The organism is Kitasatospora purpeofusca, from assembly GCF_034043715.1.
GTDB classification, from domain to species: Bacteria; Actinomycetota; Actinomycetes; order Streptomycetales; family Streptomycetaceae; genus Kitasatospora; species Kitasatospora purpeofusca_A.
Genome location: NZ_JAXCLC010000011.1, coordinates 57672 through 143449, shown reverse-complemented (window position 1 = coordinate 143449; position 85778 = coordinate 57672). Strand labels below are relative to the sequence as shown.

The 85778-nt window shown below is 71.1% G+C and carries 100 protein-coding genes and 1 pseudogene (1 of these 101 only partly in view); 81 read left to right on the top strand and 20 right to left on the bottom strand.

Going from position 1 to position 85778, the window contains the following annotated elements; genetic code table 11:
* Together SM793_RS08735 and SM793_RS08730 are read left to right on the top strand one after the other, a co-directional pair.
* A partial coding sequence (locus tag SM793_RS08735) for an ASCH domain-containing protein (RefSeq protein WP_320437492.1) occupies window positions 1-376 on the top strand: 376 nt, incomplete at its 5' end.
* A gap of 248 nt (window positions 377-624) precedes the next feature.
* Complete coding sequence (locus SM793_RS08730) at window positions 625-855, top strand: DUF397 domain-containing protein (RefSeq protein ID WP_320437491.1); 231 nt, start codon at window positions 625-627, stop codon at window positions 853-855.
* A gap of 99 nt (window positions 856-954) precedes the next feature.
* Here SM793_RS08730 and SM793_RS08725 read toward each other — a convergent pair whose 3' ends face one another.
* Both SM793_RS08725 and SM793_RS08720 read right to left on the bottom strand, forming a co-directional pair.
* Entirely contained in the window at window positions 955-1173 is a 219-nt protein-coding gene (locus tag SM793_RS08725) for a DUF397 domain-containing protein (RefSeq protein WP_320437490.1), read from the bottom strand.
* Window positions 1170-2015, bottom strand: a complete 846-nt coding sequence (locus SM793_RS08720; RefSeq protein ID WP_320437489.1) for a helix-turn-helix transcriptional regulator — start codon at window positions 2013-2015, stop codon at window positions 1170-1172. Before SM793_RS08720 ends, SM793_RS08725 begins: the two co-directional genes overlap by 4 nt.
* Before the next feature lie 360 nt (window positions 2016-2375).
* Here SM793_RS08720 and SM793_RS08715 point away from each other — a divergent pair, with 360 nt between their 5' ends.
* From SM793_RS08715 to SM793_RS08680, 8 genes are all read left to right on the top strand, one after another.
* Window positions 2376-3005 carry an ATP-binding protein gene (locus SM793_RS08715; RefSeq protein ID WP_320437488.1) on the top strand — a complete coding sequence of 210 codons (630 nt, stop codon included), beginning with the start codon at window positions 2376-2378 and terminating at the stop codon, window positions 3003-3005.
* Window positions 3006-3448: 443 nt separating this feature from the next.
* Window positions 3449-5599 (top strand): radical SAM protein, encoded by a 2151-nt coding sequence (locus SM793_RS08710; RefSeq protein WP_320437487.1) that lies wholly within the window; start codon window positions 3449-3451, stop codon window positions 5597-5599.
* 34 nt (window positions 5600-5633) lie between these two features.
* Entirely contained in the window at window positions 5634-6728 is a 1095-nt protein-coding gene (locus tag SM793_RS08705) for an aldo/keto reductase (RefSeq protein ID WP_320437486.1), read from the top strand.
* A complete protein-coding gene (locus SM793_RS08700) occupies window positions 6725-7411 on the top strand; it encodes a dTMP kinase (RefSeq protein WP_320437485.1) in 687 nt (228 codons plus the stop codon). The genes SM793_RS08705 and SM793_RS08700 overlap by 4 nt, the downstream gene beginning before the upstream one ends.
* On the top strand, window positions 7408-8601 hold the full coding sequence (locus SM793_RS08695) for a DegT/DnrJ/EryC1/StrS family aminotransferase (RefSeq protein WP_320437484.1): 1194 nt from the start codon (window positions 7408-7410) through the stop codon (window positions 8599-8601). Before SM793_RS08700 ends, SM793_RS08695 begins: the two co-directional genes overlap by 4 nt.
* Entirely contained in the window at window positions 8598-9884 is a 1287-nt protein-coding gene (locus SM793_RS08690) for a formyltransferase family protein (protein WP_320437483.1), read from the top strand. The genes SM793_RS08695 and SM793_RS08690 overlap by 4 nt, the downstream gene beginning before the upstream one ends.
* The gene (locus SM793_RS08685; protein ID WP_320437482.1) at window positions 9881-10543 is read left to right on the top strand and encodes a hypothetical protein; all 663 of its coding nucleotides are present in this window, start codon (window positions 9881-9883) and stop codon (window positions 10541-10543) included. Before SM793_RS08690 ends, SM793_RS08685 begins: the two co-directional genes overlap by 4 nt.
* Window positions 10540-11358, top strand: coding sequence for an endonuclease/exonuclease/phosphatase family protein (locus SM793_RS08680; protein WP_320437481.1), 819 nt, complete (start codon window positions 10540-10542; stop codon window positions 11356-11358). Before SM793_RS08685 ends, SM793_RS08680 begins: the two co-directional genes overlap by 4 nt.
* 9 nt (window positions 11359-11367) lie before the next feature.
* Here SM793_RS08680 and SM793_RS08675 read toward each other — a convergent pair whose 3' ends face one another.
* Window positions 11368-12054: a nucleotidyltransferase family protein gene (locus tag SM793_RS08675; RefSeq protein WP_320437480.1), complete on the bottom strand. Its 687-nt coding sequence runs from the start codon at window positions 12052-12054 to the stop codon at window positions 11368-11370.
* Between the two features lie 524 nt (window positions 12055-12578).
* Between SM793_RS08675 and SM793_RS08670 the strand changes: the two genes are divergently transcribed.
* From SM793_RS08670 to SM793_RS08635, 8 genes are all read left to right on the top strand, one after another.
* Complete coding sequence (locus SM793_RS08670; RefSeq protein ID WP_320437479.1) at window positions 12579-13364, top strand: hypothetical protein; 786 nt, start codon at window positions 12579-12581, stop codon at window positions 13362-13364.
* A 179-nt stretch (window positions 13365-13543) separates the two neighbouring features.
* Window positions 13544-14404, top strand: coding sequence for a hypothetical protein (locus SM793_RS08665; protein WP_320437478.1), 861 nt, complete (start codon window positions 13544-13546; stop codon window positions 14402-14404).
* Window positions 14405-14484: 80 nt separating this feature from the next.
* On the top strand, window positions 14485-14973 hold the full coding sequence (locus SM793_RS08660) for a hypothetical protein (protein WP_320437477.1): 489 nt from the start codon (window positions 14485-14487) through the stop codon (window positions 14971-14973).
* Window positions 14970-15611: a hypothetical protein gene (locus tag SM793_RS08655; protein ID WP_320437476.1), complete on the top strand. Its 642-nt coding sequence runs from the start codon at window positions 14970-14972 to the stop codon at window positions 15609-15611. The genes SM793_RS08660 and SM793_RS08655 overlap by 4 nt, the downstream gene beginning before the upstream one ends.
* 87 nt (window positions 15612-15698) lie before the next feature.
* Complete coding sequence (locus SM793_RS08650) at window positions 15699-16769, top strand: phosphotransferase (RefSeq protein WP_320437475.1); 1071 nt, start codon at window positions 15699-15701, stop codon at window positions 16767-16769.
* A 174-nt stretch (window positions 16770-16943) separates the two neighbouring features.
* Complete coding sequence (locus tag SM793_RS08645) at window positions 16944-17948, top strand: aminoglycoside phosphotransferase family protein (protein WP_320437474.1); 1005 nt, start codon at window positions 16944-16946, stop codon at window positions 17946-17948.
* Between the two features lie 327 nt (window positions 17949-18275).
* The gene (locus SM793_RS08640; RefSeq protein WP_320437473.1) at window positions 18276-20231 is read left to right on the top strand and encodes an ABC transporter ATP-binding protein; all 1956 of its coding nucleotides are present in this window, start codon (window positions 18276-18278) and stop codon (window positions 20229-20231) included.
* Between the two features lie 173 nt (window positions 20232-20404).
* Window positions 20405-20623: a hypothetical protein gene (locus SM793_RS08635; RefSeq protein WP_320437472.1), complete on the top strand. Its 219-nt coding sequence runs from the start codon at window positions 20405-20407 to the stop codon at window positions 20621-20623.
* Window positions 20624-20781: 158 nt separating this feature from the next.
* Here SM793_RS08635 and SM793_RS08630 read toward each other — a convergent pair whose 3' ends face one another.
* On the bottom strand, window positions 20782-21087 hold the full coding sequence (locus SM793_RS08630) for a hypothetical protein (RefSeq protein WP_320437471.1): 306 nt from the start codon (window positions 21085-21087) through the stop codon (window positions 20782-20784).
* A gap of 449 nt (window positions 21088-21536) precedes the next feature.
* Here SM793_RS08630 and SM793_RS08625 point away from each other — a divergent pair, with 449 nt between their 5' ends.
* Window positions 21537-22037 (top strand): pyridoxamine 5'-phosphate oxidase family protein, encoded by a 501-nt coding sequence (locus tag SM793_RS08625; protein ID WP_320437470.1) that lies wholly within the window; start codon window positions 21537-21539, stop codon window positions 22035-22037.
* 350 nt (window positions 22038-22387) lie between these two features.
* Here SM793_RS08625 and SM793_RS08620 read toward each other — a convergent pair whose 3' ends face one another.
* Window positions 22388-22882, bottom strand: a complete 495-nt coding sequence (locus tag SM793_RS08620; protein ID WP_320437469.1) for an EF-hand domain-containing protein — start codon at window positions 22880-22882, stop codon at window positions 22388-22390.
* A gap of 207 nt (window positions 22883-23089) precedes the next feature.
* The gene (locus SM793_RS08615) at window positions 23090-23485 is read right to left on the bottom strand and encodes an ML domain-containing protein (RefSeq protein ID WP_320437468.1); all 396 of its coding nucleotides are present in this window, start codon (window positions 23483-23485) and stop codon (window positions 23090-23092) included.
* Window positions 23486-24164: 679 nt separating this feature from the next.
* Between SM793_RS08615 and SM793_RS08610 the strand changes: the two genes are divergently transcribed.
* Entirely contained in the window at window positions 24165-25100 is a 936-nt protein-coding gene (locus tag SM793_RS08610; RefSeq protein ID WP_320437467.1) for a nitrilase-related carbon-nitrogen hydrolase, read from the top strand.
* A gap of 246 nt (window positions 25101-25346) precedes the next feature.
* On the opposite strand, the gene SM793_RS08605 is transcribed toward SM793_RS08610, so the two are convergent.
* Window positions 25347-25589 (bottom strand): hypothetical protein, encoded by a 243-nt coding sequence (locus SM793_RS08605; RefSeq protein WP_320437466.1) that lies wholly within the window; start codon window positions 25587-25589, stop codon window positions 25347-25349.
* A gap of 71 nt (window positions 25590-25660) precedes the next feature.
* On the opposite strand from SM793_RS08605, the gene SM793_RS08600 reads away from it, so the two are divergent.
* Together SM793_RS08600 and SM793_RS08595 are read left to right on the top strand one after the other, a co-directional pair.
* On the top strand, window positions 25661-26110 hold the full coding sequence (locus SM793_RS08600; protein WP_320437465.1) for a DUF6093 family protein: 450 nt from the start codon (window positions 25661-25663) through the stop codon (window positions 26108-26110).
* The gene (locus SM793_RS08595) at window positions 26107-26538 is read left to right on the top strand and encodes a DUF6093 family protein (protein ID WP_320437464.1); all 432 of its coding nucleotides are present in this window, start codon (window positions 26107-26109) and stop codon (window positions 26536-26538) included. The genes SM793_RS08600 and SM793_RS08595 overlap by 4 nt, the downstream gene beginning before the upstream one ends.
* Before the next feature lie 56 nt (window positions 26539-26594).
* Here the strand turns inward: SM793_RS08595 and SM793_RS08590 are convergent, their stop codons facing one another.
* Entirely contained in the window at window positions 26595-27194 is a 600-nt protein-coding gene (locus tag SM793_RS08590) for a hypothetical protein (RefSeq protein WP_320437463.1), read from the bottom strand.
* 526 nt (window positions 27195-27720) lie between these two features.
* On the opposite strand from SM793_RS08590, the gene SM793_RS08585 reads away from it, so the two are divergent.
* A complete protein-coding gene (locus tag SM793_RS08585; RefSeq protein WP_320437462.1) occupies window positions 27721-28959 on the top strand; it encodes a hypothetical protein in 1239 nt (412 codons plus the stop codon).
* 105 nt (window positions 28960-29064) lie between these two features.
* A complete protein-coding gene (locus tag SM793_RS08580; protein WP_320437461.1) occupies window positions 29065-29775 on the top strand; it encodes a hypothetical protein in 711 nt (236 codons plus the stop codon).
* A gap of 541 nt (window positions 29776-30316) precedes the next feature.
* Here SM793_RS08580 and SM793_RS08575 read toward each other — a convergent pair.
* On the bottom strand, window positions 30317-30457 hold the full coding sequence (locus SM793_RS08575) for a hypothetical protein (RefSeq protein WP_320437460.1): 141 nt from the start codon (window positions 30455-30457) through the stop codon (window positions 30317-30319).
* A 319-nt stretch (window positions 30458-30776) separates the two neighbouring features.
* Between SM793_RS08575 and SM793_RS08570 the strand changes: the two genes are divergently transcribed.
* The 12 genes from SM793_RS08570 (at window position 30777) to SM793_RS08515 (ending at window position 43065) form a co-directional block, all read left to right on the top strand.
* Window positions 30777-31184, top strand: a complete 408-nt coding sequence (locus SM793_RS08570) for a hypothetical protein (RefSeq protein ID WP_320437459.1) — start codon at window positions 30777-30779, stop codon at window positions 31182-31184.
* On the top strand, window positions 31184-31588 hold the full coding sequence (locus tag SM793_RS08565) for a hypothetical protein (RefSeq protein ID WP_320437458.1): 405 nt from the start codon (window positions 31184-31186) through the stop codon (window positions 31586-31588). The genes SM793_RS08570 and SM793_RS08565 overlap by 1 nt, the downstream gene beginning before the upstream one ends.
* Window positions 31585-31851, top strand: coding sequence for a hypothetical protein (locus SM793_RS08560; RefSeq protein ID WP_320437457.1), 267 nt, complete (start codon window positions 31585-31587; stop codon window positions 31849-31851). The genes SM793_RS08565 and SM793_RS08560 overlap by 4 nt, the downstream gene beginning before the upstream one ends.
* Complete coding sequence (locus tag SM793_RS08555) at window positions 31852-32289, top strand: hypothetical protein (RefSeq protein WP_320437456.1); 438 nt, start codon at window positions 31852-31854, stop codon at window positions 32287-32289.
* A gap of 173 nt (window positions 32290-32462) precedes the next feature.
* On the top strand, window positions 32463-32954 hold the full coding sequence (locus SM793_RS08550; protein ID WP_320437455.1) for a hypothetical protein: 492 nt from the start codon (window positions 32463-32465) through the stop codon (window positions 32952-32954).
* 11 nt (window positions 32955-32965) lie between these two features.
* Entirely contained in the window at window positions 32966-33580 is a 615-nt protein-coding gene (locus SM793_RS08545; RefSeq protein WP_320437454.1) for a hypothetical protein, read from the top strand.
* A gap of 32 nt (window positions 33581-33612) precedes the next feature.
* Window positions 33613-33909: a hypothetical protein gene (locus SM793_RS08540; RefSeq protein WP_320437453.1), complete on the top strand. Its 297-nt coding sequence runs from the start codon at window positions 33613-33615 to the stop codon at window positions 33907-33909.
* Window positions 33910-33919: 10 nt separating this feature from the next.
* Window positions 33920-38104 carry a phage tail tape measure protein gene (locus SM793_RS08535; RefSeq protein WP_320437452.1) on the top strand — a complete coding sequence of 1395 codons (4185 nt, stop codon included), beginning with the start codon at window positions 33920-33922 and terminating at the stop codon, window positions 38102-38104.
* A complete protein-coding gene (locus tag SM793_RS08530) occupies window positions 38104-39018 on the top strand; it encodes a hypothetical protein (protein WP_320437451.1) in 915 nt (304 codons plus the stop codon). The genes SM793_RS08535 and SM793_RS08530 overlap by 1 nt, the downstream gene beginning before the upstream one ends.
* Before the next feature lie 14 nt (window positions 39019-39032).
* Entirely contained in the window at window positions 39033-39959 is a 927-nt protein-coding gene (locus SM793_RS08525) for a hypothetical protein (RefSeq protein ID WP_320437450.1), read from the top strand.
* An 8-nt stretch (window positions 39960-39967) separates the two neighbouring features.
* Window positions 39968-41050 (top strand): hypothetical protein, encoded by a 1083-nt coding sequence (locus SM793_RS08520; RefSeq protein ID WP_320437449.1) that lies wholly within the window; start codon window positions 39968-39970, stop codon window positions 41048-41050.
* A gap of 5 nt (window positions 41051-41055) precedes the next feature.
* Entirely contained in the window at window positions 41056-43065 is a 2010-nt protein-coding gene (locus SM793_RS08515; protein WP_320437448.1) for a hypothetical protein, read from the top strand.
* A gap of 89 nt (window positions 43066-43154) precedes the next feature.
* On the opposite strand, the pseudogene SM793_RS08510 reads toward SM793_RS08515, so the two are convergent.
* The 3 genes and pseudogenes from SM793_RS08510 to SM793_RS08500 form a co-directional block, all read right to left on the bottom strand.
* A pseudogene (locus SM793_RS08510) lies at window positions 43155-43316 on the bottom strand (IS5/IS1182 family transposase); the annotation flags it as partial.
* 26 nt (window positions 43317-43342) lie between these two features.
* Window positions 43343-43612 carry a hypothetical protein gene (locus tag SM793_RS08505; protein WP_320437447.1) on the bottom strand — a complete coding sequence of 90 codons (270 nt, stop codon included), beginning with the start codon at window positions 43610-43612 and terminating at the stop codon, window positions 43343-43345.
* A 192-nt stretch (window positions 43613-43804) separates the two neighbouring features.
* A complete protein-coding gene (locus SM793_RS08500) occupies window positions 43805-44710 on the bottom strand; it encodes a hypothetical protein (protein WP_320437446.1) in 906 nt (301 codons plus the stop codon).
* A gap of 258 nt (window positions 44711-44968) precedes the next feature.
* On the opposite strand from SM793_RS08500, the gene SM793_RS08495 reads away from it, so the two are divergent.
* From SM793_RS08495 to SM793_RS08480, 4 genes are all read left to right on the top strand, one after another.
* Window positions 44969-45568, top strand: a complete 600-nt coding sequence (locus SM793_RS08495; protein ID WP_320437445.1) for a TetR/AcrR family transcriptional regulator — start codon at window positions 44969-44971, stop codon at window positions 45566-45568.
* A gap of 123 nt (window positions 45569-45691) precedes the next feature.
* The gene (locus SM793_RS08490; RefSeq protein ID WP_320437444.1) at window positions 45692-46051 is read left to right on the top strand and encodes a hypothetical protein; all 360 of its coding nucleotides are present in this window, start codon (window positions 45692-45694) and stop codon (window positions 46049-46051) included.
* A 72-nt stretch (window positions 46052-46123) separates the two neighbouring features.
* Window positions 46124-46981: a peptidoglycan-binding protein gene (locus SM793_RS08485; protein ID WP_320437443.1), complete on the top strand. Its 858-nt coding sequence runs from the start codon at window positions 46124-46126 to the stop codon at window positions 46979-46981.
* 29 nt (window positions 46982-47010) lie between these two features.
* Window positions 47011-47262, top strand: coding sequence for a hypothetical protein (locus tag SM793_RS08480; protein WP_320437442.1), 252 nt, complete (start codon window positions 47011-47013; stop codon window positions 47260-47262).
* Between the two features lie 227 nt (window positions 47263-47489).
* Here the strand turns inward: SM793_RS08480 and SM793_RS08475 are convergent, their stop codons facing one another.
* A complete protein-coding gene (locus SM793_RS08475; RefSeq protein WP_320437441.1) occupies window positions 47490-48737 on the bottom strand; it encodes a phosphodiester glycosidase family protein in 1248 nt (415 codons plus the stop codon).
* A 184-nt stretch (window positions 48738-48921) separates the two neighbouring features.
* Here SM793_RS08475 and SM793_RS08470 point away from each other — a divergent pair, with 184 nt between their 5' ends.
* A complete protein-coding gene (locus SM793_RS08470) occupies window positions 48922-50118 on the top strand; it encodes a S8 family peptidase (RefSeq protein ID WP_320437440.1) in 1197 nt (398 codons plus the stop codon).
* A 175-nt stretch (window positions 50119-50293) separates the two neighbouring features.
* Here the strand turns inward: SM793_RS08470 and SM793_RS08465 are convergent, their stop codons facing one another.
* On the bottom strand, window positions 50294-51571 hold the full coding sequence (locus tag SM793_RS08465) for an IS110 family transposase (protein ID WP_320437439.1): 1278 nt from the start codon (window positions 51569-51571) through the stop codon (window positions 50294-50296).
* A gap of 626 nt (window positions 51572-52197) precedes the next feature.
* On the opposite strand from SM793_RS08465, the gene SM793_RS08460 reads away from it, so the two are divergent.
* The 36 genes from SM793_RS08460 to SM793_RS08285 all read left to right on the top strand — a co-directional run bounded on the left by SM793_RS08460 (window position 52198) and on the right by SM793_RS08285 (window position 75255).
* Window positions 52198-52758: a hypothetical protein gene (locus SM793_RS08460; RefSeq protein ID WP_320437438.1), complete on the top strand. Its 561-nt coding sequence runs from the start codon at window positions 52198-52200 to the stop codon at window positions 52756-52758.
* Between the two features lie 211 nt (window positions 52759-52969).
* Window positions 52970-53332, top strand: coding sequence for a hypothetical protein (locus SM793_RS08455; RefSeq protein WP_320437437.1), 363 nt, complete (start codon window positions 52970-52972; stop codon window positions 53330-53332).
* 69 nt (window positions 53333-53401) lie between these two features.
* The gene (locus tag SM793_RS08450; RefSeq protein WP_320437436.1) at window positions 53402-54475 is read left to right on the top strand and encodes an AAA family ATPase; all 1074 of its coding nucleotides are present in this window, start codon (window positions 53402-53404) and stop codon (window positions 54473-54475) included.
* Window positions 54476-54711: 236 nt separating this feature from the next.
* Window positions 54712-55851, top strand: coding sequence for a hypothetical protein (locus SM793_RS08445; protein WP_320437435.1), 1140 nt, complete (start codon window positions 54712-54714; stop codon window positions 55849-55851).
* Between the two features lie 49 nt (window positions 55852-55900).
* Window positions 55901-56803 carry a helix-turn-helix domain-containing protein gene (locus tag SM793_RS08440; protein WP_320437434.1) on the top strand — a complete coding sequence of 301 codons (903 nt, stop codon included), beginning with the start codon at window positions 55901-55903 and terminating at the stop codon, window positions 56801-56803.
* 98 nt (window positions 56804-56901) lie between these two features.
* Window positions 56902-57291 (top strand): hypothetical protein, encoded by a 390-nt coding sequence (locus SM793_RS08435; protein WP_320437433.1) that lies wholly within the window; start codon window positions 56902-56904, stop codon window positions 57289-57291.
* Between the two features lie 86 nt (window positions 57292-57377).
* Window positions 57378-57782, top strand: a complete 405-nt coding sequence (locus tag SM793_RS08430; RefSeq protein WP_320437432.1) for a hypothetical protein — start codon at window positions 57378-57380, stop codon at window positions 57780-57782.
* 48 nt (window positions 57783-57830) lie between these two features.
* The gene (locus tag SM793_RS08425; protein WP_320437431.1) at window positions 57831-58655 is read left to right on the top strand and encodes a hypothetical protein; all 825 of its coding nucleotides are present in this window, start codon (window positions 57831-57833) and stop codon (window positions 58653-58655) included.
* Window positions 58648-58854, top strand: coding sequence for a hypothetical protein (locus SM793_RS08420; protein WP_320437430.1), 207 nt, complete (start codon window positions 58648-58650; stop codon window positions 58852-58854). Before SM793_RS08425 ends, SM793_RS08420 begins: the two co-directional genes overlap by 8 nt.
* A complete protein-coding gene (locus tag SM793_RS08415) occupies window positions 58851-58973 on the top strand; it encodes a hypothetical protein (protein ID WP_320437429.1) in 123 nt (40 codons plus the stop codon). The genes SM793_RS08420 and SM793_RS08415 overlap by 4 nt, the downstream gene beginning before the upstream one ends.
* A 91-nt stretch (window positions 58974-59064) precedes the next feature.
* Window positions 59065-59496 carry a hypothetical protein gene (locus SM793_RS08410; protein ID WP_320437428.1) on the top strand — a complete coding sequence of 144 codons (432 nt, stop codon included), beginning with the start codon at window positions 59065-59067 and terminating at the stop codon, window positions 59494-59496.
* A 59-nt stretch (window positions 59497-59555) separates the two neighbouring features.
* Window positions 59556-60032 carry a hypothetical protein gene (locus tag SM793_RS08405; RefSeq protein ID WP_320437427.1) on the top strand — a complete coding sequence of 159 codons (477 nt, stop codon included), beginning with the start codon at window positions 59556-59558 and terminating at the stop codon, window positions 60030-60032.
* Window positions 60033-60093: 61 nt separating this feature from the next.
* Window positions 60094-60573: a hypothetical protein gene (locus SM793_RS08400; protein WP_320437426.1), complete on the top strand. Its 480-nt coding sequence runs from the start codon at window positions 60094-60096 to the stop codon at window positions 60571-60573.
* An 11-nt stretch (window positions 60574-60584) separates the two neighbouring features.
* Window positions 60585-62078, top strand: a complete 1494-nt coding sequence (locus tag SM793_RS08395) for a DNA cytosine methyltransferase (RefSeq protein ID WP_320437425.1) — start codon at window positions 60585-60587, stop codon at window positions 62076-62078.
* A 114-nt stretch (window positions 62079-62192) separates the two neighbouring features.
* Window positions 62193-62633, top strand: coding sequence for a hypothetical protein (locus SM793_RS08390; protein WP_320437424.1), 441 nt, complete (start codon window positions 62193-62195; stop codon window positions 62631-62633).
* Window positions 62634-62748: 115 nt separating this feature from the next.
* Window positions 62749-63096: a hypothetical protein gene (locus tag SM793_RS08385; protein ID WP_320437423.1), complete on the top strand. Its 348-nt coding sequence runs from the start codon at window positions 62749-62751 to the stop codon at window positions 63094-63096.
* A 140-nt stretch (window positions 63097-63236) separates the two neighbouring features.
* On the top strand, window positions 63237-63884 hold the full coding sequence (locus tag SM793_RS08380; RefSeq protein ID WP_320437422.1) for a hypothetical protein: 648 nt from the start codon (window positions 63237-63239) through the stop codon (window positions 63882-63884).
* 287 nt (window positions 63885-64171) lie between these two features.
* Window positions 64172-64408: a hypothetical protein gene (locus tag SM793_RS08375; RefSeq protein ID WP_320437421.1), complete on the top strand. Its 237-nt coding sequence runs from the start codon at window positions 64172-64174 to the stop codon at window positions 64406-64408.
* A gap of 287 nt (window positions 64409-64695) precedes the next feature.
* Window positions 64696-64992, top strand: coding sequence for a hypothetical protein (locus tag SM793_RS08370; protein ID WP_320437420.1), 297 nt, complete (start codon window positions 64696-64698; stop codon window positions 64990-64992).
* Window positions 64993-65076: 84 nt separating this feature from the next.
* Window positions 65077-65637: a hypothetical protein gene (locus SM793_RS08365; protein WP_320437419.1), complete on the top strand. Its 561-nt coding sequence runs from the start codon at window positions 65077-65079 to the stop codon at window positions 65635-65637.
* The gene (locus SM793_RS08360) at window positions 65634-66107 is read left to right on the top strand and encodes a hypothetical protein (RefSeq protein WP_320437418.1); all 474 of its coding nucleotides are present in this window, start codon (window positions 65634-65636) and stop codon (window positions 66105-66107) included. Before SM793_RS08365 ends, SM793_RS08360 begins: the two co-directional genes overlap by 4 nt.
* 39 nt (window positions 66108-66146) lie before the next feature.
* Complete coding sequence (locus SM793_RS08355; protein WP_320437417.1) at window positions 66147-66287, top strand: hypothetical protein; 141 nt, start codon at window positions 66147-66149, stop codon at window positions 66285-66287.
* Window positions 66288-66318: 31 nt separating this feature from the next.
* Window positions 66319-67449 (top strand): hypothetical protein, encoded by a 1131-nt coding sequence (locus SM793_RS08350; protein ID WP_320437416.1) that lies wholly within the window; start codon window positions 66319-66321, stop codon window positions 67447-67449.
* 128 nt (window positions 67450-67577) lie between these two features.
* Window positions 67578-67859: a hypothetical protein gene (locus SM793_RS08345; RefSeq protein WP_320437415.1), complete on the top strand. Its 282-nt coding sequence runs from the start codon at window positions 67578-67580 to the stop codon at window positions 67857-67859.
* A 62-nt stretch (window positions 67860-67921) separates the two neighbouring features.
* A complete protein-coding gene (locus SM793_RS08340; RefSeq protein WP_320437414.1) occupies window positions 67922-68305 on the top strand; it encodes a hypothetical protein in 384 nt (127 codons plus the stop codon).
* 59 nt (window positions 68306-68364) lie between these two features.
* Window positions 68365-68715: a hypothetical protein gene (locus SM793_RS08335; RefSeq protein ID WP_320437413.1), complete on the top strand. Its 351-nt coding sequence runs from the start codon at window positions 68365-68367 to the stop codon at window positions 68713-68715.
* A gap of 66 nt (window positions 68716-68781) precedes the next feature.
* A complete protein-coding gene (locus SM793_RS08330; RefSeq protein ID WP_320437412.1) occupies window positions 68782-69135 on the top strand; it encodes a hypothetical protein in 354 nt (117 codons plus the stop codon).
* A 20-nt stretch (window positions 69136-69155) separates the two neighbouring features.
* Entirely contained in the window at window positions 69156-69812 is a 657-nt protein-coding gene (locus tag SM793_RS08325; protein ID WP_320437411.1) for a hypothetical protein, read from the top strand.
* Window positions 69809-70408 carry a hypothetical protein gene (locus SM793_RS08320; RefSeq protein WP_320437410.1) on the top strand — a complete coding sequence of 200 codons (600 nt, stop codon included), beginning with the start codon at window positions 69809-69811 and terminating at the stop codon, window positions 70406-70408. The genes SM793_RS08325 and SM793_RS08320 overlap by 4 nt, the downstream gene beginning before the upstream one ends.
* Before the next feature lie 92 nt (window positions 70409-70500).
* Window positions 70501-71589: an N-6 DNA methylase gene (locus tag SM793_RS08315; RefSeq protein WP_320437409.1), complete on the top strand. Its 1089-nt coding sequence runs from the start codon at window positions 70501-70503 to the stop codon at window positions 71587-71589.
* Window positions 71590-71757: 168 nt separating this feature from the next.
* Window positions 71758-72678: a hypothetical protein gene (locus tag SM793_RS08310; RefSeq protein ID WP_320437408.1), complete on the top strand. Its 921-nt coding sequence runs from the start codon at window positions 71758-71760 to the stop codon at window positions 72676-72678.
* Between the two features lie 30 nt (window positions 72679-72708).
* A complete protein-coding gene (locus SM793_RS08305; RefSeq protein WP_320437407.1) occupies window positions 72709-72921 on the top strand; it encodes a hypothetical protein in 213 nt (70 codons plus the stop codon).
* A gap of 74 nt (window positions 72922-72995) precedes the next feature.
* On the top strand, window positions 72996-73868 hold the full coding sequence (locus SM793_RS08300) for a hypothetical protein (protein WP_320437406.1): 873 nt from the start codon (window positions 72996-72998) through the stop codon (window positions 73866-73868).
* 35 nt (window positions 73869-73903) lie between these two features.
* On the top strand, window positions 73904-74218 hold the full coding sequence (locus SM793_RS08295; RefSeq protein WP_320437405.1) for a hypothetical protein: 315 nt from the start codon (window positions 73904-73906) through the stop codon (window positions 74216-74218).
* Between the two features lie 4 nt (window positions 74219-74222).
* Complete coding sequence (locus tag SM793_RS08290) at window positions 74223-74642, top strand: hypothetical protein (protein WP_320437404.1); 420 nt, start codon at window positions 74223-74225, stop codon at window positions 74640-74642.
* Window positions 74643-74703: 61 nt separating this feature from the next.
* A complete protein-coding gene (locus tag SM793_RS08285; protein WP_320437403.1) occupies window positions 74704-75255 on the top strand; it encodes a hypothetical protein in 552 nt (183 codons plus the stop codon).
* A 403-nt stretch (window positions 75256-75658) separates the two neighbouring features.
* Here the strand turns inward: SM793_RS08285 and SM793_RS08280 are convergent, their stop codons facing one another.
* Complete coding sequence (locus SM793_RS08280; RefSeq protein ID WP_320437402.1) at window positions 75659-76750, bottom strand: hypothetical protein; 1092 nt, start codon at window positions 76748-76750, stop codon at window positions 75659-75661.
* Window positions 76751-76885: 135 nt separating this feature from the next.
* Here SM793_RS08280 and SM793_RS08275 point away from each other — a divergent pair, with 135 nt between their 5' ends.
* Window positions 76886-77089: a DUF6349 family protein gene (locus tag SM793_RS08275; protein ID WP_320437401.1), complete on the top strand. Its 204-nt coding sequence runs from the start codon at window positions 76886-76888 to the stop codon at window positions 77087-77089.
* A gap of 895 nt (window positions 77090-77984) precedes the next feature.
* A complete protein-coding gene (locus SM793_RS08270) occupies window positions 77985-78887 on the top strand; it encodes a 1-aminocyclopropane-1-carboxylate deaminase/D-cysteine desulfhydrase (RefSeq protein WP_320437400.1) in 903 nt (300 codons plus the stop codon).
* Between the two features lie 42 nt (window positions 78888-78929).
* Here SM793_RS08270 and SM793_RS08265 read toward each other — a convergent pair whose 3' ends face one another.
* Together SM793_RS08265 and SM793_RS08260 are read right to left on the bottom strand one after the other, a co-directional pair.
* On the bottom strand, window positions 78930-80528 hold the full coding sequence (locus tag SM793_RS08265; RefSeq protein ID WP_320437399.1) for an LCP family protein: 1599 nt from the start codon (window positions 80526-80528) through the stop codon (window positions 78930-78932).
* A gap of 148 nt (window positions 80529-80676) precedes the next feature.
* Window positions 80677-81150 (bottom strand): MarR family winged helix-turn-helix transcriptional regulator, encoded by a 474-nt coding sequence (locus SM793_RS08260; protein ID WP_078880288.1) that lies wholly within the window; start codon window positions 81148-81150, stop codon window positions 80677-80679.
* Window positions 81151-81231: 81 nt separating this feature from the next.
* Here SM793_RS08260 and SM793_RS08255 point away from each other — a divergent pair, with 81 nt between their 5' ends.
* Window positions 81232-82275: an NADP-dependent oxidoreductase gene (locus SM793_RS08255; protein ID WP_320437398.1), complete on the top strand. Its 1044-nt coding sequence runs from the start codon at window positions 81232-81234 to the stop codon at window positions 82273-82275.
* Between the two features lie 358 nt (window positions 82276-82633).
* Entirely contained in the window at window positions 82634-83128 is a 495-nt protein-coding gene (locus SM793_RS08250; RefSeq protein WP_320437397.1) for a DUF3145 domain-containing protein, read from the top strand.
* 274 nt (window positions 83129-83402) lie between these two features.
* Here the strand turns inward: SM793_RS08250 and SM793_RS08245 are convergent, their stop codons facing one another.
* The 3 genes from SM793_RS08245 to SM793_RS08235 all read right to left on the bottom strand — a co-directional run.
* Complete coding sequence (locus SM793_RS08245; RefSeq protein WP_320437396.1) at window positions 83403-84257, bottom strand: ferritin-like domain-containing protein; 855 nt, start codon at window positions 84255-84257, stop codon at window positions 83403-83405.
* A complete protein-coding gene (locus SM793_RS08240) occupies window positions 84254-85060 on the bottom strand; it encodes a ferritin-like domain-containing protein (protein ID WP_320437395.1) in 807 nt (268 codons plus the stop codon). The genes SM793_RS08245 and SM793_RS08240 overlap by 4 nt, the downstream gene beginning before the upstream one ends.
* 153 nt (window positions 85061-85213) lie before the next feature.
* On the bottom strand, window positions 85214-85778 hold the 3' portion of the coding sequence (locus SM793_RS08235; protein ID WP_320437394.1) for a zinc-binding dehydrogenase. Its footprint extends 458 nt past the window's final position; the window shows 565 of its 1023 coding nt (coding positions 459-1023); the start codon falls outside the window, past its right edge; the stop codon is at window positions 85214-85216.

Sequence of the window (85778 nt, the reverse complement as noted above, 5' to 3'; positions counted from 1 at the left end):
TCGCCGCTCCCTGCCCGACTACGGCGGCCCGGCCAGGACGCACGACCTGCACCTCCTGCCCGAGTACCACGCCCTGGTCGCCAGCGGCACCAAGACCGTCGAGGTACGCACCGCGAGCCCGGCCAAGGCACTGATCCGGCCCGGCGACCGGATTGACTTCCACACCGAACACGACCAGTCGGCCACGTGCGAAGTCGTCCGGGTCGACCGCTACCCGGACTTCGTGGCCCTCCTCGACAACGAGACCCCGGCCGCGATCAACCCGGCCGCCGACCGGGACGGCATCCTCGCTGCCCTGCGCGGCATCTACCCGCCTGATAAGGAGAAGCTTGGGGCCCTCGCCATCGAGATCGTCCTGTTGACCACCGACCACTAGTCGGCCAGACGGCACAGCCCAGGACGCCGCGACCCCGGCCCTGACGGCCCACCGAACAGAACGGACGCCCGTGGCACGCCCGCCCGGAGGCACACTCACCGCCGAGCAGCAGAACGACTCGTTGCTTGGTCAGGGCGAACCTCTGCCCGTCGTCCTGCTCAGGATGGCGCCGAGACTGCTGGCCCGTACAGAGATACTGGCGGGAGCCCACGCCGATATCGGACCGCAGACCGACCAGGAGACCAGACGTGATCGACCCGTCCAGCCGCACTCCGAAGCCCCACGACCTCGACCTCACCGGGGCCCAGTGGCTGGCCGCGCCGGACGCACTCGATGGCCCGCAGATCGCGTTCGTCGGGGAGTACATCGTGATGCGCCACGGCGCCGACCCGGACGCCCCGCCTCTGGTCTTCGACCAGGACGAGTGGCGAGCCTTTCAGAGCGGCGCGGCGAACGGCGAATTCCGCGAGCTTCCCTGAACTACCAGTCCTGGGCGAGGTACGACAGTCCGCAGGACTGCTGGCACGCCGAAGGCCCGACACCGCGCGGAGGCGTCGGGCCGTACAAGCTGGTGCGGATCAGGCGACCGGGACGAGAGTCCGGCCAGCGACGGCGGTCAGGAACGCGTCGAACTTCACCGGAGGGTAGGCATGGGCAGGCCCGTGCGGGTCTTTGCTGTCGCGCATCACCACGGTGCCGGCCAGGATGCCGCATTCGACGCAGTTCTCGTTGGGGTTGCTGTCCACTGCCTTCGTCCAGACGACCGGCAGGTCGGCGGCATTGCGGTAGTAGGTCACTTGAGCTGATCTCTCTTCTCGCGGATGAGGCTGAGGGAATCTTCCAGACCAAGGGCAGTCGCCATGATCTGATCGAAGGCCACGCGGTACGCCTCGACCTCCGTGGGCTTCTCGACCCACCTGCTGCTGATCATGTCGCTCAGCAGCACCAGGTCGAGGTCTCGGTGTGGGAACTCCAGCAGCGTGAAGGGACCGTTCTGGCCCGCGTGCGGAGGTGCCAGGGCTGGCATGACCTGGATCGTGATGTTGCCCAGCTCGCTCCACTGGATGAGCCTGTCGAGCTGGTCTTCCATGACGTTGTCGGGCGCCTTCATCGTCAGCGCCGACTCGTGGATGACCGTCCACAGCTTCAACGGATCGTCTTCGCGGGTCAGCACGGACTGGCGGTTGATCCGGACTTCGACTCGGGCCTCGAGGCTGGCGCCCCGGTGCGATCCGGAGGCGATGATGGTGCGCGCATAACGCCGGGTCTGGAGCAGGCCGGGGATGTAGGACACCTCGTAGGACCGGCAGCTGACCGCGGTCTCTTCGAGCCTGATCAGATCCTGGTGCAAGGGGTTGAGATCGCCATAGCCGGCGACCCAGCCGGGGCGGCCAGTATCGCGAAGGCCCTCCAGCAGGACCTCGGCCAGGCCCGGGCCGCACTCGTAGAAGTCCAGCAACGACTTCACGACCTCGGGCTTGAGCTGGACGGCCGCGTTCTCGTAGCGGCTCAGCTTCATGAGGTTCATGCCGGGGACGGCCGTTGCCACTTCCTGAGCTGACTTGCCCGACTGCTTGCGGAGCAGCTGAAGTTCGGCGCCGACGCGCCGATACCGCACCTGGGGCACTGCTGCGGCCATGCGTTTCCCCTCCGTCTGTGTCCGTGGACCAGTGTGCACGTCTCCGCCGCTGGTTCGCCACCACCAGCCGCCAATGGCAATAGAACCTTGCTTCGATAACTGATAATTCACAGATTTCAGATGCACGTCTTGCACTGACGGTGCATCAGCCGTCATGCTGTCTGTCACAGGCCGCTGGCTGATAGTGACGATTCCCGCAGGTGGGCGTCACCTTCACCAGTTCGACCTGCAAGCCCCGCATGAAGTCGCCCCGCTGCCCGCTGCCCCGCGCAGCGGCACCTGAGCGTGCTCTCGGCGGCCTCCGGGCCGTCACCGGATTCACCCCCAGCCGCACCACCAACCCGGCCCGGAGGATCTGCCATGCACAGCACCGTCATCTCGAAGCGAACCGTCCCGGCGAGACGCGCCTCCATCCGCGAGGTCCGCAAGCAGCTGCGCGCGGACCTGTCCTACCTGGACCTGACCGACGACCAGCTCGACGCGGTCCTGATCTGCGCCTCGGAGCTGACCACCAACGCGCTCACGCACAGCATCGACGGCGAGGACGAGCACGAAGTCCTCCACGTCGAAGCAGCAGTGCACCGGGACCGGTCGGTCCTGCGGGTCACCGTCACCGACCCGTGCAAGGCGAACACCACGCCGACCGTCCGCCCCTCGCCCGTGCCGGCGAACGCAGAGAGCGGCCGGGGCCTGCTGATCGTCAAGTCGTACGCGGACGCGAGCGGCTGGGGCACTCGCCGAGCGGACAGCGGCACGGTGCGGGATGTCTGGTTCGAGATCGTCGTCGCCCTGCCCGATCACGGCCGAGCCCCCCTCGTGGAGGTGCGGCCGGAGCTGGAGCAGGGCGACGCGGCCTGTGCCGCCCGGACGGCCGGACTGATCGCGTCGTTCCGTGCCGCGATGCTGCTGCCGACGATGGCGCCCGTCATACGGGTCGGCGTGATCCGAACGCCCGGAGCGCGCGCCGCACCCGTCCGCCGCGCGGCGTAGCACCGAACACGCCCAACCCCGACCCCCGACGCCGCAGGCGGGGGCAGTCGGCAGATGAGCTCCGCCCCAGGGCGGAAAGACGCGGCCGGTCTCTCACCTCGCCGGGGGCGAGGTGAGAGCGGCCGGGGCTGGTCGAGGGTCCAGCCCCGAACCAACAGGCGCCCCTTCACTGGGGGAGGGGCCGGGCCGGGCCGTGGGCTTCGTCGGGAAGCCGGACGGCCCGGCAGCGACCGGCACCGGAACGTCCCTCCGGTGCCCACCCCAATCCGCCGGGGGCCCGGCGGTGCCGCCGGGCCCGCGAGCCACCGGCATCCACGGCCCGCGCTCCCCCGAGCGGGCCCAAGCCCCGCCGGGGGCGACTCTCACCTGACCCCGGCGGGGCACCCCCCGACGCGAACCGTCGGCGTCGCCATCCCGCCCCTTCCAGCCCGAGGAGGACACCCGTGATCGTCAGCGCCACGCCCGCCGCTTTACCCCTCGCCGTCGAACGGCTCCGTGAAGCTCTTCGGCTCGCGGTCCCGCACTTCCCCGACACGGCGGCCGACGAGTCGGACTTCCTGCTCGTCGACCCGCCCGCGCTTCGGGCACACCTCGAAACGCACCTTGCCGACGAGAGCGGCCGGGTACGGGTAACGGGCACCCTCGACCGCCGCCTGATCCTCATCGAGCGCCTCGACGGCCGCTGGGTCGTCGCCGACCTGTCCGGCGAGCCGCACACCACCAGGGCCTGGCCGGCACGCCTGGCCGATCACCTTCGCCTTGACCGGGACACCAGCTGGCTGACGCTCGCCGACCTGGATGACACCGCCGCCCACTACTTCACCCGGCCCGCTGTCACCATCGCCGCGCTCTACCACCCCGAGACGTTCCCCCTCCCGCGGTTCCCTCTCGGCATCAGCGACCTCGCGCGAGCCGCCCGTACCACCCTCCTCGGCGAAGTCCGGCTCCTGGACATGCAGCTCGGCGTCACCATGGCCGACCTCGCCAAGGACCTGGTCGACAACCCGGCGGACATCCTCGGCGTCTCGGCGACCTTCGGCCAGCACGACCTGCTCACCGAACTTCTCGACACCGCGTACCGGCTGCCGAACCCGCCGCTGATCGTCGCCGGCGGAAGCCTGACCGTGCGCAACGAGGAACTTCTCCTCGGCCGGTACCCCAAGCTGCTGATCGCCCGCGGCGCGGGCGAAGCCACCATCCAGGACGTCCTGGCGCACTGGCACGGCGAGCTGGAGCGGGAGGCGATCCAGGGGATCGGCTTCACCGGGGCCGCCCGCGGCGGCGGCCTCCAGCTCGCACGCCGCCGCACCGCCACCGTCCCGAACCGGAACCAGACCGACATCCTCCCCGAGCTGGACCTGCTTCCGGCCACGTTCGCCAACGACGGCGTCGCCCAACTGGAGTGCTCCCGGGGATGCAAGAGCGCCTGCTCGTTCTGCCCGCGCGGCCACAAGGGCCAGTGGTCGGGGGCCGAGCCCGCGTCCCTGCCGTGGATGCTCGGCGAGATGAGCCGGGTCTTCGACCACTTCCCGGACACCTCCCGCACCATCTACAGCGTCGACGAGGAGTTCATGGGCGGCGGGCCCGACGCCGTCACCCGCGCCCTGGACCTCGCGCACATGTTCCACGACGCGCGCTTCCGCTGGGAGACCAGCTGCCGAATCGAGCAGGTCTACCACCCCGGCCGAGACTTCGGCTGGCACGTCGAACGCGCCGCGATGTGGCGCAAGCTCACCGAACTCGGTCTCCGCCGCTGCCTGTTCGGCGTCGAGTCGGGCGTCGACTCGATCCTCACCCGCTTCAACAAGGACACCAGCGCGGAGCAGAACGCCCTGGCGATCCGCACCCTCTCGGCGCTCGACGTGTCGACCCGCCTGACCTACATCACCTTCGACCCGCTGATGAGCCTGGCCGAACTCGAAGCCACCCACGCCTTCCAGGGCCGCACCGACCTCCTCCTCCACCCGCTGCCGCACCTGCCGGTCGAGGAGATAGTCGAAGGCGTCCGCGACCCCGACTTCGTCGCCGAACACACCACCGGCCGGCCGCTGCACTCCGGGATCTCCTACATGCTCGTCAGCATGGAGTGCCTGGTCGGCGCCGCCTACACCAAGATGGCCGAGAAGGCCGGGCTGACCGGAGCGGCCAGGCCTTCCATGGGCCGGGTCGACTCCCGCTACCTCGATGCGCGCATCGGAGAGGCCAGCTCGGCGGCCCAGCTGTGGATCGACCGCAGCTTCCCGCTCGACTACACCCTCAAGTCACTGGAGAAGGTCCTCGACGGCCAGCCGCGGCACTCCGTCCGCGCGGCCCGAACCGTTCTCAAGGACTCCGCTTACACCGTCCTGACCGGCATGCTCCACGAGATCACCAGCACCCCGTCCGTCGGCGACACCGACCGGCTCGCCGACGGCATCGCCAGCATGCTCGACCGCGAGTTCGACCACCTGCGCGCCGTCGTCGGGCCCGAAGTCCGCGCCCTCACCGCCGCGCTCCCGGCCCGGCACGCCGAGCGCCTGCGCGACCAGCACGACCGCTGGACGAACTCCGACGGCTGGCAGCTGATCAACGCCGCCGACCCCTGCGGCACCTGAACCCACCCGTCCCGACCACCGAGAGGAGAACGGCATGAACACCCCCGCGCACCCCGGCGGCACCCTCATCCTGCCCAGCGGCACCACCTGCTCACGCCTGGGAATCGGCTGCTGGCCGATCGGCGGCCCCGCCCACAACCTCGGCATGCCGATGGGCTGGAGCACCGCCGACGACCACCAGGCCCTCGCCGGCCTTGAGCGGGCCTTCGCCCTCGGCGCGAACCTCTTCGACACCGCCGACGTGTACGGACACGGCCACTCCGAACAGCTCCTCGGCACCTTCCTGCGCGGCATCCCCCGCCACGAGTTCGCCGTCACCAGCAAGGTCGGCTACTTCACTGAGCCCGGCACCGACCACGCCATGGAGCCCGCCCACCTGCGCCGCCGCCTCGAAGGCACCCTGGAGCGTCTGGGCGTCGACCACCTCGACGTCTACTCCCTGCACAACGCCGACTTCGGGCCCGGAGACGCCCTGCTGGAGAAGGCCGTCGCGACCCTGCGCGGCTTCCAGGAAGAGGGCCTGATCCGCTCCGTCGGCATGCGCGGCCCGCACCGCTTCGCCCCCGAGCGCCTGACGACCGAGCCCGGCCAGCGCGAGGACAAGCACGCCCGGTTCCGCCGCCACTTCGCCGAGATCCGCCCCGACGTCCTGGCCGTCCGCGACAACCTCCTCACCCCGCCGTCGGCGACCGACGGCATCCGCGAGTTCAGCGCAGCCCACTCCGTGACGGTGATCGTGAACAAGGCGCTCGGGCAGGGCCTGCTCACCGGCAAGCACACCGCCGCCGCGCCCCCGGCCTTCGCCGACGGAGACCACCGCCAGCGCAAGGCGTGGTTCACCGAACCCGCCCTCACCGTCCTTGGCCCGTACCTGGACGAGATCCGCCACCACCTCGGCAACGGCCCGGACCCCCTGGCCCACGCCGCTCTCGCCTACTGCCTGCGCCGCTGGCCCGGAGCCGCTGTGCTGGCAGGCTTCACCACCGCGGCGCAGGTCGAGCAGAACCTGACCTGCGACCCCGCCCGGCTCACCACCGACGACCTGCTGTACCTCGCCGAAGTCGGTCACCAGGCACAGCGGGCCCTCGACCAGCTCGGCGAGGTCTTCACCGACGAGGCCACCCAGTGACCGCCGCGCCGTTCATCGCCCTGGAAGGCCCCGACGGAGCCGGCAAGACCACCCTCGCCACCGCGGTGGCCGACGCCCTCGCCCACCTCGGGCTGCGCCACATCGACCGCAGGCAGGTCTCCACCAGCTCCAAGTACGCGACCACCCTGATGGAACCCCTCGCCCGGATGCTCTGGCACAGCGGCGACGCCCCCGACCTCTCGGACAACTTCTGGGCCCACCTCCAGGCGAGCTGGTTCACCGCCCACGGCGAGCAGGTCATCACCCCGGCGCTCACCGCCGGTCCGGTCCTGGTCGACGGCTGGTACTTCAAGCTCGCCTCCCGCCTCACCGGCCAGGGCTGGAGCACCAACGAGATCACCCACCTGTTCAGCCGGGTACGTCGCCCCGACCACACGGTCCTCCTGGACGTCGACCCCGTCCTGCTGTGGGAGCGCAAGGCCCACCAGCTGCGGCCCGCCGAACTCGGCATGCACGGCACCTACCCCACGCTCGGCCGGGACTCCTTCCTCGACTACCAGCAACGCGGCCTCCAACGCCTGCGCGACATGGCCGCCGCAGACGGCTGGCACGTCCTCACCGTCCCGGCCGGCGAGGACCTGCCCACGACCACCGACCGGGTCGCCGCCCTGCTCGCCGACCTCCTCACCAACTCGCCCTCCACGTCAGGAGAACGACCGTGAACCAGCCCGCCCCCTACACGTGGCCCCACATCGACCCGCAGCTGCGCCAGGCCGTCGACCGGCAGCTCGACCGGTCGCTCTCCGAGCGGGACGCCACCGGGGTGATCGGCGAGTTCGAGACGGAGTTCGCCCGCTTCGTCGGCAGCCGCCACGCCATCGCCTACTCCTCCGGCACCTCCGCCCTGCACGCCATGTGCGTTGCCGCCGGACTCGGCGAGGGGGACGAGGTCATCGCCCCCGCCTACACCTTCTTCGCCACCGCCACCCCCTTCGCCTACGAGGGCGTGAAGGTGGTCTTCGCCGACGCCGACGGCTGGGGCAACCTCGACCCCGATGACCTGCCGGGCCTTCTCACCGCCCGGACCCGGGCCGTCATCGTCACCCACATGTGGGGCAACCCCTGCGACATGACCGCCATCGCCCAGTTCTGCCGCGACAACGACCTGCTGCTGCTGGAGGACTGCTCCCACGCGCACTTCGCGTCCTGGGGCGGCAATCGGGTCGGCACCTTCGGGGCGATGGCCGTCTTCTCCACCAACCAGAAGGCCATCACCACCGGCGAGGGCGGCGTCCTGGTCACCGACCACGACAAGTTCCGCGAACTCGCCCTCCTCCACGGCCACTACAACAAGCGGTCGTTCAAGGAGATCAGCCCCACCGCCCCGTACTACCAGTACGCCCTGACCGGGATGGGCCTCAAGTCGCGGATGACCACCCTCAACGCCGCCGTCGGCCTCGACCAGCTCGCCAAGGCCGACGACATCGAGGAGCGCCGCCGCGGCATCCTCGACCGCTTCGCCGCCGCCCTCGACGGCAACCCCGTCGTCTCCCTGACCACCGTCGACCCGCAGCGTGGCGCCAACGGCCTGTACGTCCTCGGACTGCACTTCCACGAGCAGGCCGCCGTAGTCACCGCCGCCGAGTTCACCGACCTGCTCACCGCCCTGGGTACCGAGTTCGACATCCCCGGCTCCACCGCCGTCATCGCCAACGAGCCCCTGTTCCACCGGCCCAGCCGCACCACCCCGTGGACGACCGTGCCCACCGTCGACCCGGCCACCTACGGCGGCGCGCAGCAATTCATCAACTCCTTCATCAAGGCCCCGCTGTTCGGCTACCCCGGAGACGAGCAGGCCGTGGACCACCACATCGCCACGCTCGCCGCCGTCAGCAAGGACGTGGCCCGGTGATCACCCCCGACTCCCTGACCGACGAGGCCCGCACCGACGGCGACACCATCACCGTCGCGGCTCTGCGGGACCTGCGCGGCCAGGCCCTCCAGCCCCCGCCCGCCCCGCCCGCCAGCGGCGTGACGCTCACCTCCCGCCCTCCGCTGCTCATCGCCCGGCCCACCCTCGCGGACCACCAGGTCCGCGCCGCCACCCGCATCTGGCTCGCCTCCCGCGCCGGCCACCACCGGGCGAACGACCCGGCGGAGGAGGCCCTGCTGCACGCCGTCGAGACTTCCGCGCTTGCCCGCCCGCCCATCGACGGCACCGCCGCGACGGTGGACGCCGATCTCGCCGACATCTACCTCACCCTCGCCCGGCACTGGCTGGAGCTGACGAAGAACAGCGCCGACCCGCGCTACCTGAACGCCGCGCTCAAGCTCCTCAGCATCTGCCTGGTCGCCCCCGTGCCCGCCAGCGAACAGGGCGCGACCACCCTGGCCGCCACACTGGAAGCCCTGGACACCACCACCGTCCCCCCGACCTTGTCCAGCAGCATCGCCAGGCAGCACGCCTACGCCACCCCCGTCGTTCCGGCGCCGACCGGCGCGCCGGAGCCCCGCATCGCCGTCCTCGCCGGCGCGGACTCCCGGGGGCTGCCGCAGTTCCTCGCTGCCGCCCACAACCTGCCGATCACCGGAGTCGTCCTCCACGAAGGCGGCCAGCAGCAGGAGCCGCCCGGCAGCGCCTACGGCACGCCCTGGTACCCCGCAACCCGCGCCACCCACCCCCGGCTCGCCCTCGCCGCGTCGCCCCTGGCCCACCACCGGGTCGCCCACCGCGACTGGAACGCCGCCGCCGCCCACCTGGCCGACTGGGGCACCGACCTCCTCGTCCTGATCGGCATGGACGTCATCCCTCCGACGGTCCTGGCCGTCCCCCTGCTCGGCACCATCAACGCCCACAACGGTGCACTGCCCGCCTACCGCGGCATGGACGCCGTCGCCTGGGCCGTTCTGACCGGCCAGCCGGTCGTGTGCAGCGTCCACCACGTCACCGAGCAGGTCGACGCCGGCCACGTCCTCGCCACCAGCGACGTGCCCACCGACGCGCCCGACCTGCGCCAAGCCGTCAAGGACACGCAGCTCCGCCTCCTCACGGATGTCTGCCGACACGTCGCCACCACCGGGGCCCTGCCCGCCGGGCAGCCGCAGACCGGCCCCGCCCGCCGCTACTACCGGATGCACCCCGCGCTTCGGCACCTCCTCGACGCCGCGACGAACCCGATCGGAGCCGCCTCGTGACCACCGGCCTCCTGCCCAGCCTCGACGGCCTCGACTGGGACGACCTCCCGGCGGTGGCCAGCGCCACCACCGAGGCGTTCGACGCCCTCACTCGCAACAACTGGGCGCTGCTCGCCAACCTCCTCACAGCCCTTGCCGGGGACGCCGGACTCGGCGCGATGTGCGAGCAGTTCGACTTCCTCGACAAGCTCGTCATCCACCAGGGCGACCGCTACCGCGTGCGGCTCCACCGGTTCCGGCCCGGCTACTTCGACCGGCCGCACGACCACCGCTGGTCGTTCGCGTCGATGATCCTCACCGGCTCCTACCAGCACGTGCAGTACGGCACCAACGAGGGCTTCGACACCATCGACCCCGCCACCCTCGTGCCCCGCCAGATCCGCACCGAGCGCCCCGGCGACCACTACGTCCTGCACCACACCGCCGTGCACTCCGTCCACGCGGACGCCGGCACGATCTCCCTCGTCCTGCGGGGCCCCGCGACCAAGGACGCCTTCCGGATCATCGACGCCCCCAGCGGCGGGTCCTTCACCGCCCGCGGCGCCCAGTCCGAGACCGACGCCCAGCGCGACGCCAAGCGCATGCCGCTCCCGGTCATCAACGCCACCATCTCCGACGTCCTCGCCGCCCGGCCCGCCACCCAGGAAGTGACCGCATGACCAACAGCCAGGAGCAGGACTTCCTGTTCGGCACCGCGAACACCGTCGAGGACAGCGTCGCGGCCAGCGAGTTCCGGCTGCTCGCCCTCAACATCGAGAGCCCGTCAGCCGACCGGGTCCGCCGACAGCTCGACTGGATCTACGGCACCGGCGCCAACGTGCTCGTCCTCACCGAGGTCAAGGTCAACGACGCCGGTGACCTCCTGGTGCGGGAGCTCACCAGCTCCGGCTTCAAGGTCACCCGCCCCCGCACCGGCCCGAACGACCGCTACATGACGGTGATCGCCACCAAGGGCTACCAGAGCCGCCCGGTCCACCTCGACGGAGAGGACTCCCGCTTCCACGCGGTGCGCCTCACCACCCACTTCGGGAACCTCGACGTGGTCGGCCTCTACTCCCTCACCAACGGCATGAGCGCCGAGAGCAGCACCGCCCGCCGGGCCTACCAACGACGCGTGATCACCGCCCTGGGCGCCCGGGCCGCCGCCGAGCCGACCGTCCCGATCCTGGTGACCGGCGACCTGAACGTGGTCGAGCCCGGCCACGGCCCGGCTCCCAGCCGCGCCCTGTTCGAGGACCACGACTTCGACTTCTACCTGGACTTCGGACGCCGGCTCGGGCTGGTCGACTCCTACCGGCAGACCCACCCGGACGCCGCCGACCTCACCTGGTACGGGCCCAAAGGCGGCCAGCGGCTCGACCACGTCTTCACCACGCCCGACGTTCACGCCCGGGTGACCTTGGTCGGCTTCGACCACGACGTGCGCACCAGCCGCCTCAGCGACCACTCCGCGCTCCGCCTGACCGTCGGCTGACCACCGGCCTCACGGCCGACTGGTCGGCTCCACCCACGGCAGCTTCGTCAGCTGCGGCCACTCCTGCATCCACCGCTCCGCCTTGGTGTCGTAGACCGCCTGCGGGGCGACGGTCAGCGGGTTTGGCCGCAGCACGAGGTTGAACAGGTCCGCGAACCCGTGGGTGGAGTGCACGGCCAGCTTGCCGCCCGCGTCCAGGCTCAGCCCCACGCAGCAGCTCGTCGCCGCGAACGAGCTGATGGCGTCGGCCAGGTCGCGGTACGGGGCGATCTCCTTGCCCCACTTCTGCGGGTACCACAAGTGCACCCGGGCCTGGTTGCGGGGCTCCAGCTCCACCCCGAGGTCGGCGACCGCCGCCAGGCACTTCTTGATCACGGCATCCTCCGCGTCCCAGGAGGTATCCGGGTCGAAGAAGAACAGATCGTGATCCCGAATCCCCGCTCCCAGGTCGGCCCGCCCGGCGGCGGCGTTCCACACGGTCTGGAACAGGCTCCCGGCAGTCAAGTACCAGGCAGGGAGGTTCAGTTCCGCCAGGCGCTCCAGCACGTTGCGCACCGACGGGTTGCGCAGGGCGGTGGCAGCGAACGCAGCGGCCTGCTCCTCAGGGCTTCCCGAAGCGGCGAGGTCGTACAGGCCCTGGGCGGTCAGAAGGTCAAAGTCTCGGTGGTCGCGGACGTCCGCGTAGTCCAACAGCACCCGCCAGACCCTGCCACAAGCACCCCAGTGATCGCATCGTGAACCACCGCTTTCGGTCAGCAAGTTGACGCCCACCCCTTGTGACCAGCAACTGCCCGACCGCCGCACTTCTCCCGGTCACCCGAACGACCGACCGGCCCGCAGTAGTCGTGCCACCACTTCCGCCAACCGAACCGAACGGAACCCATCCGCATGCCCCGCCCGCCGCAGCTCGTCCTCAGCCCGCTCAGAGGAGACCGTCCCGCCCCGCAGGTCGACCCGGCTGCTTACACCGCGGCCGGGCCGGGGCGCTCCTTCCGCGTGGTTCCGCTCGCGGCCCTCAACACAGAACCCAGCACCGTGCTTCCGCTGCGCCGCCGCCAGCCGCCGTTCCGAGGACCCGAGGCGACCGGACCGCTGTTCCCGACCGGCCCGGTACGCCGCACCCGCACCCCGGGGGCCGGACTGTCCGCATGGTTCGCCGGAGCCGGCCACGCCCGGTCCGCCGCTCGCGGGGAACTCCCAGGAGGGGGTGGGCAGGCGACGTGACACTGCTCCTCGAAACCGACCTCGGCCGCCGGATCATCCCGGGCATCGAGGCGTACGTCACGAACCCTGCCACGGCCGACCCGGGGGAGCGGTCGGTGTGGGCGGCAGGGAAGTGCTGGCTGGCGTGCGCCCGCGAGAACGTGGCGGTGAGGTGGCTCGGCCCGGTGTCCGTCCACCACGCCCTCGCCCCGATGCGGGCCTGCGAGGAGTGCATCGCACGCCTCACCGAGCTGGCGAACCTGATTGCCTGCGGCGCCCCGGGGGCTCCGGAGCTGCTCCCCGCCGCCGCACCGACCGCCGTACCGCTGGTCGACGTCGCCCTTCCGCCCCGGGCGCTCGTGGATCTCGCCTGGGGAGAACGCACGCAGCCGCCTGTCCCCGGCGACGAGAACCCCTGGTTCGTGGGCTTCTGCTGGCTGTACTGCGACCGGACGGGCCTCCTGGTCATGCCGATCGGCCCGGTCTCCACCGCCACCACCACGGTCACCATGTACGCCTGCGCCCGCTGCATCACCTACCTGGACAACCTGGTGTGGGGGCACCTGTACGCGCTGGACGCCGGCTCCCGCAGCGGGCGGCAGCCGGTGGTGCTGGCTCGTGTGCCCGGCCGACCGGCCCTACCACCCGGTACGGGCTGCGACGGCCAGTCCGAGCCGGTCGTGGGACAGCGACCGGAGAGCCTTCGCCGGGGCCGTCACCGGCGCGAACGGCGGCTGGCCGACCACCTCGGTACCCCGGTTGTGACTGGGCTGGCCCGGCTGCGGCGACGGACCAGACGGTGAGCGCCGCGCTGGACGAGCCCGCTGCCCGACGCCGCCCGCATCGACGCCGCTCTCGAAGCCCGCTCCCACTGACCACCCCGGCCATAAGCCGCACCCGGTGCCCCCGCCACCAACCCCGCTCGGCCACCGCTCCTCGCGGCGTTCCTGCGGCCAACCAACCACGAACAGGAGAAAGCGAGTTGACCGATACCGGACCACGCTCCAGGGTCGCCTTCTGGAACGTCGAACACGGCAAGCACCTCGACCAGGCGACGGACTGGCTCGCCGGCCAGAATCTGGACGTGCTGTTCTGGGCGGAGCTGCAACCGGGCGACGACCTGCGGCGCGTCGAGAACGCCCTCGGCATGGTCGGCTACCCGGCCGTCGATACCCCTGTCAGTGCCAACCAGAACGCGATCCTGCTGCGCCCCGACGGCCCGTACGCACTGACCGCCGAGTACACCGGCCAGCACCGCCGCGCCCCGTGGCACCCCAAGGTGAACCTCCAGGTCGCGCTGCGCGACGACACCGGGACCACCCTGCCCGGCGCGCTGGTCCTGGTCGGCGAGCACTCCAGCTACTTCAGCCCCACGACCCGCCTCATCGAAGCGGAGTGGTACAGCACCGTCATCAAGAGGAACGGGCGCGTCCTGGCAATGGGCGACTGGAACTCCTACGCGGTCGGGGAAGTGCCCGACCTCGCGGACATCACCGACCTCGCGCACCTGCACGACCGCACCTGCCTGCACCCCACCCTCGGCAGGGTCGCCGATACCCGGCCCGACGAGGACCTGACGGCCGCCGGATACGTCGACCTCGCCCGCCACCACGCCGACCGCACCGGCGACAGCTCCCCGCTCACCCCGACCGCCGGATACGGCAAGCCCGGCCAGGGCGGCGAACAGCGCATCGACCGCGCCTACGCGGATCCGCAGACCGCCGGCGCGCTGCTCTCCTTCGACGCGGTTCGCGGTCTCGAACACCTCAGCGACCACCGGCCGCTGCTCGCCGAATTCGACCTGGACCGGCTGCGTGCCGCCGTCGGCGCCGCCCTGTGCTGATCCCCGGAGCGAGCCGCGCCGCCGTGTTCAGCACGGCACCGTCCCCGACCACTCCTCCTGGCCCCGCCGGAGTCCGCCTGATGACCACCTCCATTACCGCCCCCGCCGCGCCGTTGGCGGTCGGCGACATAGCCGCCCGGATGGTTGCCCGCACCGGCATCCCCGTCCTGCTGCTCGCCACCCACCCCGACCAGCCGACCGTGACGGCCGGGATCGACGGCCACCCGCGCCGCTACACCTCCACCACCGCGACCTACCCGCAGGGCCTGCGCACCGAAGTCCACGCCCCCGGCGGCCCCGACCCCGACCAGCTCGTACGCCGAGCCCTGCCCGGAGCCCCACGCACCAGCACCGCCTACCTCGCCACCCCCGGCAGGATGACCCTCGGCGTCGAGACCCGCCACGACGGGCTCCTCGCCCGCGCCGGCACCTGGCGCGGCTGGACCCTCCTCACCGTCACCGAGGACCAGAACTACGCGGGGCCGCTGCCCGCGCTGCGCGTGATCGGCGCGGACTCCCTCCCCGAAGGGCAACCCGGACGGCCCTACCTGCCGCAGGACACGGCGTGAGCGCGCCCGCCGCGCCCGCGCGCAGCGGCGCACCGTGGGTCATCGTCCGCGAAGGCGAAAAGCTCCTCGACCCGGCCGTCCTCCTCACCGCCACCGGAGTTCGCTACCAGGACGAAGGCCCCTACGACCGGGACGAGGCCGGGGTGCTGTGGGCCCGGTGGGGTGGGCGCCCCACCGGCAGGCCCCGGCTCGGCGACGCCCACGGGCCCCGCCAGCGTCGGGCGCTTCGCCAACTGCTCTGCCAAGGCTGCAAGCAGCCCGCCGACCGTACCGCGGACGGCACCCTGTGGCTCATCGAGGACGACCCGCAGGGCGGCGACGCCTGGCCCGAGCAGCTGCTCACCATGCATCCGCCGACCTGCCAACCCTGCGCCGACATCGCCGACCGTTACTGCCCGCACCTGGGAGCCACGGGCAGCGCCCTGCTCCGCGTCCGCCATGCCGAGCCCGCCGGCGTACGGGGCTTCCTCCACCAGGCCCGCCCCGGGGCTCCGGCCAGCAGGACCCGCACCGACTTCGTCGACTTCCGGTACCCGCTCGTCCGGTTCGTCGTCGCTGTCCACCTGGTCGTCGCCCTGGAGGGCTGCACGATCATCCGCCGAACCCCACCCCGCACCTGCGACACCAACCCCAGGTGACCCGGTGACCCGGCACCCGGGTTCGGCTCGCCCGCTGACCCAGCAGGGTCTGGCGCAGTCCGACCACCGACCTCGAACAGGAGCATCATGATCGAGACTAAGCGGATCGTCATGGCCACCCCGGAGCTGGCCGGACCCGGCCCGGCCAGCGGCCTCGGCGCCGCCGAGCACCACGTCCTCGAAGCCGCCGCCGCACGGATGCGGTTCGACACCACCGGCGCGACCCTCCTCACACCCGGGGTGTTCCGTCTCCCCGCCGCCGACGACGGAGCGGGAGCCGTCGCCAAGATCCACCGCCTCGGGACGACCCGCGAGGCCGCCCTACGGCAGGCCACGGTCGCCTCCTGGGTGCTGGAACACGACATCCCGACCGCGCGGCCGCTCGGACGTCCGACCTCCGTGCGCGGCCAGATGGTGTCCTTCACACGGGACCTCGGGCCTGGCCGCCCCGCCGACCCGGAGGAACGAGCCGCGTTGCTCGCCCTCCTGCACGCCCTCCCCGCCCCCACCGGCCTTCCCCTGCCCGAAACCGTCCCCACCGCCAGCCTCCAGCGGCGCCTTGATGCCCTGCCCGCCACGGTGGTGAACGGTGACGCCCGCAGGGAGGTGTGGACGTGCCTCCAGATGGTCGAGCGGCTGTGGAACCACCTGGAGCCCTTGACCCGCCGCCGTCTCGTCCACGGGAACACCGACCCGTCGCACACGGTCGTCGGACGCGACGGCATCCCGAACCTGATCAACTGGACGGTCGCCGCGATCGGCCCGCCCGGCCTCGACCTGGCATCCGAGGCGTTCCGCCGGGACGGCTTCGGCGTCGACCCGAGGGACTACGAGCGGTTCCACGCCGAGTACGGCCATGACATCACCCAGGACGACACCGGCCGCACCTACGCGGTGCTGGCCGCCCGCGCCGCCGCGGCAGGGGTCATCACCGCCGCCGAACACGCGGTTCACGACCCCCAGTGGCGCCCGGAGTACCTGCTGCGGCTGTCCTGCCTGTCCGCGCTCGGCGATCCCGCGCGCCCCTACCCGTGGACGTGGCGCTCGGGCAGCCAGCTCACCGTCCCGACCCAGCCCCCGGCCTGCCTCCCGGGTCCCGGAGGCCCCGCACGCCCGGATGCCCAACCCGGCGCAGAATCAGGCCAGTTGACGGCCTGAGGCTCGCCCGCCCCTCTCGAACTCACTGGTCGCCTTGGGCGGCACGCCTGCCGTCGGGCCGTCACCGAGTTCCCCCAACCGAAGGACGATGACGATCATGAGCTGCCCGCCCGACCCCAACCCGCCCACCACCAAGCCCCGCCCGACCCCCCACGCACAGACCGAGGCGCGGCGATGAAGACGAAGACCATCGCTGGTGGGGTGATCGACGTACCCGGCGCGGCGCAGATGCCCCCCGCCGTGCGGGGGGCCCTGGAGGCGGCCAGCGCCTCGCAGGGCTTCAACACGGACGGTGGCAAGCTGATCCACCACAACCGCAACTGGGTGGTGCGCCTGCCGAAGGCGGGCCTCGACGGCCCGGTGATCGCCAAGGTCCACCAGGCCGGTACCGGCCGGGCCGAGGTCGTCCGGCAGGTCAGGCTCGCCGAGTGGCTGCTCGACAGCGGTGTCCTCACCGCCCGCCCGGCCGGCACTCGCTGGCCCGTACTTGCCGGGCCGTACTTCGTCACCTTCACCCACGACCTCGGAGAAGGCGCCCGCCTGTCCTCCGCCGAACTGGCCCGCGCCCTCGCCCAACTGCATGCCCTGCCAGTTCCCGCCGACCTGGACCTGCCGCCCCTCGACCCTGCGGCGCCCCTGCTGGCCCGGATCGAGCAGATCCCGCAGCAGGTCCTCACCAACCCCGACCGCCGGTGGCTGACCGGCCACATCCAAGAACTCGGAGACCTGTTCCGCACCACCCACTGGCCCGGCGAGACGGCCTTGGTCCACGGCGACCTCGCCACCTTCAACGCGATCCGCACCAGCGCCGGACCCGCGCTGATCGACTGGGAGGAGTGCAAGGTCGGCACGCCCCTGGTCGACCTGGCGTTCCTGGCATGGTCCCGCGACGCATTCTCCACCGATCCCGAGGAGTACGACCGGTTCTGTGCCGTCTACGGCACCGATGTCACCACCGTCGACGGCGGGAAGCTGTACGAGCAGGTGCTCGCGCCGCTGCGTGCGGTGACCGGGGCCGTCATCGCGTTCGAAGCCCTCTCCCGCGATCCGGCATGGGTGGATGAGGCCGGGTACCGGATGACCTGCGTCCGGGGCCAAGGCGAGCGCCAGTTCGGCTACCCGTGGGGGTGGAGCGTCGCCTCCGGCTACACCAAGCCCGCCTCACCGGACGGGGTGTGACATCCAGACCAGTCGATCAGCAGGCTGGCGCGCGCAGCCTCACCATCCCATCGCAGTTCGTTGATCGACATCCGCCAACCCGCCGACGTGGAAGCGGATTTACCCGGATCGGATGAGCCCGCGCCGGACACGCCGGACACGTCGGCGGCGTACTGCCAGGATCGGGGACTCGACCAGGAACCCCTCCTCTCGCAGCCCGCCAACCGGCGTCGCTGCCATCCGAGCATGCCCGTCACCGGGTCGACAGCGCGCCACCGCGCCCTGCCGACCCGGTTCACCGGCCTGCCCACACGTACCTGCCGCCCAGCCGCCGAACCAGGGAGCAACGTGACCGAGACCAGCCAGACCACCGCCGAGGCAGCCGACACCCGGCCCGACGACGAACCCGAGCAGCACGACGAGGAGTTGCGCTACAGCTTCCCCGGCGACAAGCGGCGAGAAGTCGGCGAGTCCATCTCCACCCGCACCATGATCCGGCGCCTGCCGCAGCTGATCCGCCGCTCCCTCGCTCTCGCCTGGCACGCCGACCGCCGCTCCACCCTGCTGCTCCTCCTCGCCCAGGCCGCGAGCGGCGTGTTCGGGGCACTCGCCCTGTACGCGACCACCGGCACCCTCACCGCACTGCTACGTCCCGGCCCCGTGACCGACCATCTCCGCGCCGCCGCACCGTCCCTGACCGTCCTCACCGCCTCCGCCGCACTCCGGGCCGCCCTCGGCATCGCGGTCATGACGCTCGCCGGCCGGGTCGCGCCCCGCGTCAACCGCGAAGCCGACCTCGCGCTGATCGAGGCCGGGTGCTCCGCCGAACTGGCCGCCTACAACGAACCCGCCTACAACGAACGATGGGAGTCCGCCGACCGAGGAGCCGCCACCACCCCCGACCTGCTCGCCTCGGCGCAGGATGTCATCGCCTCCACCGTCTCCCTCATCGCCGCCGCAGGGGTCCTCGCCACTCTCAACCTGTGGCTGGTGCCGTTCCTCCTGCTCGGTTCGATCCCCGCCGGGCTCGCCGCGGTCCGCACCGCCCGCATCCACTACATCGCCACCATCACCACCAACGACGAACGCGCCGCCCTGCGCTTCTACCGCTGGTTCCTGATCGACAAGCAGCGAGCCGATCAGGTCCGCTCCGACCAGATCCTGCCGTTCATGATGGGGAAGTACCGCGCCGCCGAGGCCCGGATCGTCGCCATCACCGACCGGGCCGGCACCCAGGCCGCCCGGGTGTCGCTGCTCGCCGCACTCGCCACCGGCACCGGAGCGGCGCTGATGTGGGGCGCGCTGCTCGTCCTGGTCTCCACCGGCCGCATCGGGCTCGCCGCCGCCGGTTCCGCGACCTTCGCACTGCGCACCGCTGCGGGCGGCGTGCAGGGCATGGTCGGCAACGGCGCCAGGCTGTACAGGATGGGCCTCTACCTGGACGACTTCTTCTCGTTCCTGGACGAGGCTGGCGGCCACCGCATCGCCCGGGGCGACCTCGTCCCCGAACCGCCCAAGCGCATCGACGTGACCGCCCTGACCTACGCCTACCCGGGCGAGCAGCAGGACCCGGCGCTGCGCGGCCTCGACCTCACCCTGCACCAAGGCGAAGTCGTCGCTGTGATCGGGCAGAACGGCTCCGGCAAGTCCACCCTGCTCAAGCTCCTGTCCGGCCTCTACCTGCCCCAGCCGGGCGGCGGCCAGATCACCTGGGACGGCGTCCCGATCGGCGAGCTGGAAGCCGACGCGCTGTGGACCAACGTCGCTCGCGTCCCGCAGGAGTTCGCCCGCTGGCCCCTCCAGGCAGCAGAGAACATCCACCTTGGCCACCACGATGCCGACCCCCACCAGCCGGTGAAGGATGCCGCGGCGCTGACCGGCTTCGACGAGTCCGTGGCCCGGCTGCGCTCGGGCTGGCGCACGCTGCTCGCGCAGGGCTGGCAGGGCGGGGCCGAGCTGTCCGGCGGCGGCTGGCAGCGTGCGGCGGTCGCCCGCGCCTTCTACCGCACCCATCGCCGGCCTGGCCTGCTGATCCTCGACGAGCCGACCTCCGACCTCGACCCACGCGCCGAGCACAAGATCCTGCACGCTCTGCGCGACCTCGCACCGGGGCGGATCACCCTGCTGGTCACCCACAACCTCGCCAACGCCAAGCTCGCAGACCGCATCGTCGTCATGGACCAGGGCCGCATCGTGCAGACCGGCACCTGGCACGAGCTCGCCGACCAGCCCGACGGCCTCTTCAGGGAACTCCTCGACCTCCAGCAGGACCGGGCGCTGCCCGGCCAGCGCCGACCCGCATAGACCATCGCCGCCAACGACCCGACCAAGACGTAGGTCACTGCCCATGAATGACGTCCAGCCCGCTCGTCGGGCGCGCGGCCCGCCGTGCCGCCGCCTGCGAGCCCCGCGCAGCCCAGCGGCCGGCTCCGCAGCACTCCATGCCGATCAACCGAATCCGATCAGAAGTAGGAACCATGTCTTTGCGCTTCACCACCATCGCGGCCGCTGTCACCGCCGCAGGCCTTCTCGCCGCCCCGGTCGCCGTCGCCGCGCCCACCGACGTCGCCATCTGGGCGGCCCCGGCGGCATCCAGCCTCCCGATCTGGACGGCCCCGGAGGCGTCCGACATCGCGATCTGGGCGGCGCCGTCGGCAGCCGAGATCCCGATCTGGACGGCCCCGACGTCCGTCTAGGTTCCTCGACCGAAGAGCGCCCCGGACGCCGGACGGCGCTCTGAGTGACCTCCGGCATGCTGTCCCGGGAGCGGAACGTCCCACGCTCCTGCTCCCGGGGCAGCGGTCCGTCGGATCCCTGAGTGATCCGCTACGACTGCCCGGCCGGGGAATCCGGCCTACTGAGGGGGCTGGTTGCGGACCGGCTCGATCGTCGCCGGATCGAACACCAGGTGCCGCACCGGGGCGCTTCCGTCCAGGGAGGCCCGGACGGTCACCGTCCAACTGCTGCCGTCGGACGGTTGGTGCCAGGCGAGAAGACGCGCAAGATGCCAGCCTCCGTCCGCCGCCACCCATACCGGGAGCCACGGCGCGGGTGTGGTGTGCGTGCCGGGCTGCGGGGCCCCGATCTCTTCGGCATCACGGCCGGGCGGGCCTGCCGGGGGCGCCAGCTCGACGATCGCCTGCGGGTCGAAGCGCAGCACGGCGCGGTCCTTCGGATCCGGGCCCCAGATGACGCCCGCCTCCCACCATGCCTTAGGCCCGGGGTGCGGTATCCAGCGGTCGAGGATCCCGACGCGCCACCGGCCGTCGGCCCGCACGGAGACCGCCCGCCACGCTGCCCGGGCCGCAGGCTGAGCCGGGCCGCCGGGCGGTGTGGGCTGCGATGGTGACGCGGGTACGGACGTTGGCGGCTTCACTCCTCCATGATCGGCCACGGCCTGCCTAGACCGGACCTACGGGGCCCTCGGGCTGACGATGACTGTCGACTCAGGGAAATCCGCGCCCCGGAATGGCCACAGGACGGCTGCTGGGTGCGCCGTCTGGATGGTTCATTGTTCGAGCACCGGTCGACCGGGTACAGGCACATTGTCCGGCCCACGACAGCTGCGCGGGTCTCCACCAACGGGAGGTCGACCCATTGTCCTTCGCCATGACCACTGCCGAGCGCGAAGGCTTCCTGGCCGCGCCCCACGTCGGGGTGCTAGCCGTCAGCGGTAACGGCACGGAACCCGGCAGGGGCGTGCTCGCCGTGCCGATCTGGTACGCCTACCAGCCCGGTGGGCTGATCACGGTCATCACCGGCCGCGACTCGGCGAAGGCCCGCCTGATCCGGGCAGTCGGCAGGTTCGCGCTCTGCGCCCAGCAGGAGGAGGCGCCCTGCCGGTACGTGAGCGTGGAGGGCCCCGTCGTCGAAGTCGAGGGCAAGGTCGATCCGGCGGAACGGGCCGCGATGGCTCACCGCTACATGCAGCCGGAAGTCGCCGATGCCTACCTGGCGGTGACCATGGAGCAACTGGCCAAGGACATCACCATCAGGATGCGTCCGGAGCGGTGGAACAGCGCGGACTTCGCTGCGGTCGCTGCCCTCTTCACGGAGCCTGTCGTCGGGCAGGGCCAAGCCATCGGCTCGGCGACCCAGGTCCAGCTGTAGCTGGTCATCACACAGGGGTGAGTCTCCCGCCCGCTGGCCGCGACATTCCTGCCGGAGCCAGTGATCATCACGGCGTCCGCTTCCCGATCGACAAATAGGCCATCGACGTAACCAGCCCCTGGACCTACCGCTGACGAAGCGAGGTGCGGGAGGCGGGGCGTGCCGGGACTGGACGACGGCTGGGGGGCAGTGACGCACTGCATGCTGGCACGGACGTTCCAAGCGGCCGGTAGGGTACGAAGCGCCGTCCCCGCCTTGATTCCCGGCTGCCGGGCGGGCCGAGCCTGTCGGCCGGTCATACACGTCGGCCGTGCCGGCGGTGGTCGGCACGGCCGACGGCGCGGGCTGTCCTACTGGGCGGTGTAGGACTGCTTGACGTGCTGGGCGCACTCCTCGCGGGTGAGGAAGCCGTCGCCGTCGGAGTCGACCTGCTGGAACTCCTGGAGGGCCTCGACCTGGGAGAGGCCCTTGGCCTGCTGCCAGGTCAGCCACTCCGCGATGGAGATCCTGCCGTCGTTGTCGGCATCGGCCGTCTCCAGGGCGGCGAGCTCGAACGGGATGGCGACCTGGTCGAGGAAGTCCGCGCGGCGGTAGGCGGCGACGAATTCCCGGGCGGTGACCTTCCCGTCCCCGTCCGCATCGGCGCCCTTCTGCAGCGCCTGCCACATCTGGTTGCCCAGATCGGTCACCCGGCGCCAGTGCGCAGAGCCGGGCACGGCGCCGAACTGCATCAGCGTCCGCTGGACCATCTGGTCGAGGTCAACCTGCTCGATCACCCCGTCACCGTCGCCGTCGACCTGCCTGAACATCGCCTGGAAGCGGTCGCGCTCCGTCTGAGTCACCACAGACCCCACCTGTTCCCTTCGTAGCCCGGATAGATGCCGTTCGCCAACGTCCCACATGCCCCGCACGTACGGCGGGCATCACGCCGTCGATCACCCAAAAGGACCACTACCTCCACCTCCCCAGGCCCCCTCAAACCGGCGCTCGGCGCACAGTCGGCCCACGCCGAGCGCCGCCGGCAGGGAGATGCGCGAGCTCACCAGTTGGGGCTAGGACTTTGAGAAGTCGGCCGTGAACCCCAGGCAAAAGGCGTCCTCCTCGGCGCCTGTGTGGGCATCGACCGTGATCTTGAGCTTGGCGGGTGGAATCTCCCTCGCCAGCCAGCGGGACAGTTCCAGGGTGAAGGGGCCGGTCTTCGTGGGCACCGAGGCGCCCCACTCCGCGAGAAACTCCGACAGCAACTGGCGCTTGTGGTGGATCTTGATCAGTCCGAGCTTCACGGCGAGGACGACATAGGTCTCGGCGTCGGGAACCGCACGGAGCTGCCCAAGGACCTTGATCATCACGTCCCTCCCCGGAGTAGGCGGGTCCGGGGTCACCGTGATGCTGTCGATCTGGAAGACATCAGTCGGGAGTCCCTGGTCTTCGTAGCTCCAGTCGGCCATGTGCACATCCTTGGAACGGAGCCACCGAGGACCGGTGGCAGGTGTACTGCTCACCATGCCGACCGGCTCGGCGAGGCATCGACGCAATGCCGACCACTTCACTCGATCAGGTGTTCTCCGCCTCGCGGTGTTTGAGGGTGGAGCGTCTCGGAACTGACCGAGAACGGGGCGGCACACGCAGAAATGGAGACTGAGTCATCGGTGACCGGCTGCCCGGTCCGGCCGACGGGTGAGCTGGAACACCGGCGACGCGGCTGACGAGACCCACCACGGCCTCGGGCCTGGCTCCATGCCTGCCGGCCGCACCGGAATGCGAGGGGCCCGGCGCGACCTTGGGCCCCTTTCTGCTGCTGTGGCTACCGGGTGCTGCACATCACGTAGAGGTCGATGGCGAATGGGTCGTCGGTCCAGGCACCGACCTGAACCCACCAGCCGTCACGGGAGGCGCCTCGCTCGCCAGGCCGGGCCTGGAGTGACAGCGGCCACCATGGTTCCCCCGTGGACGGCCAGCGCCGAGGTCACTCCCTGTGATCGAAAGTAGGGATGGCTGTTCTGGAACCTCATGTCGGCTGAGCCCGATGCGGGCGGGACGTGGGTCTTGGTGTCTGATGGCGTGGTGAATCGTTCTTGCTGGGGTGGCGGTCGCCTGGACCGCCCTTCACTCAGGGACCTCCTGTTGATGACCCAGCCTGTCCGTGTCGTGTTCCGCTCCGCTTCGCGCACCGCGCCCGCCGTCGGCGAAGGGCTGCGGGTGGCCCTCTACCAGGGCCAGGGCCCGGTCGGCACACGACAGGCGGTGGAGCAGAACCTGGAGCGTCTGATCGAAGTGACGGTGCTGGCCGCGGACTACGGCTGCCAGGTGGTGGTGTTCCCGGAGAAGTACACCACCGGTTACGCGATCGGCCCCGAGGAGTGCCGCGAGCTGGCCGAACACCACCAGGGCCCCTCGGTCGAGCGCGCCCGGTTGGCGGCCAAGGAGAACTCCTTGGCCGTGGTACTGCCTTATCCCGAGCGCGACGGAACCGACTTCTACGACTCGATCAGCGTGATCGCCGCCGATGGGCTGGTAGTGGCGAACTACCGCAAGACCCACCTGTACGGGGCCGCCGAGCGGCGCAACTACTCCTTCGGCCAGGACCTGCCGCCGGTGGTCGACATGAACGGCATCGCAGTAGGGGTGCTCAACTGCTACGAGTGCGAGTTTCCGCCGCTGTACCAATACCTGGCCGGGCACGGCGCGCAGGTCGTGCTCGGACCCACCGCGGCCGACGGGCACTTCCGGCTGGCCGACGGAACCATGAGCCAGGTGCCCTACCAGGACGCCACCCGCCACATCATCCCGGCCATGGCAAGCATCTGGCGCCTGTTCGTCGCCTACGCCAACCGCCGTGGCTGGGAACAGGTCCCCGCCGGCTCCTGGCAGTACCAGGGCAACTCCGGCATTTGGGCACCCGACGGCGAAGCCCTGATCGCCGCCACCGCCGAGGACCGCCAGCACGACTGCCTGCTGATCGCCGACTGCCTCCCCGGCACCGTCCCGCCGTTCAGCCCCGAAGGCCACCACCCCAGCGACAACCGCCTCGCCCTCAATCCCACCCTGCAACCCACCCGCTAAGGCCAAGCACTGGTACACAGAACACCCCACTACCACCGCTACACAGCGTGCCCAATGGCGGCGAAATATCTCCCCACTCGCTGGCCGCCAGTGGGGAGATAACTGGCCACTATCACTTGGAGGCGGCCAGGACACGATCCGGCCCGTCTCCGCCGAGCCATGAGCAGTGGCATGCGGTCCGATAACTGTCCTCATACGGAACTGTCCGAAAGGCGGGGTGCGGACAGTTCTTCCTCTCGCGGAAGCTCAGGTGAGTGGGTCCGCGTCGGAGTCGAGAGCGAGGGCGGTCCACCACGGCTGCTCGGGCTGCTCCTCCCACTCGTGCAACCGGTCCCGGTGGAGGACGGGGCCGGTGCCGTCCGCCCGCTCGCGGTGGCGCGGCGGGCGCAGGCAGTGGCCAAGGCCGGGGCCAGTGCGGGTGTCGGCCGGGCCTTCGTGGCCGCACGCCGGCCACGTGCCGGTGACCGCCAGGTGCTCGCTGCTGCTCATGCCGCCGATGCTAGCCCTGGGCTGCTGCCGTCGGCGGGGGATTTGTCGGCCGTGGTTCCTAGGCTCGGATCATGACCACCCCCACCACCGAACCCGGCTCCGGCATGCCCGCGACCAGCGGCGTTGCCGCCATCGTGGAGCGCCTGCTCCTGACCGAGGAGGTCCGGCTCTCCGCGCCGGGCCCCCAGATCTTCGACCCGAACACCGGCCAGTACGTCCCCGGCCCGGACGTAGTCGCTTACGAGGGACCCGGACTGCACCGCGCGGCCGGTGGGCCCGGCGTCGTTCTGCGGCTGGAGGGCCAGCCGTACAAGGACGACGGTGACGGCCGCTACCTCCTCTTCACCCCGATGACCGCGCCCGTCGCGGCGGAGGCCAACACGGTGACGATCGTGAAGAGCACCGACCCGGCCGCTGTCGGCCGGACCTTCAAGATCCTCGACCCGGGGGAGACGGGCGCCCTGTCCGTCGTCCGGCAGACGTGGATGCGGATCGAGAAGACCAGCGGCGGTGCGGCGTGAGTACCCCTACCGCGCCGGTGGACCTCGAAGCGGTCCGGCAGGTCCTGGAGAGCACCGTGATGGTGGACGAGGTGCGGATCAGCAGGCCGACCGGCACCCCCGTGCTGGACGTCGTCACCGGGCTGGTGGGGCCCGCACCGACGACCACCGTGTGGCAGGGCGCCGGAGCGGTACTCTCCGCGCACGGCCTCGCCGCGGTCGAGCACCTGGTGGGCGGCCGGTGGCTGGAGGACACCGCATCCTGGTACGGGCTGGTGACCCCGCTGTCGGCGCCGCTGCCGCAGCGCGGCGACCTTGTGACGGTCGTTGCTGCGAAGAGCCCGACGGCCGGTACTGTCGGCCGGACTTGGCAGGCCCTGGATCCGGGCGAGGCGAGCACCGTCGCGGTCGCACGGGTCACGCGAATCGACGAGTTCGTGGCCGTGTAAGTTCGGCGCGAGGGCTGGCGTTTAGCGCGAGCCAGCCCTCCCGTCGAGTTCGCGTATCAGCTGCTACCGGTGTCCCCGCTCGCCTCACCGATCTGGTGCTCGACCCAGCGAAGCAGCTCGTCCTCCCCGGCTCGGGCCTGCTTCTGCCGTTCCCACTCATGGAACTGCACCTGATCCTCGGTGAGGCCGTACTTCGCATCCACCATGGCCACTAGTTCGCAGACGCGATCGAAGTCGCCGTCCGGATACTCCTCCCGCCGGTAGCTCGGCTGGTGAAAGAGAGTCCTAAGGATTTTGTGCAGGCCCGTTTCGTGGGAGCGCGCGTCGAGAAGTTGGTTCGAGATCCAGGCGTCGACGAGCCCGTGCCCATTGGCGTGGTACTCATTGAGGTGGGTGGCGATGCGGCTACCAACACCTCCCGCTGTCCCGACCTTGATCCGCCTGTGCGTTCCTTCCACGGAGAGGACGTAGATCCGGCCTCCCACTGTCTCGTAGTGGTTCCGGGTCCGGGCCCATGCGCGTGAGAGGACAGCTTCCTCTACTGCGGCCGCCACGGCCGGGAGCGCGTACGGGGAGAGCTGGCCGGCACGTAGAAGTTGCACGTACTCGCTGCGCTGCTTCTCAAGTTCACATGAGAGCGGTTCGAGTTGAGCCATGCCCCGATTCTCTCCAAGGCAGCTGCCCCCGTCCGGCAGACTGCTGGCAGGCCAGCAGGGAACGTCCGGGTCCGGCTCCGCGGAAGAATCCCCGCCGCCGCGAAGATGCCAACTGCTGGCACGGTCGGCCGGACCTGGCAGGCCCTCGACCAGGGGGAGGCCAGCACCGTAGCCGTCGCCCGGATCACCCGCCTGGACGAGATGATCACCCCAAAGGTGGCTGGCGGGCCCGGCGGGCGAAGCCGGCCTGCTGGGCCTCCGGGCCGCGGACGGGATCTTCCCGCACACCGAAACGACCCGGACGCCGAGTTCCGCCAACTTCTTTGCTATGTCGTGTAGTTGGCGAATTTGCGGAGCGGAGGGTACCGGTCCTCCGTCGTGATTGCGCCACGTTCAGGGCCGTTTCGGCCGACCCTCGTTGGGTGATTCCTTAGGGCGGTGAGTGCACGTAGCTTCTGTCGTGGCCCGTGGGCCCGACTGCGTGGGGCAGTCGTTGGACCACGCGGGCATCCCGAGGAGCCCAGCCTTGAAACTGCGCACCCTTGCCACAGCCGCTGCGGCCGCGGCTCTCATCGTCTCCGGGATCGGCACCGCCGACGCGTCCCCGGAGAAGCCGGTGGCACCCAGCGCCGCCAGCGTCCAGACCACGACCAAGGAGAAGGCCAACAGCCCTGCTCCCAAGCCCGGCCGCCCGCAGGCGCTGGCCGCGACGTCCGAGTGTGCGCCGGTCGTCGAGGGCAGGACATCCTGCCTGACCGTCACGACCCCGCACGCGGGACTGAAGCCGACCAATGCCCAGGAAGTGCCCACAGCGGTTCAGGCCCTGCAGATCCCGAAGTGGTGCATCGACCACGCCTATCAGGGAGTTTATGGCCTGCGGAACGAGGCGTGCGAGGTCAACGGTCTGACGTTCACCACCTACCGCATCACCAACGGGACGCGCACCGTCACCGGTGAGGCCCAGATGAATGTGATCAACTACGAGTTCACCGACAAGGGCGGGCCGACCTGGGCGCACCAGATCGAGGTCTCCGCCTACCTCGGGTGGGGCGACGCGATCACCGCGACCGTCGAGGGCACGGCATCGGCCAGCGGATCGTGCAACCGCGCCAACGCCACGTTCCCGGCACAGGGCCTGTCGCCGACCGGGAGCTGGCGCATCGGCGAGGCGTACTACGGCACCACGGCCACGGCGCCGGGTGCCATCGGCTTCTGCACCACCAACTGGCAGCTCACGTTCCGGGCGGCCGGCTACGACCCTGCGACGGCCAACTACGGCCGGGACAATGTGCGTTGCGACAACGCGACCGGAGGGAACCCGTACACGGGGTGCGTCGTGCCGTGGTACCCGTCACCCGCTTTCTACCGTCAGGCCAACACTCCGGAACTGGCCAGGCACGTCTCGCTCGCCCAGGCGTCCGGTCTTCCCGGCGCCACCTTCGAGGCGCCGCTGACCCGCACGACGGACCCCGCCGTCTCCGGGCCGAACCGGACGATGGCATGCGGTGACGCCCCCAGCATTCCCGACAAGAGTTGCGACGAGTATCCGCTTGCCACCAGTCGGCAGGGCCTGACAGCCGGCGGAACCCGCCGCACGTTCGATAACTGCTCGTTCGGCCTGCCCCAGCAGAGCGGCCCGACCGGCGTCAGTGTGTGCATGATCAGCAGGAACGAACAGGACTCGCAGGGCGGAACCATGTCGCAGTTCTACCGGTGGGAGCGGGTACTTGACGGCGACCCCTTCAGGGTGCTGGTTATAGCCTGACCCGCCGTGGGCCCGGTCCGAAAGCTTGGCGCGGTTCGGGCCCACAGTCCGGCGGGTGGCCCGCCGAACCCCCTAATCTGGAGCCAGTTCCGAGAGGAGTGCCCCGTGCCGACCAACACCCCGGTCCTCGTCCACGTTTCCGACCGATCCTTCGGCCTGCTGGACGCCGGCCTTATCCCGGTCGGCCCGGAAGACGACTACTCCAACGGCCTGGTCATCACCATGACCGCAGGTGCCCGCATCCACACCGGTATCCACACCGGGCCGGCGCGTGCGTACGTCACCGCTCTCACCGCCCGCCCCGACGACGGGGAAGGCCCGGACCCGCGTTGGAGCGAGGTCATCGAGGCCAGCGTCCACGCCCCGCGCGGGAATCTGCGCGTCGACTCGCTGTCCGACGGCCCGGTGCCCGGACTTCCCCTCCTCAGCGCGCAGGGCCCGGGCTGGTACCGCATCCTCGTCAAGGCCCGCGGCCGGGACACCGCACCCGACAGCGTCGTCAGCTCACCCGTCGAGGACTACGAGATCACCATCTGGCCCGAGCAGCCGTCCCCCTCGCACATCCTCCAGGCCCAGGACCAGTGCGGCCACGGCCTGAGACTGGCAGCCAGCCGCCGCCCCGCACCTCCCCCCCAAGCACCCTCCGACCCCTACGGCAGCACCGACGAGGAGCAACGCCAGGCCGCCAACCTCGCAAGGCTTCGCGCCATGGGCACCTCGCCCTCGTCACACCCGGAACCGGCCGCGCAGCCGTGGAAGCCCGGGCCGGACCAACCCGCACCCCGGCCGCCTTGGGCGGACGACCCTCGACGGTAGGCCGCCGGCTTCCCTGGCGTCGCACCCGTGCGATCGGCTGTGGCTTCCGGAGTGCACGGCGACCTGGTGACCGTCGTCGCGGCGCGGTCCCCGACCGGCGGGACGGTCGGCCGGACCTGGCGGCGAGATCTTGCCCGCTTTCACTCGTCGGCGGCGCGGCGCGGAGCCGCTCCGAAGGGCGGCTCACCGGCCTGCTGCTAATGCATCACCGCTGGTCAGGGCTTTCGCGAAAGAGTGAAAGAGGGACGCGTCTTTGGCCCTTCAAGTCGCCACTCTTTCAGCCTAACGGGCTCCGGGGTCTTATCGAAAGAGTGGATTGGTTAGCGCGGATTGGCGGCCGGATTGGCTGGGGTTTTACCCCGCGAGAAAGGTATAAACGATTAAAAAGTGGTAACCTTCTACGTGTCCCGCAAGGGAGATCCACGTACATGAAGGAGGCACCCTGCTGCTGGCCGCGGAGCCAACGGGCGGCAGGGTGCCTCAGCGGGTGTGGATCGGAGCTCGGGTGTTCGCGCACCCGGGCTCCCTCTATGGCTCGGCGCTAGCCCCGCAGTACGCGGATGCAGGCATGCGCCATCTCGGCGACCTGGCCGCAGCAGACGATGATCGTCAGTGCCTCGGCGGTTCGCTTAAGCCATGTCCACACCGGCTGACGCTTGTTCGAGTCGTCGCCGGTGTCCAAACCCGTTCACCTCCTCTCTGCGTAGAGAAGGTTGCAGCCCTGCGTTAAGCCGGGCGTGCCGAGAATAGCACTTCTGGTGTGGGCTTCGCGGTCGCTGCGGGGAAAGATCGGAGGCTTCTCGGGAATCGACGTGCCTAATACTCTCAAGTTTTGTGAGCCATAGGGTGCAGGGTTCCCGGAATCAGAGCAGATTGCAGTCGGTCCGGCCAGAAGGCCGCAGAGAAACCTCCTTGCTCGGGCAGGTAGAGGCTGCGAGCCCCGCGGGCAGCGGGGGTGTTCCCTGGGCTGGGTGTCGGTCGGCGTTCCTAGGCTCGGGATCATGACCCCCACCACCCCTTCCGAGCCGCGGCATGTCCGTATCCAGGCCGCCGGGCCTACCGCCCGCCTGGAAGTCGACGGCCACGACATCGCTGACCAGGTCGCCTCCTACCAGCTCCAGCACACCGCCGGGCAGCCCCCGGAGCTTCTTCTGCTGCTGCGCCCCACCGCCGACCCCCAGTGGGAGGGCGCGGCCCGGATCGTGGTCGGCGCCGATCCCGACCCGGGTCCGGCCGCTGCCGCGTTCCTCGCCGCGCTCGACCCGGCGGAGACCGAACGTGCCGTCCTTGACCGTCACGACCTCCAGGACGGCGGCCCGAACGAGTTCGTTCGGGCGCTGCTCCTCCAGCTCACGGAGTGGGCGTTGGGCAAGCGGCAGCCCGCCGAGCTGGAGAAGGTGGCGGGCTGATGGCCAGCGTGACGAGCAACGCGGCCGTCGTCGCCGCACAGCTGGAGGCCAGGGCCGCCGTCGCGGTCCCGGCGGCCGCCGCCGTGGTCCGGCACCACGCGATGCTGCTGGAGACCGCGATCCGCGCCGCCGCGTCCGGCCGCCCCGGACCCGGCGTGCAGACCGGCGACTACCGGCGTTCGTGGACCACTGAGGTCCGGGCCTCCGCGACGGGGGTGGAAGCGATCGTCGGGACCAGCCGCCCGCAGGGGCCGCGCCTGGAGTACGGGTTCGTCGGGCGGGACAGCCTCGGCAGGGTGTTCCATCAGCCGCCGTTTCCGCACGTCGGGCCGTCGGTGGAGCGCGTTGAGCCGCTGTTCCTCACGGCGATGGGCCGCGTGGCCGAACAGGTGGTGGCGGGATGAGCCAGCTGACCGACGACATCCACCAGGCCGTCGCCGGGGCGCTGCGGGCGCACGGCGCGGGGCTGCTGTCGCGGATGGTCCTCGTGCTGGAGGTCGTGGACGAGGAGACTGGCGAGCTGGGCCTGTACACCGAGGCGTCGCCGGCGGACATGCCCGCCTGGGACCGGGCCGGGCTGATCCGGTACGCCTCCCTCGACCTGGCCGGGGAGATCACCGCCTGCCGGGTCGCCGATGCTGGCGAGGCCGATGAGGAGGGGGAGTAGATGCCTGTTCAGGGAAGGGTCGTCTCGCTCGCGCTCCGGGACGCCCTCGTGGCCGGCACCGGTCGCAGCTGCGGGTACGGGGCGGCGCCGGTCGCTGCGGACAAGCCGACCGGGAACACGATCCCCTACACCGTGCTGTACCCGCTCGGCGGCACCTCGTCAGGGCCGCCGTTCGGTGACCAGGCTGGTGACGGCCGCATGGTCTACCAGATCACGTCGGTGGCCAGCACCGCCGAGCAGGTCGAGTGGATGGCCGACAAGGTCCGTACGACGCTGCTCGCCGTCGGGTCGCAGGGTGGCTTCGCTACTCCGATCCTCCCGGCCGGTCACACCGTGATCGGCCGGGAGATCGACAAGGAGGACGGCCAGTCCGTCGCCAACGGCGTATACAGTTACGTCACGCGGGTCCTGCTGCACGTCACGACACCTGACAGCTGACCCGCCCGCCGACCCCTGGTTGGCACATCTCACCGTGGAGACCCCCGCACGGACGCCCGACCGCCGGTACGGGCCGACTCCTCGACCACCCCTCGCAGTGGGTGGCCGTCAGGGGAACGGGTCTCCGGTGGTCATGAACCCCGGGTGCGGTGTTCCCCGGAAATGAGAGTCGCGTGGCTTCCACGCAGCAGCGGTACATGCGCCGCGGTGTCACCAAGATCTACTTCGTCAAGACGATCGCCGCCCCGACGAACATCCCCACCCGCACGGAGCTGACGGCGGGCACCGACCTGTCGAAGCAGGTCGCGGACATCGAGGGCTGGAGCTTGGAAAATAGTCCGATCGAGACGCCGGACCTCGGCAACCGGTTCGCCACGAGCATCCCGGGCGAGGACAAGGCCGCGAACTCGTCGCTGACCTTCTACGAGGACCTGGGCAGCGACGTGATCGAGGCCCTCCTGTCGAAGGACGCGGTCGGCTACGTCTGCATCCTCCGCAAGGGCGACGTCCCGCAGTCCAAGAGCCTGGACGTGTTCCCGGTCCGCGTCGGCTCCCGCGCACCGAGCTATTCGACCGGCACCGAGCCCGCGAAGTTCAAGGTCAGCTTCTCCATCAGCGACCTGCCGACCCTGGACGCGCCGGTCCCGGCCGCCGCCGCAGGCTGAGGGGGCGGGCGATGACGACCACCACGATCGAGCCGCCGGTGCAGGCGGTAGCCCGGGACGCGCACTGGCGGGCGAAGATGGCCAGGCTCAAGGCCCGGCGCCTGCCGGAGCGGACCGTCTCCATCTGCGACGACGACGCGGCGAAGCTCGCCGTGACCGACGCCCAGATGAAGCTGGCCACCGCCCGGGCGGCAGCCCGAACTGCCGCCGACGGAGCGGGAGTCGACGCCGGGGATCGGGACGCCTTCGCGGAGGACCACCCGCAGGTCGTCATCGCCCGCTCGGTGCTGTCCACCGCCGAACAGGCCCTCGCCGACGCGACGGTGACCGTCACGTTCCGGGCGCTGCCCCGCCCGGCGTGGGAGGAACTGCTGCGCGAGCACGCCCCGACCGAGGAACAGGCCGACCGCGGCATGGAGTACAACGTGCTCACGTTCCCGGCGGCGCTGATCGCCGCCTCCCACGTCGAGCGGGACGCGGCCGGCACGGAGGTCGACGGCATGACCGTCGAGGACGCGCAGGAACTCCTGGACGAGTGGTCCGACACTGACGCGAAGATCCTGTTCACGGGCGCGCTCGCGGTGAACCAGACCCCAGGGCTGCGGCTCGACCTGGGAAAAGGCTGACGGCTGACCCGCAGTTCCGCGCGGAGATGGAGTTGTGCGAGACCTACCGCATCCCGCACTCGCAGCTGATGGGCGCGAGTGCGGGCGGCCGGTGGAGCGCACTGGACCGGGCGAAAGCGGTGGCGTGGGCCGAGTGGAAGCGGGACGTGTGCGACGGCTGCGGCACACGGACCGGCGAGTGGGACGAACAGCGCGGCGGTGACCGGCACGCCTATGTGGCGCAGACCGTGCGCTGCTCTGGCTGCGAGTTGATCGAGATGGAGCAGGAGCAGGTCCCGGACGGGGCCGAGGGGCGCGGGGTGCGTATCGGGCTGATCAAGCCCAGTTAGGAGCGCCCGGGTGGCCGGCGCCTACACCCTCTACGTCCAACTCCAGGCCGGACTGGGCCAGTTGACGACCGGGCTGCGCGGAGGTGCGCAGCAGTTCCGCCAGTTCGACGGGCAACTGTCGTCGACGCGGGCCGAACTGGAACGGGTGGAGGCCGCCGCCGCCCAGCTCGGCCGCGCCCAGGTCGCCGCCGCGCAACAGGCCGCCACCGCGCAGGTAGCGGTCCGGGAGGCCACCGAACGCTCGGCGGCGGCGCAGCAGACCGCGACCGCCGTCGCCGAACGCGCCGGGCGGGCCCAGGTCGTGGCGGCGCAGGCCGCCGCCCGCGCGGAGGTCGAGCGCACCGCCGCGATCGAGGCGAGCACCCGCGCGACCCGCGCCCAGGAGGTCGCGCAGACCATGGCCGGCCGGGCGCAGGCCACCGCGGGGGCCGGTGCCGCCGCCGCGCAGCGCACTGCCGACGCCGCCGCGCAGTCCGCGACGCGGGCCGCCGAGGCGCAGGCCGCGCAGGCCGTCCGCGCAGCCGCAGCCCAGGAGACCGCCGCCCGTGCCTCCGCCCTCGCGGAGCGCACCAGCACCTCGGCCGCGCAGGCTGGCATCGCGGCGGCGCAGGCGCGCGCCGGGCTCGCCGCCACGGAGGAGCAGGCCGCGCGCCGGTCCGTCGCAGCGGCGGCCGAGTTGGGCCGCGCCCAGACCGAGGCTGCAGCGGCGGCGCAGGCCGCGACCGCCGCCCGGGTGTCCACGTTCGTCACCGCAGGTCTCGCCCTCGGGGCGGTCCTGGCGGCCGGGGCGATCGGGGCGATCCGCCTTGAGCGGGAGATGGCCAACGTCCTGACCATCTCCGAGCAGATCGACGGTCGCAACGTCGGGGCTTTCACCGATCAGATCGTCAGGCTCTCCACCCAGCTCCCGCAGACCGCTGCGCAGTTGGCGCAGGGCCTGTATCAGATCGTCTCGACCGGTTTCGACGGTGCGGAGGCCATGTCGATCCTGGAGGTGTCCGCGAAGGGCGCGTCCGCCGGTCTGACGACCACCGAGACCTCCGCGACGGCGCTGCTGGGTGTCCTCAAGGCGTACGGCATGCCCGCCAGTAAGGCGAGCGACGTCATGGACATTATGTTCCAAACCGTCAATAAGGGTGTCATTTCTTTCGAAGAATTGGCGCAGCAGCTCGGTGATGTGGTGCCGATGGCCGCCGCCGCCGACATCTCTTTCGAGGAAGTGTCCGCTGCGCTCGCCGCGATCACCCTGGCGGGCATCCCGGCTTCTGAGTCGGCGACCTCCCTGAACATGTTGATGACGCGCCTCATGAAGCCCACCAAGGATCTGGCGGCGCTGATCTCCGACCTCGGCTACGAGTCCGCCGCATCCGCCATCCAGCAAGACGGCCTCTACACCGTCCTCGGCAAAATCAACACCGCCACCGGTGGCGCCGCCGAAGCAACTGTCAACCTTTTCAAGGACATTCGCGCGACACGCGCGATGTTGGCTTTGGCCGCCGCCGACGGCAAGAACTACGCCGACACGTACGAGGGAATCAGCCTCGCGGTGAACCGGGCGGAGGCCACCCAGAAGGCCTACGCCATCCAGATGGACACCGTCGGCGGCCAGTGGGACCTGTTCAAGAACCGGGCCGCCGCCCTCGGCATGGACCTCGCCCGCGTCCTCCTCCCGGTCCTCCAGGAACTCGCCGAAGGCGCCTCCGTCGTCGCCAACACCTTCAACTCCCTTCCCGCCGGGGTGAAGGAGACCATCGGCGTGCTCCTCGCCCTCGGCGCGGTCGCCCTCATCGCCCGCGCAGGCGTCGCCCAACTCTCCACCCAGCTCACCGCGTTCCGCACCGCCGCGGCGGAGGCGCAGGCCGGCGGCGCGATGCTGCCCGCGATCCTGCGCGGCACCAGCCTCGCCGTCACCGGCCTGACCGGTCTCCTCGCCCTCGGTGTGCTCGGCTACTCCGCCTACTCGGCGTCCAAGGCGAAGGCGACCGCCGCGACCGCCGACCTCACCGCGGCGCTGCGCCAGGAGCGGGAGCAGCACGACGTGGGCGCCGGCATGCGGGCCCTCGCAGAGTCGCTGGCCAACTCCGACGACATGAAGAAGCTCAAGGCGGCCGGGCTGGACATGAAGGAGGTCATCGACGGCCTCATGTCCGGCGGGGAGAAGCTCGCCGCCCTCAACGAGAAGTTGGACTTCGGCAAGGCCAAGTCGTGGGACGCCGCAGTCGGCGGCTACGACGTGTCGTTCGACCGGGCGAAGAAGATCCTCGCCGACCGCCACCAGACGTGGTCCGACGCGATCAAGGCCGACGCCGAGAACGCCGCCGCCATGGACATCGTCAACGCCAAGGTCAAGGCGTCCGTCCAGCAGAACCTGGAGGTCTGGTCTCCGTCCATGGCCCTGCCGGTCGACAAGAACGGCAACACCAAGTGGACGGAGGAGATGAAGGCCGTCGGGAAGGCGATGGCCTCCATCGTCGAGCCCGCCAACGCCTGGAAGGCCGCCCAGGACAAGGTCAACGAGTCCTCCCGGGCCGGCGCCTTGCAGCTCGACCTGTCCAAGACCAGCGTCACCGGCTACATCAAGGCCCTCACCGAGCAGGGCAGCGCACAGAAGAGCTTCCAGCGGGACTTGGAGGAGCTGACCGCGCGCGGCTACGGCCCGCTCGCCGAGCACTTCGGCAAGCTCGGCGACGCCTCCTCCGGCATGGTCCACCAGCTGGTGGAGAACCTGCGCGCCGGGAAGACCGGCGCAGCCGAACAGCTCGCCGGACTCACCCAGGTCGCCAAGGCCGGGCTCGACAACTACATGGGGGAGATGCGCCGCCAGCTCCAGACGCAGCGCGACTTCCAGAAGAACCTGTCCGACCTCGCCGTCCAGGGCCGCCTGGACCTGGTCGACCACTTCGCGCAGCTCGGCGTGTCCTCCTCCGGGATGCTGTCCGAACTCGTCGGCCAGCTCCGCAACGGGCAGACCGGCGTCGCCGACGAGCTGGAGAAGATCGTCACCGAGGGCACCGCCCGCTCCACCAACGCCTACAGGGCCGGTCTGGAGCAGGTTCCGCTCATCGCGCAGAAGTACGGCCAGGACACGGCCCGCGCCTGGGCGAAGGCCGCCGAGACCGACGACGTCGCCGTGTTCGGGAAGCTCATGCAGCAGATGGCGATCACCGACATGTCGGCGGCCGTGGGGGCGGCGACGACGACGGCACAGGCCGACCTCGGGTCCGGCCTCGACCTGATCAACCAGATGGCCAAGGCCCGCGGCCTGGATGCCGCCAACGCCCTTTCGCAGGCCCTGCTCGCCGGTGATGTCGACAAAGCGATGGCTCAGCTGAAGGCCCTGTGGGGCACGTCGCCGCCGATGTCGCCGCCGGACCTGAACAACATCGTGCAGGCGTTCAAGGGCGCCGGGGCGACGTCGAAGGACGAGTGGACAGCGATGCTGTCCCTGATCGCACAGGTGTCGCAGTCCAAGGGCTCCGAGGCGGCGAGCAACCTCACCAAGGCCCTCATGTCGGGCGACATGAAGGCCGTCGAAGCGCAACTGGACGCGATCGGCGGCTCGGTGAAGAGCATCCCGGGGCAGAAGACGATCAACGTCAACGTCAACTCGCCGTCCCGGATCGACATCCCGGTGGTGCTGACCCCGCAGGGCGCTGCGAACTTCAACGGCGGTGCCTGGGACTCGCCGTTCGCGGTCCGCAAGGCCACCGGCGGCATCGTCGAGTTCTACGCCAACGGCGGCATCCGCGCACCACGCGGCGGCCCGGAGAACCACATCGCGCAGATCGTCCCCGCTGGCAGCTGGCGTGTGTTCGGGGAACCGGAGACCCTGGGGGAGAGCTACATCCCCCTCGCCCCGTCCAAGCGCGCCCGCTCCAAGGCGATCCTGGAGGAGACCGCCCGCCGGTTTGGCGGCACCGTCCTCTACGGGCCCACCAGCGGCAAGGTCCACGCCTTCGCTGACGGCGGAATCGCCACCTCACGCCCTGCCGCTGCCCTGCGCGCACGCGGCGCCGTGAAGCTCGTCGCCGCCCGCCAGGCCCAGGCGACCACCGTGGTCGTGCGCGACAGCGCCCCCGCGCCGCTCGTCGGCGAGATGCCGATCAGCGTGTCCGGATCGGCGGTCACCGGCGAGCAGGTCGCCGACGCCGTCATGCGACGACTGCGCCACCTCCAGAGGGGAGGCCGCGCCTGATGGCCACCACCCCGCAGGAACTCCTGGACTGGCAGATCGACCTGGCCGGCGTCGTCATCGGCCACGGCACCCGCGTGCTCATCGAGGACATCGACGGCAACGGAACCCCGCCCAAGCGCAGCACCGCCCAGCCGATCCCCGGCGAGGACGGCTCCTACCCGGGCCGCGACCTCCTCGGCGTGCGGAGCCTGCGCATCCAGGCAGGCATCCGCACCCCAGGCGACCCTGCCGCCGCCCTTGACCTGCTCGCCCAGCTGGAGGCCACCGCGGACAGCCCGGTGCGCCTGGAACCCGGCGCGACGGACGTCCTGCGGATCCGTCGCCCCGGCCGTCCCGCCCGCCGCCAGTACGGGCGAGTGCTCAGCGTCGAACCGGTCAGCATGGCCCGTGCCGTCCACGGCTGGATCCCCGTCCACATCACCTTCGAAGGTCTCGACCCAGCCTGGTACGCCGACGAGGTGTCCGGCGTCACCATGCCGCTCGACACGTCCAACCGCGACAAGCAGGGCTTCACTGCGCCGCTCCGCGCCCCGCTCACCGCCGGCACCGCCGACCCCGAGTCGCGGCCCGGCCGAGCCGTCAACGCGGGCAACCGGCCCAGCTGGCCGACGATCCGCATCACCGGCCCCGTCGTCAACCCGAAGATCTGGGTCGTCGGCTACCCCGACGCGGTCCTCGAATTCGAGCCGCTCGCCCTCGGCGACGACGAGTGGATCGACATCGAGACCCGGCCCGGAACCCGCTGGGTGACCCGCAACGGCGGGGGGTCCGCCGCCGGGCTCCTCACCCGCCGCTCCCGCCTCGACGCCTTCGCGATCCCCCCGGGCCGCTCCGACATCCGCTGGTCCGCCCAGGACGCCACCAACACCGCCCGCCTCAACATCACCTGGCGATCCGCCTCCACCTCCCTGTAAGGAAGCACCACCGCATGCTGATACAGCCCCCGCTCATGGTCACCGGCGGCATCCACCCCGCCCGCGCGCTGCGCATGATGATCCGCGACCTCTCCCGCGGTGAGCAAGGCGTCACCGAAGGCGGCGACCTCAAGGTCCGGGCCACCGCGACGCCCGGGCCCGGCGTGCGCGTCGGCAACGGCTCCGCGATCGTGCGCGGCAACGTCTTCGGGCAGGGCTCCTACACCCAGTACAACGCCGGCGACCACCCGGTGCCGATCGCGCCGACCGGCGGCTCCGGCCGCAGCGACCTGATCTGCCTGCGCGTCGAGGACCCTGAGTACGAGGGCAACCGCAACCCGCTGACGGGCGACGTCGGCTACTTTCACGTCATCCCCGGCGTGTCCGCGACCACCACCACGGTGCCGCCGGGCATGACCGCGATCCCGCTCGCCCGCGTCACCCAGCCGCCGAACTGCCAGACGATCACCGACAGCATGATCACCGACCTGCGGCAGCTCGCCAACCCCCGTCGGGAGCGCCGGGTGCGGACCATCGGCGGGTTCGGCTATTCCCCGATCGGTGACGAGGTCGGCGTCTGGCAGGAGACCTGGCCGACCGGCGCGAAGGTCGCCTTCGACGTGCCGACCTGGGCGACTCAGGCAACCATCGTCACCAGCCTCCACGGCCTGCGCGTCACCGGCAGCGTGTTCATCGGCTTCCGGCAGACCATCGCCGACGCCATCGGCAACGAGTCGCAGATGGACACGGATTCGGTCAGCTTCATGTCCCGCAACGACATCACCATGGCCGACACGTTCTGGTGGCGCCCGGAGCAGCGCGGCACCACGCAGACCCTGACCGTGCAGGCGGGCCGCTACGACTCCTCGGCGGGCAGCATCGACGTCAACGGCAACACCACCATGGTCAGCGACATCGACTTCGTCGAGGGCGTCTACTGATGCCCCCGGTGTACCGGTATTTCACCACCGACGCCCTCAGCGGCCAGGTCCTCGCCCGGGACCTGCCGCTGTCCGGCGTCAGCTTCGGGCCCGAACTCAACGGGCCGGGTTCGATGCGCGCCACCCTCGCCCCCAAGTTCGCGCACCTCGCACCTCGAGACGCCAAGGCCGGAACCACCCTGCTGTGGGCCGAGCGCGACCACCGGCTGGCGTGGGGCGGGCTGCTGTGGAACACCGACCCCGAGGACGGCGTGCTGCCGCTCGACGCCACCGGATTCAGCTCCTACCTGACCAAGCGCCGCGACCTCCACGGCAACCTCGGCGGACGCGGCCCCTACACCGGCACCGACCCGTGCCAGGTGATCGCCGACGTGTGGGCGTACTGCCAGGAACAGCCCGACGGAGACCTCGGCGTCCACGTCGACCTGCCGCCCGGCGGCAGCCCGCTGCTCCTCGGCGACAGCGAACACCCCTACATCACGAAGGAGTGGGAAGCCCCCGCCCTGTCGTCGGTGCTGCGCGACGCGACCGGCCTGGACAGCGGGCCCGAATGGACGGAGAACGTCGCCTGGAACGGCGAACAGCCCGAACGGCGCATCACCGTTGCCTGGCCCCGACTGGGCACCCGCCGCGACGACATCTACTTCGCCAGCGGCGTCAACATCGTCAGGCCCACCCCGATCCGCGACGACGCCGACGACTTCGCGCAGGTCGTCATAGGTCTCGGGGCCGGCGACGGCTCCGCGAAGGTCCGCGTCGTCGACGCCGTCCGCGACGGCCGCCTGCGCATGGAACACGTCCTCGACCGGCCCAGCATCACCGACCCGTCGACCCTCGCCCAACTCGTGCGTGCCGAACGGGACCGCCGCCAGCAGAGCGCGGCCGTCGAAGAGATCACCGTCGTCGACCACCCCGCCGCCCCGATCGGCTCCTGGTCCATCGGCGACGACGTCCGCGTGTCCGTCCGCGACCAGTGGGCCAGCTTCGCCGGCTGGTGCCGCATCACCGCCTGGACGCTGCGCCCTGCCGAGGGCGACAGCCCCGAAACGGTCACCCTTCGCCTCGCCCGCGCCTTCACCACCGGAGCCTGAACCCCGTGCCCACCGCCCTGGACGACCTCGCCCGGCGCATCGCCGCGCTCGAAGCAGCCCTGCCCGAACTGTCCCGCTCCTCCCACCTCGCCTACTCCAGCGTCGACGACGGCGCGCTCAAGGTCACCTCGAACGGCCGCTTGCGTGCCGTCATCGGCCAGCAGCCCGACGGCACGACCGCCCTGAATATCGTCAACGGCCCCGTCCCGCCCGCGCCCGCCGCACCGACCGCAACGCCGACCCTCGGCGGCGTCCGCGTCGGCTGGAACGGCCGGTTCGCCAACAGCACACCGAGCCCCCTCGACTTCTCCCGCATCGAGGTGCACGCCGCGACCACCGCATCGTTCATCCCCTCGCCCGCCACCCTCGTCACCACCATCGAGACCCCGCAGGGCGGCACCGCCACCGTGCCGACCACCACCCCCGTGTGGGTCGTCCTGGTGACGCGCTCGACATCGGGGAAAGCATCCGGCCCGTCACCGACCGCGTCCGCCGGACCCGCCCCGGTCGTCGCCCAGGAAGTCCTGGTCGGTATCGTCGGCGAACTCCAACTCGCCGACGACGCCGTGACCGCCGCCAAGGTCGCCGTCGGCGCGATCGACGCGCCCGCCCTCGCCGACGCCGCCGTGACCGCCACCAAGCTCGGCCAGGCCGCCGTCACCGCCGGGAAACTCGCCAAAGACGCCGTCACTCCCGGCACCGTCGCCGCCGACGCCATCACCGCACGCGAGATCACCACCGGGGCCATCAGCACCGCCGAACTCGCCGCCGGGGCCGTCACCACGGCGAACCTCGCCGCTGGCGCCGTCACCGCAGGGCAGCTCGCCGCGAACGCCGTCACCGCCGACAAGCTCGCCGCCGGGGCCGTCACCGCCGGAACGATCGCGGCCGACGCAGTCGTCGCCGGGTCGATCGCCGCCGCCGCGATCACCAGCCGCGAGATCAAGGCCCTGTCCGTCACTGCCGACAAGCTCGCCGTAAACAGCATCACCGCCGACAAGATCGCCGCCGGAGCAATCACAGCCACTGGCCTGGCCGCCGACGCCATCGACGGCAAGACCATCAAGGGCGTCACCATCACCGGCGCCACCGTCACCGGCGGCATCCTCCAGACCGGGCTGACCGGCCGCCGAGTCCTGCTCGCCCCGACCGATCCGGTCGACAACAGCCCCGCCCCGTCCGCCCTCCTGTACTCCGGCGCCGACGTGGAGAAGCAGCCCGCCCGGCTCACCGCAGAGGTCCGCACCACCCCGGACGGCTCCGTCCCCATGACCCGGCTGACCGGCCCGCAGCTCACCGCAGACGGCACCCAGACCCCCAGGCTCTGGCTCGGTTCCGGCAGCCCCGGCACCGCCTACCCGGCCCGCGGCAGCTACTCCCTGAGCGTGGCCGGCGAGTCCGGGATGGCCGGTGAAGCCGTCATCACCGGAAGGGGCGGCGACAAGACCACCGCCGCGTCGATCGAGATGAGCGTCCGGCGAGGCACCGGCGGGTACAAGACCGCGCTCACGCACCTCGACCCGGAAGGCTGGTTCGTCCAGCTCGCCGACCAGATAGCCGCGATGTACCTCAGCAAGGACGGCCTGACCATCAAGGCCCTCCAAGGCGGGGTCCTGATCCAGACCGGCAACGGCCTGCGCATCCAGGGCGGAGCCATCGACGTGGGCTCCGGGCTCGTGAAGAACAGCAGTAGCTGGACGCCGATCACGCTCAGGCGCGGCTGCTCGCAACTCGGCGGCTGGCAGGCCGTCACGGTGAAGAAACGCCCGGACGGTATGGTCGCCCTACGCGGCATCATGTCGGTGCCGGAGGAAGTGACCGACAACGTGATCGGCACCATCGACGACCCCGACCTTCGCCCGAAGGTCGGCGAGATCTTCCCCGTCGCCACTCCCAACCAGGCCGGCGCCAACTTGTATGTCCAGCCCAACGGCAACCTGGAAATCTGGAACACCACCGGCCCGTTCGGCGGCTGGCTCTCCTTCGGGAACGTGGAGTGGAGCAGCGTCGACTGACCGACCCCATGCGCGGGAACGCGGCAGGGACCGGCACCCACACAGGTGCCGGTCCCTGCTGGCTTGCTAGGGAGCGTATTCGGTCGTGATCAAGGGGTGGCCCTGGTGAGATCCTTGATCCAGATCATCGCGCCGCGAAGCTGGAGGCCGGCGAGGTAACTCTCGGGCTTCTTGTCGAACCGGGTGGCGATGCCCCGCCAGGCCTTCAGTTTGTTGATCAGGCGCTCGACGGTGTTGCGGTCCTTGTAGAGGCGTCGTGGCTGACGGGGGGCAGGAATCAGCCCGCCGGGTCGCAGACCTTCCACGTGCCGGCATCTCTACGCAGGAGAAGGGTTGCGGACACCCCGGGCCTGGTTACCCGGGCAGTGGCGACGTTGCCCTGGACTTGTATGTTGAAGACCTTGATGGGCTGCGTGGTCGTGGCCAGTTGGCTGCTGTCAGGTGGGATGTCGCTGTCGGCGATGGCGTTGGCCTCTTCCGGGCAGAGCAGACTGACGGTCTTCGCCACGTCGGCCTGGTCGACCGCTGTGGCGAACTGCTCGACCACTCGCTGGATCCGTACCGGATCGCTGTGCTCGTGCTGAACGTATGCGTACCCGCCGATGCCTCCCGCGACAGTGAGGAGTGCGACTGCGCCAAGGATGAACCGCCCCGCCCTCCCTGGGCCTTGAACGGGACTCGCGGTCATTCCTCGCTCCCTTGCGACGGTTCTTCCCGAGCCGTGATCGATGGCAGCACGTCAGTTCCCCTGGATCTTCAACAGCTGATCGATGGCTGTCTGGAGTTTGCCGCGAACGTCCTGCTCCAGAGCTACCTGGCTGTTGATCCACCGCAGGTCCGCTCCCGTTACGTACGCCGCACTCCTCGATTGTTTCGACAGGTTTGAAGCAGCCGACAACCATTGGAAGTTGATTGGCGCGCGGGTGATGATGAACATGTAGTCGGCAGACAACTTGGTGAACCCGGGCATCTGGACGAGCTCCGACAACGGAACGATGTGGTCCGCGCTGATCTTCAGGCGGCCGTTCCGACTTGCTTCGATGAGCCTGCCGGAGGAGCGGGGATAGGCCGGATCCGGTGCACCGGCCGTCAGCTTCGTGCCGCCCTTGAAGTACGTATAGGGAACGGATCCCGGATTGTCCTTGCGAACAGCGTCGAACAGCGGGCGGAGGGGCGAGTTCTTCGGCACTTGCCAGTTCGCCCCGCTGCGGGGCGGCGGCAGCGGCGTCCACCCGGAGCCCAGGCGCTGCTTTCCCCGCTCGATCTCCGCGCGCTTGCCAGGGGTGGGCTCCTTGAAGTTGAGATCGCCGGTGCCAGCTGCGTCGGCCAGGGCCATCATCGCGTTGAAGCACGACATGTAGGCAGCGACTGCCTTGTCCTGCGTGGCCGTCAGGTCCTTCGCCTCAGCGTCGTAGGCATCGGCGGCCGCCTGGTCCCGCGGCACGACGAACTGGTGCGGCCGGGCGTTGTGGGCCGCGATCCGAGCCTTGGCGGCCTGGGCGGCAGCGTACTGCGCCGCACAGACCTCCTGCGGCGTGGCCGCTGCGGCCGGGTCGGCCGACACCAGCGACGGCAGGAGCAGCAGGAATGAAAGGGGAAGGGCCGCCAGCAGGCGAGAAGCGGTCTTACACCGTGAAGCATCCATCAATCCCCCGACATCGGTGGTGGATCCACGTAGAGCACGGACAGTGAAACGGCTGCGTGCGGCTGCGCGACGCAACGGACCGCAGTGGCGCGCATGGGCGGTCGGCCTGGCAGACAAAAAAGCGAACTTTCGCTTCGCTACACAGCCCCATGCTCCCTCCCCTGATTCATGGAATTTCAGCCCGGCGACTCCACCCCACCTGTGGTACCACAGGTGGGGTGATACATTCAAGCGGGGGATAGGTGAGGAGACTTGACGATGAATCAGGGTCGGCGTGATCAACTGCGCGACGCGGCTGCCGCGGTATTGGCCGAGCAGGGCGGGCGCGGACTGACGCACCGGGCCGTTGACATGGCCGCCGGGGTGCCGCAGGGCAGCACGAAGAACTACTTTCCGACCCGCGACGCTCTCCTGGGCGCAGTGGCCGAGAGGTGCGCCGAGTTGTACCGTGAGCTCGCCGCGGAGCTGGGCGCCGATGGTGCAGGACCCAGCGACCGCGAGGGCCTGGTGGCCCTGATCCGGGCGCTGCTGGCGAACGTGGCCGGGCCGGGCCGCACTCGGATGCTCGCCTACCTCGAACTGCAGGCGGAGGCCGCCCGCAAGCCCTGGCTGTCGGCCATCCTTGACCCGATCGCCGCCGCCGACTTCGCCGGTTTCGAGTGGGCTCAACGCGCCGCCGGCCTACCCGTCACCCCCCAGCGTGCTGCCGCTGTCACCCTCGCCCTGCACGCAGCACTTCCTCACCTTCTCGACGCTGGCCCGGCCACCCTCGCCGTCGCCGGCCTGGACGACCTGGACCGCTTCGTCCACGGCCTGCTGGACGCGGTGTACCCGGTGCACCCCGACGGGACGACGTGAGCTAGCCGATCTGCTGGCAGGGGATTCCACACCGCTCACTGCCGCACAGCATCCCATCTGGGACCGTCACTCTGTGGCCTTAGGATGATGGTCGGTGCGGGGGCGCCGCTCAGGAGCGTCCCGTTGACCGTCCCGCCGACCGCCGAGCCCACCCTGTGGGAGCTTCAGCGTGCTCTCCTCCAGCTCCGCGAGGACCAGCGCGACGGCATCGCCGGGCTTCGGGAGGACCTGCGCGGTGATCTTCAGGTCCTGGCCGGGCGCATCGAGCAGGCGGTGACCAAAGACGTCTACCAGTCGGACCAACGGCTGGTAGACCAACGGCTCGCCGTCGTGGAACGAGATCTCACAACCGAGGTCCGTGCCCGACAGGCCGCCGAAAACGCCGCGACCGCCACCCGGCGGTGGATGATCGGCGCGTTCATCGCTCCGCTCGTCGCCGCCGCGCTCCAGCTGTGGCTGCTCTCGAAGGGCGGCCACACCTAGTCCGGTCAGATACGACCGGCCGGACAAGCAGTACATGACCATGGTGCGCGGGGGAGAAACGCGAACCATCCTGTGGCTACACCACTGAGCGCCGACGGCTTCCTCAACGCCCTGCGGGGCGAGGGACTTTCCGTCAACGAAGTAGGGAACTGGCGCACCCACAACCGCAACCACAAGGGGCAGTGGGGGCCGGTCCACGGCATCGTGATCCACCACACCGCCACGACCGGCACCGACGCCTCCGTGCAGATCTGCCGGGACGGCTACGCCGGGCTGCCCGGCCCGCTGTGCCACGGCGTCATCGACCGCGACGGCGGCGTGCACCTCGTCGGCTACGGCCGCACCAACCACGCCGGCGCCGGGGACGGTGACGTGCTCGCCGCCGTCGTCGCCGAGCGGAATTTGCCCCCGGCCGACCAGGCCAACACCGATGGCAACGCCCGCTTCTACGGCTTCGAGTGCATCAACAGCGGAACCGGGTCGGAGGCGTGGCCGAACGTGCAGGTTGAGGCGATGGTCCGTACAGCTGCCGCGATCTGCCGGGCGCACGGCTGGACCGAGCGGTCCGTCATCGGCCACAAGGAGTGGCAGGCGGGCAAGCCGGACCCCCGCGGCGTCGACATGGGCGAGTTCCGGGCCCGCGTCGCCGCCCTCCTCGGCAACCGGCCGACCCCGCCGCAGCCGACCGGCCCGCCGGCGTTCCCCGGCCGGGACGCCTTCGGGCTGGGGAAGGAGAACGACTCGATCCTCCAGCTCGGCCAGCAGCTCGTTCGCCGGGGCTTCGGCGGCGCCTACAAGGTCGGGCCGTCCCGCTCCTGGGGCGAAGCCGACCGGCTCAACGTCGCCGCGTTCCAGCGCGCCCAGGGCTGGTCCGGCTCGGACACGGACGGACTGCCGGGCCCGGCCACCTGGAGCCGACTGTGGTCCTGACCAACACCCCTGCTAACGAACGGAGTTCCGTGAACCTCTACGCCTCGCTCGTGCGCACCGGTGTGCCCGCCCTGGTGGGCTGGCTCGTCGCTCTCGCCGCCCGGTACGGCCTTGACCTCGACCCTGTGGCCCTCGCCGGGGTGCTGGTGCCGGTCGTCTCCTTCGCGTACTACGCGCTGTTCCGGCTCGCGGAGCACTTCGTGTCACCGCGCTGGGGCTGGCTGCTCGGCTATGCGAAGCCGCCGGCGTACCCGGGCGGGAAGGCCGCCCTGCCGCAGTGACCTGGACGGCCGGGTGGATCGCTGCTCGGTGATCCGCTTGGCCGCGCTCACAGGGGCGCGCCGCCCACGAGTAACCGGCCTCCCGCCCCCGGGGGCGAGCCGAAAGACATCTCAGCGAGATAGGCCGTCAAGTCGAGAAATCGATGGGCGGTCTTGACGGATCGCTAAGCGGCCTCGGCCCGGCGGCCACCAATGCAAACCCGTGGCGCAGGTATGCCGGTACGTCGTCAGGGCCGGGGCCCGGATGACTGAGGGCGGGTGGCGATGGCGATGCCGTTGGGGACGGGGCGTTCCTGCTGGCGGTCCAGCGCGTTGCGGACACTGACGTGGCCGGCGGTGGCAGTGGTGAGAGTGGATGATCCTCCGCCGTCCAGGTAGGAGCCTTCGTCGCTGCCCAGCGAGCGCAGGAACTGGGCCAGTTCGCGCAGGGTGAGCCCGGTAGAGGCGCCGCCTCGGCCGTCGGTGGCCAGCAGGTGCAGGGTCCGTCCGCCGTCGGCGATGCCGGCGGCCGTGCGGGGCTCGGCGGTGACGTCGTCCAGGCTGGGCAGCGGCTCCTGGTCGTGGAGCAGGGGGTGGGCGCCCAGGGCGAAGGCGAAGGGTGGGGTGTGGCCGGCGTCGAGGTGGTAGTCGACGTCGACGGGGGCTCCGGAGATGAGTTCCCGCAGATAGTCGGCTCCGGCTTCGCGGCCGAGCAGGACGGTGTCACCGGGCGGGATGGTCCCGCTGCCGGGGGTGTCGGAGACGGCCGTCACCCGGCCCTGGTGGATGGTGACTTCGTAGGTGTCCGTGGTGCAGGGGTCGGCCCGGCGGGTGTCGCTGCCGCACGCCGCCCGGGCCCGCGACACCTGGCCCCAGCGGGCGGTGAAGACGCCGACCGAACCGAGGGGGAGGGCGTACTGATTGAGCCCGCCGAGCTCGCGCACTCCGCGGGGTGTGCGGATGCGGCCGTGCAGTGCCAGGCGGCCGGTGCGGGCCCTGCCGTCCAGCCCCACCCCCAGCACGTCCTCCACGCTGCCACCGGCAGGCATCGCCCAGCCGAAACGCTGTGCGGTGGGCACCGCCCCCTTCACCGCCAGCCCGCCAAGGACCACCGGCCCGCACGGCGCGCCGGTCGCCTGCACCCCGGGATGCTGCTCCTCGCTGATGTTGAAGAAGTCGCCGTTGACCGCGGCGACCGCGCCCGCGTCCTGGGCCATCCGCGAGACCGGCAGCCGGGCCGCCACCGTGCCGGGGTGCAGGAGGCCGGCACTGACCTGGGGGTGGTCGAGGTGGGCGGTGACGACGTGGACGCGGGTGGTGCCGCGAGGGGTGGCGAGAGTGAACGCCTGATACTCCACACCGGGTGCCACCTGCTCGCGAACGGTGTCCGAACCGGCCGGCTCGGAGCGGATGGTTCGGGTGGCGTGGGCCGGCGGGGCTCCCAAGGCGATGGTGATCAGGGCGAGGGCCGTGGCGGCACCGGCGGCAGGTCTCATGGGGCCACGGTGCGCGGCGCCGGCACCGATGCGGCGCCGTCGCGTACGTGCCTGCCGCACAAGTCCACCCGTACGGCCGCACCCGCCGGGACTCAAGGCCAGGCCGTCGGTGGACGACATACCAGGTGACTGTCGTGCGCGGGGCTGCCCAGCCCCCGGGACAGCCCTCGTGAACGGAGCACCCATGCGACTGTCCGCGCGCTGCGCGTCCGCCGCCCTCCTACTGCTCATCCCCCTGGCCACCGCGCAAGGGGCGGTAGCCGAAGGGACCGCCGGCCGGGCCGCAGCTGCCCCGCTCCAGCGGGCCGTGCAGGCCGTACCCGGCCAGTACATCGTCACCGTCCGCCAGGGCCTGGACCCGGCCGCAACCGCGGCCAAGGTCAAGGGTGTCGAGCCGCTGCACACCTACCGCACCGTCCTCAACGGGTTCTCCGCCCGCCTGGACGCCCACCAGTTGCGCATGGTGCGGGCCCTGCCCGGTGTGGAGGCCGTCGAGGAGGACGGCCGCGCCAGCATCCCCAAGGCCGTCCCCGCCTCCGCCACCACGAAGCGGGAAGCGGCGTCGAGCTGGGGCTTGGACCGCATCGACCAGAAGAAACTGCCGCTGGACGAGTCCTTCACCGTCGAGGGCGACGGGGCCGGTGTCACCGCCTACGTCATCGGCACCGGCATCGAGTACGCCCATGAGGAGTTCGAGGGCCGCGCCACCTCGGGCACCGACGTGGTCGGCGACGGGCAGGACGGCGTCGACTGCAACGGCCACGGCACCCACATCGCCGGCACCATCGGCGGCAAGACCTACGGCATCGCCCGCAAGGTGAACCTCGGCAGTGTCCGCGTCCTGGGCTGCGACGGCACCGGCTCGTACGAGCGGCTCATCGCGGGCTTCGAATGGCTGGCCGCCAACGCCAAGAAGCCCGCCGTCGCCAACATCTCCCTCGGCGGCGACGTGAGCGAGGCGCTCAACAAGGCCGCCGACGCCCTCACCGACGCCGGGGTCCTGCCCATCCTCGCCGCGGGCAACTCCTCCAAGGACGCCTGCTTCGTCTCCCCCGCCTCCGCGTCGCGGGTCATCACCGTCGCCGCTAGCAACAAGTGGGACGAGGAGACCGCCTTCACCAACTTGGGGCCGTGCGTGGACCTCTACGCGCCGGGTGAGGAGATCGTCTCCGCCAAGCTCGGCGGCGGCAGCAAGGCTGACAGCGGCACCTCCATGGCTGCCCCGCACGTCGTCGGCGTCGTCGCGCTCTACCTCGCCGCACACCCCAACGCCACCCCCGAAGACATCGCCGAATGGCTCCAAGACAACGCCACCACGGACGTCCTGACGAACGTCTCCAAGGGCACCCCCAACCTGCTGCTGTACACCAACGGCCTCTGACCGGCCCCAGTACCGTCACCGTCCGTTACGGCTCCGCCGCACCCATGTGCGGCGGAGCCGCAGCGCGAGCGCAGGACAGCGCCGCCCCGCGACGGCACGGAGCACAATCCCCGCCGGTACGTGACGGGCCGTCAGCATGCGCAGGGCGGCCGACCACCCGCCTCGGGGCCCGTCGTCAAGCGGCAACCTCCACCCGCGGCGTGTCAGCAACCGCGAATGCCTGGCCCTCATCGAACAGAACCCGGTGGCGCAGGCAGTGGTGGAGCTGTCCCAGCAGCCGGTTCAGGAGGTTGCGCTGGGCGCCGGCGTGCCAGTCCCCGTGGCCGCGTCGGTGGCGGTAGTGCGCGTCGGCGCCCGGTGACGCCTGGAGCGAGGAGAAGGCCCAGAGGAACCCGGCGTGATGAAGCCGGTTGTTCTTCACCATCCGCCGCCCGACGTAGCTCTTCTTCCCCGAGGCCCGGGTGATCGGTGCGGACCCGGCGTAAGCCTTCAGCCCGCGGGCGTCGGCGAAGCGCGCCGGGTCGTCGCCGATCTCCGCCAGGACCCGCGCGGCCAGCTGAACACCCAGGCCGGGGAAACTCAGGTAGATGGCCGCGTCCGGGTGCTCACGGAAGGCCGCCTCGACCGCCTCGGCGAGATCGTCACCTGCTTGGCAGGCCGCGTCGAACTGCTTCAACAGCGCGAGCAGCTGGTGCCCGAACGCGTCCTCCACCCGGTCGGGGTGGCGAGCATGCTCGACCCGGAAGATGTCGCGAAGGCGTTCGGCCTCGGCGTCGATGCCGCGCTGGCGGCCGGCGCGCTTGAGCGCGGCCCGCAGTTGGGCCAGGGTGAGCTTCGCCGCCCGGCCCGGGGTCGGTGCGGCGGTGAGCACGGCACGGGCGTCGGGGCGGGCCAGTCCGCCGGCCTTGGTCTGGAAGGCTTCCAGTGCGGCGGGGTAGTACTCGCGCAGGAGCGAGCGGATCTGGTTGCCGAGCATCTGCCGGTTCCACACGGCATCCTGCTGGGCGCGGGCCAGCACGGTGACGGTCCGGCCCTGGTCGGAGTCGGCGGGCAGGGGCCGGTGCATGGGCAGGTCGGTGCGCAGGATGTTCGCCAGCACCAGGGCGTCGCCCGGGTCGGACTTCTTGCGGGACACGCCGTGGCGGTCGCGGTAGCGGGCTGCGGCCAGCGGGTTGATCGCGAACACCTTCCGGGTGCCGGTGCGCAGAACGGCGACCAGCAGGCCGCGGTTGGTCTCGATCGCCACCGGGATCGGCTCGGCCTCGGTATCGCCGTGTTCGGCGAGCAGGTCCATCAGCAGCCGGTAGCCGGCCGCGTCGTCGGTGATCCGGCGCTTGGCCAGCAGTTCGCCGGTCTCGTCGACCAGGGCGACGTCGTGATGCGCTTCGGCCCAGTCGATGCCGCAGAAGATCTTCAACGGACTCTCCCAACGTTGACTGTTTTCGCAGGTCACGAGCCTGTGCGGGTCATGCGGCGCCCTAATCCCAGGACTCTTCGGTCCGCCATCTCAGTAGCCGTTCATGACACCAGCGCGCCCCAGGGGCCCCGATCTGTGCCAGAGCTCGACGGCTCGCGGATCACGAAGAGGTCATCCCTGGAACGGGCTCGCACCACGAACCACGGGAACACGATCACCGGCGGGCTTCGCGGCGGCCCGAAGGCGTCGGATCGCGCCGCTCTGTCCCTAGACCTCGCAGGTCGCGCTGAGACCAGGCATCAGTCCGGCGCCCACGCGACCACCGCGAAACCCACCACCGTGACGGCACCGCTCTTTCGGAAGGACTAGATGGCCCGGGGGTCGCACAGGTGTCCGTCACGCCAGACAGTTCAGATCGGCCCAACCAGGGCACCTGAAACCGCCTTCACTACGGATTAGGGGTCGCAAGACCGTACTGCCCCGGACACAAGTTGGGCCCCCGTTCCGTATGGAAATGGGGGCCCGACCTCTTGGACCTTCGACTCTAGCACCAGAATTTCGGCGCCTGGATCCCAAGCCCCTGCCGCATAGACTTAATACTCGCGCATCGGCGAGTGTTAGGGAGTGACGCAGTGGGTGGCACTGTACGGAAGCCAGTGATCGTGGGCGGGCAGGAGCTCTCGGCGATCTACGACGGGCCGGCGCGCAACACGGCGCAGTGGATCCAGCGGGGACAGCTGGACTACGAGGAAGCGAAGATCATCAGCGGCCGGGCCTACTGGACGTTGCAGTTCGCGGTCGGGCTCGGCGAGCGGTTCGCGCGGCCGAAGGAGCCGAACATGGCGGTCGTCGAGGAGCTGGTGCAGACGCAGTCGCCGGGGCGGAGCCTGGTGTCGGCCCTGGCCGTGCATCTGGCGGACCTGCCGCCGGTCGTCGGCAAGCAGGAGTTCGTCGCCATGATCGTCGGCGAGGACGCGATGCACGGCCTGCCGAGGCTGGACCACGCGGTCAAGACGGGGACGTTCCCCGCGCCGGACTGGAAGCTGTCCGGCTCCCCGCTGTGGCTGCTGGACAACGCCCTTGAGGGGGCGGCCCGGATGAACGACGTTCCGAAGGCCAAGCCGGTGGTCATCGACGAAGAGGTGGCGAGGAGCCTGCGCGAGGGCACTTACACCGGGCCCGGATCGGTGATCCTGACCCGGGGTGTCTCGAAGAAGAGTTGACCATCCCCACGATAGAGTATAGAATATAGATACGAGGAGGGCGACGGGCTCTCCGGTTGAGACTGGAGGTGTTCATGACGGTGCAACCTCCGCCGCGCTGAGGCGTCGAGGGCGGCATCCCGCCGACTCCCCGTGAGGGGGTGTCGGCAAGGGATTCGACTTGTATGGGGAATCTTCGTAGTATCCCCATCACGTCGAGGGGAGAGAGCACGTGCTTGCCGTCACGCAGGACCACCTGCCCGGCCTGGAAGCCGTCCGCCGAGTCGTCCTGCCCGGCCCGCAAGAGCCCCGGCACGGCACGATCCAGGAGCGGTTCGAGCAGTTCCACGACCTCAACCCGTGGGTGCTCGCCGAACTGGAGCGGCTGACCGCCGAGTGCATCGAAGCGCGCTTCTCGAAGATCAGCCTCGGCATGCTCTTCGAGCTCGTCCGCTACAGCTACGGCCGCGCCACCCTCAGTGCCGACGACTTCCGGCTCAACAACGACTTCCGCAGCCGATACGCCCGCCTGCTCATCGAACGCCACCCCGAGTGGGCCCCACACATCGAAGTCCGCGCCCTGCGCACGGACTGAGCACCACCACGACCTCTTGGAGAAGTCACCGTGCCACCGAAGCTCAAGTCCCGTAAGCCAACTGGCGTCGTGCCCTGGCCCTTCATCCTCGCCGAGGGCGAGGAGGGCGCCGGAAAGTCCTACCAGGCCATCGAGTTCAGCAAGTCCGAGCATGTCGGCCAGATGTACGTCATGGACCTCGCGGAAGGCTCCGCCGACGAGTACGCCGGCATCCCCGGCGCCGACTTCGAGGTGATCGTCCACGACGGCTCCTACCAGTCGATCGCCGAGCAGGTCGAAGCGGTGTGGTGGGAGGCCCGTCTGGCCGCCGCCCGCCGGGAGAAGCCCGTCGTGTTCGTCATGGACTCCGGCTCGGCGCTGTGGCGGATGCTGTCCAACTGGACGTACGAGCGGGCCAAGCGCAGCGACCGCAACCGCGCCAAGCTCGCCGAGAACCCCGACGCGATCATTGACATCGGCCGCCACCACTGGAACGACAGCGTCGAACGGTGGGCGAAGATCATCTACATGCTCCAGACCATGCCGGGCATCGCGATCATGCTGGCCCGGGGCAAGGAAATATCCGCCACGGACGGCAACGGGCAGCCGCTCGTCGTCCGAGGCAAGGCCGTGAAGGAGTGGAGGGTCAGCACCCAGAAGGACACCGGCTTCGACAGCACGGTGTGGGTGCGGATGCGCCGCGACAAGCCCACCGAGCTGGTCAAGGCCCGCACGCTGCGCTTCCGGGTCGAGAGTGGCAGCCCCAAGCCGCTGCCGGACTTCTCCTTCGAGAAGCTGATCTTCGACATGCTCGGCTGCTCCATCGACTCGCAGCCCCGCGACATGCCCGAACTGGTAGGCGACCGCACGGGTCCGTGGATGAAGCGCATCGCCGAGGCCACCGACCGCGACGCCTGCCTGGCCCTGTGGACCGAGCTGGACGCGTGGGAGGCGACGGGCCTGACCGAACCGGAGTGGAACACCGTGCGTAGCGCGGTCAGGGCTCGCGCCGCTCAACTCGCGGCGCCCAAGCCGGGCATGGACGACGCCTCGGACAGCGACGCCGCCCGGCTGCGTGCCGCCGCCGAGGCGCAGCAGGCCGAAGCCGACGCCGAAGTCCTCGGCGACCCGCCGACCCCGGCGCCGGCGCCTGCCGCCGCGTAGCGGAGCAAGGCCGGGCCGCCCCGAACAGGGCGGCCCGGACCCGCCCGTACAAGCCATGATCAGCAACTTCCGCCCGGCACCCCTGTGCCACGGCGCGGCCTGCCATGCCCGCTGCGACTGCGTCGGCGGCTGCGACTGCCCGCCGCCCCCTGCGGGCCTGCGGTAGAGCCTTCCCCTCTCCGGGGCGAGGCCCCGACGCCTCGCCCTGCCCCTTGACCTCTTGGAGCAGTACACCCATGTCCACCCCCGTTCTGGAACGGCCCGAGTCGCCGTCCATCTGGGTCGCGGCCGACGCCGCCGACCAGGCCCGGCCCCGGTCCCGGCAGCGCCAGCTCGGCGCGTCTGACCTCGTGTGCGAGCGCCGGGCCGCGTACATCTACCACGGCTGGGCGCGTACCGATCACGTCGTCAGCCCTGCCGCGATGCTCGGCACCTACATCCACGAGGGCCTGACGACCGCCGCCCGCAGGGAGTTCGGTTGGCTGGTGGAGAAGAAGGTCGCTGACGCGGCGATCCGCGGCAGCATCGACGTGGTCCAGCTCGACCGTGTCACCGCCCGGCAGCTGCCGCGCCGCCTGCGTCCCAGGGTGCCCGCCGATGTGATCACCGTTGAGGACATCAAGACGCGCACCATCTACCGCTGGGACGAGGTGCTGCGGTACGGGGCGACCGCCGGTGAGCTGCGCCAGGTCATGACGTACGCCCGGCTGCTGATGACCGGAGGGTTCTCCGACGACGACGGCCAGCGGGTCCTGGCCCGCCTCGGTCCGCTGCGGGTCGAGCGGATCCGGCTGCGGTTCATCTGCCGCGACGACGGCGCCGAGCACATCCAGGAGGTCCCGTACGACCCGGAGATCGCCGAAGAGGCCGTGTGGTGGCTGGAGCGGATCGCCGACACCGCGCACCCCGAGGAAGCGCCCCGCACGTTTCTCGGGCCCGGCATCGACGCCCAGTGCGACTTCTGCCCGTTCGCCACGGCCTGCTGGGGCCAGCCGGCGGACGGGCGGCCGGTGCAGGCCAACATCGTCCACGACGACGCCGACGTGGCCATGCACCTGGCGGACTACGTCAACGCCCACCGCGAGTGGGCGGACGCGGACCGAGTCAAGAAGTTCGTGCGCAAGGCCGTCGACGGCGCGAAGGCAGGCCCGTACGGCCGCAACGTCCTGCACTGGCAGGGCGAGGACAAGCGCACGGAGGAGCCCGACATCCGGGCCATGATCGAAATCTTCGACAGCCTTGACGCGCCGATCCCCACCGTCCCGGACACGGACCGGATGGTGAAGGCCCTCGTCACCGCTGGCATCGCCGTGCCGCTGCGCACGGTCACCAAGAAGGCGTCCCGCCGGATCGACGTCCGGGCGGCCCCGGAGTGAGCAGGACTCGCCATCGCACCGCACCGCGCCACCGAGGGGGAAGGCCCGCATGTCGATTCACCTGATGCTCATCGCGGCCTACCTGCCGCCGGACATGGTCACGCCGACGGAGAAGCTGGCGCTGATGAAGATATGTGACAGCGCCGACGACGAGACCCGCATCTCGCGGCCGGGCCTGCACCGGCTGACGGCCTGGACCGGGATCAGCGAGAAGCGCACCATCACGCTCGTCACCCAACTGGTGAAGAAGGGGCTGGTGGAGCGGATCGAGGTCGGCAAGATCGGCCGGACGGCGGTGTACCGGGTGTTCCCGCTGGTGCTGCCGACACTGCCGCACGCGGATGAGCTGCACGAGCGGCGCAAGGCGGCCTCCACAACGCCGCGCAACCCCCGGCTCGCCCGGCCGGGTGTCGCCCGCGCCAAGCCGGTGGCCCCGGCGCGCACCTACATGGACGTCGAGAGGAGGGAGGCGCGGGCCGCCGAGGCTGATGGGTTCCCCCAGGGCGACCCACCACCGGACCCGTCCCGGGTTACCCAGGGGGAACCCAGTCAGTTCCCCCAAGGGAACCCAGTCAGTTCCCCCGGGGGAACCCCTTCTTTTCCTTCTGTTCCTACCTCTGACCTTCCTGCCCCCCTACCCCCCACGGCTGACGCCGCAGGGGAAGCCTCACCACTCCAGGGGAAGGCGGGGCGTGCGTGCCCTCGGCACAAGCGGGTGGCGAAGAACTGCCGGGCGTGCGGGACCAGCGCGCGGGTGGCCCGGGAGGCCGAGGAGAAGCGCCGTCAGGAGGAAGCGCGTCGCGCCGAGCAGGCACGGTTCGCGGACTACCTGCGGGACGGCGAGGCGCAGCGGCAGCTGGCCAGGGAGCGGCCGGACGATGTCCAGAGCGCGCGGGCGAAGGCGATGGAGGTGGCGCGTGGAGCCCGCCAACGAAGCCGATATAACGAGTAGGTAACGGGAGGTCAGGTGTTGTGCCACTCCCGCGAATGAGTATAGAATAGAGACATGAAGGGAGGGGGGAGGCCCCCTCGGTCAGGAAAGGAAACGGGATGCTGCCCACGCTCACCACCGCCAAGGACTCGAAGGGTCGCTGGACCTACGCCCTCGACTACACGAGCATCCTCGACCCGCTCGTCCGCGCCATCGCCGTCGAGCGCATCGAGGATGAGGGTGTGGACCGCGACCTCGACGAGATCGCCGACCTGGCCAGCCGCGTGAAGGGCGCAGTCGACAAGGATGCGGCGGACAGTCCTGCCGCCGAACTGTCCTGGAGGGTCGACCAGTTCGTCGCCTCCCTCGGGCTCGGCCGCTACGACTTCCCGGCCGAGCCGAACCGCTTCGACATCGGGAACGCCCGGGTCGTCGCCTACAACATGCGCGCCATGGCCGACGCCCTCACCGCCTGGGCCGACCGGCACGCCGCCGATCAGGCCGCCTGACCCCCCATGGCCGGGGGGAGCGCATCCCCCCGGCTGCGACTTGCATGGGGACTCATTCACGAGTCCCCGGCTACTGGAGATTAGCCGTGACGCTGCCCGACACCCCCGTCCTCGCCCCCTCGTACAGCCCGATCACCGAACTCGCCCGCCACCGCGGCGTCACCTTCCACATCGCCAGCCGCCGCCAACACGCCAGCCTCCTCCTCCACCTCCCCGACGGCTCCCTCCTCGACATCACCGACGACGGCGTCGGCGGAGCCACCGCCCGCAAGCCCAGCGGCGCCACCGGTTGGAAGGCCGCCCGGATCCTTCCCACCGGCCACTACACCCCCCTCTACGACTCGACCCTCCTCGGCCGCTACCACCACCTCGGAACCGACCCCGACCCCCTGCTCGCCGTCCTCGCCCGCTACCTCCCGCCCCCGCCCGCCATGCCCGACCCCCGCACCCGCCGCAGCCACCTGCTGCGCCGCCTCCTGCGCCTCACCTGACCCACACGGCCACCAGTACCACCGCCCGACGACCTCTTGGAGAACCCCGTGCCACTCGCACCCACGCCCGACCACGACCGCGTCACCGACCCCGCCTGGCTCGCCCTCTACGCCATCTACGAGCCCCTGATCACCCCGCTGCGCCGCCGGGGCCTCGTCACCGACATCGACGGCTGCGGAGGCAGCAACCTCATCCACGCGGCGCTGCCCGACGGCACGCACCTGTCGATCGGCCCCGGCGCCGAAGCAGGCGGACTCCCCAGCCACATCGACGGCACCACCGAGTGGCTGGTCATCCGGGAGAGCGACGACAACCCGACCGTCGAGCACGTCGTCTACGACTCCACGCCCATCGGGCCCGACGCGCCGCACGGGGCGTTCCTCGCCCCGCTCCTCGTCGCCATCGATGCGTTCCTCGCCAGCCGCGGCATGCTCCCCGAGCCGGTCACCCACTCCGCCGTCGTCACCGTGACCACCGTCCACGAGTATGGCCCCGCCGCCTACGCCCCGACCCGGCCCCTCGACTCCGTGACGGAGGCCGCGCAGCGGGCCGCCGAGATCGCCGAGAGCTTCCCCGGCGACATCATCCAGCACCACGCCAGCCGCGACTGGCCGCGCTACGTTCTGGCCGACGGAGACCGCCTCGTCGTCGTGCAGGTCACCCTCGCCGAGCTGATCCCCGGCGACCACAGCCTCGGCGTCCGCTGCTACTGCCCCTTCGCTCACCCCGAGACGAAGGAGGACGAACTGCGCCTGCGCGAGGGCATCGAGTATCTCCACCGGATCGGCGACGCGAAGGGCCTCTACATCGCCATGGTCCGCTTCTACACCGCCCGCGACTGCCCGGCCCGGAAGGCCAGCCGGCATGCCTGACAGCACCCCCGCAGCGCAGCCCGACGACCCGCACCCGGCCCTGCGGCGCCTCTCGGACTTCCTGTGGGCCTCCCCTCCGGAGCTACGGCCCCTGCTGTCCCCTGCCGGGCCCCGCCGCCGGGCGGCCGACCGGCTCGGCCACGCCGACCTGGACACCACGACCGCCACCTACACCGCGACCCCGGAAGAGACCGAATGAACGCCGTAGAAGCAGCCGCCCTCGCACTCGCCGCCCTCGCGCTGCTGGGCGCCGTGTACGCCCTCTGGACCGTCGTCCGCATCCCCAGGTCCGTCCGGCAGACCCGCACCAAGTCCTGAACCCGGCGAACAGCCACCACGCCCCGGCCCGCGTTCGTGGGCCTGGGCCACCCCGACAGACCTCCACCACGCACACGAAAGGCGCCACCTGATGGGCAGGGCCTACCACCTCGACGGCGAGCACTCCGCCACCTACTTCCTCGACCACTTCACCCACGCGGCAGTCCTGCGGGCCATGGACGGCTTCGGCATGATCCAGGACCTGGACGTGCTGCGCCTCGCCGAGACCGCCGTCGACAGCGCCTTCCGCAGGGGCGACCCCGTGGACGACTCCGCCACCAAGGCCCTCGTCGAAGCCCTCCGTGAAGCGGGGACGGCCGAGCCCACCGGCATCCCCCGGCACAAGCTCGCCACCGGCGAGGGCTGGCTGATCACCCCGCCCGAGATCACCGCCGCCCTCGACACCTACCAGCGGGCCCCGCACGACGACCGCGCCGCGACCAGCGCCCGCATCGACGACTGGGACGGATGGATCGGCTTCCTCCACCTCGCAGGCGACCTCGCCGGCATCCGCAGCCACTGACCACCACGACCAACCGGCGGGCCGCAACGGCAACCCGCCCCCCAACGGAGACGAACCTGATGGGCTTCCAGCTCAACATCGAGACGACCGACGGCACCGACGACCGCACCTGCTGGCAGTCGTTCAGCAATGGAGGGATGGCGGCGATCCGAACCGCCATGAGGGACTTCGGGATGCTCACCGATCCGCCGGTGCCCGACCACGTGCTGCTCAGCACCTTCGGCCTCACCCGCGACGACTTCGCCGGACCGGACCAGGTCGTGCCGGGCAAGGAAGCCGACCTCGCCGCCGTCCAGGCCGCCTACGACGCGAGGATGAGCGCCACCGAAGCGGAGATCAGAGGCATCCCGCACTACAAGGTCGACGGCAACGACGGCTGGCTGATCGCACCGGCGGAGATCACGGCGGCGCTCGCCACCTACGACGCGGCCCCGGCCGGACGGCGAGCCGATATTGAATCCACCTACAGCGACTGGGCTCCGTGGCTGGCGTTCCTCCGCCGGTCCGTCGACCACACCGGCATCCGCGTCTACTGACCCACACCCTCAACCTGCCTGGGGACACTTCAAGTGTCCGACCTGACCTCTTGGACTTCCGATGACCGAGCACCACAACGCCGAACCCGCACCCTCCGACGACGACCTCCTCGCCCGGCTCGCCCACCGGGCCCTCCACGGAACCCGGCCCGCCAGTGCCGTTGTCGGCGACATCGAGATCGTCATGGGCCCCGACCACTGGGCGAAGGCGATAGAGCCCTACCGCGGCGAGCTGTTCAATACGGCCGACAGTCAGGACGCCGCCAGTCGCGTCACGCCCGCCGCCGTCCGGGCCCAGCTACCGCCGGCGGACGAGGTCACGCTCCTGCGCGAGCGCATCCGCGACGCCGTGGTCTCGCTGGAGAACATCCACGACCGGCTCATCTTCGACAACCCGGACGCCGCCGACGCCATCGTGGCCGTCACCTACCACCTCAGCCCCTCCGGCGAGGATGACAGCGAGCCCCTGGAGCCGGGCGCCGCCCCCGGCAGTCAGGCGCCCCCGCCCTCCCGCCCCCTGTCCGGCCGCAACGAGAGCTGAGGGGAGCCACCGTGTCCGTCAAGTTCATCGACTTCCTCTGCGGCGCCGGCGGCTCCAGCACCGGGTTGGGCGAAGCCGGGCTCGAACTCGTCCTAGGCGTCAACCACTGGGCGCTCGCCCTGGAGACCCACGCCGCCAACCACCCCAAGGCCGACCACCTGCGGATCGACGTCAGCGCCCTGCCGATGCGCTACCTCCCGAAGGCCGACGTGCTGTGGGCCAGCGTCATCTGCACGGAGATCAGCCCCGCCGGAGGGCGGCCCCGCGAAAACCGGACCTTCGAACTTCTCGAAGGCGACGACGAGTTCAAGACCCTCCCCGACGCGGCCTTCGAGAAGACCAGGGTCACGGCCTGGTGCGTCGTGCGAGCCGCCGAAGTGCACAAGTACCGGGCGATCGTCGTCGAGAACGTCACCGAGTTCGCCACCGACTGGGTGTTGTTCCCGACGTGGATCGCAGCCATGCAGGCCCTCGGCTACAACTACCGAGTCACATCGGTCAGTTCGGCCCACATCGGAGACGCCGACAACCTCCACGCCCCGCAGTGGCGGGACCGGATCTACGTGACGTTCACCCGCCGCGGCATGCGCAAGCCCAACCTCACCCCGTCACCCGCCGCGTTCTGCTTCGAGTGCGGCGAGCACGTCAACGCCGTGCAGACGTGGCGCGACCCGGCGGTGACCATCGGCAAGTACGGCGTCAAGTACGACTACCGGTGCCCCAACTCCCGATGCAACCGGGCGCTCGTCGAGCCGTTCGTCCGCCCCGCCTCGGCCGCGATCGACTGGACCGACCTCGGCAAGCGCATCGGGTCACGCCGAAAGCCGCTGGCCGACACCACCATGGACCGCATCCGCGCCGGCATGGCCCTGTTCCCCCACGTCCCGTACTCCGTGACCCTCACCCACGGCAAGAACGGCGGAGACCGCGCCTACGCCCTGCACGAGCGGCCGATGCCCACCCGTTCCACCAAACAGGGCGAAGCCCTCCTTGTCCCCACCGGCGGCTCGTGGAACACCACCCCATACCCGGTCGGCCAGCCGATGCGCACCCGCACCACCCGCGAGTCCGAAGCACTGCTCACCCCGCCGTCGCCGTTCGTCGTGGAGTACCGCAACCACTCCACCGCGTCCAGCGTGCACAGCCCGCTGGCCGCCGTCACCGCGCAGGGCAACCACCACGGCCTGGTCCTGCCCGGCGGCCGCATCGACCCCCGCGACCGCAACACCCTGGTCGTCCCGTACCGCAAGGCCGCGCCCAAGCACGCCGGGATGCCCTTCCACACCCTGTCCACCAAGCAGTCGGCGGCGATCGTCGTCACCGAGGAGTCCATCGCCGACTGCTGGTTCAGGATGCTGAAGCCGAAGGAGCAGCTCGCCGGGCAGCGGTTCCCGGACAGCTACATCGTGCTCGGCAACGGCGCGGAACAGACCATGCAGGCAGGCAACGCCGTCAGCGTGAACGTCGCCCGCTGGATCGGCCGCCAACTGCTGGCCGTCCTGTGACCGACCCCCCGGCCCCGTTGCCGCCCCGGCGCCCCACCTCCTGACCACCACCTCCTTCGCCGTCCGCGTCCCGACCGGGGCGCGGACGGCCACCACCGAGAAAGCCCCCGACCTGTGTTCACCGCCCTGCCCGACACCGACCTGTTCATGCCCGCCTGCTTCCGCGACCCCCGCTACAGCCCCCCCGAGGGGACGTGGAAGACGAAGGGCGGCCTCACGGAAATCTGCGAGCCGGCGCTGCCGAACTGCACGCCCTGCCCGCACCGCGCCCAGTGCATCAGCCAGGTCGCACCCCACGCGCGGAAGTTCGACGGCGTGTGCGGAGGCAGGATCTGGCTCGACGGCGAGGTCATCGCCACCGCCGACGGCGTGGACGAGGAGGACCTGCCGCTGCCCGGGAAGGCCCGCGACACCTGCGGCACCACCGCCGGCGTCGACAAGCACCACGACGTCGGTGAGCAGAAGTGCGAGGCGTGCCGAGAGGCCGCCGAGGCCGCCGCCGAGCAGCAGCCCGCCGAGACGGAGGGACAGCTGACCCTTGCCTTCGCAGCCTGAACGGCCTGCGCCCGCCGCCCGAGCGCGCTCCCCGAGCCACTGGCTGCCGCCGCCCACCTCCCGACCCCCTGAACGGAGAACCTTCACCTTGCCGCACGACCCGACACTCGCCGACATGGCGGCCCACGCCCTCGCCGCAGAGCGGACCGAGCAGCGCCACGACAACCGGACTTCCGCCGCCGACGCCGAACGCTACGCCCACAGCCACGCCTCGAACGTTCTCGGCGCCGACCCCGCCGCGTTGCTGAGCTGGGAGCACACCTTCACCGACCCCGGCGAGCTCTACGCCGCCCGGGCCCCTCTCCACGGCACCCCGGGCTGGTACCTGCGATGGGCGACCGACGAAGAGGGCGACACCATCACGTTCGACCTGCACCGGCCCTGCGCCGAGGGCGGCCACCACGATCCGATCCGCAGCCTCGCCGAACTCGGCGAGTTCCTGGAGCAACTGAACAACCGCTGACCCGCCGTCGCGGGCCCGCACCGTGCTGGCACCCGGCGAACGCCGGGAACGATGCGGGCCCACGACCTCAACCCGACCCACCAGCAGACACACCCGCGGCCCGGATGGGGCGGCCGTGGGTGGCCACCCGAAGGAAACCGATGAGCACCACCAACACGACCAGGGGCCCCGTCCCCCTGGTCATCGGCCTCGACCTGTCCCTCACCTCCACCGGCGTCGCCGGACCGGACTGGGCGGACGCCCTGCGCCCCAAGACCGGCATGCGCGGCCACGCCCGCCTGGACTGGCACCTCGAAGCGATCACCGACCGGGTCCGCCACGCCGACCTGGTCGTGGTGGAAGGCGCAGCGTACGGACACGGCGCGCAGGCCGGGCACCACGAACTCGCCGGACTGTGGTGGATGGTCACCCAGGAGCTGTGGCGCCGACGCATCCCCTACGCGCAGGTCCCGCCCGTGCAGCGGACGATCTACGCCTGTGGCGTCGCCAACCCCGCCAAGGAGCACCCGAAGACGGTGCGTGCCCGCGTCGCCAAGGGCATGGTCCGCGACGCCGTCGCCGAGCGGTACGGCCTGGAGTGCGACGGCGCCGGACGCTACGACAAGGCCGACGCCTGCATCCTCGCGCACATGGGCCGGGACTGGCTCGGCCACCCGGTGGTCGACCTGCCGGAGCAGTACCGCCGCGCCCTTGCCGGTGTCAGCTGGCCCGCGCCCCTTGGAATTCGTCATGCAACGACCAACTCCGTTGAGTCGGCCGGATCCTGTGGGGGCTCCTGTCGACGGTGATCGATCGCCACTTCTGGGGCGGACTCCGGCAGGAGTCCGCCCCCAGAAGTGGCGGGTTGGATGCGTGATGCCGCAGAGTCGGCGCCCACTGGCCGTGCAACTGGGTGGCCAACTTGGCTGGGCTAAAGCCGAGTTGATGGACTCGGAGTTGGACGCCGACTCCGGGAGAGTATAGAATCTAGAAGGTAAGGCAGGGGGAGACGCCCCCATCTGAGAAGGGAAATCCCACGTACGCCAGCCTCGCCACCACCGTCGCCGCTCGCATCTACAACCCGGGCATCCAGGCCGTGGCCGTCCTCGACTCCGTGTTCGTGGAGGTCACTCCGGAGGACGACCGCACGGTGGAGATCACCTTCACCCCCGGTGGCCAGCAGGGTTGTATCCGTGTCGACTTCATCCTCCTGGATGCCCGCAAGGTCCACCTGGACACCGTGACCGGGACCTTCCCGGCCGATCAGGCCGAGGGTGGCGCCTACGGGGCCCTCTTCGACGTGATCGACGCCCGGTACCCGCCGGTCTCCTGAACCCCGCCCAGTCCGGGGGTCGCACTACGCGGCCCCCGGGCGGCCAGCCCGCCCTGGCGGATTGTGCGCGCCATTGCGCCCGGCCGGCGCCAGGGTTGCCCTTCCGGCGTCATCGCCATGAAGTTCGGCCGCCGTGCGGCCCCGCTTCTAGTCGGGGGTGTGAGGGGGTCCAAGTCGCCTGCTTGTGCGGGAGTTGATGGTCTCGGGAGAGTGGACACCCCCTCTCAATGAGTATAGAATCTAAGTAAGAGGTGGGGGAGACGCCCCCACTCAAGAAGGGAAACCCCATGTACGCCGCCGTCGCCACCGCCACCGCCGAGCTGATCCACAACCCGGGCATCCAGGCCCGCGCGGTCCTCAACTCCGTCTTCGTGGATGTCACCCCGGAGGACGACCGAATCGTCAAGATTGCCTTCGTCGACGCCCCGGAGCAGGGCCACATCCGCGTCGACTTCATCCTCCTGGACGCCCGCAAGGCCCACCTGGACACCGTGACCGGGACCTTCCCGGCCGGGCAGGCCGCAGGCCAGGTGCACCGGGCCCTCTTCGATGTGATCGACGCCTGGTGCCCGCCGGTCTCCTGAATCCCGCCCAGCCCGGGGGCCGCACCACGCGGCCCCCGGGCGGCCATTCCGACACCCGCACCACCACCAGGCAGGGAGGCCGACATGCCCACCACCGCAGTGCCCGCAGACCGACGAATCCAGATCACGGCAGGAGAGTACGAAGGCCGACTCGGGACTGTGCTCGTCACCGGGCCGGAGGGCAGCTGCACAGTACGGGCCGACGACGACCCCGCAGGCAGGGCCCTGCCCGACCAGCCGCACGAGTTCACCGCGGCCGAGTCCAACGCCCTGCTCGTCGGGCCCACGGGAACCGCCCTGCGGGTAAACCTCCCGACCGGCCGCCCACAGCGCCGGACCGCAGCCGCCCAGATCCTCGAAGGCGAAGTCGAGTACATCCGCCTGGCCGCATGCGTCCACGGAGTACCTGTCCTCAGCCTCGCGGTCCTCCGGCACGGCGCCGACCAGCCGGTCAATCACTACGCCACGCTCATCACCGAGATCCTGCCGGGCGGCCCTGGCCGCAACCTCCGGGGACCTGTCCTGTTCTTCGGCGCGGCCGACGATCACGGGTGGCCCACCGACCTGGGCGCCAGGGAACGCCAGATCATCGAGAAGTTCATCGGGGCGCTGCGCACCGAGTTCTCCAGCCCGCTCCGGCCGTGAAGATCCGCATCGACCTGCGCGTCAGCCTGCATGCGGATCGGTGGTCCGAGGCTGCGGGCAGCGACCCTGCGGACGCTGCCCGCGATGCCTGCTGGTACCTGAGCGACGCGGCCTGCAGTATCCCGCACCTCGGCGAGGACGGCTGTCCGGCTGACCTATACGCCCTGCCCGGCTGGACCGAGGAACAGGACCTGCTCGGCGCGGTCGACATCGGCACACGCTGGAACGTCGAGTGCCCGGCGGCCGACTGGATCACCTGGCGCGCGAACCCCGCCTTCCACGCCGACTGGCACACGATCCCCCCGGTGGAGGCGCGCCAGGACCTCGCCCGGACCGTGATCGACGGGCTCGCCGGCATGGCGCTGATCGCGGACTCCCGGGCTGTCGTCACCCTGACGCGCCCGTGGCACGAGGTCTACGACCACCGCGAGCAGGCACGGCCCGAGCTGCACCGAAGGGGTCACGAGTGAACCGTACGGAAGCCCGCCTGGCCGGAACAGGGTGAGGTCGTGCTCGTCGCCCAGTACGACATCACCTGCGCCCGTTGCGGGTTCACCGTCGAACCCGGTGACTTCGTCGGCTGGGTCTTCGACGAGCTGTGCTGCGAGGACTGCGTCTACGCCCACGAGGCACTGATCACCCTGACCTGAACACCCATCAACGACAGGAGAGTTGAAAGACATGATCAAGACCTTGGCCTTCGTCCTGGATCCGGACGGGACGCAGGACGAACTCGGCGGCCTGGTGGGCCGCCCGCTGGTCGTTCACACGTCGGCCGAACAGTCCGTGCTGGACTCGAACCTCGGCCCCGGCTACTCCTCGCTGCCGATCGGCCGGTACATCCTGCACCACGGCAACGGGCCGTTCGAGCAGGAGAGCAACCGCTATGCCCAGCAGCTGTGGACGGGCCTCGCCGGCGGCGGACGGGCCCCGCTCTTCCGGGGCTCCGTGTTCGTCACCGGCCGACGCCGAGCCGACGGCACCTATCGGGATCTCGCCCGGGGCGAGATCACCCGGCTGTCCGGCCTCGCCGACTCCACCCAGTGGGTGCACCCGGGCGGCCCGGTCGTCTCCGCGGCGCAGTCGCGGGGCCTGCGCAGTGAGCAGTGCGACGCCTTCGCCGTCCACCGGGACCGGGCCAGCGGGGTCTGGGCGTTCGTGGTCTGCGACGGTATCGGGGACGATGGGGAGGTCGCCGAATTCGTCCAGCACTTCGCACCGTTCCTGGCCCGCTCGGCGGCGGCCACCGGCTCGCCCGGGCACGCGATCAGGCTCGGGCGGGACGCGGTGCCGGACTGGATGGAGAGCACCGGCAGCTGGGTAGCGGGCACGACGGCCGTCGTCGTGACCTGGCACCCCGCGTGGACGGGCCTGCGCGTCGGCTGGGCGGGCGACTCCCGCGCCTACGCGATCAGCCCGACCGGCCTGGGTGAGCTGCTGACCACCGACCACAACCTGGCGCAGAAGAAGAGGTCCCGGAACCTGCCCGTGGGTCCCCACGACCACCACAGCCTGTTGTCGGACCTCGGCTACGGGGAGATCGGCGAGCGGACGGTCAGCCGGGACCGCGTTGACCGGATCCTGCTGTGCAGCGACGGCGCCTACCAGCCGCTGGAGGAAGCCGGCGGGCGGCTGGCCGGAGGGTTCGGCGCTTACCCGGCGACGGTCCTCGACCTGTACCCGGCGAAGTCCGCGGCGGGGGTGCTGGTCAGCGACGCGGTCGAGCGGGCCCGGACGGCCAGCCTGCGAGGCCCGGGAGACGAGCACGCAGACAACGCGACCGCCCTCGTTGTTGCCCTTCCGATGTCCTGACCTGCGGAAACGCTCGGCGTCCACCGGTTGAGAACTTCCCGCCGAAGTGGACCCCCATTCATGATGAGTATAGAATCTAAATCAAGAGGGAAAGGGGGAGGCCCCAACCCGAAGAGGGAGGAATCGCCGTGAACGCCCTGACCGCCGCTGCCGCCGCCGAAGCCCGCCACTACGCCAGCGTCGCCCGCTCCCGCGCGGCCCGCGCCGAGCAGGACATCCACCGCCTCACCCTCTCCGCCGCCGCCCTCACCCTCGACTCCGTCGGCCGGCTCATGGCTCGGCCCGGCCGGGACACCGCCGTCCTCGACGCCCTCGACATCGCCGAGAACTACGCCACCAGCGCCGACGCCGGGCCCGGCGCACTGCCCCGAGGCTTCTCCCTTGCCGTCCTCGACTACCTCACGGCCTGACCGCCCCGCCGGCGGCCAGGCCACCCCGGCCGGGCCGCCCACCCCAACCGGAGGAACATCCCATGACCGTCGCCGCCATCGACTCCCTCAACTTCTCGATCATCGAGATGCGCTGCCCCGAGAGCCACATCGACACCGTCATCAACACGCTGAACGACGCCGACCCCATCCCCGCCGTCATCAACAACGCCTTCAACATGGTCGCCACCGCCAGCACCGTCGCCTGGGTGATGCGCCACGCCGACAACCAGGCCCTCACCTACCACCAGTTCCGCGACCTGGTGCGTGCCCGCTACTTCGGCGACCTCTTCCGCCACGCCATCTCGATCGGCGCCGACTTCGACCAGATCGGCGACCTCGCCGAGCGAATCACCTCCGCGCTGGCCGAGGACCCGCAGCTCAACTCCTGGTCCCGTCCGGCCGCCCTCTCCGGCCTGAACACCTAGACCGACCAGCTCACTTCACCGACCCACCAACCAGACCAGTACACCGACAGGAGCACACCATGAGCATCGAGATCGGCCCCGACCTCTCCGTTGGCATCGCCGAGATCCGAGGCCCCGAGCACCACCTCTTCGCCATCCTTGACGCCATCGACTCCGCCGACTGCATCAGTGCGGGCCTCGTCTCCAACGGCTTCTGCATGGTCGAGCACGCCATCTCCGTGGGCTGGGGCATCCGGCCCGACTCCTTTGGCGCGCTGACGTTCCGCCAGTTCCACGACCTCGTCCGCGACCGCTACTACGCGGACCTGTACCGGCACGCCCTTGCGATCCGGGCCGACTACGAGCGGATCGGCGAGGTCGTCGCGGACATCGCGGTCGCGCTGCTCAACGACCCGCAGCTCAACTCCTGAACTTCTCCCCTCCCGGCCCGGCCGCCCCGGCGGCCGGGCCCCTCCCGAAGGAACACCCCCCCGGTCATGACCCACAGCCCGAGCCCCGACCTGTCCGCCCCGCTCCGCGACCAGCTCGCCTACGTCCCCGAGCACCACCTGCCCGCCGTCGTCTCCCAGGTCGTCGGCCACAGCCTGCCCCCCGCCCAGGTCCACGCCGCCGGCGCCCTGGTCGATCACGCCATCACCGTCGCCTGGGCCAACCGCCTTCCCGGCCTCTACCGCCTCGACCTCGGCCAGTACCGGCACCTCATCCGTCACTTCCACTACGCCGAGCTGTTCCACGGGGCGATCCACCAGCGTGGCGACCTGCGCAACGTCGCCGCCCTGGCGGCCCTCGCCTCGACCTGCGTCCTCAACAACAGCGACCTGCACCACTGAGTGCGGACCGGAGGCATCCCATGAACACCCCCGCGCCGAGCGTGCCCCAAGCGGTCTTCAGCACCCTCGTGTCGGCCACCAACATCGCCGCCGCCAGCTCCATCCTGTCCGGAACGCCAGGACGGGTCGACCTCGTCATCGACAGGGACTCCCTGACCGGCGCGACCCACGTCCTCGGCTACGCCGACGGGCGGCTCCTAGCCCGGGAGCGTGTCCCGTTCAACCCCGCCGAGGTCCGCCTCCACCTCCACGACCTGCACTCCGGTCCGGTCAGCGCGGAACGCAGCCACGCGTGGTTCGAGGCGGTCAAGGAGGCCGCCGCCGACGCCCCGGAGCCCGTCGCCGAGATGCTCACCGAGAGGGCCCACGCCTACCACCGCCCCCACCGGTGCGAGGGCTGCGGAGCAGTGGAGCCCCTTTCGGACGCGCCCCGCTGGTCGGTCGCCCTCGACAAGGACTGGGAGATCACGGGCGTTGCCGCGGGGGACCTGACGGAGGGCGCGAAGCGAGCCGTCCTCGACGCCGACGGGTTCGCGTTCGTCATCAACGCCCACTCCATCCCCTCGGCCTACGACCGGGCCCTCACCGTGCTTGATGACCACTTGAACGGAGATCCGTACATCGACGACCACTACTGGGTGCTGTCCCTCACGACACCCCGCGAGGAGGACCGGTGAGCACGCCCCTGCCCGCTGCTCTGCGGGCCGTGAGCGTCCACCTCGGGCTCCGGCCGCACATCGAGCGGACAGCCCGCGAGACGGTGGACGCTGCGATCGCCGGCGCCTACGGGCACCGCCCGCGCGAGCTCCGGGGGCTGACCCCCGAGCAGTACGGTGAACGCCTCACCGCGACGGCGGGCCCGGCCTTCTTCGCCTACACCGCACTCCACCTGAGCGGCGAGTACGGGAGGGCCGCCGCCCACCTGCTGCACACCCTCGACGCCCAGGCGAGCGGAGAGGCCGCCCGGCCCGGCCCTTCCCGGGACCCGGCACGCGGGCTCAACAGTGCCGGGGCCCCTCGCCGTCCGTGCCGAGGCGTCTTCCACCACGGCCCCGGGCTGGCGGACACCCTGATCGGCCTCCAGGCCGAGGTCACCGCCGCCGCCGAGCGCCTGAACAGCTTCGACTACGAGCGCGCCGACACCGCCACGCTCGCCATCGCCGCCCGCCTCACCGGCGCGGGCACGATCAGCGTCCGGTTCGCCACGGCCATCGCCCGCCACCTCGTCGAGACCGAGGCGCAGCGCCTGACCAAGGCGCCGCCCTCCGGCTGACCCCTCCCTCTCCCGCCATCCCTGCGGCCCGGCCGGTCGCCCCCCGTGACCGACCGGGCTTCTTCATGCCCAAAATCCGAGGACAAACCGTCATGAAGCGAACCCAGCAGCTCAACCTCTTCGCCCCGGCCGTCGTGGAGGACGACGAGGACGAGTGCGACCTCTTCCAGCCGAGGGACGAGCCCCGCCCACGCCCGGTGCGGACGCCGCCGGCGGCCCCCGTGGCCTCGAGCAAGCTCACACCTGCCCCGAAGCCCGCCCCGAAGCGGGCGGCCCGCCGCTACGCCGTACCCCGAGGCACCAGCCCGCACGCAGCGGCCCGCCGCACCGCCGAAGCCGTCGTCGACGCCTGGCACCGCAACCACGGCGGCAGCCGGATGGAGATACCCGTCGGCGTGGTCGCGGCCCTGTCCTTGTGGCCGCTCAAGGGCGACGACGCGCACCTGCAGACCGACTGGATACTCGGCCTAGACACCAAGGACCTCCTCCAGCTGATGCGCGAGTGCTGGGCCTACTGGTGGCTGCGCCGTCCCGACCTCGCCAACCGGGCTCTGCCGATCTGCACGTGGATGGAGGAGGCGCTGAGCGACCACGAGCTGTCCTGCGTCAAGGCGGTCGCCCACGCCGCGATCACCAACAGCCTGCTGGAGCTCACCGGCTCCTCCATGGACCCCTACGACCTCGCCGAGTGCGACCTGATGTCGTGGACGATCACCGGTCTGCGCAGTCATGGCGCCCGCGAGGGACTGGGGGAGTATCACACCCCGCCGGAGGTTTGCGAGCTGATGGCGCGGATGGAACTCGGGGACTGCTCCCAGGTCGGGCCCGGGTTCAGCATCTGCGACCCGGCCGCCGGCACCGGGGGGATGGTGCGCGCCGCCGCCCAGCTGATGCGCGAGCACCAGGTCGACCCGCGGACCTGCCGCTGGCATCTGGCCGACATCGACCCCATCGCCGCCGCCGGGGCCGCGACGAACATGATCCTCTGGGATTTGGGCCCGCACACCACGGTCTGGTGCGGGGACACCCTGGCGCAGGCGGACACCGAGCGGCGGGCGCTGGAGGAGAAGGCCGCGATCTTCAAGCACCGGGACGGTGTGGTGCGAGACATGACCATGCTGGCGGCGATCGGCGGGGCCGAGCGGATGGTGGCCGGTGCGGTGGCGGCGCAGGCCGCCTGACCGGGGAAGGCGAGTGGACACCCAATCAAAGAGAGTATAGAATCTAAGCACAAGGCAGGGGGGGTGGATGAAAGTCGAACCCGCCCCCTTCTGACCCAAATGAGTATTGAATCTAATCAAAGTGGGGGTGGGTCGGCAACGGGTCGACCCACCCCGGAGGAGCCAGCCGTGATCATCACCGCCACCACCCTCGCTATCGCCTTCGACGACCTCGCCAACATGCTCGACGGCTACCGCCCCGCCCCGCAGCCCGGCGACGACCTGACCGTCCAACGCCTCACCAACCCCGCAGGCCGCACCATCAGCGCCCGGGCCCGCACCGAAGGAACGACCCTCCAGCTCTGGATCACCGCCCCCCGCACCCCAGCCGCGGCGCCGAGCCCCGACCGGCCGCGCCCGCTCCGCCCCGGCCGCAACTACCACACGGTCCTGAACCTCCTCGACCTCGACGGCGACCCCGCCCAGACCATCCACAGCGTCCTCACTCGCGACCTTCTCCCCGTCTTCGACGCCAAGCCCTACTACGTCGGCCACCGCCCCTGGGACGCTGCCGCAACCGCCGCCCGCCGCCCCAACTGGCAGACGACCCGCGACACCGACGACGAGCCGGACCAGAACGACACCGACACACTCACGGACCCGGGCGCCGACGCAGCCGAGGCCGACGCCGCACAGCCGACCCAGGCGGCAGCGTCAGAGCCGACCGGCTCCGCCGAGACCAACGCCGACCCGGCTCAGCCGTCCGTCGCCGAGATCACCCAGCCCGCCCGCACGCCGGAGCCGACCCCGGCCCCGGCCGCGAAGAAGACCACCCCCGCGAGGAAGGCCGCCCCCGCCAAGAAGGCCACGCCGACGAAGACGGCCTCCGCGAAGAAGCCCCCGGCCGCCAAGAAGGCCACCGCCGCGAAGAAGGCCGCCCCCGCGAAGAAGGCCACGGCCGCGAAGCCGGACCCGGCGCCCGCGAAGAAGGCCCCGGCCGTGAAGAAGCCCGGCCCGGCCAGGCCATCGACCCCCGCAGCCAAGACGGACACCCCCACCGCCGGCACCCGCCCCCGCAAGTCCACCGCCAAGACCACCAGCCCGAGCTGACCGCCAGTCGACCTGCCGAAGGAGCCGACCGTGGCCCACCTACTGGCCGACGCCAACCCCGACTACAGCCGCAAATGCCGCTACGCCCAACGCGGCTGCACCTGCTACCGCTACGCCGGCACCAGCGCCGCCGCGAAGAAGCTCCGACGCCGAGCACAGCGACACACCGAGGCCCGGCAAGTCGCCCGCGACACACAGCACCTGGCCACCACCTCGCGTGGCCGCCGAACCTCCACCCCCTGAATCACCAGGCCCTCCCGCAACCCCGGGGGCGCACCCCGCGCCCCCGGAACCCGGACCGCCAGAAGGGACATCCCGTGATCGACACCACCGTGGGCCAACTCGCCAGCCTCGCCCTCCATCGCAGAAGAATCACCACCAGCAACGGCGGCCGAGCCCCCTACCTCGTAGTCGCACTGCCCGGCGGCACCGAGATACGGATCTCCGACGACCGCGCCGACATCACCATCACCCCGGACCAGCTCACCGGCCTCACCGCGACCCACCACCTCGGCGACCCCGAAACCAACCCCGGCCACGCCGTCACCATCCACCAACGCGCCCTCGGCGACACCAGCCCGGCCAACGCCATCGAAGCCCTCGCCCACGACGTGTCCACCTACATCACCCGGTGGAACTCCACCCCGGCGGCCCGCCACCCCGAACGCCCCATCAACGAGTTCGGCGCCATGGACCTCCCCAGCCGCTGGCTGCGCCCCGGCGACATCATCGTGCACACCGCCACCGGCCACGAATCCGTCGTCACCCACATCCACCACCTCGGGCGCAGCGAGTACCGCCGCACCACCCGGACCGTCACTCCGCCCACCCGCGGCGGCATGAAGGCCCTCCCCGACACCTGGTGGCAGTTCCCCACCACCTTTCGCCCCACCGGCAACACCCCCGTCACCGTCTACGCGCACCGCCACATCGACCCCAACAGCCTCCCGCCGATCCCGTACCCGCCCGTTCCGGCGCGCCTCGCAGACGGGGACCACATCGTCCACGACGGCGAGATCTGGGGGCGCACCGGCGGCTTCTGGTTCAACCAGAACCGCCGCCGCAACACCCCGCCCGTCACCGACGAAGTCGCCCGGCGCTGGTTCACCGAGCACGCGTCGCTCCGCAAGGGCATCCCGGTCCACCAGCCCGCCCACCCGGCCACCACCGTCCGCGCGGTGACCGCGTGAACGACCTCGACCGCCTCCTCCGAGACGGAACGCCGATGGCAGGCCAAGCCCTCTACCAGACGCTCCACGCCAACGCCATCCCCGTCGAACTGCTGGACACCGCCGGAGGCTACTGGGTCCTGGTCCTCTACCTCGACACGGGCGAGGTGCGGATCAGCGACATCAACTCGCACACCACCAACCCCATCGCCGACCACCCGGGCTGGATCGCGAACTTCTACCGGGAGAGCGACAAGGAACGCGCGGATCCCTTCCCGATCTATGAGTCCCCCGGACTCCCGTACGCCGCCGACACCGAAGCCTGCGTCCGAGCCGTCAGCGACTGGCTCACCACCTACACCAAGGACTGACCCGATGCCGCTCAACCTGACCACCCGCCGCAACGCCGAGTCCGCAACGACGGCCGTGGACCGCCTCGATGACCTCGAACTCCACTCTCCCCGGCCCTACCCCGGCTCCGATGTTCTGTGGGAGGACCTGGCCTGCGTCCGGGCCGGATGCGACTGGACCGGAGCCCTCTTCTACTCCCACCTTCGCGCGAGCCGGGGCCACAACCGCCGGCATGTCGGCTGCACCGGAACCCCCGGCACCTACTCCGTTCAGCGCCCCGACGACGAGATCACCCAGCGACTCGCCGACGCCTTCCCGGGCGTCGACTTCACGCTCACCACCGACAACACCGGCCGGACCATCACCTGGACCGGCGGCCCCGAACCCCTCCACGTCACCGCCCGGATCGGAACCCACCAGGGCACCTGCAACCGCCTGCCGTAGCCGGCACCCAACCCGGCCGGGCGGCCCAGCCGCCCGGCCCCAATACCCCTGGACCCCACCCGTGGAGATCGACCTCACCGACCTGCCCCTCGACCTCGTCCCCGTGATCACCGCCCGCACCCGCCGCGAACTCGAACAAGCCGCCCCCTCCCTCCCCGAAGCCCACGCCCGAGACGCCACCCGCATCACCCACCGGCCGTTCGGCAACGGCTGGGCCTACGTCCGCTGGACCAACCTCCACCACAACGGCACCACCATCCACAACGCCCGCCACATCCTCACCAGCGACCCCGAACACCGCTGGTGGTCCCTCCCCGTCCACCCCCGCTCCCCGTACTACCTGTTCAACCCAGCCAACGGACACCCCGTCGACGGCTCAGCCCGCCCCTATCCCCACCCCGTCACCCCCGACGACACCGACCCCCTCGGCCTGTGCCCCCACTGCGGATCACGCGGCCAGCACCCCGCCCGCTGCGCCCCCGACGACCCCGACCGCCACCACGAACACCACCGCTACCCCCACGGCCGCCCCTGGAAATACACCCCCTGCCCCAAGAACTGCCAGCCCATCACCGACACCCGCCGCCTCTTCACCCCGGAGCGCCAACCGTGACCCACCACACCTACACCGGCCACACCGACTACTGCACCGAAGACGGCTGGTTCCCCGGCCCCCACGTCACCGACGCCCCGATCCTCACCGTCACCCCCATCACCTTCGAGGCCCCCACCCAGCCCGCCGTTCGCCTCACCGTCGCCAACCCCCGCCCGACCGGCCCCCGCGAGCTGACCACCGCCCAGTGGGGAACCCCCGCCACCTGGCAGCCCCACCGACACCCCGACCACGACCGCGCCACCCACATCGTGACCGCCCTCACCACCGCCGGCATACCCGCCCAACTCCACCACGCGTATCGCTCCAGCGGGGCCAAGCTGATCAAATCCGACGAGGCCCGCCGCAGACGCTCCTGCAGCGGGCCTGAATGGCGGGGCACACCCTCGGGTGCGGCTCTGAGTCAGTTCGCGACGCTGAAGTCGCCGCCCACCGGTGCGGCGATCTTGTCCACGCCGGTCAGGGCCGTGAGGCTGGTGACGGGGGTGCTGCTGTCGGTGGTAGTGCCGTTGCCGAGCTGCCCGGAGTCGTTGTTGCCCCAGGAGCGGACCGTGTTGTCGCCAAGCAGGGCGATGGTGTGCTCCCGGCCGCCGTCCACCAGTTGGACGCCGGCCAGGCCGGGCACCGGAACGGGCTTGTTCCGGTTGTCGGTGGTGCCGTCGCCGAGTTGGCCCGACGTGTTCTGCCCCCAGGCGAGGAGAGCGTTGTCACTGCCGGTCACGGCGAGGCTGTGGTTGCCGCCAGCGGCGATCTGCGACACCGTGCCGCTGCCCAGCGCCGCGTCCACGGGGGCGTATCGGCTGCTCGTACTTCCGTCGCCGAGCTGGCCGGTGGCGTTGTAACCCCACGCCTTGACCGCGTTGTCGCCCACCAGGGCGAGGTTGTGGCTGGCACCTGCGGCGATCCGGGTCACCCCGGTCAGGCCGGTGACCTGAGCCGGAACGTTCCGGGTGGCCGAAGTTCCGTCGCCCAACTGTCCGTTGACGTTGTGACCCCAGGCCCAGACCGTGCCGTCCTCGCGCAGCGCCAGGCTGTGGCTGAGGCCGGCGGCGATCGCGATCACCTTGTTGAGGCCCTCGACCCGGACCGGGACGCTGCTGTCCCTGTTAGTGCCGTTGCCGAGCTGACCGTACTTGTTCTCCCCCCAGGCGACGACGGTATTGTCGGCCAGCAGCGCGAGGCTGTGTGTACCGCCGGCCGCAATGTCGGTGGCATTGGACAGGTTGACGACATGGCCGGGCGCATTGTTATCGAACACCGAGCCGTCGCCGAGCTGCCCGGAGCCGTTGGCTCCCCAGGCCCGAACGGTGCGGTCGGTCAGCAGGGCCAGGCCATGCCCGATCGCGGCTTCGGCGCCGCCGGCTGCGATCTTCACGACCTCGGCGCTAGTCAGCCCAATCACCGTGGTGGCGGTGGTGCGGAAGTCGGTCCGGGTGCCGTCGCCAAGCTGGCACGCACGGTTGTCGCCCCAAGCCTTGAGCTGCTTCTCCTGCACGTCATCTCCCGAGCATCGGTACGGTGGCCGCGAGAGGCTCCCCGTATGGGAGACCGCCCCAACGGCCTGTACTACCAATGCTGGTAGCTCCAGTGGTCGCGGCAGCACGCCAAACCGCGCTCATCACTCGAACGAGTGAGCAATCCTCGTGTATCCCGTCCAGTATGCGACGCCACCTTCCCGCCCGGCTGGTTCGACACCGGCGGCCCCCTCAAGGTGTGGACCACCACCGCCAACGACCGGCACGAGCACGGCCGAGCCCCGGGCGGCGGCTACCTCATCAAGGTCCACCGCCCTGCCCCCGAACCGGCCCACCACGAACAGCAGACCATCGTCTGAGCGGCCCACCTGCAATGAACCTGACCACGAACCGCCCCTCCACCGTCCTGGGCGGAGGGGCGTAGTCCGGCCCGCCTCAGGCCGCGGCCCCTCACCGAGGCCCACGCCCCCGGAACTGCTCAGCCGTCCTGCGCCCGGACGGGTCGTGCTGCTACCTTGATCGGCAGGACCCGGAAGGCGCCAACTACCTGGCGACGAGGACTGAGGGCACGGTCGGGCTGGCGGAGGCGTCGAACTTCGGTTGGGGAGTCTCTTGTCGACTGCTTCGAGGCGCCGAATCGCCGCAGGCCAGGCGCCAGCACCCTCGGAGGAGCCTGCAGAACCTCGGTTCTAGCGGACATTCAGCGGACGTGGCGTTGGTGAAAGGCCGTGAAAGCTAGTGAACGCCGACGAAGGGAAAGGGCCAGAAATGGCCTCTGACCTGGGAAAACGGGGAAAGGCAGAGTAAGGCAGTGAAGACCAGGTGAGCTCTCCGAAGGACTCATAATCCCTTGGTCGTGGGTTCGAGTCCCACCCGCCCCACCTCTCACGCCCGCGCGAGCGGCCCCCCGGCTGGGAAAACCCTAGGGGATCAAGCCCGCCGCCACGCCACGACGCGCCGGAATTCACCCGCTCGTGGGCATCGCCCGGCCACCCCGCCACCCCCTCCGTCCGAGGCCGGTGCTCCCGGACGCCGCTCCCCGGTCCACCGATCGGTTGATCCCTCCACCACCACCCGCGCCGGTCGCCGGGACCGTTCGGCCGATCCGCCGGCGGGGCCCCGTGCGGGCGGCTCGCAGCCGGCCGGGAGGACGTCCGGGGCGAGCGGAACGGCGGGAGGCAACGAGGACGTCTCCTTGGCCTGCCCGCCCTCCTTGGCCTGCCCGCCCCCACCGGTCGCCCGTAAGCTGGCCGGATGCTCGAATCCGCGCTGCTGCCGACCCCGCTGGCGGACTGCACCGACGAGGCGCTCGCCCGGGCCGGGGTGGAGCTGCGGCTCAAGCGGGACGACCTCGCGCACCCGCTGGTGCCGGGGAACAAGTGGCGCAAGCTCGCGCCGAACCTGGCCGCCGCCGTCGAGGGCGGCCACACCCGGCTGCTGACCTTCGGCGGGGCGTACTCCACCCATCTGCGGGCGGTCGCGGTGGCGGCCGCGGCGCTGGGCCTGGAGAGCGTCGGGCTGGTCCGCGGCGAGGAGCTGGCCGACCGGCCGCGCAACTGGTCGCTGCGGGCCGCGGAGGCGGCCGGGATGGAGCTGGTGTTCCTGACCCGGGCCGAGTACCGGGAGGCCGCCGGCCGGACCGGGGAGGGGGCGGGGTGGCGCTGGGGTCCCGGCCTGGTGCTGCCGGAGGGCGGCTCCAACGGCCTCGCGGTCACCGGCGCGGCGGAGATCGTGGCGGAGCTGGACGACCTGGGCGAGCGCGACGTGGTCTGCTGCCCGGTCGGCACCGGCGGCACACTGGCCGGGATCGCGGCCGGGCTGCCGCCGGGGGCGCGGGCGCTGGGCGTGGCGGTGCTGCGCGGCGGTGAGGGGTACCTGGAGGCCGAGGTGACCCGCCTGCACCGGGAGGCGTACGGGCGGGAGTTCGACGGCTGGCGGATCGACCACGGGCACCACGGCGGCGGGTACGGCCGGGTGCCGGCCGGGCTGGAGGAGTTCGCGGCCGGGTTCGAACGGCGGCACGGGATCGCCCTGGAACGCCGTTACGTGGCCAAGCTGCTGGCCGCCGTGCACGACCTGGCCGGGGCCGGCGCCTTCCCACCCGGCACCCGGCTGACGGCCGTGGTCACCGGTCTGCCCGACCCGGTCGGGCCGTAACAGCGCCCAGCCCCAGCCCCAGCCCGAGCCCGAGCCTCAGCCTCAGCCGAAGGTGAGGTTGGCGCAGGGGTCGGCGTCGGCGTTGCGGCTGTTCTCGGCGATCGCGCTGGGGACACCGCTGGGCAGCGGTCCGGTGGCGGCCGGCGGTCCGGTGGGAGCGCCGGTGGGAGCGCCGACGGGGGCACCGGTGGCGGCTCCCACGGCGGCGGGCGTGCCGCCGGCCACGGGCCGGGAGCCCGGACCGGTGCCGCCGGGCACGGGGCGGTAGTCGCGCCCGAGGGTGACCGTGACGCCCTCGGAGCCGGGCTCCACGGTCGTCCTGGCGCCGGGGAAGAGCGTGGCGAGCTGGTCGGCGACGGCCTTGTACGGCGGGTCGTAGGCGATCTCGGTGCGCAGCCGGCCGCCGGTGGTGGCGCCCAGCGAGACGTTGGTGAAGCCCTGCGCGCGGATCGCCGCGGAGCCCTGGCCGGCGAGTCCGTCGGTGCCGACGCCGTTGACCACGGTGACCGTGGTGGCGAGCTGCTCGGGGCTCAGCGGGGTCGCGGCCGGGGCGGGGGTCGCGGTGCCGTCGGTGGCGGCGGGCGTGGGGCCGGCGGTGTCGGCCTCCGGGACCAGGCCGGTGCTCTGGCCGTCCAGGGTGCGGTCCTCGCGGAGCAGCCGCCACAGGGTGTCCACGTCGGGGTGGACCAGGTCGACCCGGCCCTTCTGCACGACCGAGAACCGCCAGGGGGTGGTGACGAAGGTGATGTCGGACAGCTTGATCTGCTGCAGCGACTGCGCGAAGTCGACCAGCTTCATCGCGGTGCCGAGGCCCTCGTCGACGGTCAGCGAGCGGGTGGCGGCATCGGCGAGCGGGAGCAGGGTCGGCAGCGAGAAGCCCTGGGACTGGATCTTGCGGATCATCGAGGAGAGGAAGGCCTGCTGACGCTTCATCCGGCCGATGTCGGAGTTGTCGCCGATGCCGTAGCGGGCGCGGAGGTAGTCGACGGCCGGCTGTCCGGCGATCTTCTGCAGGCCCTTGCGGAGCTTGATGTCGTGCGAGTTGACGTCGTTGGGGACGCAGACCTCCACGCCGTTGATGGCGTCGGTCATCGCGGCGACGCCCTTGAAGTCGACCACGATGGTGTGGTCGATCCGCAGCCCGGTGAGCGACTCGACGGTGTTCTGGGTGCAGGCCGGGTTCCCCTTGGGGGACTCGCCGACGGTGAAGGCCTCGTTGAACATCTGGTTGGTCCGCGGCTTCGTCCAGTCGCCGCTGGGCAGCCGGCAGGAGGGGACGGTGACCAGGGTGTCGCGGGGGATGGAGACGCCGACGGCGTGCTTCCGGTCGGCGTAGACGTGCAGCAGGATCGCGGTGTCCGAATGGCCCACCCCCTCGTCGCCTCCGCCGAGGTCGGAGTTCCCGTCGTTGCGGGTGTCCGAGCCGAGCAGCAGGACGTTGACCGGGACCGAGGCCCCGGGAGCGGTGGGGACCGGTGCGGGCGGGCGCTCGGTGGCGACGCCGCCGGCGTCGAAGGTGCTGATGTTGGTGTCCAGCCGGTGGTAGAACCAGGCCCCGGCTCCGGCCACGCTCAGCACCAGGACGGCTGCGAGTCCTATGACGGTCCGTATGACACGCCGACGGCGCGAGCTGCCGCTCATCCTTCCCGTCCCCCCGTTTTCCGTTCTGGATTCCACCCGGCCGCCGGTCGGCGGGCGGGTGCCTCGTCTTCGAACGTTAGACGTCTCGGGAGAGTGTTCGGTTACCTCCGGTCGGCCGACAATTCGGAAGCCGGAGCTGTGATGCTCCTCACGCGCCGGGGCCGGTGGCGCCGGTGAGCATCCGGCGGAGCAGGTCGCGCAGCTGGGTCCGCTCCTCGGAGTCGAGCGCGGCGAGCGGCTCGCGGGCGAAGTTCAGCGACTCGCGGAGCTCCTCGGAGGCGCCCGCTCCGGTCTCGGTGGCGGCGACCAGCTTGACCCGGCGGTCCTGGAGGTCGGGCTGGCGGGTGACGAAGCCGCGGGTCTCCAGCCGGTCCACGATGCCGGTGATGTTGGAGGGCTCGCAGCTGAGCGTCTGGGCGATCTGGCGCATGGGCATCGGGCCGCGCCGCAGCAGTGCGAGGACCTTGGCCTGCGCTCCGGTGAGCGAGCGGGCGGCGGCGGCCTCCTCGTACTCGCGATGGAAGAGCGCGACCAGGTTGGCCATGAGATCGACGACCTCGCGGGTGATCTCGTCGGTCTGCGGTGCGGTGGCCCGGGTCGGCTGGGTGTCCATGGTTCCCATCATACCTGAACAGTTGACAACATGAACCTTTCATGCCCATTGTTACTTCACCGACTCAACCTTTTATGTGGGGAGATCATCATGGCCGCCGAGCCGACCGCCGCTCCGGAAGCCCCCGCCACCGCCCGCGAGTGGCACCTCGCCGCCCGCCCCGAGGGCTGGCCCGTCCCGACCGACTTCGCCCTGGTCGAGGCCCCGGTCCGGACCCCGGGCCCGGGCGAGATCCTGGTCCGCAACACGGACCTGTCGGTCGACCCCTACATGCGTGGCCGGATGAACGACGCGAAGTCCTACATCCCGCCGTTCAAGCTCGGCGCGGCCATGGACGGCGGCGCCGTCGGCCATGTCGTGGCCTCGGAGGCCGAGGGCTTCGCCCCGGGCGACGCGGTGCTGCACGGGCTCGGCTGGCGCGAGTACGCCACCCTGCCCGCCAAGCACGCGGTCAAGGTGCCGGAGATCGAGGGCGTCCCGCTCTCCGCCTACCTCGGCGTGCTCGGCATGCCCGGCCTGACCGCCTACGCGGGCCTGCTCTCGGTCGGCGCCCTCAAGGAGGGCGACCGGGTGTTCGTCTCCGGCGCGGCCGGCGCGGTCGGTTCGATCGTCGGCCAGATCGCGAAGCTCAAGGGCGCCTCGCTGGTGGTCGGTTCGGCCGGCTCGGCGGAGAAGGTCGAGCGGCTGACCGGGGAGTTCGGCTTCGACGCCGCCTTCAACTACAAGGACGGCCCGGTCGGCGAGCAGCTCGCCAAGGTCGCCCCGGAGGGCATCGACCTCTACTTCGACAACGTCGGCGGGGAGCACCTGGAGGCCGCGATCAACGCCCTGGGCGTGCACGGCCGGGCCGTGCTGTGCGGCGCGATCGCCCACTACAACGACACCGCCGCCGCCCCGGGCCCGCGCAACCTGATGCAGGTCATCGGCAAGCGGCTGCGCCTGGAGGGCATCCTGGTCGGCGACCACGACGCGCTCCGCCCGCAGTTCGTCGCCGAGGTCGGCGGCTGGCTCCAGGAGGGGAGGCTGCGCTCCGAGGAGACCGTGGTGGACGGCTTCGAGAACGCCGCGCAGGCCTTCCTGGACATGCTGCGCGGTGCCAACACCGGCAAGATGGTGGTCCGGCTGAAGGGCTGACGCCCCGTCGGACCGCGCTCCCGCCTCGTACCGGCCACCACCGGTGCGAGGCGGTTTGCATACCCGGCGGAGGGGATCAGGCCGCACTACCGCATTCCGGCCGGATCCGAAAGTGCGTCAGCAGCGGTGCGGGGAGGCGCGGTACGGTGGTCCCGCCTGGCGATGGGGCCGTTCGGGGGAGAGATCCCACCGGGGGGTGGACCTCGTTGCGGATTCGACTAGCATTGAGCAAAAGCCTGTCCGTTTTGCTCAATTTAGTGACTTAATGTCGGCTAACGTGGGTAACTGTGGATCAACTACGGGCACGAACGCGAGGCAGCTGGGGAAGGCGACCCTCGTCCACAGCCTGGAGGTCCCGGTGACGACACGTGGAGTCCTGTACGTCCACTCCGCGCCCCGCGCGCTGTGCCCGCACGTCGAGTGGGCCGTCGCGGGGGTGCTCGGTGTGCGGGTGAGCCTGGACTGGATCCGCCAGCCGGCCGCGCCCGGACACTGGCGCGCCGAGCTCTCCTGGCAGGGCGAGCCCGGCACGGCCTCGAAGCTCGCCTCCGCGCTGCGCGGCTGGCAGCTGCTGCGGTACGAGGTCACCAGCGAGCCCTGTGCCACGGCGGAGGGCGAGCGCTACAGCAGCACGCCCTCGCTCGGCATCTTCCATGCCGTCACCGGCATCCACGGTGACATCCTCATCCCCGAGGACCGGCTGCGCGCCGTCCTGCTGCGCGCCCGCAGCGAGGGGTCGGACCTGGAGGCCGAGATCGCCATGCTGCTCGGCAAGCCCTGGGACGACGAGCTGGAGCCCTTCCGCTACGCCGGCGAGGGCGCCCCGGTGCGCTGGCTGCACCAGGTGGTCTGACCCGCCGCGGGACGACGAGAGGAGGGGGGGGGGGGGGGGGGGGGGGGGGGGGGCCCCCCGCGCGGCCGCGCGGGGGCGGGGGGCGGGGGGGGGGGGGGGGGGGGGGCGGGGGGCGGCGGCGGCCGGCCCGCGGGGGGGGGGGGCCGGCGGCGCCCGCGCCCCCCCGGGGTCGCCCCCGGGGGTCCCCCCCGTTGTGCGGGGGGGGGGGGGGGGGGGGCGGGGGCGCCCCCCCCCCCCCCCCCCCGGCCCCCCCACCGGTCTATGGACGACCCGCTCAGACGGTGAGCAGGTCGGGATTGGCGGCCTTGTCGACGGGCAGGAAGTCGTCGGGCACGGGGTACTGGCCCAGCACGTAGTTGAGGATCGCGGCGTGCATCGCCTCGACGGGGGCGATGCTGGCGGCGGTGGCGATCCCGCCGGGGCCGGTGACGCTGTAGGCCGCGAACAGATAGGTCTGAGCGGCCTGGTCCTCCAGCGACAGGGCGAGCCTCGCGACCGTCGCGACGTCCGTGGCAGCGCCCAGGGCCTGGAGGGTGGCCGGCTGGTTGGACAGCGGCACATCCGTGATGGCGGGCTTGCCGGCACCGGTCAGGACCGAGTTCCAGACCTTGGCGTGGTCGGCGTGCTGGCCCATCGCGGTGGTGATGAAGCTCGCGACCGCCGGGGGGACGGTGCCGAGCCGGCCGGCCTTCGCGGCGTCCAGGGCTGCCCGGTAGGCGCCCACGGCCTGGTTCTCCAGCGCGGTGGCCAGCGCGACGACCTTCAGGTCACCGGTGTACTGCCCGGAAGCCGAGCCGGACGGCGAGCCCGGGACGGGCGCCGGCGCGCCGCTGCCGGAGCCCGTCGACCCGCTCGACCCGCCGGACCCGCTGGACCCGCTGGACCCGCTGCTGGAGCAGGCGGCCAGGGTCATCGCGGCGGCCACCCCACCGGCGCCGAGCAGGAACCGGCGCCGGCCCGGATCGCGCGGCCCACCGGCCCCACGGGCCCGGATCTCCGCCGCCAGGTCCACCGCCCCGGCCCGCATGGCCGGCAGTGTCTCCTGGTGCGCCTCGTGCAATTCGCGCGTCAGGCCCGCGAGTTCGCCCTCGCTGATGGGCAGCGCCCAGCCGCTCTCGGTGGTCGTCACTTCACGGCCCCTTCGCTGATCGGAGAAGCGTTATCGGTGCGCTGGAAGGCGTCGGGGAAGCCGACGCTGCCGGCCGCCGCCGGCAGCTTGGACGCGTCCACGGGGATGGTGACCAGGTCGGCGGCGTTGCCCGCCAGCAGCGCCTGCACCGCGAGCAGGGTGGCGCGGTGCTGGGCCTCCACCGGGGCCACCGAGGCGAAGAGCTTGCGCAGGTCGGCGTTGCTCACCTGGGACACGTTCCTGGTGTAGGTCTGCGCCGCCACGTCCTCCAGGGTGATGGCCAGCTTCACCACGTCCGCCGGGCCCTTGATGCCCGGCAGCATCTGGTCCACCACGGCCTTGTACTTGGGGTCCGGGCCGTTCTGGGGCCGGCCGCCGGCCTGGGTGGCGGCGGCGTTGAACGCCTGGGCGTGGGCCTGGTGCTGCTGCGTGGTCTTCGCGATGAACGCGGCCACCGTGGCGTTGCCGTCCTTGATGAACGGCAGTCCGGCCGCCGTCCGGTAGACGCTCACCGCCAGGTTCTCGATCGAGGCGGCGGTCTGCAGCGCCATGATGTCGTCGGCCATGGAGCCCGACGGCGACGGGCTGTCGGCGAAGGCCCGGCGCCCGCCGAGGAGCGCGACCGTCCCGGCCGCCGCGGCGAGCGCCCCGCCACGCTCCCACCACCGGCGCCGGACCGGCTCGACCGCCTGCCCGAAGTCGGCCAGCGCGCTTCGCGTGATCCGCGACGCGTCGCTGTCCAGGTCCTGCGACTGCTCGGTGAGTTCCACCAGCAGCCGGGTGTCGATGTGCTCTGGAGGCATCGTGCTCCTGTCCCGGCACGGAGCCCGCCACTCACGGGCTCGTTCGTCATGCCTTCGGCGTCACCGGCGGCCCGGCTTGCCCGACACCCCGGCGTTCACCCGTACGGGTGACGGGGCGCCTTCTGCCGACGAGCCCGCTCCGCGCCGACGGGCCTACGACTCGTGAACGTCGTCCGCGCCGCGGGTCGGAGCGGGTCCGTCGAGAGTGACGACCATCTTTCCCAGGGCCCGGCCCGCCTCCATCACCCGGTGGGCCTCCACGATCTCGTCGAAGCGGAAGACCCGGGTGGGGCGGGCCTTGAGGACACCGGCCTCGACCTGGGCGCAGATCGCGTCCAGCGGGACCGCCGAGAGCGGGAAGGCCGGGCTGCCCAGGACGAACGCACTGCCGAAGAAGCTGAGTTGGACCCCGCTGGGCAGGTCCGCGATCGGGTCGAACCCCGTCACCGGTGCGAATCCGCCGAGGAACCCGGCCTGGCAGACCCGACCGCGCGGCCCGACCGCACCGAGCGAGTCGCGCAGCACGGTGTTGCCCACGAGGTCGAGAAGCGCGTCGACGACCACGCCCCGCCGCTCGACCGCCGCCGCCAGGCGGCCGTCGTCGACCAGCACGGCGGTGGCCCCGAGTCCTTCGAGCAGGGGCGCGTGCGCCGGGTTGCGGGTGGTGGCGAGCACGCTCGCCCCGTGCTGGACGCCGAGGTTGACGGCGGCCTGCCCG

What these genes read in the sequence shown, in the direction of transcription:
- SM793_RS08720 (WP_320437489.1), bottom strand. Translation starts at nt 2,015, where the DNA reads ATGGCCGCAGCAGTGCCCCAGGTGCGGTATCGGCGCGTCGGCGCCGAA.
- SM793_RS08715 (WP_320437488.1), top strand. Translation starts at nt 2,376, where the DNA reads ATGCACAGCACCGTCATCTCGAAGCGAACCGTCCCGGCGAGACGCGCC.
- SM793_RS08705 (WP_320437486.1), top strand. Translation starts at nt 5,634, where the DNA reads ATGAACACCCCCGCGCACCCCGGCGGCACCCTCATCCTGCCCAGCGGC.
- SM793_RS08680 (WP_320437481.1), top strand. Translation starts at nt 10,540, where the DNA reads ATGACCAACAGCCAGGAGCAGGACTTCCTGTTCGGCACCGCGAACACC.
- SM793_RS08660 (WP_320437477.1), top strand. Translation starts at nt 14,485, where the DNA reads ATGACCACCTCCATTACCGCCCCCGCCGCGCCGTTGGCGGTCGGCGAC.
- SM793_RS08650 (WP_320437475.1), top strand. Translation starts at nt 15,699, where the DNA reads ATGATCGAGACTAAGCGGATCGTCATGGCCACCCCGGAGCTGGCCGGA.
- SM793_RS08645 (WP_320437474.1), top strand. Translation starts at nt 16,944, where the DNA reads ATGAAGACGAAGACCATCGCTGGTGGGGTGATCGACGTACCCGGCGCG.
- SM793_RS08635 (WP_320437472.1), top strand. Translation starts at nt 20,405, where the DNA reads ATGTCTTTGCGCTTCACCACCATCGCGGCCGCTGTCACCGCCGCAGGC.
- SM793_RS08625 (WP_320437470.1), top strand. Translation starts at nt 21,537, where the DNA reads ATGACCACTGCCGAGCGCGAAGGCTTCCTGGCCGCGCCCCACGTCGGG.
- SM793_RS08615 (WP_320437468.1), bottom strand. Translation starts at nt 23,485, where the DNA reads ATGGCCGACTGGAGCTACGAAGACCAGGGACTCCCGACTGATGTCTTC.
- SM793_RS08610 (WP_320437467.1), top strand. Translation starts at nt 24,165, where the DNA reads ATGACCCAGCCTGTCCGTGTCGTGTTCCGCTCCGCTTCGCGCACCGCG.
- SM793_RS08605 (WP_320437466.1), bottom strand. Translation starts at nt 25,589, where the DNA reads ATGAGCAGCAGCGAGCACCTGGCGGTCACCGGCACGTGGCCGGCGTGC.
- SM793_RS08600 (WP_320437465.1), top strand. Translation starts at nt 25,661, where the DNA reads ATGACCACCCCCACCACCGAACCCGGCTCCGGCATGCCCGCGACCAGC.
- SM793_RS08590 (WP_320437463.1), bottom strand. Translation starts at nt 27,194, where the DNA reads ATGGCTCAACTCGAACCGCTCTCATGTGAACTTGAGAAGCAGCGCAGC.
- SM793_RS08570 (WP_320437459.1), top strand. Translation starts at nt 30,777, where the DNA reads ATGACCCCCACCACCCCTTCCGAGCCGCGGCATGTCCGTATCCAGGCC.
- SM793_RS08565 (WP_320437458.1), top strand. Translation starts at nt 31,184, where the DNA reads ATGGCCAGCGTGACGAGCAACGCGGCCGTCGTCGCCGCACAGCTGGAG.
- SM793_RS08560 (WP_320437457.1), top strand. Translation starts at nt 31,585, where the DNA reads ATGAGCCAGCTGACCGACGACATCCACCAGGCCGTCGCCGGGGCGCTG.
- SM793_RS08555 (WP_320437456.1), top strand. Translation starts at nt 31,852, where the DNA reads ATGCCTGTTCAGGGAAGGGTCGTCTCGCTCGCGCTCCGGGACGCCCTC.
- SM793_RS08545 (WP_320437454.1), top strand. Translation starts at nt 32,966, where the DNA reads ATGACGACCACCACGATCGAGCCGCCGGTGCAGGCGGTAGCCCGGGAC.
- SM793_RS08530 (WP_320437451.1), top strand. Translation starts at nt 38,104, where the DNA reads ATGGCCACCACCCCGCAGGAACTCCTGGACTGGCAGATCGACCTGGCC.
- SM793_RS08525 (WP_320437450.1), top strand. Translation starts at nt 39,033, where the DNA reads ATGCTGATACAGCCCCCGCTCATGGTCACCGGCGGCATCCACCCCGCC.
- SM793_RS08500 (WP_320437446.1), bottom strand. Translation starts at nt 44,710, where the DNA reads ATGGATGCTTCACGGTGTAAGACCGCTTCTCGCCTGCTGGCGGCCCTT.
- SM793_RS08495 (WP_320437445.1), top strand. Translation starts at nt 44,969, where the DNA reads ATGAATCAGGGTCGGCGTGATCAACTGCGCGACGCGGCTGCCGCGGTA.
- SM793_RS08475 (WP_320437441.1), bottom strand. Translation starts at nt 48,737, where the DNA reads ATGAGACCTGCCGCCGGTGCCGCCACGGCCCTCGCCCTGATCACCATC.
- SM793_RS08470 (WP_320437440.1), top strand. Translation starts at nt 48,922, where the DNA reads ATGCGACTGTCCGCGCGCTGCGCGTCCGCCGCCCTCCTACTGCTCATC.
- SM793_RS08445 (WP_320437435.1), top strand. Translation starts at nt 54,712, where the DNA reads ATGTCCACCCCCGTTCTGGAACGGCCCGAGTCGCCGTCCATCTGGGTC.
- SM793_RS08440 (WP_320437434.1), top strand. Translation starts at nt 55,901, where the DNA reads ATGTCGATTCACCTGATGCTCATCGCGGCCTACCTGCCGCCGGACATG.
- SM793_RS08435 (WP_320437433.1), top strand. Translation starts at nt 56,902, where the DNA reads ATGCTGCCCACGCTCACCACCGCCAAGGACTCGAAGGGTCGCTGGACC.
- SM793_RS08420 (WP_320437430.1), top strand. Translation starts at nt 58,648, where the DNA reads ATGCCTGACAGCACCCCCGCAGCGCAGCCCGACGACCCGCACCCGGCC.
- SM793_RS08415 (WP_320437429.1), top strand. Translation starts at nt 58,851, where the DNA reads ATGAACGCCGTAGAAGCAGCCGCCCTCGCACTCGCCGCCCTCGCGCTG.
- SM793_RS08410 (WP_320437428.1), top strand. Translation starts at nt 59,065, where the DNA reads ATGGGCAGGGCCTACCACCTCGACGGCGAGCACTCCGCCACCTACTTC.
- SM793_RS08405 (WP_320437427.1), top strand. Translation starts at nt 59,556, where the DNA reads ATGGGCTTCCAGCTCAACATCGAGACGACCGACGGCACCGACGACCGC.
- SM793_RS08400 (WP_320437426.1), top strand. Translation starts at nt 60,094, where the DNA reads ATGACCGAGCACCACAACGCCGAACCCGCACCCTCCGACGACGACCTC.
- SM793_RS08385 (WP_320437423.1), top strand. Translation starts at nt 62,749, where the DNA reads ATGGCGGCCCACGCCCTCGCCGCAGAGCGGACCGAGCAGCGCCACGAC.
- SM793_RS08380 (WP_320437422.1), top strand. Translation starts at nt 63,237, where the DNA reads ATGAGCACCACCAACACGACCAGGGGCCCCGTCCCCCTGGTCATCGGC.
- SM793_RS08370 (WP_320437420.1), top strand. Translation starts at nt 64,696, where the DNA reads ATGTACGCCGCCGTCGCCACCGCCACCGCCGAGCTGATCCACAACCCG.
- SM793_RS08365 (WP_320437419.1), top strand. Translation starts at nt 65,077, where the DNA reads ATGCCCACCACCGCAGTGCCCGCAGACCGACGAATCCAGATCACGGCA.
- SM793_RS08350 (WP_320437416.1), top strand. Translation starts at nt 66,319, where the DNA reads ATGATCAAGACCTTGGCCTTCGTCCTGGATCCGGACGGGACGCAGGAC.
- SM793_RS08340 (WP_320437414.1), top strand. Translation starts at nt 67,922, where the DNA reads ATGACCGTCGCCGCCATCGACTCCCTCAACTTCTCGATCATCGAGATG.
- SM793_RS08335 (WP_320437413.1), top strand. Translation starts at nt 68,365, where the DNA reads ATGAGCATCGAGATCGGCCCCGACCTCTCCGTTGGCATCGCCGAGATC.
- SM793_RS08330 (WP_320437412.1), top strand. Translation starts at nt 68,782, where the DNA reads ATGACCCACAGCCCGAGCCCCGACCTGTCCGCCCCGCTCCGCGACCAG.
- SM793_RS08325 (WP_320437411.1), top strand. Translation starts at nt 69,156, where the DNA reads ATGAACACCCCCGCGCCGAGCGTGCCCCAAGCGGTCTTCAGCACCCTC.
- SM793_RS08315 (WP_320437409.1), top strand. Translation starts at nt 70,501, where the DNA reads ATGAAGCGAACCCAGCAGCTCAACCTCTTCGCCCCGGCCGTCGTGGAG.
- SM793_RS08295 (WP_320437405.1), top strand. Translation starts at nt 73,904, where the DNA reads ATGGCAGGCCAAGCCCTCTACCAGACGCTCCACGCCAACGCCATCCCC.
- SM793_RS08290 (WP_320437404.1), top strand. Translation starts at nt 74,223, where the DNA reads ATGCCGCTCAACCTGACCACCCGCCGCAACGCCGAGTCCGCAACGACG.
- SM793_RS08270 (WP_320437400.1), top strand. Translation starts at nt 77,985, where the DNA reads ATGCTCGAATCCGCGCTGCTGCCGACCCCGCTGGCGGACTGCACCGAC.
- SM793_RS08265 (WP_320437399.1), bottom strand. Translation starts at nt 80,528, where the DNA reads ATGAGCGGCAGCTCGCGCCGTCGGCGTGTCATACGGACCGTCATAGGA.
- SM793_RS08260 (WP_078880288.1), bottom strand. Translation starts at nt 81,150, where the DNA reads ATGGGAACCATGGACACCCAGCCGACCCGGGCCACCGCACCGCAGACC.
- SM793_RS08255 (WP_320437398.1), top strand. Translation starts at nt 81,232, where the DNA reads ATGGCCGCCGAGCCGACCGCCGCTCCGGAAGCCCCCGCCACCGCCCGC.
- SM793_RS08240 (WP_320437395.1), bottom strand. Translation starts at nt 85,060, where the DNA reads ATGCCTCCAGAGCACATCGACACCCGGCTGCTGGTGGAACTCACCGAG.